This window comes from Roseivirga seohaensis subsp. aquiponti (genome assembly GCF_001267955.1).
Lineage (GTDB): Bacteria > Bacteroidota > Bacteroidia > Cytophagales > Cyclobacteriaceae > Roseivirga > Roseivirga seohaensis.
In genome coordinates this window covers 57,672-173,014 of record NZ_JSVA01000017.1, presented here as the reverse complement: position 1 = coordinate 173,014, position 115,343 = coordinate 57,672, and the positions used below count along the sequence as shown (strand labels likewise).

102 protein-coding genes (2 of these 102 cut by a window edge) are annotated in these 115,343 nt (G+C 38.5%); 50 read left to right on the top strand and 52 right to left on the bottom strand.

Features of this window, described 5'->3' with window-relative positions; genetic code table 11:
• Positions 1–78, bottom strand: the 5' end (the start) of a protein-coding gene (locus tag OB69_RS14955) for a S9 family peptidase (protein ID WP_053224553.1). The gene continues 2,238 nt to the left of window position 1, outside the view; the window shows 78 of its 2,316 coding nt (coding positions 1–78); its start codon is at positions 76–78; the stop codon falls past the left edge of the window.
• Between the two features lie 575 nt (positions 79–653).
• Between OB69_RS14955 and OB69_RS14950 the strand changes: the two genes are divergently transcribed.
• Positions 654–2,450, top strand: coding sequence for a DUF6035 family protein (locus tag OB69_RS14950; protein ID WP_185096915.1), 1,797 nt, complete (start codon positions 654–656; stop codon positions 2,448–2,450).
• Between the two features lie 199 nt (positions 2,451–2,649).
• Here the strand turns inward: OB69_RS14950 and OB69_RS14945 are convergent, their stop codons facing one another.
• From OB69_RS14945 to OB69_RS14935, 3 genes are all read right to left on the bottom strand, one after another.
• Positions 2,650–3,219: a DUF2911 domain-containing protein gene (locus tag OB69_RS14945; protein ID WP_053224551.1), complete on the bottom strand. Its 570-nt coding sequence runs from the start codon at positions 3,217–3,219 to the stop codon at positions 2,650–2,652.
• 68 nt (positions 3,220–3,287) lie between these two features.
• Positions 3,288–4,520, bottom strand: a complete 1,233-nt coding sequence (locus OB69_RS14940) for a nucleoside recognition domain-containing protein (protein ID WP_053224550.1) — start codon at positions 4,518–4,520, stop codon at positions 3,288–3,290.
• Between the two features lie 70 nt (positions 4,521–4,590).
• Positions 4,591–5,283 (bottom strand): 16S rRNA (uracil(1498)-N(3))-methyltransferase, encoded by a 693-nt coding sequence (locus OB69_RS14935; RefSeq protein WP_053224549.1) that lies wholly within the window; start codon positions 5,281–5,283, stop codon positions 4,591–4,593.
• Positions 5,284–5,343: 60 nt separating this feature from the next.
• On the opposite strand from OB69_RS14935, the gene OB69_RS14930 reads away from it, so the two are divergent.
• From OB69_RS14930 to OB69_RS14905, 6 genes are all read left to right on the top strand, one after another.
• Positions 5,344–6,822: a hypothetical protein gene (locus OB69_RS14930; RefSeq protein WP_053224548.1), complete on the top strand. Its 1,479-nt coding sequence runs from the start codon at positions 5,344–5,346 to the stop codon at positions 6,820–6,822.
• A 185-nt stretch (positions 6,823–7,007) separates the two neighbouring features.
• Positions 7,008–7,250 carry a hypothetical protein gene (locus OB69_RS14925; protein WP_053224547.1) on the top strand — a complete coding sequence of 81 codons (243 nt, stop codon included), beginning with the start codon at positions 7,008–7,010 and terminating at the stop codon, positions 7,248–7,250.
• Positions 7,251–7,564: 314 nt separating this feature from the next.
• Positions 7,565–7,786 (top strand): hypothetical protein, encoded by a 222-nt coding sequence (locus OB69_RS14920; protein WP_053224546.1) that lies wholly within the window; start codon positions 7,565–7,567, stop codon positions 7,784–7,786.
• A complete protein-coding gene (locus OB69_RS14915; RefSeq protein WP_053224545.1) occupies positions 7,783–8,085 on the top strand; it encodes a type II toxin-antitoxin system RelE/ParE family toxin in 303 nt (100 codons plus the stop codon). Before OB69_RS14920 ends, OB69_RS14915 begins: the two co-directional genes overlap by 4 nt.
• A gap of 147 nt (positions 8,086–8,232) precedes the next feature.
• Positions 8,233–9,495, top strand: a complete 1,263-nt coding sequence (locus OB69_RS14910) for a putative DNA modification/repair radical SAM protein (protein ID WP_053224544.1) — start codon at positions 8,233–8,235, stop codon at positions 9,493–9,495.
• Positions 9,482–10,285 carry a TIGR03915 family putative DNA repair protein gene (locus OB69_RS14905; protein ID WP_053224543.1) on the top strand — a complete coding sequence of 268 codons (804 nt, stop codon included), beginning with the start codon at positions 9,482–9,484 and terminating at the stop codon, positions 10,283–10,285. The genes OB69_RS14910 and OB69_RS14905 overlap by 14 nt, the downstream gene beginning before the upstream one ends.
• A 1,022-nt stretch (positions 10,286–11,307) precedes the next feature.
• Here OB69_RS14905 and OB69_RS14895 read toward each other — a convergent pair.
• Entirely contained in the window at positions 11,308–12,198 is an 891-nt protein-coding gene (locus tag OB69_RS14895; protein ID WP_053224541.1) for a 3-hydroxybutyryl-CoA dehydrogenase, read from the bottom strand.
• Between the two features lie 104 nt (positions 12,199–12,302).
• On the opposite strand from OB69_RS14895, the gene OB69_RS14890 reads away from it, so the two are divergent.
• Positions 12,303–12,983 (top strand): copper homeostasis protein CutC, encoded by a 681-nt coding sequence (locus tag OB69_RS14890; protein ID WP_053224540.1) that lies wholly within the window; start codon positions 12,303–12,305, stop codon positions 12,981–12,983.
• A gap of 478 nt (positions 12,984–13,461) precedes the next feature.
• Here the strand turns inward: OB69_RS14890 and OB69_RS14885 are convergent, their stop codons facing one another.
• Both OB69_RS14885 and OB69_RS14880 read right to left on the bottom strand, forming a co-directional pair.
• A complete protein-coding gene (locus tag OB69_RS14885) occupies positions 13,462–13,812 on the bottom strand; it encodes a hypothetical protein (protein WP_053224539.1) in 351 nt (116 codons plus the stop codon).
• On the bottom strand, positions 13,805–14,206 hold the full coding sequence (locus OB69_RS14880; RefSeq protein WP_053224538.1) for a hypothetical protein: 402 nt from the start codon (positions 14,204–14,206) through the stop codon (positions 13,805–13,807). The genes OB69_RS14885 and OB69_RS14880 overlap by 8 nt, the downstream gene beginning before the upstream one ends.
• 1,312 nt (positions 14,207–15,518) lie before the next feature.
• Here OB69_RS14880 and OB69_RS14875 point away from each other — a divergent pair.
• Both OB69_RS14875 and OB69_RS14870 read left to right on the top strand, forming a co-directional pair.
• Positions 15,519–15,848, top strand: a complete 330-nt coding sequence (locus OB69_RS14875; protein ID WP_053224537.1) for a PadR family transcriptional regulator — start codon at positions 15,519–15,521, stop codon at positions 15,846–15,848.
• Positions 15,848–18,580 carry an ABC transporter permease gene (locus tag OB69_RS14870; RefSeq protein ID WP_053224536.1) on the top strand — a complete coding sequence of 911 codons (2,733 nt, stop codon included), beginning with the start codon at positions 15,848–15,850 and terminating at the stop codon, positions 18,578–18,580. The genes OB69_RS14875 and OB69_RS14870 overlap by 1 nt, the downstream gene beginning before the upstream one ends.
• 103 nt (positions 18,581–18,683) lie before the next feature.
• Here OB69_RS14870 and OB69_RS14865 read toward each other — a convergent pair whose 3' ends face one another.
• Positions 18,684–19,175 (bottom strand): hypothetical protein, encoded by a 492-nt coding sequence (locus OB69_RS14865; RefSeq protein WP_053224535.1) that lies wholly within the window; start codon positions 19,173–19,175, stop codon positions 18,684–18,686.
• Positions 19,176–19,441: 266 nt separating this feature from the next.
• Between OB69_RS14865 and OB69_RS14860 the strand changes: the two genes are divergently transcribed.
• From OB69_RS14860 to OB69_RS14850, 3 genes are read left to right on the top strand one after another with little or no spacing between them, the layout of a single operon-like run.
• Positions 19,442–20,416, top strand: a complete 975-nt coding sequence (locus OB69_RS14860; protein WP_053224534.1) for a formylglycine-generating enzyme family protein — start codon at positions 19,442–19,444, stop codon at positions 20,414–20,416.
• A 10-nt stretch (positions 20,417–20,426) separates the two neighbouring features.
• Positions 20,427–21,764: a Gfo/Idh/MocA family protein gene (locus tag OB69_RS14855; protein ID WP_053224533.1), complete on the top strand. Its 1,338-nt coding sequence runs from the start codon at positions 20,427–20,429 to the stop codon at positions 21,762–21,764.
• Between the two features lie 9 nt (positions 21,765–21,773).
• Positions 21,774–22,688 carry a hydroxypyruvate isomerase family protein gene (locus OB69_RS14850; protein ID WP_053224532.1) on the top strand — a complete coding sequence of 305 codons (915 nt, stop codon included), beginning with the start codon at positions 21,774–21,776 and terminating at the stop codon, positions 22,686–22,688.
• A 58-nt stretch (positions 22,689–22,746) separates the two neighbouring features.
• Here OB69_RS14850 and pgl read toward each other — a convergent pair whose 3' ends face one another.
• The 3 genes from pgl to OB69_RS14835 form a co-directional block, all read right to left on the bottom strand.
• Complete coding sequence (gene pgl, locus OB69_RS14845) at positions 22,747–23,454, bottom strand: 6-phosphogluconolactonase (RefSeq protein WP_053224531.1); 708 nt, start codon at positions 23,452–23,454, stop codon at positions 22,747–22,749.
• A gap of 12 nt (positions 23,455–23,466) precedes the next feature.
• Positions 23,467–24,348, bottom strand: a complete 882-nt coding sequence (locus OB69_RS14840) for a mechanosensitive ion channel family protein (protein ID WP_053224530.1) — start codon at positions 24,346–24,348, stop codon at positions 23,467–23,469.
• Between the two features lie 61 nt (positions 24,349–24,409).
• Positions 24,410–24,895: a gluconokinase gene (locus OB69_RS14835; RefSeq protein WP_053224529.1), complete on the bottom strand. Its 486-nt coding sequence runs from the start codon at positions 24,893–24,895 to the stop codon at positions 24,410–24,412.
• Between the two features lie 103 nt (positions 24,896–24,998).
• Here OB69_RS14835 and OB69_RS14830 point away from each other — a divergent pair, with 103 nt between their 5' ends.
• Positions 24,999–25,412 (top strand): OmpA family protein, encoded by a 414-nt coding sequence (locus OB69_RS14830; protein WP_053224528.1) that lies wholly within the window; start codon positions 24,999–25,001, stop codon positions 25,410–25,412.
• Between the two features lie 8 nt (positions 25,413–25,420).
• On the opposite strand, the gene OB69_RS14825 is transcribed toward OB69_RS14830, so the two are convergent.
• Positions 25,421–26,131 (bottom strand): flavodoxin family protein, encoded by a 711-nt coding sequence (locus OB69_RS14825; protein ID WP_053224527.1) that lies wholly within the window; start codon positions 26,129–26,131, stop codon positions 25,421–25,423.
• A 225-nt stretch (positions 26,132–26,356) separates the two neighbouring features.
• On the opposite strand from OB69_RS14825, the gene OB69_RS14820 reads away from it, so the two are divergent.
• Entirely contained in the window at positions 26,357–26,590 is a 234-nt protein-coding gene (locus tag OB69_RS14820) for a Rho termination factor N-terminal domain-containing protein (RefSeq protein WP_245620832.1), read from the top strand.
• A 92-nt stretch (positions 26,591–26,682) separates the two neighbouring features.
• Here OB69_RS14820 and OB69_RS14815 read toward each other — a convergent pair whose 3' ends face one another.
• Together OB69_RS14815 and OB69_RS14810 are read right to left on the bottom strand one after the other, a co-directional pair.
• Positions 26,683–27,243, bottom strand: coding sequence for a type 1 glutamine amidotransferase domain-containing protein (locus OB69_RS14815; RefSeq protein WP_053224526.1), 561 nt, complete (start codon positions 27,241–27,243; stop codon positions 26,683–26,685).
• Positions 27,244–27,371: 128 nt separating this feature from the next.
• Positions 27,372–27,563, bottom strand: coding sequence for a CsbD family protein (locus tag OB69_RS14810; RefSeq protein WP_053224525.1), 192 nt, complete (start codon positions 27,561–27,563; stop codon positions 27,372–27,374).
• A gap of 259 nt (positions 27,564–27,822) precedes the next feature.
• Between OB69_RS14810 and OB69_RS14805 the strand changes: the two genes are divergently transcribed.
• Genes OB69_RS14805 through OB69_RS14795 form a run of 3 tightly spaced genes read left to right on the top strand, consistent with a single transcriptional unit; the run spans position 27,823 to position 32,006 of the window.
• The gene (locus tag OB69_RS14805; RefSeq protein ID WP_053224524.1) at positions 27,823–28,152 is read left to right on the top strand and encodes a PadR family transcriptional regulator; all 330 of its coding nucleotides are present in this window, start codon (positions 27,823–27,825) and stop codon (positions 28,150–28,152) included.
• Positions 28,149–30,761 carry an ABC transporter permease gene (locus OB69_RS14800; RefSeq protein ID WP_053224523.1) on the top strand — a complete coding sequence of 871 codons (2,613 nt, stop codon included), beginning with the start codon at positions 28,149–28,151 and terminating at the stop codon, positions 30,759–30,761. The genes OB69_RS14805 and OB69_RS14800 overlap by 4 nt, the downstream gene beginning before the upstream one ends.
• A gap of 30 nt (positions 30,762–30,791) precedes the next feature.
• The gene (locus OB69_RS14795) at positions 30,792–32,006 is read left to right on the top strand and encodes a BaiN/RdsA family NAD(P)/FAD-dependent oxidoreductase (protein ID WP_053224522.1); all 1,215 of its coding nucleotides are present in this window, start codon (positions 30,792–30,794) and stop codon (positions 32,004–32,006) included.
• Between the two features lie 71 nt (positions 32,007–32,077).
• Here the strand turns inward: OB69_RS14795 and OB69_RS14790 are convergent, their stop codons facing one another.
• Positions 32,078–32,452 carry a hypothetical protein gene (locus OB69_RS14790; RefSeq protein ID WP_053224521.1) on the bottom strand — a complete coding sequence of 125 codons (375 nt, stop codon included), beginning with the start codon at positions 32,450–32,452 and terminating at the stop codon, positions 32,078–32,080.
• 105 nt (positions 32,453–32,557) lie between these two features.
• Positions 32,558–33,148 (bottom strand): hypothetical protein, encoded by a 591-nt coding sequence (locus tag OB69_RS14785; protein ID WP_053224570.1) that lies wholly within the window; start codon positions 33,146–33,148, stop codon positions 32,558–32,560.
• A 212-nt stretch (positions 33,149–33,360) separates the two neighbouring features.
• On the opposite strand from OB69_RS14785, the gene OB69_RS14780 reads away from it, so the two are divergent.
• Positions 33,361–33,921, top strand: coding sequence for an acyl-CoA thioesterase (locus OB69_RS14780; protein ID WP_053224520.1), 561 nt, complete (start codon positions 33,361–33,363; stop codon positions 33,919–33,921).
• 7 nt (positions 33,922–33,928) lie between these two features.
• Here OB69_RS14780 and OB69_RS14775 read toward each other — a convergent pair whose 3' ends face one another.
• From OB69_RS14775 to moaA, 5 genes are read right to left on the bottom strand one after another with little or no spacing between them, the layout of a single operon-like run.
• Positions 33,929–34,990: a WD40/YVTN/BNR-like repeat-containing protein gene (locus OB69_RS14775; protein ID WP_053224519.1), complete on the bottom strand. Its 1,062-nt coding sequence runs from the start codon at positions 34,988–34,990 to the stop codon at positions 33,929–33,931.
• Positions 34,990–35,244 carry a ubiquitin family protein gene (locus OB69_RS14770; RefSeq protein ID WP_157608594.1) on the bottom strand — a complete coding sequence of 85 codons (255 nt, stop codon included), beginning with the start codon at positions 35,242–35,244 and terminating at the stop codon, positions 34,990–34,992. The genes OB69_RS14775 and OB69_RS14770 overlap by 1 nt, the downstream gene beginning before the upstream one ends.
• Before the next feature lie 53 nt (positions 35,245–35,297).
• A complete protein-coding gene (gene moaC, locus OB69_RS14765) occupies positions 35,298–35,774 on the bottom strand; it encodes a cyclic pyranopterin monophosphate synthase MoaC (protein ID WP_053224517.1) in 477 nt (158 codons plus the stop codon).
• Positions 35,771–36,985 (bottom strand): molybdopterin molybdotransferase MoeA, encoded by a 1,215-nt coding sequence (locus tag OB69_RS14760; protein ID WP_053224516.1) that lies wholly within the window; start codon positions 36,983–36,985, stop codon positions 35,771–35,773. Before OB69_RS14760 ends, moaC begins: the two co-directional genes overlap by 4 nt.
• 9 nt (positions 36,986–36,994) lie before the next feature.
• The gene (gene moaA / locus OB69_RS14755) at positions 36,995–37,975 is read right to left on the bottom strand and encodes a GTP 3',8-cyclase MoaA (protein ID WP_053224515.1); all 981 of its coding nucleotides are present in this window, start codon (positions 37,973–37,975) and stop codon (positions 36,995–36,997) included.
• A 36-nt stretch (positions 37,976–38,011) separates the two neighbouring features.
• Between moaA and OB69_RS14750 the strand changes: the two genes are divergently transcribed.
• Positions 38,012–39,016, top strand: a complete 1,005-nt coding sequence (locus tag OB69_RS14750; protein ID WP_053224514.1) for an XdhC family protein — start codon at positions 38,012–38,014, stop codon at positions 39,014–39,016.
• Between the two features lie 27 nt (positions 39,017–39,043).
• On the opposite strand, the gene OB69_RS14745 is transcribed toward OB69_RS14750, so the two are convergent.
• The 8 genes from OB69_RS14745 to OB69_RS14710 form a co-directional block, all read right to left on the bottom strand.
• Complete coding sequence (locus OB69_RS14745; protein WP_053224513.1) at positions 39,044–39,907, bottom strand: hypothetical protein; 864 nt, start codon at positions 39,905–39,907, stop codon at positions 39,044–39,046.
• Positions 39,908–39,961: 54 nt separating this feature from the next.
• Positions 39,962–40,579, bottom strand: coding sequence for a hypothetical protein (locus OB69_RS14740; RefSeq protein ID WP_053224512.1), 618 nt, complete (start codon positions 40,577–40,579; stop codon positions 39,962–39,964).
• Entirely contained in the window at positions 40,576–40,944 is a 369-nt protein-coding gene (locus OB69_RS14735) for a DUF1801 domain-containing protein (protein WP_053224511.1), read from the bottom strand. The genes OB69_RS14740 and OB69_RS14735 overlap by 4 nt, the downstream gene beginning before the upstream one ends.
• Entirely contained in the window at positions 40,934–41,356 is a 423-nt protein-coding gene (locus OB69_RS14730; protein ID WP_053224510.1) for a hypothetical protein, read from the bottom strand. Before OB69_RS14730 ends, OB69_RS14735 begins: the two co-directional genes overlap by 11 nt.
• Before the next feature lie 35 nt (positions 41,357–41,391).
• Complete coding sequence (locus tag OB69_RS14725) at positions 41,392–42,360, bottom strand: NAD(P)-dependent alcohol dehydrogenase (protein WP_053224509.1); 969 nt, start codon at positions 42,358–42,360, stop codon at positions 41,392–41,394.
• Between the two features lie 156 nt (positions 42,361–42,516).
• A complete protein-coding gene (locus OB69_RS14720; RefSeq protein ID WP_082338195.1) occupies positions 42,517–45,027 on the bottom strand; it encodes a YbcC family protein in 2,511 nt (836 codons plus the stop codon).
• 34 nt (positions 45,028–45,061) lie between these two features.
• A complete protein-coding gene (locus tag OB69_RS14715; protein ID WP_082338192.1) occupies positions 45,062–46,741 on the bottom strand; it encodes a proton-conducting transporter transmembrane domain-containing protein in 1,680 nt (559 codons plus the stop codon).
• Between the two features lie 26 nt (positions 46,742–46,767).
• Entirely contained in the window at positions 46,768–47,073 is a 306-nt protein-coding gene (locus OB69_RS14710) for a hypothetical protein (protein WP_245620831.1), read from the bottom strand.
• 89 nt (positions 47,074–47,162) lie between these two features.
• Here OB69_RS14710 and OB69_RS14705 point away from each other — a divergent pair, with 89 nt between their 5' ends.
• Complete coding sequence (locus OB69_RS14705) at positions 47,163–48,056, top strand: LysR substrate-binding domain-containing protein (protein WP_053224508.1); 894 nt, start codon at positions 47,163–47,165, stop codon at positions 48,054–48,056.
• Positions 48,057–48,245: 189 nt separating this feature from the next.
• On the opposite strand, the gene OB69_RS14700 is transcribed toward OB69_RS14705, so the two are convergent.
• The 3 genes from OB69_RS14700 to OB69_RS14690 all read right to left on the bottom strand — a co-directional run bounded on the left by OB69_RS14700 (position 48,246) and on the right by OB69_RS14690 (position 52,173).
• A complete protein-coding gene (locus OB69_RS14700) occupies positions 48,246–48,878 on the bottom strand; it encodes an SDR family oxidoreductase (RefSeq protein ID WP_053224507.1) in 633 nt (210 codons plus the stop codon).
• Between the two features lie 255 nt (positions 48,879–49,133).
• The gene (locus OB69_RS14695; RefSeq protein ID WP_053224567.1) at positions 49,134–51,146 is read right to left on the bottom strand and encodes a M13 family metallopeptidase; all 2,013 of its coding nucleotides are present in this window, start codon (positions 51,144–51,146) and stop codon (positions 49,134–49,136) included.
• Between the two features lie 160 nt (positions 51,147–51,306).
• On the bottom strand, positions 51,307–52,173 hold the full coding sequence (locus tag OB69_RS14690) for a hypothetical protein (RefSeq protein WP_053224506.1): 867 nt from the start codon (positions 52,171–52,173) through the stop codon (positions 51,307–51,309).
• Positions 52,174–52,479: 306 nt separating this feature from the next.
• On the opposite strand from OB69_RS14690, the gene OB69_RS14685 reads away from it, so the two are divergent.
• The 4 genes from OB69_RS14685 (at position 52,480) to OB69_RS14670 (ending at position 57,235) form a co-directional block, all read left to right on the top strand.
• Entirely contained in the window at positions 52,480–53,064 is a 585-nt protein-coding gene (locus OB69_RS14685; RefSeq protein ID WP_071387123.1) for a superoxide dismutase family protein, read from the top strand.
• Positions 53,065–53,332: 268 nt separating this feature from the next.
• On the top strand, positions 53,333–55,687 hold the full coding sequence (locus OB69_RS14680; protein WP_053224504.1) for a TonB-dependent receptor: 2,355 nt from the start codon (positions 53,333–53,335) through the stop codon (positions 55,685–55,687).
• A 15-nt stretch (positions 55,688–55,702) separates the two neighbouring features.
• Positions 55,703–56,539, top strand: coding sequence for a DUF4249 domain-containing protein (locus OB69_RS14675; protein ID WP_053224503.1), 837 nt, complete (start codon positions 55,703–55,705; stop codon positions 56,537–56,539).
• Positions 56,540–56,899: 360 nt separating this feature from the next.
• Positions 56,900–57,235, top strand: coding sequence for a hypothetical protein (locus OB69_RS14670; RefSeq protein ID WP_053224502.1), 336 nt, complete (start codon positions 56,900–56,902; stop codon positions 57,233–57,235).
• 93 nt (positions 57,236–57,328) lie between these two features.
• Here OB69_RS14670 and OB69_RS14665 read toward each other — a convergent pair whose 3' ends face one another.
• The 4 genes from OB69_RS14665 to OB69_RS14650 all read right to left on the bottom strand — a co-directional run bounded on the left by OB69_RS14665 (position 57,329) and on the right by OB69_RS14650 (position 60,106).
• Entirely contained in the window at positions 57,329–57,850 is a 522-nt protein-coding gene (locus OB69_RS14665) for a YdeI/OmpD-associated family protein (RefSeq protein WP_053224501.1), read from the bottom strand.
• An 18-nt stretch (positions 57,851–57,868) separates the two neighbouring features.
• Positions 57,869–58,663 carry a glutaminyl-peptide cyclotransferase gene (locus OB69_RS14660; protein WP_053224500.1) on the bottom strand — a complete coding sequence of 265 codons (795 nt, stop codon included), beginning with the start codon at positions 58,661–58,663 and terminating at the stop codon, positions 57,869–57,871.
• 104 nt (positions 58,664–58,767) lie between these two features.
• Positions 58,768–59,373 carry a TlpA family protein disulfide reductase gene (locus OB69_RS14655; protein WP_053224499.1) on the bottom strand — a complete coding sequence of 202 codons (606 nt, stop codon included), beginning with the start codon at positions 59,371–59,373 and terminating at the stop codon, positions 58,768–58,770.
• Between the two features lie 139 nt (positions 59,374–59,512).
• Entirely contained in the window at positions 59,513–60,106 is a 594-nt protein-coding gene (locus tag OB69_RS14650; RefSeq protein WP_053224498.1) for a TetR family transcriptional regulator, read from the bottom strand.
• Positions 60,107–60,254: 148 nt separating this feature from the next.
• Between OB69_RS14650 and OB69_RS14645 the strand changes: the two genes are divergently transcribed.
• The 5 genes from OB69_RS14645 (at position 60,255) to OB69_RS14625 (ending at position 68,022) form a co-directional block, all read left to right on the top strand.
• On the top strand, positions 60,255–63,527 hold the full coding sequence (locus OB69_RS14645) for a SusC/RagA family TonB-linked outer membrane protein (RefSeq protein WP_053224497.1): 3,273 nt from the start codon (positions 60,255–60,257) through the stop codon (positions 63,525–63,527).
• A gap of 26 nt (positions 63,528–63,553) precedes the next feature.
• Positions 63,554–65,341, top strand: a complete 1,788-nt coding sequence (locus tag OB69_RS14640; RefSeq protein WP_053224496.1) for a RagB/SusD family nutrient uptake outer membrane protein — start codon at positions 63,554–63,556, stop codon at positions 65,339–65,341.
• A 112-nt stretch (positions 65,342–65,453) separates the two neighbouring features.
• Complete coding sequence (locus OB69_RS14635) at positions 65,454–66,677, top strand: alkaline phosphatase family protein (protein ID WP_053224495.1); 1,224 nt, start codon at positions 65,454–65,456, stop codon at positions 66,675–66,677.
• A gap of 9 nt (positions 66,678–66,686) precedes the next feature.
• Positions 66,687–67,604: a metallophosphoesterase family protein gene (locus OB69_RS14630; RefSeq protein WP_053224494.1), complete on the top strand. Its 918-nt coding sequence runs from the start codon at positions 66,687–66,689 to the stop codon at positions 67,602–67,604.
• 109 nt (positions 67,605–67,713) lie between these two features.
• The gene (locus tag OB69_RS14625; protein ID WP_053224493.1) at positions 67,714–68,022 is read left to right on the top strand and encodes a CBU_0592 family membrane protein; all 309 of its coding nucleotides are present in this window, start codon (positions 67,714–67,716) and stop codon (positions 68,020–68,022) included.
• A gap of 29 nt (positions 68,023–68,051) precedes the next feature.
• Here OB69_RS14625 and OB69_RS14620 read toward each other — a convergent pair whose 3' ends face one another.
• Both OB69_RS14620 and OB69_RS14615 read right to left on the bottom strand, forming a co-directional pair.
• A complete protein-coding gene (locus OB69_RS14620) occupies positions 68,052–70,172 on the bottom strand; it encodes a xanthine dehydrogenase family protein molybdopterin-binding subunit (RefSeq protein WP_053224492.1) in 2,121 nt (706 codons plus the stop codon).
• A gap of 18 nt (positions 70,173–70,190) precedes the next feature.
• A complete protein-coding gene (locus tag OB69_RS14615) occupies positions 70,191–70,649 on the bottom strand; it encodes a (2Fe-2S)-binding protein (protein WP_053224491.1) in 459 nt (152 codons plus the stop codon).
• 269 nt (positions 70,650–70,918) lie between these two features.
• Here OB69_RS14615 and OB69_RS14610 point away from each other — a divergent pair, with 269 nt between their 5' ends.
• Positions 70,919–71,530 (top strand): hypothetical protein, encoded by a 612-nt coding sequence (locus OB69_RS14610; protein ID WP_053224490.1) that lies wholly within the window; start codon positions 70,919–70,921, stop codon positions 71,528–71,530.
• A gap of 117 nt (positions 71,531–71,647) precedes the next feature.
• Here OB69_RS14610 and OB69_RS14605 read toward each other — a convergent pair whose 3' ends face one another.
• Together OB69_RS14605 and pckA are read right to left on the bottom strand one after the other, a co-directional pair.
• Entirely contained in the window at positions 71,648–73,810 is a 2,163-nt protein-coding gene (locus OB69_RS14605; RefSeq protein WP_053224489.1) for a hypothetical protein, read from the bottom strand.
• 80 nt (positions 73,811–73,890) lie between these two features.
• Positions 73,891–75,504: a phosphoenolpyruvate carboxykinase (ATP) gene (gene pckA, locus OB69_RS14600; protein WP_053224488.1), complete on the bottom strand. Its 1,614-nt coding sequence runs from the start codon at positions 75,502–75,504 to the stop codon at positions 73,891–73,893.
• Positions 75,505–75,727: 223 nt separating this feature from the next.
• On the opposite strand from pckA, the gene OB69_RS14595 reads away from it, so the two are divergent.
• Positions 75,728–77,257 (top strand): peptide MFS transporter, encoded by a 1,530-nt coding sequence (locus tag OB69_RS14595; protein ID WP_053224487.1) that lies wholly within the window; start codon positions 75,728–75,730, stop codon positions 77,255–77,257.
• 44 nt (positions 77,258–77,301) lie between these two features.
• Here the strand turns inward: OB69_RS14595 and OB69_RS14590 are convergent, their stop codons facing one another.
• Both OB69_RS14590 and OB69_RS14585 read right to left on the bottom strand, forming a co-directional pair.
• Positions 77,302–78,246: a 3-oxoacyl-ACP synthase III family protein gene (locus tag OB69_RS14590; RefSeq protein WP_053224486.1), complete on the bottom strand. Its 945-nt coding sequence runs from the start codon at positions 78,244–78,246 to the stop codon at positions 77,302–77,304.
• Positions 78,247–78,368: 122 nt separating this feature from the next.
• Positions 78,369–78,950 (bottom strand): uracil-DNA glycosylase family protein, encoded by a 582-nt coding sequence (locus OB69_RS14585; RefSeq protein ID WP_053224485.1) that lies wholly within the window; start codon positions 78,948–78,950, stop codon positions 78,369–78,371.
• A 128-nt stretch (positions 78,951–79,078) separates the two neighbouring features.
• Between OB69_RS14585 and OB69_RS14580 the strand changes: the two genes are divergently transcribed.
• The gene (locus tag OB69_RS14580; RefSeq protein WP_053224484.1) at positions 79,079–79,690 is read left to right on the top strand and encodes a trimeric intracellular cation channel family protein; all 612 of its coding nucleotides are present in this window, start codon (positions 79,079–79,081) and stop codon (positions 79,688–79,690) included.
• A gap of 8 nt (positions 79,691–79,698) precedes the next feature.
• The gene (locus tag OB69_RS14575; RefSeq protein ID WP_053224483.1) at positions 79,699–80,076 is read left to right on the top strand and encodes a RidA family protein; all 378 of its coding nucleotides are present in this window, start codon (positions 79,699–79,701) and stop codon (positions 80,074–80,076) included.
• Between the two features lie 14 nt (positions 80,077–80,090).
• Here OB69_RS14575 and OB69_RS14570 read toward each other — a convergent pair whose 3' ends face one another.
• From OB69_RS14570 to OB69_RS14555, 4 genes are all read right to left on the bottom strand, one after another.
• On the bottom strand, positions 80,091–80,993 hold the full coding sequence (locus OB69_RS14570) for a DMT family transporter (RefSeq protein ID WP_053224482.1): 903 nt from the start codon (positions 80,991–80,993) through the stop codon (positions 80,091–80,093).
• A 93-nt stretch (positions 80,994–81,086) separates the two neighbouring features.
• Complete coding sequence (locus OB69_RS14565; protein ID WP_245620830.1) at positions 81,087–81,869, bottom strand: HAD family hydrolase; 783 nt, start codon at positions 81,867–81,869, stop codon at positions 81,087–81,089.
• A gap of 20 nt (positions 81,870–81,889) precedes the next feature.
• Entirely contained in the window at positions 81,890–83,341 is a 1,452-nt protein-coding gene (locus OB69_RS14560; protein WP_053224481.1) for a Gfo/Idh/MocA family protein, read from the bottom strand.
• Between the two features lie 175 nt (positions 83,342–83,516).
• Positions 83,517–84,074, bottom strand: coding sequence for a toxin-antitoxin system YwqK family antitoxin (locus tag OB69_RS14555; RefSeq protein WP_053224480.1), 558 nt, complete (start codon positions 84,072–84,074; stop codon positions 83,517–83,519).
• A gap of 295 nt (positions 84,075–84,369) precedes the next feature.
• On the opposite strand from OB69_RS14555, the gene OB69_RS14550 reads away from it, so the two are divergent.
• From OB69_RS14550 to OB69_RS14475, 14 genes are all read left to right on the top strand, one after another.
• On the top strand, positions 84,370–87,033 hold the full coding sequence (locus tag OB69_RS14550; protein ID WP_053224479.1) for a hypothetical protein: 2,664 nt from the start codon (positions 84,370–84,372) through the stop codon (positions 87,031–87,033).
• 11 nt (positions 87,034–87,044) lie between these two features.
• A complete protein-coding gene (locus OB69_RS14545) occupies positions 87,045–88,676 on the top strand; it encodes a mechanosensitive ion channel family protein (protein WP_071426794.1) in 1,632 nt (543 codons plus the stop codon).
• Positions 88,654–89,811, top strand: a complete 1,158-nt coding sequence (locus tag OB69_RS14540) for a trans-sulfuration enzyme family protein (protein WP_053224477.1) — start codon at positions 88,654–88,656, stop codon at positions 89,809–89,811. The genes OB69_RS14545 and OB69_RS14540 overlap by 23 nt, the downstream gene beginning before the upstream one ends.
• Before the next feature lie 273 nt (positions 89,812–90,084).
• The gene (locus OB69_RS14535; protein ID WP_141655438.1) at positions 90,085–90,462 is read left to right on the top strand and encodes a hypothetical protein; all 378 of its coding nucleotides are present in this window, start codon (positions 90,085–90,087) and stop codon (positions 90,460–90,462) included.
• A 371-nt stretch (positions 90,463–90,833) separates the two neighbouring features.
• On the top strand, positions 90,834–93,992 hold the full coding sequence (locus OB69_RS14530; protein ID WP_053224475.1) for a WD40/YVTN/BNR-like repeat-containing protein: 3,159 nt from the start codon (positions 90,834–90,836) through the stop codon (positions 93,990–93,992).
• Between the two features lie 119 nt (positions 93,993–94,111).
• Positions 94,112–94,447 carry an SPOR domain-containing protein gene (locus tag OB69_RS14525; protein WP_053224474.1) on the top strand — a complete coding sequence of 112 codons (336 nt, stop codon included), beginning with the start codon at positions 94,112–94,114 and terminating at the stop codon, positions 94,445–94,447.
• A gap of 176 nt (positions 94,448–94,623) precedes the next feature.
• The gene (locus OB69_RS14520) at positions 94,624–97,473 is read left to right on the top strand and encodes a M16 family metallopeptidase (protein ID WP_053224473.1); all 2,850 of its coding nucleotides are present in this window, start codon (positions 94,624–94,626) and stop codon (positions 97,471–97,473) included.
• 558 nt (positions 97,474–98,031) lie between these two features.
• Positions 98,032–99,153 carry a lipid-A-disaccharide synthase gene (gene lpxB, locus OB69_RS14515; RefSeq protein ID WP_053224472.1) on the top strand — a complete coding sequence of 374 codons (1,122 nt, stop codon included), beginning with the start codon at positions 98,032–98,034 and terminating at the stop codon, positions 99,151–99,153.
• A 364-nt stretch (positions 99,154–99,517) separates the two neighbouring features.
• Positions 99,518–101,137 carry a vitamin K epoxide reductase family protein gene (locus tag OB69_RS14510; protein WP_053224471.1) on the top strand — a complete coding sequence of 540 codons (1,620 nt, stop codon included), beginning with the start codon at positions 99,518–99,520 and terminating at the stop codon, positions 101,135–101,137.
• A 49-nt stretch (positions 101,138–101,186) separates the two neighbouring features.
• A complete protein-coding gene (locus tag OB69_RS14505) occupies positions 101,187–101,384 on the top strand; it encodes a hypothetical protein (protein ID WP_053224470.1) in 198 nt (65 codons plus the stop codon).
• 1,116 nt (positions 101,385–102,500) lie between these two features.
• Positions 102,501–103,676, top strand: coding sequence for a 6-bladed beta-propeller (locus OB69_RS14490; RefSeq protein WP_053224467.1), 1,176 nt, complete (start codon positions 102,501–102,503; stop codon positions 103,674–103,676).
• Between the two features lie 14 nt (positions 103,677–103,690).
• Positions 103,691–104,857: a 6-bladed beta-propeller gene (locus tag OB69_RS14485; RefSeq protein ID WP_053224466.1), complete on the top strand. Its 1,167-nt coding sequence runs from the start codon at positions 103,691–103,693 to the stop codon at positions 104,855–104,857.
• A gap of 144 nt (positions 104,858–105,001) precedes the next feature.
• Positions 105,002–107,203: a peptidase domain-containing ABC transporter gene (locus OB69_RS14480; protein ID WP_082338190.1), complete on the top strand. Its 2,202-nt coding sequence runs from the start codon at positions 105,002–105,004 to the stop codon at positions 107,201–107,203.
• A 7-nt stretch (positions 107,204–107,210) separates the two neighbouring features.
• The gene (locus OB69_RS14475) at positions 107,211–108,473 is read left to right on the top strand and encodes an HlyD family secretion protein (protein ID WP_053224464.1); all 1,263 of its coding nucleotides are present in this window, start codon (positions 107,211–107,213) and stop codon (positions 108,471–108,473) included.
• 55 nt (positions 108,474–108,528) lie between these two features.
• Here the strand turns inward: OB69_RS14475 and OB69_RS14470 are convergent, their stop codons facing one another.
• The 4 genes from OB69_RS14470 to OB69_RS14455 all read right to left on the bottom strand — a co-directional run bounded on the left by OB69_RS14470 (position 108,529) and on the right by OB69_RS14455 (position 112,181).
• Complete coding sequence (locus OB69_RS14470; protein WP_053224463.1) at positions 108,529–109,110, bottom strand: YdeI/OmpD-associated family protein; 582 nt, start codon at positions 109,108–109,110, stop codon at positions 108,529–108,531.
• Between the two features lie 48 nt (positions 109,111–109,158).
• The gene (locus tag OB69_RS14465; RefSeq protein WP_053224462.1) at positions 109,159–109,620 is read right to left on the bottom strand and encodes a GNAT family N-acetyltransferase; all 462 of its coding nucleotides are present in this window, start codon (positions 109,618–109,620) and stop codon (positions 109,159–109,161) included.
• Between the two features lie 4 nt (positions 109,621–109,624).
• Positions 109,625–110,776 carry a DUF4221 family protein gene (locus tag OB69_RS18990; RefSeq protein ID WP_394324657.1) on the bottom strand — a complete coding sequence of 384 codons (1,152 nt, stop codon included), beginning with the start codon at positions 110,774–110,776 and terminating at the stop codon, positions 109,625–109,627.
• Between the two features lie 898 nt (positions 110,777–111,674).
• Positions 111,675–112,181, bottom strand: a complete 507-nt coding sequence (locus OB69_RS14455; RefSeq protein ID WP_053224460.1) for a GNAT family N-acetyltransferase — start codon at positions 112,179–112,181, stop codon at positions 111,675–111,677.
• A gap of 82 nt (positions 112,182–112,263) precedes the next feature.
• On the opposite strand from OB69_RS14455, the gene OB69_RS14450 reads away from it, so the two are divergent.
• Positions 112,264–112,857, top strand: a complete 594-nt coding sequence (locus tag OB69_RS14450) for a DUF922 domain-containing protein (protein WP_082338189.1) — start codon at positions 112,264–112,266, stop codon at positions 112,855–112,857.
• A 27-nt stretch (positions 112,858–112,884) separates the two neighbouring features.
• On the opposite strand, the gene OB69_RS14445 is transcribed toward OB69_RS14450, so the two are convergent.
• Entirely contained in the window at positions 112,885–113,814 is a 930-nt protein-coding gene (locus tag OB69_RS14445) for a bile acid:sodium symporter family protein (RefSeq protein WP_053224458.1), read from the bottom strand.
• A 243-nt stretch (positions 113,815–114,057) separates the two neighbouring features.
• The gene (locus tag OB69_RS14440; RefSeq protein ID WP_053224457.1) at positions 114,058–115,071 is read right to left on the bottom strand and encodes a pirin family protein; all 1,014 of its coding nucleotides are present in this window, start codon (positions 115,069–115,071) and stop codon (positions 114,058–114,060) included.
• 152 nt (positions 115,072–115,223) lie between these two features.
• Here OB69_RS14440 and OB69_RS14435 point away from each other — a divergent pair, with 152 nt between their 5' ends.
• Positions 115,224–115,343 carry the beginning of a hypothetical protein gene (locus OB69_RS14435; RefSeq protein WP_053224456.1) on the top strand. 348 nt of this gene lie beyond the right edge of the window, so 120 of the gene's 468 nt are visible here — the first part of the coding sequence; the start codon lies at positions 115,224–115,226; the stop codon falls past the right edge of the window.

The following is a 115,343-nucleotide window of genomic DNA, read 5'->3' as shown; positions in this document are numbered from 1 at the left end:
TTTAAAATCAGCTTTGTGCTGCTGTGCCGAAAGCTGTATAACAGCTAGGGTGAGCAGGAGGGTTAAAATCTTTTTCATGCATGTAAGGTTGTTTGTGCCAATAATAACCCCAAAGCATCTGAAATACAACGGCTTTATTTTACACTCACTATTGAAGGGATAAGCGGAAGGGTGCTGTAAGAATTACATTGAGATGTTAAAACTGGACGAGACACAAACCTGTCACCTCACTAGCCCTCATCTGCTCCTTCGCTGAAGCTTCGGGCGCAAGAGAAGGGAGGGAATGCCTTAGTGGTTACTTAGAATTTCAGTAGCTTAATATTAGCGCGGTACTATTCCCCTCTACTAAGAGGGGTTAGGGGAGTGTTTACATTAAGCAACCTGAAAATTGTTTAACCGCAAAGGCTTCACAATAGCGCAACGTTAAATACTTCGTCATTGCGAACCTGCCAAAGTTTTTCGAAGTGAGAATATTGACGTGAAGCAATCTCACCGCTAAATTGATTGACCATTAAGATTGCTTCGTCACCTTTCTTTGCTAACGCCAGAAAGTTTTCTCGCAATGACGGTAAACGCAAACTTTGTTGGCTATCAAATACCAAATGCCCAATAGATATTACTGTTATATAAGTTATTTTCGCTAATCTTATAGCTTGTTAAAAGGTGCGTATAGCACATCGTATTTGATGGCTATCCGTCACTTTTATGCAATTATATATCGCTATACGGCATGTTTGTGGCTGATAGCTAACGTTGGCATTCATGCAGAAAAAACTTCTACCAGACAAATGAGTCGATTTGAAAGGTCCATAAAACTTGCTTTTGACAAAATTTCAGGTGAAATACTTGAAGCTGATGAAGTCTTTAGCGAGACCAAGGAGTCGTTTCAAACTAGAAAGCAATATCACGAAAACAAGCTCAATTTATCTTGTTGTGAATGCGAGCAGGAGTTAATGGTCTCAGGCAGTAAATTCGACCGTCTCCATTTTAAACACAAACCAGGACATTCTTTTTGTATTCTTTCTGACGGACAACTAACACCAAAGGAACAAGACGTATTCACCAAAATACTAAAGAATAAGGAAAGTGAACGGCACATTGAGCTAAAGACCAAGATTGGCAACATGTTAAAGGATGTTGATGGAGTAGATTTAGAAAGCATTGCCATAGACAACAAATTTATTTCACGCAATGGCGAAAAAAGACGACCAGATGTTTTTTGTAATTACAAAGGCCAAGACATAGTCTTTGAAATCCAATTATCCGAATTGTCTTTAGGTTATATCCTTAGCCGATATGAATTCTACAAAAAGAACCAAATGTTTCTCATTTGGATACTTGATGATTTTGACATTCACAACCAAGGCACTCTTGAAAGAGATATAAAATACTTAACCGAATATGAGAATTTTTTTAAGCTTGATGAATCCTCTAATACTCTCAAACTGCTATGCGAGTACAAATATCCATTCTTAACAGATGACAATCGTCTACTAACAAAATGGCTAAAAAAACCAGTTGCACTTTCACAGCTTCAATTTGACACAAATGTTTACCAAGTATTCTACTATAACTTTGGTAACAATAAAACCAAAACAGAAAAAAAGCAAAAAGTCCGAGAAGCTGAATTACTTGAACTTGAGCGTCAAAAGCAAGAAGAACTAAGACTTAATAAAGCAAGAGATAAAGCCCACAAGATAATTAATGGCATTAAGAACCTTAGAAAGGCTAAACATTTATCCTATGACGGGATAAGGATGCAAATAGATGAGCTTTGTCCTTTTGAACTTAAAATGCTGAATGAAATACTTGGACTCAAAGAACGAGAAACACCGATTATTAAATGGATAGAAAAAGCTAAAAGAGAAGATTACCAATTCATTGAGTTTTTAATTGACTGTGAAAAAATTGAAAAGGATTTAAATGAAATGTCCTCAGACGGTTTTACAGCTTTTCAAGCTATAATAGGTAACGATGAGTTTGCTTTTCATGAAAAAAAAATCCTTCTTAAAAAAATGCTTGAGTATGGCTACGAGTTAAAATTCAACGACTTAAGCAAGCTTAAACAGCTAATTGATGACTCCGAAGAAATTTTTCTTTTTGAACAAAGTAATGCACTCGCTAACAGAAGGTTGACTCCAAAGATATTTGAGCATTCAAAAATCATTTTTATTGTGGAGTCTGCAAAGAGACATGAACTAATTCATTACAAATACCCCAAGAACATTTGGATTCAATTAGCGAATACTGCTATCGAGTATTACAAAGAGTATTGGGATTATATAGAATCAGCATTTAAGCACTACCAGATTTGGGACAAGGTGGAAAAGGCAGATACAACAGGGAAATTCAGGAAGAAGGTTCAGAATTATTATATGACAATGCCCGAACAGAATTACGAGCTTGACGAATTAATCAACGAACTGTATCCTGAAATCTATAAATCATAAAATAAAAAGCACAAAATGCCAACAAAAGCTATACTTAATGAGGGTTTGAGAGCTAAATTGAAAGTAAATGAATATTAACATACATATTGGTAGGCAGACAGTGAAGTGCTTTCTATTCCCGCACTACGCATAGCCAAACCGTCAAACAAAAAAAGCACCTCTCGGTGCCTTTCAATTCTTCATCTTCATTAAGTTCGTTTCACCACTTAATTGGCATTTCTGCAATGGTGTTCTCCCAGCCTACCATCAGGTGAGTACCGCCTTCCACTTCTTTAAACACCATAGAAAGGTATTCGATTGGTTCGTCAGACTTGCTTACTGGGCCATCAACTCTCGCTACTTCTTTGCTGTCTTTCAAAGTGTAATTTCCCCAAGTGTTGAGTTTGCTGTGTAATACAAAAGTCCATTTGTCGGTATTGGGGATTGCAAATAGGGTATAGGTTCCTGCTTTTACTTTTGCAGTGCCAACTGTTACATCTTGGTAAAAAGTGATTTCATTGGCTTCGTTAGCGCCTAAACGCCACATTTGGCCAAACGGAGCCGCTTTTTCGCCTAGCATAGTTCTGCCTTTTAATTGAGGACGGCTGTAGTAAATTTTGATTTTAAGGTCTTTTACGGGTCTGCCCATTACTTCATCCAATGGTTGTTGGTCTGGGAAATAAGCAGCATCCATTGGGCTTGCATCTGGCCCTGGGAATTTCTGTGCTTGCGCATTGAAAGTGACCAACAAGGCCGCAAAGGCAAAAAGTGTAATGATTGATTTTTTCATGGTTGTGTTGTTTTGTTTGTTTAATGAATGCTTTGAACTCTAAATTAAGGCAATAGGTTTTGCCAGCCTCAATAGAAAAACAGATAAGCGATAAATATAGCGGCAATTACGCCCACAAGGTCGGCTATAAGACCAGCGGTAACGGCATACCTAGAGTTTTTAATATTCACCGAACCGAAGTACACGGCCAGTACATAAAATGTGGTTTCGGTAGAGCCTTGGAACACGCTAGATAGTCGACCAACAAAAGAATCGGCTCCGAAGGTGCGCATGGATTCCACCATCATTCCTCTGGCGCCACCGCCACTTAGCGGTTTCATTAAAGCAGTAGGGAGGGCATCCACAAAATCGGTGTTCATGCCAGTAAGGGCAAAAACTTCGCGAAGCCCATTTACAATAATATCTAAAGTGCCCGATTGACGAAACACGCCAATGGCCACCAAAATGGCTACTAAATAAGGGATGATCTTAATGGCTACATTGAAACCATCTTTCGCGCCTTCAATAAATGCCTCGTATACGTTGATTTTGTTTTTTAGTGCCAGCCCAATAAAGGAGGCGATCACTGTAAAGAGAATAAGGCTACTGGCTACCGAAGAAATCACTTGCACTTGCTCTTGCGGAATGCTTTGGAAATAGTAAATGGCAAAAACAATAAAGGCCGTGAGCGAGCCTAAATAGAGTAGTATGGTTTTATTGAGCAGGTTAATTCTTTGGTAAAGTGCAACCGTAACCAACCCCGCCAAAGTAGAAAAGAAGGTAGCCAATAAAATAGGGATGAAAATATCTGCCGGATTGGCTGCGCCTTCTGTAGCCCTGTAAGCCATAATCGAAACAGGAATAAGCGTTAAACCCGAAGTGTTCAATACCAAAAACATAATTTGGGCATTGGAGGCAGTGTCTTTGTTGGTGTTTAGTTCTTGCAAACCACTCATGGCCTTTAAGCCTAGTGGAGTTGCAGCATTATCGAGCCCTAAAAAGTTCATTGAAAAGTTCATGACCATAGGGCCAAATACGGGATGGTCTTTTGGAACATCGGGAAAAATTTTGGTGAACAGCGGACTAATAAACCGGGCAATAATGGCCACTACACCACCTTTTTCACCTACGCGCATAATGCCCATCCACAAAGTTAAAACTCCAGTTAAGGCCAACGAAAGCTCAAAACCTGTTTTCGCCATGTCGAAAGTGCTTTGGATCATGGCCGGAAAAACTTCGGTATCACCAAAGAAGATCAGTTTGATGAACGCGACCACAAAGGCGATGAGGAAAAAGGCAACCCAGATGTAATTTAAAGCCATGGGTGAATTTAGAATTAAGATTGACGATTTACAATTTTGTTGGTCGGGGTGCTATTTTGTAAAAGGTTTTTCAAACCAAATTCATCAAATGCACTGCTGCCATACCAGCCGTTTCGGTACGCAAACGATTGGCGCCTAGGCTTACTTTTACAAAACCTGCGGCCAAGGCCATTTCCACTTCGCGTTCGCTGAAATCTCCTTCTGGGCCAATCATCACTAAGTTTGAAACCGAGCTGACTAGTTTATCTTTCAACAAAGCTTCGTTTTCAAAATCCACATAAGCCATAAACTTATGGTCGGCTTGGGCTTCGTTGATAAAGTTTTTGATGGAAGTCAGTTCATCGAGTTGAGGCATAAAAGCCTGACCCGATTGCTTCATGGCACCAATGGCCTTTTTTATAATTCGATCCAGCTTCAATACTTTTCGTTCCGAATGGTCGCCCAAAAGGAATGAGATTCGGTCTACGCCCAACTCTACCGCTTTTTCCACGAACCACTCGGTGCGGTCTAGGTTTTTGGTAGGGGCAATGGCCAAATGTCTGAAAGTGGAATATGTCTTGACATCTTCTTTATTAATAATTTCGAAAGCGCACTTTTTATGATGTGCTTCGGTAATGTTAGCGGTATAAAAGCTGCCTTTGCCATCGGTAAGTTGAATGCTATTGCCTGATTTTAAGCGCATAACTTTAACGGCATGCCTCGACTCTTCGTCATCTAAATGCAAAGTGCCTGCGGGAATATCGGGTTGATAGAATAAATGCATAAACGGGTTTGGTCACTAAAATAGGAATAGATGCCTTGATTTCAATTATATTCGTTGCGAATGAAGGCAGAGAGAATTTTTTCACCCCAACAATACCGCTGGATTCAGCTGGTCATCAACCTGCTTTTTATTGCGGTTTGGTTCTTTGCCAACGAAGGCCTTTCGTTTTGGGACGATTATACTTACCTCAATTTTGCCAATGAAATCAATCAAGGCACTTTCGAAGTGACCACCAACCATTTCACAAGTAGGTTGGCCTTGATTTACCCCACCGCTTGGTTTATTGACCTCTTTGGGATTAACCAATACAGCATGGTGATTTTCCCCATGCTATGCGGTTTGGGCCTCATCAACCTCTTTTTCTTTTTGGGGAATAGGGTGAATTACTGGATCGGACTTTTGGGCGGAATGCTCATCCTTTGTGATTACCACATGATCAATTTTGCCATTCATCTTTTTCCAGAACTGCCATTAACGCTCTGCATTTTTATATTTCTGGTGGGCTATTATTTGGTGTTGAAAAATGAAGCCGATTATCGGCTGACTGGATTTATAACTGCCACTGCATTACTGGGCGCATTTCTGATTAAAACCACGGTGTTTCTATTGTTGCCGCTGCTGGCTTACCTATTTATTACCGACAGAATTAATAGAAGGAATAAAGGTTTTTGGCGCATCTTCATCAGTTTGGGGATTTTCTATTTTCTGCTCCACGGTTTTTGGTATTTAGAAATGAAAGGCAGCTTTATGTATCGGTTCGAAAATATCGCTAACAACCATGTGGCCACCGTAAAAACCTTTTTCGATAAAGAATCGCTGCTTTGGAAACGCCTGACTTATCTACCACTCATTACCTTCACCAAGGGCGGTTACTTTATTCCGCTGCTATTGGCTTTGCCTGCCATAATTGGCTTAAAACGAAAAGATTTCAACCTAAAACAAGCCGATAAATTTTGGCCGATTGCTAGCCTTATCTTAATGCTGAGCTATTGGTTCTTTTCCACCAACTGGCGGTATTATAGTCCGTTACCCCTAGAAACACGCCACATCGCTTTTTTCATTCCTGCTTTTATAATGACGGCCGTTACTTTTTGGCCTCAGCACAAATGGTTTGAATTATTGAAAAACAAAGCCGTACTGATTGCAGCAATACTTGGCTTTTTGATGATTCCGGCTTACACCATTTACAAATCCGGCAACCGAGGTTTTAAGGCAGAGCAAAGCATTGTACAGCAATATTTGGTGGAAGATAAAGCAGCCCAAACCGTGATTACCGATGGACTCAACTCTTACGGCTATCCTTATTTTTACAATTTCGACAAAGTTGAAGATAAGTATTTCTGGTTTTCAGAAATGGATTTTTCTCAAATCGAAGTTGGTGATTATGTGCTGCTGAATGAAGCCTACTTCAATGAAGAATATAACGATACCGCCAATTTTGCCGCCTTTAAAAAGGCCGTTGCTGAAAAACAATGGCGCCTCGATTTAATTGAGGAAAAGAGAAGGGTGAGGTTTTATAGAATAACGAAATCTCTTTAAGACCTGGCAGGTTTTTGAAACCTGTCAGGTTTGCTACGAAAAATTCTTGATCACCCTCTAATCCCTAGCGCTTAATTCTTTAGTTAGATTTTTGGATTGATTCAAAGCCTGAGAAATAAAGCAACAACCCTTTTCCTACTAAGTAAGGACTATACTTTTACTCAAATAATTCGTTAATTTGAATTATGGACATTCAAGCAGAGAAGCGAGATTTAATTCAATGGTTGTCAGGACTCAGTGATCTTCGAATGATCAAACTTGTCGGGACACTAAGAAAGGCATCTGAAGCAGGTTCAGGTTCAAAACTCACCAAAGCTGAAATATCCGCTATCGATCAAGGCTTGAAATCCATAAAAGAAGGAAAGGTTAAATCTCATGAGGATGTTATAAAACTCACAAAGAAAGAATTTCCTAATCTTTTCCATTAACTAACTATAAGAACATAAGAAGGGCAGTGATCAGAAAGCAAATCACACTTTTCTATAAGGTAGAAGATGAAACAATCATCTTGGTTCGCTTCTGGAATACTCACCAAAACCCAGAATCCCTTAAAATCTGACTTAAAAGATGAAAAGGGCAGGGTGAAGCTTTATAGAATCAGGCTTTGATAACAAATTCATCTCTATCACTTATTCCTCAGTTCGAATTTTGGATTGATTCAAAGCTTGGGAAATGAAGCAACAACCCTTTTCCTACTAAATAGGGGTTATACTTTTATTGCTATAATTCGTTACTTTGTACTATGGATATCAAAACAGAGAAACTTCATTTAATAGAGCGACTGATACAATTGCAGGACGCTACTATTGTTTCTCGTGTAAATGCTTTTCTGCAAAATGCACTGGAGGAGAGGGATGAATTATTGGAAAACTCTATTGATAAAGGGGTTGAACAATCCAAGTCCAACCAAGTTCATGACCACGAGAATGTAATGTCCGAAATGCGGGCTAAGTATGGCTCATGAGTTTCGTTGTTAAATGGACAACTGAGGCCAAGTTCACTTTGAACCAAAACCTTGACTATTTGAGCAAGGAATGGGATGTATTAACCATCAATAATTTCCTTGATCGAATTGATGAAGTAGTAAATTCAATTCAACAAAACCCTAAATTATATCCTGTCTATAGAAAGTCTGATCAGGTTTATAAGTGCGTTATAAATAAGCACATTACTTTGTTTTATAGAGTGTCAAAGTCAGCCAATAGAATTGATTTAATCACTTTTTGGAATACTCACCAAGACCCAGAGTCCCTTAAAATCTGATTTTTGAGGTAAAGGGCAGGATGAAGTTGTTCGTAGTTTCATCTCTTTAGATCATATTTTTAGTTTTAATTTCTAAAAATATTAGTCTGACTAATTATTTTGGTTTTTCTGTGTTAGCTTTGATTCTACTTTCACAGCAAGCTGCATATGTCATTTGATAGAATTAAGGAGAAGTTGAATATACTGGCCGATGCCGCCAAATATGATGTTTCCTGCTCGTCTAGCGGAAGCAAGCGTACCAATAAAGAGAAAGGCTTGGGGAACTCCTCGGGCATGGGAATTTGCCACAGTTATACTGAAGACGGCAGGTGTGTCTCATTACTCAAAATCTTAATGACCAATCACTGCATATTTGATTGCGCTTATTGCGTTACGCGCAGAAGCAATGACATTAAGCGAGCCGCTTTTAAAATTCAAGAGGTGGTTGACCTTACCATCAACTTCTACAGAAGAAACTATATAGAAGGCCTGTTCCTTAGTTCTGGCATTTTTAAAGATGCTGATTACACCATGGAAAGGTTGGTGGCTGTGGCTAAGAAGTTAAGGTTAGAGGAGAAGTTTAATGGTTACATTCACCTCAAATCTATTCCAGGGGCTTCAGATGAATTAATGCGCGAAGCTGGCCTTTATGCAGATAGACTGAGTGTGAATATAGAAATCCCTACCGTTTCTGGTCTCAAACTTTTAGCGCCAGAGAAAGATCACAAGGATTTTTTGAAGCCCATGGCGAAGGTCAAAAATGAAATCATTCAGTATAAATCGGAGAAGAAGATTATTAAAAGCACACCTAAGTATGCACCTGCTGGCCAAAGCACTCAAATGATTGTGGGGGCAACAGGTGAGACCGATCAGCAGATTCTTCTTACTTCAGCTTATTTCTATAAGGAATTCAATTTAAAGCGTGTGTATTACTCTGGCTACGTGCCTGTGATTGCAGATGAACGTTTGCCTAAATTGGGCACGCAAGTACCAATGCTTCGCGAAAATCGACTTTACCAAACCGATTGGCTGATGCGCTTCTACGGTTTTGACGTGCGCGAGATTGTTGATAAAAACAATCCTAATTTGGATTTAGAAGTAGACCCGAAGCTGGCTTGGGCGCTACGTAACCTGCATGAATTTCCGGTAGATATAAATAAAGCTGATAAATTTATGTTACTGCGTGTACCGGGAATTGGCGTCAAATCGGTGAGTAAGATTATTCAGGCCAGACGTTTCAGAAAACTCAATTGGCAACATTTGGCTAAACTTGGAATTGCCTCTAATAGGGCGAAATACTTCATTACCTGTGAGTCTTCTGAATTTGAAAAGAGAGACCTAACGGCCGAACAAATCAGAGGATTCATTCTTCAAAATTCATCTTCAAAATTTCGCAAACTCGTATCTCCACAATTAAATGTATTCGGATAGTCTCAATTTAAATTTAACGGATTGCATTCTTGAATACGATGGGAGTTTCGATGGCTTTTTATGTGCCGTGCATGAGTTTTACCTTTTAAAGCTTAATCAGGTTGAAATTCAAAAAGAGGGAAGTGCTCAAGGGGCTTTGTTCGCTAAAAGAATCAAGGTAATTACCCAATTACCGCTAGCCGAAAAAGTATGGAAGCGATTTAAAGTTAGGATTGGAGGTTCAGGTTGTAGTCAAATTTTTCGTGCTTTTCTGAGTGAAGAAATTGGGATTGAAAATACTTTGCTTCGTTATATTCAGCATGCTCTGAGCGCACCTCGGCCAATTCATTCAGATTTCTCTCATCCCGATGTGCTTAAGGTATCGCAAGTGGTGAAAAGTGTAGGTAGAGAAAAGCATAGAATGGAAGCCTTTGTAAGGTTTAGACGCACTAAAGATGGAATTTATTTCGCCCATATAGCCCCAGATTTCAATGTGCTTCCATTGATTTCAAAGCATTTTCAAGAGCGCTATGCAGACCAAAAATGGATGATTTATGATGAAAATCGCCACTATGCACTTTATTATGATTTAAATAAAGTGGAAGTTGTTGAGCTGCGCTTGAAAGAAAAGCTCGAGTTGCATAAAAACCCCGAGGGTGTATATGATGAACAAGAAATTGAATTTCAAGAGTTATGGAAAGACTATTTTAAAAGCACGAATATCAAATCGCGTAAAAACGATAAACTGCATACACAGTATGTACCCAAACGCTATTGGCGTTATTTAACGGAGAAACTTCCTGGTAATTAGTGTCACATTCTGAGATAAGATGACCCGTAACTGGTGCTTGCCTGCCTAGCGGTAACCAGCACTATTGAAAAAAAAGAGTGCCTTTTTAGACACTCTCAATTTCTAATGCTGGAAAGTGATTTCCTTATTTCTTAAACTGCTTTGAAACAATGAGATCTTTGGTGCCGTGGTTCTGTATGTAAGCTTCCCCAAAACTAGTACAGTTTAAAAATAGAATTTATAACTTTAATAACTGTAATATGAGAAACCCTAGTGCTCACCTGTGGTGAGTACCTATTTTGTTATGCAATTTGAGTGCATAATTTAGAACATAACAGAAAGACCAGCTTTAGAAACAAGGATGGTTTTTTAATATATTAAGCGTTGAGAAGTGGGATAAGACCAGTCTGCACTACAAGTGCTAATTAGTGAGTAATGTCAATCAAATGGAGCACTAAATATAATTTGGTATGATTTATTTAAATCGGTTTCTAAATAGCATTTACATTTCAAATGTGTTTAAAAGATTATTGGTAGCACTTGTTTTTAATTTCATAGTGATGACCTTGTTGGTTTTTCTTTTAAATGCTGGTGTTATAGTTTTTGTAGGTGCATTTCTTCTGCAGCTTTTTGCCTTTTCAATCCTTTTGGTTCTCGCCTTGATTTTCAAGCGAATAATGAAGCCTTATCATCAATATGTCTTCTTTTTTCTAGGGTATTGTGGGCTTCTATTTGCGATTTGGAGAATTAATGATTCTCCTCAGAACAACTTCTTGTTAAATTTGCATGGCTCTAAGGATTTTTGGATCATTTTGTTTCCGTTCTTAATTTCCAACCTGAGCCTGTATTTGCTAAGTTTCATTATTAAGAAATTTAACAATCCTCTTACTGAGTAATATAGCCACTGGTGCTCACTTAGCGGTAACTGGTGCTTGCCTGCCTAGCGGAAAGCGGACTTGTCGTTCATGATTTCTTTCTAAATAGAAACAAAAAAAGAGTGCCTTTTCAGACACTCTCAATTTCTAATTTGGAAAGTGATTTCCTTATTTCTTAAACTGCTTTGAAACAATCAGCTCTTTGGTACCGTGGTTCCAAGAATAGAAACCTTCGCCAGATTTTACGCCTAAATAACCAGCGGTTACCATATTCACCAATAGCGGACAAGGAGCATATTTTGGGTTACCGAAGCCTTCGTAAAGCACATTCATAATGGAAAGGCAAACGTCTAGCCCAATAAAGTCAGCCAGTTGCAAAGGCCCCATCGGATGCGCCATGCCTAGTTTCATTACCGTGTCAATTTCTTCAACACCCGCCACGCCTTCAAACAAAGAAATGATGGCCTCATTGATCATTGGCATCAAAATACGGTTGGCCACAAAGCCAGGGTAATCATTTACTTCCACAGGCACTTTGCCCAACTTCTTTGAAGTTTCCATCACCAAAGCCGTCACTTCAGCCGCAGTCGCATAGCCGTTGATCACCTCTACCAATTTCATGACCGGAACAGGATTCATAAAGTGCATTCCAATCACCTTGTCAGGTCTGTTGGTGGCCGCACCAATTTTAGTAATTGGAATAGAAGAGGTGTTGGAAGCCAAAATACATTCAGGCTTGGTGAAGGCGTCTAAATCGCGGAAGATTTTAAGCTTGATGTCTACGTTTTCGGTAGCCGCTTCAATCACCAAATCGGCATTGGCTACACCAGTTTTAAGGTCGGTGTGGGTGGTAATATTCGCTAAAGTCGAATTTTTAGTGGCTTCGTCAATTCTTTCTTTGGCCACCATTCGATCCAAATTCTTTTCAATGGTTTTTAGGGCTCTTGCCAAAGCGTCAGCAGAAATATCTACCAAATTTACAGCAAAGCCGCTTTGCGCATAAACATGAGCGATTCCGTTGCCCATTGTACCCGAACCAATTACTGATATATTTTTCATAACCTATGTTTGATTTTTCTATCCTAAGCACAAATATAAAAGGGTGTTTAAGAAAATTGTTTCATCAGCGGGTTTATTGCCAAAGCTATTTCCATATTTGCCCTATGCTACTTGAAATTTGTGCCAATTCCATAGAATCTGCCCTCAACGCCCAAAATGGGGGAGCCGATAGAATCGAACTCTGTTCTCACCTAGAAGCCGATGGACTCACGCCCAGCCACGGTTTGATTAAACTCACCAGAGAACTGCTTCAAATTCCTTTGTATGTGTTGATCCGTCCGCGAGCGGGTAATTTTGTGTATTCCAAAATGGAAATGGAACTGATGAAAGAAGACATTCGCCATTGTGCCGAAATGCGCTGCAATGGCGTGGTGATTGGTTGCCTTAATGAAGATAGAACCATTAACGAATATCAAACGGCAGAACTGCTGGAATGTGCTGGTTTTCTAGATGTTACTTTTCACAAAGCTTTCGATCAAGTGCCCAACCCTTTCGAGGCACTGGAAACATTGAAGGAAATCGGGGTTCAGCGCATACTTACTTCGGGCACCGCCCCAAATGCTTTAGAAGGTTTGGACATGATAGGCGAGTTGATTGAAGAGGCCGAAGGTGAAATGATTATTATGCCGGGCGGAGGCGTAAGGCCTAACAATTTGGAACGCTTATTTGAAACAGGCGCTACGGAATATCATAGCGCAGCCATTCCCAAAAACGAAAACACCACCAGTATAGAAATGGTGAGGGAATTGAAAGAGCTTTTAAGAAGGTCTAATAACGCGTTTTAAGTTATCATGCCCTCGAGCTTCTTAGGTTCTTTGTTAATTGTGAAATTCCAAAGCCTCTGAACCTACGGAATGATTTACAAAACATGTTATGTTTAACCGCAAAGACCATCACTTACCGTCATTCTGATGAGCCCGGAGTGTAACGAAGGGTGAAGTAAGAATCCGTCTGTGTAATACATGTCTCGTCCTGATTTAAGATGACAGTTATCAATTGTTTTTGTCAACCTATTTCAGGATGTGACCTGTTTTTTGAGGGATACTGAGACTTTCCAAACTTCATAATCAGCATAACGCCCCGATTGATCACATCCCAAGCTTTGCTTTTTCAAATTTGTATGTGTGAACGGTTTATGGTATGGTGTCGTGCGGGATTACGAAGTAATTTCCTATCAGCATACACCGACTTTTTTTACGAGCCACAAACCTTCGAAAACCTCTGAAACCCTCATGCACTATACCATGTGTTGTATGCTGGCGTTTATTCATCTATCCAGTTTACTTTTTTAATCATGCCCTTTTTGATACTATCTATCAATGAGTATGCGGTCAAACTTAGAATCGAATCAAGTTTTTCTATTTCTATCAGTTTTCTCAATGCTTTTTCTTCAAATGTGTTCGAAAATTCTACTGCTGTCCACATCCGAACTGTGATAATCTTATTTTCCAAAAGGTCAAAATATAAACCATGTAAGGATTTGTCCTTTCTTATTTTTAAAACAATATCCATCAACTTTTTATGAATCTTATTCGCTTTTTTCGAATCTCCGTCAAACAAAAGTTCTACGTGATTAGTGGCTAGTTCAATATAATCTGTAATCAGCTTATCCAATTCTATTTTTTAAATAATTCGTTAATTTATCAAGTTCTGATTGGTCATATTTTAATGGAACAATCATAAGAATAGCATATTCCTCAATCTGTTCTTGATTCCATTTCTTGACTGCTTCAATCATTTGATTATCCCAGTTGTCAATCCTGTTTTTAAACATTTGTCCAGTATAGCTGTCAAATTCGAAAAACATTTTTTCACTATCTGAATCAGACAAATAGCCCTTTTCTTTTGATAACTTAATCCATTCTTCGCTTACCATCTTATGAATATCAACAATCAATGGGCTTGTAGCGAAAAAGTCAATGTCGTCACTGTCCAGCTTGTCGCCATACCTAATCTTACCGAGTAGTTTGTGTAAGGCATTTATATGTTTGTATTCTTCAAGTTTCATATTTGCAGGGTCTTTCTTTCGCTTGCATGCAACATTATGTATCGGTCACATTTATGACCGTTATTTTTCCAATAGTTTACAAAAAGTGACCGTTAGCGACCCAATATGGTATGCTATACGCACCTTTTAACAAGCAATAAGTTTAGTGAAATTAAATATAAAACAGTAACATTCATTGGCTATTTTGTATTTAATAACCAATAAAGCTAGGATTGGCCATCTTTGCGAAACTCCGTGCCCTTTGTGGTTAAGTTAACTGTGAGATTGCTTCACGTAGTTGCTTGCACTTCGATAAGAATTGGCAGGTTCGCAACGCTTACGCCCGAAGCTTCAGCGAAGGAGCAATGACGCTGCGAATAACCCTTTGCGGTTAAATAGTCATAGAGATTGCTTCACGTAAGCTTCATCACTTCGATGTGCACTTGCAGGTTCGCAATGACGTTGAGTAGGCCTTTGTGGTATAAATGTTTGGGTTTCGCGGTGAGGCATCGGTCACGGTCATTGCGATGAATTGGCAGCCGCTAGGCAAGAATTCAGAAGCAATCTCTTTAATAAGCTATATGTACGCAGCTCAATTCGCAGTGTATACATTTTGTAATCTTTGCGAAGCTTTGTGCCCTTTGTGGTTAAGTAATCTGTGAGATTGCTTCACGCACACTCTTTCACTTCGATGTGCGTTGACAGGTTCGCAATGACGTTGAGTAGGCCTTTGTGGTATAAATGTTTGAGTTTTGCAGTAAACCATCGGTCACCGTCATTGCGATGAATTAGCAGCCGCTAGGCAAGAATTCAGAAGCAATCTCTTTAATAAGCTATATGTACGCAGCTCAATTCGCAGTGTATACATTTTGTAATCTTTGCGTAACTCCGCGTCCTTTGCGGTTAATCCATCATTGAGATTGCTTCACGTAAGCCTATTCACTCCAATAAACTGTATAAGGTTCGCAATGACGTTGAGTAGGTATTTGTTCTGTTTAGGGTTGAGTTTTGTGGTGAGCCATCGGTCAGCGTCATTGCGATGAATTAGCAGCCGCTAGGCAAGAATTCAGAAGCAATCTCTTTAATAAGCTATATGTACGTAGCTCAATTCGCAGTGTATACATTTTGTAATCTTTGCGTAACTCCGCGTCCTTTGCGGTTAATCCATCATTGAGATTGCTTCACGTGTATTTCTTCACTTCGATGTGCAGTTGCAGGTTCGCAATGACGCTGCGAATAGTCCTTTGCGGTAAAAGCAGTCATCCCATTTAATTACCTCATTTGTATTTTAATCTATTACTTATAACTTTGTATAACATACAATGTATAACTAATGAAAAACAAGGGGCTAGGTGAGTTTGAAGAGTTGGTGCTTTTGGCAGTCTGTATTTTAAAAGGGGAGGCTTACGGCATTAATGTAAAACAGGAAGTAGAAAAGCACAGCGGTCGCTCGATACTTTTGGGGGCGGTGCACATTACACTTTACCGTTTGCAAGACAAAGGTTTGCTCAAATCTGAAATGGGCGGCAATACCGAAAAACGGGGCGACAGACGCAAACGCCTTTTTGAAGTCACTCCTTCGGGCATGCGCCAATTAGAAGCCGCTCAAGATGTTCGCCAAAAAATGTGGCAGTTGATTCCGCAACTTAATGCAGGTCACTAATGCCTAAGAAGAAATTCAATACGCCTAAACTCGCCAATTGGTTGGCAGCTAAGTGCATCAATAAAATGTACTTGGAAGAGTTTTTAGGGGACTTACAAGAAATTTATGAAGACAGAATGCTGGTCAAAGGCAAGCGGTATGCGCGGTTCATGTATTGGATCGATGCGCTCCATTTGCTTATAGGATTCTCTTCTTTTTCACTTTTCAAAACTCAAAACAATAACACCATGATGGTCAAAAACATGTTTAAAATTGCCTGGCGGAATGCCATCAGGCAAAAGCAATTTACCGTGCTTAATCTGCTCGGTTTAATGATCGGAATCAGTATTTCGCTCACAATCGGTCTTTTCATTCACCATGAAACTACCTACGATACTTTTCTACTCGAGATAGATCGGGTATATCGCGTTAATCAACCCAACATATGGTCTGATTGGACCGCACAAATGTCGAATACAGGACCCAATGTGGCGCTGGCTTTGCGAGAAGAAGTGCCGGAATTCGAGGAAGTCACTCGAATCATGTCCTTGGGCTCACAAATCACGAATTATAAAGCCGAGGCTAAAAAGGACAAATCCTTTGAAGAAAGTGCCTTCTTCGCTGTGGAAAACAACTTTTTCGAAGTTTTTCCTTTTGAGTTTTCAGAAGGAAACCCAAAAACAGCCATTGAAGCACCTAATAGTATGGTGATAACTCAAAGCACTGCCGAGCGCTATTTTGGTTATGAAAGCGCCATAGGAAAAACGCTTGAAGTAAAACAATGGGATAATACCTGGCAAAGTTTTGTGGTGACGGGGGTTTTGGTGGATGTACCAAGTAAATCTCACCTACAATTTGATGTTTTGGTGTCGCTGAACAGCTACCAAGCCCAAATGGACCGTGATGGTTGGAAATGGATTTGGACGGCTTTTGGTACTTATGCAAAGGTAAATGACGGTACGAATATGGCTGCCTTGAACGATAAGATTCAGGCGATTCCCCCTAAATATGCCCCTGCAACCACGGAACGAATTTTCAACCAGAGCTTTGAAGAGTTCACGGCTGGAAATCCTTGGAAATTGACCTTACAGCCTGTGAAAGAGATTTATTTGTCAGAAGAACCTCCTTATAATGCTTTTGGCCCTGTGGGCAATCCGCAGTTCGTTAAAGTGTTTATGGCCATTGGGATTTTGGTCTTGGTGCTTTCCTGCATCAACTTTATGAACCTTTCTACAGCTCGTTCTTCCAATCGCGCCAAGGAGGTAGGTATAAGAAAAGTGCTGGGTTCCGAAAGAGGTACTTTGATCAAGCAATTCATTTTTGAGTCTACTTTGTTTGTGGCGGTAAGCACCGTGGCAGCACTCTTTATTGTTAATTCATCTTTGAGCTGGTTCAATGCTATTTCGGGGAAAGAATTACTGCTTACACCTTATTTGAGCCACCCCACTTTTATTGCGGTGTTACTGGTTTTCGTTTTACTCTTAGGTTTTATTGCAGGAAGTTATCCAGCTTTCTACCTGTCTTCTTTCAAACCCATTCAGGTATTAAAAGGTAAAATGAGCGCAGGCTTTAAGGGGAAAGGCATTCGAAATGGGTTGGTGGTTTTTCAATTCACCATTTCCATGACGCTGATTATTTGTGCTTTCTTCGTCCAGAAGCAGCTGAACTATACTTCCAATTTAGATTTGGGCTTTGCCAAAGAGAATGTTTTGCAAATCGGCAATATTGAGCAAATGGGCTTCGATACCGAACGCCTCAAAACTGAATTGGCCACTATGCCAGCCTTTACCAAAGTAGGAAAATCCTTTGGTGTACCGCCTTATGTTGACTCGGGTGATCGGTATAAATCTACGGAGCCAGAGGCACCTGTGGTAGCTTTGAGCAACTTACGTGTAGAAGCGGATTACCTGGATGTATTGGGCTTAGAGTTTTTGGCAGGTCGTAACTTTGATCAAGCACTGACTACCGATCAATACAAAGTGATTCTGAATGAAGAAGCCGTGAAGGTATTGGGCTGGGGAGGCGATGATTCGACTAGTGCTGTAGGTCAATTTGTGGCTTTGGCATCGGGCAGCGAGGATAAATTTGAGGTGATTGGCGTGGTGAAAGATTTCAATTTCAACAGTGTTCGTCAAGAAATTGCGCCTCTAATTTTCATTAATATTGACAATGATAAGGTATGGGATTATGGCGCTGGCCTTTCTTTCTATTCCATGCGTTTGAATCCCCAAGTTGTCGCCAGCCCTGAAGATTTACAGGCTGTACTCGATCGAGTCGAAGCAAGTATTAAGGCAGTGGATGCTACCATTCCTTTCGAATACAGTTTTCTGGATGAAGACTTTGAAAACACATTTCAAGAAGAAAACCGAATGAGTTTAGTACTCAATATTTTTACTGTAATGGCCTTAATCATTGCCTGCTTGGGCCTATTCGGTTTGGCTGCTTTCTCTGCCGAACAAAGGCTGAAAGAGCTAGGTATCCGCAAAGTTTTGGGAGCCAGAGTTTCGGAACTGGTGCTGCTGTTCTCTTCTGAGTTCACCAAACTATTTTTAATTGCCATGTTATTGGCATCACCTATTGCTTACTTTTTAGTCGATCAGTGGCTGAGTGATTTTGCTAATCGTACGCCTATTCATATTTGGGTGTTTGCTGCATCTACTTTAGGTACTTTGGTCATCGCCATTGCAACCATTAGTTACCAGTCGCTTAGGGCAGCCCATAAAAACCCTGTTGATACGCTGAGGAGTGAGTAGCGGATAATTGGTATCTCAGGTCTTATTTTTCTAAGATCTGAGATACAAAATCATTTTATATATGGGGATTTTTCTAGTAGAGAGAGCGGTTTGTTCAATTGCTTTATTCAAAGAGATCATCTGTTACATAAAAATAAAACTCTCGAGTACGAGCTGTTTTATCGTCATCCCAAGGTCTAAATTTATTCCAAGCTTTGTAGGCGGATAAATCGATTTTGGCTTTGAGTGTATCCCCATCTATTATCTTGTAAATCCTCAAATAGTGAATTTTCGAGTTGAGTTCATCTGGCGTCATTGCGGTTTGGCTACCAAGAGAAATATGCTCTAGAATCTTATGTTTAGACCCACCACCATACTCATTGTCATATCGCTTTCCAAGTAATACAGAGTCGGCCTTTACGGTACTTAGAATCTTTAAATCACTATTGTCTTCGTTTTCGAAAATTTGATTTTCAGTGCTATATGAGATGTGAATAGTGTTTGGACTCTCATTTTGAATATATGCGGTTTGATCGGTATAAAGTATGTCAGGGGACGTTTCTGTGCAGGCGCTAAAGAGAAACAGCGGAAGGGCAAATGAGATTATCTTTTTCATTGAGTATAGTTATATCGGTGGTAAATATAATTATTGTATTTCTATTTATGTTAGTTTGAATAGATTGGTTTTCTATTTTTTCTAAATTGGCTATACAAGTTTAAGTGTGATAAATGGGTTGAGAAATTCTTTAGGTCAGAATTATCAATATATGCGGCTGCGATTTTCTCTTTTATGGGCACTTTTATTTTCATTACAGAGGTCTTATCTTGTAAGGTGAGAGAGTTCATTTTTTGACTCATACTAGCTTTTCATAACCTTATAGAATGAGATTTTTTTTACGCCTAAGCCTAATTTTAGTTTGTTGCTTTTTTGTTCAGAGGACTGACGCTGAACAATTGGAGCAAAACCAATTTTCTAAATACAGTCAAAAAATTGCAGGCTCAGATTTAGTTATTCCAATGGTACCGATTACCGGAGGCCAATTTAAGGCTGGAAGTCCTTTGAGTGAAAAGGGAAGAAAGGAAGATGAAGGGCCTGTTCATCAAGTTTCGGTAGATGATTTTTGGATGGGAAGCTACGAGGTAACCTGGGACCTTTTCGAACTCTTTTTGTACCGCGAAACCGACCATGAACTTTCGGAAGGCGCTAGAGAAGTTGATATTCAAATTGATGGAATTTCTGGAGCAACCATGCCCTATGTAAATTTCAATAAACCGGGTTATCCATTAATAAATGTGACCCAATACGCTGCTGCCACTTTTTGCAAATGGTTAAGTGCCAAAACGGGACATTTCTATAGACTACCTACCGAAGCAGAATGGGAATATGCAGCTAGAACCAATAGTGAAAAGGCATTTCCCTTTGAAGCAGATGCCATTGATGATTACGCTTGGCACAAAGGGAATAGTAGCGAAAATCTACAAAAGGGAGGCCTGAAAACTCCAAATAAATGGGGTTTGTATGATATGTATGGGAATGCATCCGAATGGGTTTTGGATAGTTACGACCCCAACTATTATAAAGAAATTGAAGGAGTTAAAAACCCAGTTCTATTTACCGATGAATTATACCCAAGGGTAGTGAAAGGGGGCTCTTTTAAAGATGATATCGATAGACTAAGACCAGCAGCACGTGGTTTTTCTGACAAAAGCTGGAAAAAAAGAGATCCACAAATTCCTAAAAGCCTTTGGTGGTTAACTGATGCTACTCATGTTGGGTTTCGCATTGTAAGACCAAAAGTAGCCCCTCCTAAAGCTGAGTGGGAAAAATATTGGGGTAAGCCTATTAAAGAATATTAATCGAAATGTTATGAAAGACTTTACTGAAACAAACTTTACTACCAGAAGAAAATTTCTAGAAACTACCGCACGAGTGGCAGGAACGGGTGCTTTATTAAGTGCACTACCTCTTTCCATGAGTGCTTTTGTTGGTGGGGCAGGAGAAATAAAAGTAGCACTAGTGGGTTGCGGTGGAAGAGGCACAGGTGCTGCTTCCCAAGCCATTGAAGCTGATCCTGATGTGCGTTTGGTGGCCATGGCAGATGTGTTTGCCGACCGATTGGAAGAAAGCTATAAAGGGCTATCTGCAAAATATGCGGACCAAGGAAAAGTGAAAGTGACAGAGGCCTCTAAATTCACCAGTTTTGATGGTTATAAAAAAGCCATTGATATGGCAGATGTGGTCATTCTAACAACACCACCAGGCTTCCGCCCTCAACACTTTGAGTATGCCGTTCAGCAAGGCAAGCATGTATTTATGGAAAAGCCCGTTGCTACCGATGTAGTAGGAATTAAGCGAGTATTGGAAGCAGGTAAGCTAGCCCGTCAAAAGAAGCTCAATGTGGTAGTAGGACTTCAAAGGCATTATCAGAAGAACTATAGAGAAGTAGAAAAACTAATAAAAAATGGAAGTGTAGGCGATATCGTTTCGGGACAGGTGTATTGGAACAGCGCAGGTGTTTGGACAAGGCCGCGCGTAGCAGGACAAACCGAACTTGAATACCAAATGCTCAACTGGTATTACTTTACTTGGATTTGCGGAGATCATATTTTAGAACAACACATCCATAACATAGATGTGGCCAATTGGTACATCGGTGCACGTCCAATTTCAGCGCAAGGTATGGGAGGGCGAGAAACTAGAATTGGAAAAGATACTGGCCACATTTTCGATCATCATTTTGTGGAATTTGTATACCCAGAAGGTCAAGTAATCTCTAGCCAATGTAGACATCAGCGCGGATGTATGAACAGGGTAGAAGAGGTATTCCAAGGCACTAAAGCAAATATTACTGTGAACGGTGGGAATATTGGAATTGTAAAAGGAAGAAATGGTCAGTCCATTTTAAACTACAACGGACAGAACGATATCAATCCATATCAGCAAGAGCATAATGAATTATTTGCGGCCATAAAAGCAGGAGAGCATCGCCTAGATGATGTTGATTATGGAGCTGAAAGTACCATGACCGCCATCATGGGCAGAATGGCCACCTATTCTGGACAAATGATTACTTGGGATGAAGCCATGGCCAGCGATTTAAAGTTAGTTCCAGATCTCAATTCATTTAATGATGAAGCCCCAATTTTACCTGATGCCAATGGAGTTTATCCTGCCGCTGTTCCGGGCAAAACCAGATTCTTTTAATTCCAGACTATGAAACGTAGAAACTTTTTTAAGACGGGCTTACTGGGTGCATCAGCCGCTTTGGTTGCAAATCCATATAGTGCCTTTGCTAATGCAACAACCCAAAGCGGAACGTTTAAACTGAATTATGCGCCACATTTTGGAATGTTTAGAAGTTTAGCCTCTGGGGGTGTTTTGAACGAATTAGACTTTATGCATGAAGCGGGTTTTAGGTCTATGGAAGACAATGGAATGAAAGGCCGAAGCGTAGATGAACAAAAGCAAATTGCCAGTAAAATGGAAAAGCATGGAATGACCATGGGCGTTTTTGTGGCGCATACCATTTTCTGGACGGAACCAAATTTGACTTCAGGTAAACAAGACTGGAGAGATCAATTTCTGAAGGAAATCAAAGAATCCGTTGAAGTTGCCAAAAGGGTGAATGCCAAATGGATGACGGTGGTTCCCGGTCATGTAGATTTGCGTAAAGACATGGGCTATCAAACTGCCAATGTGATTGAGTCATTAAAACAAGCCGCAGCTATTTTGGAGCCGCACGGTTTAACCATGGTGCTTGAACCGCTCAATTTCAGAGATCACCCGGGGCTTTTTCTTACGAAATCTGCTCAGGCTTTTGAAATCTGTAAAGCGGTAGACAGCCCTTCATGCAAAATTCTATTCGATATTTATCATCAGCAAATTCAAGAAGGAAACCTAATTCCCAATATAGATTTGAGTTGGGACGAGATTGCTTATTTCCAAGTGGGGGATAATCCTGGCAGAAAAGAACCAACTACTGGCGAAATCAACTACAAAAATGTGTTTAAGCATATTCATTCCAAAGGATTTAAAGGAGTAGTAGGAATGGAACATGGTAACTCTATGTCTGGAAGAAAGGGCGAAGAAGCAGTAATTGAAGCCTATCGTCAGAGCGATAGCTTTTGACTTTAGAACAAGCCTACTTTGTATGTAATGGAAAGTGATAGATTGAAGTTAGGGTCTCTTACTTTCCAGAAGCTGCCTTATCTAAAAACCAAATCAGGTTACCATGGGTAGGCTTTATGTAAGTTGCTGGATAGCGCTCACAGTCGCCAGTGATACTTAGGATTTCGTTTACTTTTTCAGCTTTTGCATCACCGGTTACCAGAAAGCAAACTTCTTTGGCGTTGTTAATTACTGATCCTGTAAGTGTAATTCGTTTTTGGCCAGATATTGGGTGCTCTGCTACTTCACAAACATCCTTTGAAGTGAGCAATTCCATTTGATGAGGGAAAATTGAAGCGGTGTGGCCGTCTTCCCCCAAACCAAGTATTATTAAATCGAATTGCGGTAAACCGTTAATCGGAGGTAGGTTTTCGGATATAAGTTTTCCATAACGGACAGCCTCTTCATCTGGGTCGCATTCACCGAAAACTCGATGTATATTTTCTTCAGGAATTTCTAAATGCTGAAAGAGGTACTCGTGCGTCATTCCATAATTACTTTCTCCAGAAGTAGGTGGTACACAGCGTTCATCACCCCAGTAGAAATGGAATTTAGGCCATTCAATTTTGTCTGAGTATTTATTTACTAGAATTTCAAATAGAAGTTTGGGGGTTGAACCACCTGAAAGTGCAATATTCAGTCTATTCACTTCTTGCTGAATTTCACACAGGTAATCTGCAAAGGCTTTTGCTGTAGCCTCGGGGTTTTTAAAGGTTTTTATTTCCATTGAATTAAAATCTTAACTCTTATTCATATTGGTGACTTCTATGGCAGTTGAAGCAATTTTTAATTTGCCATTGCTTGCCTTTATGGCTTCTAAAATTTTAATGTAGAGCATATCTTTTGTAGTTCTACGCATTTTGTAATTCACAATGTAGCGAAGCGTAAAAGTCATCCAACTTTCGTCAAAAGACATACTTACCATAGGTGTGATTTGTGCATTTTCTACATACAAACTCTGGGTCATTTTATTCCATGCATCTTGAGAGTTTTTGGCAAAGTCTCCCAATGACTCGTCCATAATGTTCAGAAAAACTTCTTTGGCATATTTGTAATCCGACTCGGTTTTGAGCGGAATCTTCATTTCATCCCATAAAAAAGGAAAATCAGCTGAATAGTTGAAAACAGGCTCTTTGAATACAAAGCTGTTCGAAATTCTTACAATCCTACCGTTGTATAAATCTCCATTTACCCACTGACCAACTTCCATAAGGGTGGTGCGCAAAACGCCAATATCCATTACATCGCCTTTAATTCCGCCAAGTTGAACACGGTCGCCAGTTTTATAGAAGTTTCCAAATACAATGGCCAACCAACCCGCAACACTTGTAATTACCTCTTGCAAGGCAAAGGCAATTCCAGCCCCAGCAACGCCTAGCGCTACACCAAAACCGCCTAAACGGTCGCTGTAAACAGTCGTAACGAGAATTATGGTCAAGAAATAACCTATGAAACTAATGAGTTTTTTAGTCCTGTGCCGGTTGTCAGCTGCTTTGATTTTTCCAGTGAATCTGTTTTGGATAAATTTAATCAGTATCCAAATGACAGATAGACCAACGAAAACGATCACCAAATTGCTGATAGTAGGGTCATTCATAAGTTCTTTAATACTCTTTTCCATAAGGCAAGAACAGGTGCTTGGTGAAAATACTTAATCTAAATCAATTTTGATGAAAACACCCCTAATCCTTTTTTAGCTGCAATTCAATTCTACTTACGATGGAGGATAATTTATCTGTAGCGTTAATCTTGATAGCGTTTTTTGGTATTTCTAATGTAGCTAATTGCGATTGAACTAAACTAGCCTGTGTATAATGCTGCTTTCTATTTGCCAGCCTAGCAGTTGCTTCATGTTCAGTGATATCTAAAAATACCCATGTAATAGAAAGTCTTTGAGAAAGGTAATCTCTGTAAGATTGTTTTAAAGCTGAGCAGGCTAAAATAAATTCTGATCTGTGTGTATTTAAAATGTGTTCTACAATAGAGGCTAGCCAAGGCCATCGGTCGTCATCTGTTAATGGCGTTCCGCTGCTCATTTTCATTAAGTTAGCTTTTGAATGAAAATCGTCTGCATCTAAATATGGAAGGTGTAGAGATTTAGACAAAGCTTCAGCCACGTTACTTTTTCCCGCGCCCGAAATACCCATTATTACAATAATATTTTTCATATAACCCTTCAAATTTACCGAATATCAGAAATATAAAGGCTGTCCATTCTGTTTGGTTTCACTAAAGATGTATAAATCATTTTTATGCTATAAATTAAGGGTAATGAAGAGCCTGCTCGTAGCGATATTGATTTTTGCCTGCTTGCCTACCAATGCCCAAGGTGTTGGAGAGCCTTCTTATATTCGGAGTGTGTTTTTTAGAGGAGGAAGTTCTTATGTGAGTTCTCAGGATTCTAAACAGTTATTGGCATTCCTTGACTCCATTCCGAGTGTACATAATTTTATGATTACTGTGCATAGTCATACAGATGATGTGGGCGGAAGTGAATACAATGAAGTGCTTTCTGAAGCACGAAGTCAGTCGGTTATAAAAATACTATTAAAGAATAAAGACATAAAAAGGGAGTCTATTGAAATCAAAGATTTCGGACTTTTTAACCCCACTTACGACAATTCTACAAACTATGGTAGGCGCATGAATAGGAGGGTGGACATTATTTTTTGGCTCACGATTTAATACGTTTATTACCTGTATTCCGGATTTTCAAAGCTCCATCGGTTGCCATTATCCCAATCTTTTCTCGAGTTACCATAAGCAGAATAGCCACCAGCTTCTTTTAACATTTTGCCTAGGTGTAAAAGATTGTAGGTCATAAAAGTGGTATTACGATTAGTGAAATCATTTTGACTGGCGTTTGATTCTTTGTCTAAATAACTCGGTCCAGGCCCAATTTCGCCAAGCCATCCGCAATCTGATTGAGGTGCAATAGAATAGCCAATATGTTGCAAAGCATAAAGTATTGACATGGCATTGTGTTTTACTCCATCTTCATTACCTGTAATTACGCATCCACCTACTTTGCCATAAAAAAGGTATTGGCCTTTATCGTTTTGCATGCCACTCATGGCGTATAGGCGTTCAATGAGTTTTTGAGCCACTGACGACTTTTCACCTAGCCAAATTGGCGTTCCGATAATGAGAATATCGGCATCTAGAACTCGCTTTACCAATTCTGGCCATTCGTCTTTTTCCCATCCTTGTTCGGTCATGTCGGGGTATACACCAAAAGCCACATCATGATCTACCAATCGAATGTGATCAACGGCAACTCCTTCCTTTTCCATAATGTCCATAGAAACCCTCATAAGTCCATGAGTGTGACTTTCTTCTGGAGATTTTTTCAGCGTGCAATTGATATATAATGCTTTTAACGATGTGAAATCTATATCCTTCATAATATAGGGTTTGAGTTATTTAATAGTGTAACTGGTTTAGTCAGGGTATGTTAAAACTTATTTAGTGGTAGGTAGTTTTGTCGATAAACTTGTTTACAAGCTTCTACAGTTTTCGCAGTTTTCACCACGAGAATGTTTTACTAACTTATTGATTTATAGTTGTTAATTTTTTGGTACGGCAATGGTGTTAATGCCATTGAACTAAATTTTATAATGATGAAAAATATGCCCAGAATTAAAAACGAAAAACAATACGAAGCCTTGAGAGACCAAGGAATGAGTAAAGAAAAAGCTGCTAGAATTGCCAACACACCCGATAGTGGTGTAAAAGGAGGTAAAGCAAAACCCTATGAAGAGCGAACCAAGTCCGAACTATATGATAAAGCCAAACAAGTTGGAATTGATGGTCGATCTAAGATGAATAAGCAGCAATTAATTGACGCACTTCGCGAAGATTAAAAAGGAAAGAGGCACCCTAAAAGCAGAATATTAAACCAAAAACCTGACATCCGCTTTACAGGTAGCCCCTTAAATTTTTAATGATAAGCCGTTTAGGCAGTTTGTTCTTCGTGTTTACCTTCAGCTACTTCTTCAACTACTTTTGCATTAAAAGCATCTAGGTCTTCTGGGCTTCTTGAAGTAACGAGTCCTTCATCAACCACTACTTCTTGATCTACCCAGTGTGCTCCTGCGTTTTCTAAATCTTTTCTGATAGAGGAAAAAGATGTCATTTTACGACCTTCTACTACTTCTGCCTCAATAAGCAACTGAGGTCCATGGCAAATAGCAGCTACAGGCTTATGCGCTTTAAAAAAGCTTCTTATAAACTCAATGGCTTTGTCATTTCTTCTTAATAAGTCCGGGTTAATTACTCCCCCCGGCAATACGAGAGCGTTATAATCCGAAGCATCTACGTTATCCAAAACAGCATCTACATCTACGTCTTTGCTCCAATTGCCATTTTTCCAACCTTTAATCGTTCCGCTTTCGGGAGCAATCACATGGGTAGTTGCTCCTGCTTTTTCCAAAGCACTTTTAGGAGATGTTAATTCTGATTCTTCAAAACCATTTGTGGCTAAAATGGCTACTTTCTTTCCTTCTAAATTTTCCATTTTTTGATTTGTTTTTTGGTGTTACGCATTGTTTAGAGTTAAACAAACCGATCGTTCACCGTGGGTTAAACATTAAATATTGATTAGTTGAAAAGCCCAGCGGATTACTCTACTGGGCCTTTTTAGGTTTAAAGGGAGTCGATGAATTTTTTTACTGATTCTTTTGACTCACCGGTTTTCTCTTGAATTCTGCCAATTAATTCATCTTCTTGGCCTTCGGCATAAGTCAAATCGTCATCGGTAAGGTTACCATACTTTTGTTTCACTTTGCCTTTAAGTTGATTCCAATTTCCTTTGATTTTATCTGTTGTTGCACTCATGATTTTTATTGTTTAGTGATGCTTCCTATGTTGCAACGCCTGTTCCAATAATTAGTCGCTTTCGTAAGTGTCTGTTTGTTAGTTTTTTATCTATTGCTTGTATTGTTAATGTATGAATCGTTATGTGATAGTTTTCTACAAAGCATGGATAAGATTGCACACATCGTTAACTATATGAGCATAAAAAGCAACGCGCTTTTGTAACCTTTCTCAATGCTTTGAGTATATTGTTTACAAAAGTGATGATAATATTGATTCAATGAGAGGGACACACTTAGGAGAATTTGAGGAATTAGTGCTTTTAGCAGTTGCTGCACTCAATGATAACGCTTATGCTGTAGTGGTAAAAAGCGAAATTGAAGAGAAGGCCGATCGAAAAGTAAATATTAGCGCAATCCATACTGCGCTTTATCGGTTGGAGGAGAAGGGCTTTTTAGAATCAAGTGTAGGTGGAGCAACCAAGACTAGAGGAGGGAAGAGCAAGCGTTTTTTCAAGGTCACCGCTTACGGCTTTAAATCTTTGAGAGAAGCCCAATCACTGCGCCAGTCTTTTTGGAGTATAATTCCACAACTATCAACTCAAGAATGAAACAACAAGCACCTCCTTTACTACTAAGAAAACTACTGAAACGGATTATTGCCTATGAAATCTACGATGAGGTAGAAGGTGATTTAGCAGAACTTTTTCATGAACGATTGAATGAAATGAGTTTAGCAAAAGCCAAATGGCTTTATTTCATCGATGTGCTTTGCTCGCTTCGCAACTTCAACTTAAAACGAAAACTCTCATTTTATAACCCACTGGTCATGTACAAAAACTATTTTAAAATCACTTTTCGCAATTTGCTCAAACACAAGGGCTATTCTTTCATTAATATTTTTGGCTTGGCCTTAGGAATGGCCTCTTGTCTGCTCATTCTTCTTTTTGTAAACAACGAACTGAGTTTCGATGGATTTCATAAGAAGAAAGCTAGTATCTATCGACTAGATGAAGTGCAAAGTTTTGGTGCAGTTTCAGAACAAAAAGTAGCGCTTTCAATGTATCCAATGGGGCCGAATCTGTTGCTCGACTACCCAGAAGTGATTGATTTTACTCGGTTTTGGGGAATGAATAGAACCTTGTTGAAGCATAATAATCAATCTTTTTATGCTGAAAATCTGGCTCGTGTTGATACTTCTTTTTTGAAGATGTTTGATTTCGAGCTTGTTGAAGGAAATAAGGCTAATGTTTTTGAAGAACCCAATAATATTATCATAAGCGAATCACTTGCTAAAGTAATTTTTGGAAACGAAAACCCTATGGACCAACTGATTGATGTGGATGATGACAGAGAAAATCAGATGAAAGTGGCTGGTGTTTTTGCCGATACCCCTGATAACTCTCATTTACAATTTGATGCCTTAGTCAGTACAAAACTTTGGGACGAAGAAAATAGAGGGAACTGGGGATGGAGTTTTTTAAATACCTACATCCAATTGGCTGATAATACTGACGCTGAGAGGTTAGAAGCCAAGCTTGATGATTTCTTAGTGAAGTATTTGGGAGAGGATATTTTGAATGCATACTCGTTATTTCTACAGCCTTTAACCGATGTTCATTTAGACTCAATGGACATAACCCACGATTATTATAACCATAAGAAATTCGACCGTAGTTCAGTAAATATATTTCTGATACTTGCCTTTTTCGTTTTGCTCATTGCCAGTATCAATTTCATGAATCTTTCTACAGCCAGAGCGGCTACCCGATCTAGAGAAGTAGGGGTTCGTAAATCAATAGGAGCCTTTAAAGGACAAATTACTGGGCAGTTTATGATAGAGTCCATTATGTTATCTTTCATTGCGCTAATTATTGCTTTTTTATTGAGCTGGGCAGCAATAGCTCCACTCAACGGAATTATTGATAGAAATCTTGATCTGAGTCTCATTTTTCAGCCCATTAACCTAGTTCTTGTTTTGATTGTAACTACAACCATAGGGTTACTTTCAGGTGTTTACCCTGCTTTGGTAATGTCTAGATTCAATACAATAATGGCTCTAAAGGGAAGTGGAATGAAATCAGGAAAGTCGTTTTTTAGAAATGCACTGGTGGTTTTTCAATATGCTATTGCCATTACAATTATCATTGGTACCGTTTTGGCCACTGAACAGCTCAATTATATGCAAAATCTAGATTTGGGTTTTAAAAAGGATTTAGTCGTTGCTGTAAATATGTATAGCGATACAAATACTAAATATGATGTGTTGAAAACCGAGTTAATGAGTCAAAAAAACATTACCAATGTAACGGCTACTAAACAACGCTTGGGCAATAATCTACATCAAAACGGAATGCAGTATAGGTCAGATACGGCATTAATAACGGGAGTTACTTCTTCTGTAGTAGTAGATCATAACTTTATGGACTTTTATGAGATGGAAATTGTAGAGGGAAGGGCTTTGAGTGGAGAATACGCTAATGATAAAGCAGGTTTAAGCTTTGTAGTAAATGAATCATTAGCAAAAGAACTGGGAGCTGGCGGTAAAGAGGTATTGGGTATGGCCTTTCACTACGATGGTATGGATACTTTAGGGACGATTGTAGGAGTGGTAAAAAATTTCAATTACAATAAACTAAACCTGAAGGTTGACCCACTCTTTCTATCCTATCAAGAATGGGGTTGGAGTGAGGTTAATGTTAAACTCAAGGCTGATAATATCCAAGAAGGACTTGCTGAAATAGAGTCGGTATGGTCTACACTATTCCCTCAGCGTCCATTCGAATACCAATTTTTAGACGACCACATTGATAAAATGTATAAGTCGGAACAGCAGCTCACTAAAGTAATCAGCATTTTGTCTGTCTTGGCCATTATCATTGCTTCCCTTGGCCTTTTCGGCTTGGCTTCTTTCACGGTGAAACAGCGTTTGAAAGAAATGGGAATCAGAAAAGTATTAGGTGCTTCGGTGAGTGAAATTGTAATGATTCTTTCAAAGAAATTCACAGCCCTGGTTTTGATCGCATTTCTTATTTCTGCACCAATTACTTACTACTTAATGGAGGGGTGGCTAGCAGGTTACGCCTATAGCGTAGGTATTGGGGCTGGTATTTTCTTGATTGTTGGCGTAGGCTCTTGGCTGATTGCCTTACTTACTGTCAGTTTTCAGTCTTATCGTGTGGCCAGTTCAAACCCTGTTGAAACTTTAAGGATAGAGTAAGGCATTGAATTAGTCTTTATATCTTTGGGCATGCCCCAAAATATAGCTGTTATTGGAGGAGGGGCGGCAGGTTTTTTTGCCGCCTTTTCTTGTAAAACCCATTCGCCCAATGCTAGGGTTACCATTTTTGAGAAAACCGGAAAGTTACTTTCTAAAGTGAAAGTTTCTGGTGGTGGACGCTGTAATGTAACTCATGCTTGCTTTAATAATAATGACTTAATTAAATTCTACCCAAGGGGCGGTAAACATTTAAAAAAAGTATTCGGTCAGTTTACTACTAGCGACACAGTGGCATGGTTTCAAGAAAGAGGAGTAGAGCTGAAAGCTGAGGCTGATAACCGAATGTTTCCGATTACTGATAACTCGCAAACGATTATTGATTGCTTTTTAAAGGAAGCGACTAAGCTCGGTATTCAAGTAGTAGTTAACGCCAATGTAAATTCTATTCAACCTAAACAGCCTGGTTTTGATTTAAAAATTGGAGAGAAAACCCAGTTTTTCGATAAGGTAATAGTCGCTTCTGGTGGAAGCCCAAAAGCACAAGGTTTTGACTGGCTGAAAGCTTTAGGACACGAGATTATTCCTCCGGTTCCGTCATTGTTTACTTTCAATATGCCCAAGGAACCCATTAAGAACTTAATGGGACTGTCTGTTCCAAATGCTACAGTGCGTGTTCAGGGCACTAAATTGCAGCAATCGGGGCCATTGTTGATTACCCATTGGGGAATGAGCGGCCCAGCCATATTGAAGACTTCTGCCTGGGGAGCTCGTGTGCTTTCAGATCTTAATTATGATTTTAAAATTCAGGTAAATTGGTTGGGTCCAATGAATGAAGAAGAGTTGAGGGCTTGGTTTACCAATTCTCTTCAAACCATAGGAAAAAGGAAGATTAGGAACAAGAATCCATTTGAAATACCTAATCGACTTTGGGACTTCTTTTTAGAGAAAGTGGAAGTTGATGGAGAGGGCATTTGGGCAGAACTGAGCAAGAAAAGCCTTAATAGGTTAATTAATCTACTACTCAATGATACTTATCAGGTGAAAGGAAAAACTACTTTTAAGGAAGAATTTGTTACCTCGGGAGGAGTTGCACTTTCTGATGTAGACTTTAATTCAATGGAAAGCAGAAAATGCCCAGATTTATTCTTTGCGGGCGAAGTAATTGATGTGGACGGTGTAACCGGAGGTTTCAATTTTCAGGCTGCATGGAGTACAGGGTTTGTGGCTGGTAAAACTTCAGAATAGATTTATTAGACACAAAAAAAGAGCTCCTGATTTTTCAGAAGCTCTTTTGGGTTTGATAATTCAAACTCAGTTTAGATTTTTACAAGCTCAGCTTGAATGTTATACTTTTCTATAATGCGCTGAGTGAACTGCATGCTACCGTGTGGAACATAAATCTGAAATTCACCACTTTTCATTTTAGCCAATAGTTCAAGTACTTTCCATTTGCTGGCTAATTCACCAGGGTCAACATCTTTCTTAGAGATTTCGAAATAACCTTTACCTCCCCATTTTTCACCTGTAATGTCAGGGATTAATTCAGATTCGTGATTTTGGCCTACGATACTTGCAGGTGCTTCATAAGGTTCAATAGTGGCTTTAATGTCAGTGTAACCTCTGCGCAAAAGCTTACTAATTACTTCTTCAATTTTCTCATCGTACTTTGAACCTTTAGATTCTGCTGTCATAACTTCTTTTTTGGATTAGAAATCCGTTCAATTAAACAATATATTCAAAAAAGCAGGATTGACGTTTGTTGATCAAACCCTACCTTCTATAAATTCTAATAGATTTTAATTTCCCTCCGGTGGGGTAATCATAATATGTGCCCGGTGTGTACCAGGGAACATCAACCAAGGATGACCAGGGCCATTTGGTCGTAAGGGTAATCCTGTCGAAGCCTGAGTAGCTTTAGGTGTGTAGATTACGTATCTATAACTCGCGCCTTCAATTTCCTCTGTATCAGGATTATATTTGGCATTTTGGCCATAATAGATGTGAAGTACAGAGCCATAGTTTGGCATTTTTAAAGTGCCAGCCTCAGCTTCTTCTTCTCTTATATTAAGTATTTCTGCTCGGCCTTTCCCTTTCGATTTTAAATCGCGCCCACGAGCCATAAAAGGTTCGGCATCAACACCATAACAAACTACCTCAAATCCTTCTTGATTTGGGTCGTCTGAGCGAACAATGAAACCGTTTGTTCCTTCACGCAGGGTGATAAACTTTCCATCTTCATCAAATCCATATACATGAGCCCCATCTCTTACTTCAACAGGTGCAGCAAGCAATGCCATTTTTATTTGATCTTCCTTATTGTCTTGAGCATTGCAGCTGACGCATAAGGCTAGTGATAAACAGAATGAGATAAACTTTAGGGATTTCATTTGCGCAGATATGCCGCAATATACAAATTGTCTAGCATTTAACAGAATATAACGCTCAATAGAATTAATTAATAGTAAATAAATTGTTATGTTGGAAGGTTTTTCAAAAATAGGAAGCCCCATTTTCGCGCCTCAAACCTTATTAGCGTAGAATAGGTGTGGCCTAAATTGAAAAGTTTCCTCATCTTTAGCCCTATTGAGAATATCGTTATATGGAAAAATCAATTTACCGCACTGTTAATTATTCTAAAACCCTGATTACCGAATTAATGATTCCTTCTTACGCTAATTTTGGAGGTAAAATTCATGGGGGAACGATTCTGTCTTTAATGGACAAGGTGGCTTATGCATGTTCGGCCAAGCATGCCGGTGGTTATTGCGTTACGGCTTCAATGAATGTGGTCGATTTTTTAGCACCTGTTGAGGTAGGCGACTTGGTGCATTTGCATGCTTCTGTAAATCACGTAGGTACTTCTTCTGTAACGGTGGGAATAAGAGTAGAGGCGGAGAGTATTATTACGGGTGAAATCAGACATACAAACTCTTCATACTTCACTATGGTGCGCTTGGATGCAACCTCTAAGAAGGCAATTCCAGTTCCAGGTTTAATTTTGGAAACCAGAGAGGACATGAGGCGATTTTTAGAGGCGATGAAACGTAAGGAATTGGTGCAGGAATACAAGGCCAACTTCAAAAACACTGTGGATAGCTTAGACCTAGATCATATTGAAGAATTGCTGAAGGGCCAGAACTGCCAGATTCAAGGGGCTTGAACCAATTCTATTCAGTAATAAAAGCCACACAGCGCACCGCACTCAAGTTCTGACTTATAGTAGTCCAATGCTGGCCTTTGTCCATCGAGGCATAGAGGTTGCCATTGTTTGTACCGAAGGCCAAAGTATTACCCTTGATGTCCATTGCATCGCGCAAAACCAAATCAAATGCAGGTTTAGGTAGTCCGTTTTCGAGCGACTCCCAGTTTTGCCCAGCATCTTTTGTATAATAGACGGCTAGTTTTTGTTGATGTGGAATTCTCAAATGATCGCTCTGAGCCGGAATTACCCAAGCCTCTAAATCATTGTCTTCCGCAATGGTCATCGCAAAACCATAGACTGCTTTTCCTTTATGATCAGTAATGTCTTGCCAAGTTTTCCCTAGGTCTTCAGAGCGGTAGATTCCACAATGGTTTTGTTGCCAAAGCACATTGGAATTCAATTTTGATTGACAAATCGTATGCGGATCGTGGCCTACTACGCTTTCTGTATTGGGTAAAAAGAAGGCTTTGAGCCCCGTATTGGTCGGTTGCCAAGTAATGCCACCATCATAAGTTTGAAAAACACCTGCACAACTAATGCCCACAATTAAATGGTTTTCATTTTCTGAATTGGAAAGAACGGTATGTAAAAATGGAGAGTTGCTTCCTTTTCCACCACCCTGCCAACTTGAGCGAGAAGGATGGTTGCTAAGGCCATTCATTTCGTTCCAACTTTTGCCTAAATCATCAGAATAAAATAAGGCAGCGGGTTCAGCGCCAATATAGAGACGTTGAATACTGCCAATATTTTGAGATTCAATCGTCCAAATGGATTTGAGTGTAAAGGGGCTTTCTGTTGAAAATATGGGGCTGCTCACTTCGGTAAATGTTTCGCCCATATTTGCTGAAACATAAACCTTTGGCCCCCAGTGTTTGTGGTTGATGGCCACCCACCAATTTTGATTCTTATCGGTATGAAAAGCACCAATAGGCATTCCAATAAAGTGAATGTCGGCCAAAACCCATTCGTTATTTTTCGCTTGCTTATAGATAAGCAAGCCCTTATCTGTGCCTACTGCTAACTTCATTATCCTCCTGATATGGCTTGTATAATGTGGATTTGAGCGGATTTTGGTAATACTGAATGTGCCTTCTCGTTATAAGGTTCATCGTCAATATAGAACTTTACGTGTTCTCTGATCTGACCTTTTTCGTCAACCAAATAGCCTTGTATTCCTTGGTGTTTTTTCTCTAGTTCCGAAAGAAGTGTTTCAATGCTGTCCGCTTCAACGTATTCTTCCTTTAAGTTAGGAAAGAAGGTTTTGAGGGCAGATGTAAACATTACATGAGGCATAAACTCAAAGCTATTAAAATCTGTAAGAATTCAATTCAAGATTAAGCTTGGCCAAAATCACTTTTCCCACCTGTTTTCTTGATTAAACGGGTGTTTTCAATTTCGATATTATGAGAAAATGCTTTGCACATATCATAAACCGTTAAGGCAGCCACCGATGCGCCAGTCAAAGCTTCCATTTCAACCCCAGTTTTCCCAAAGGTTCTGGCTTCACAAGTAATTTCAACCCTAAGATTTTCTAATAATTTGATGTCAATTTCAACTTTGCTCAAAGGCAGATTATGACAAAGTGGAATCAATTCAGAAGTTCTTTTTGCACCTTGAATGCCGGCAATAATGGCGGTTTGAAAAACAGGGCCTTTTAAAGTTTTGATTTCGCCTTCAGCAATATGTTCCTTCATTTCTTCTGGCAGTTGAACAATACTTTGAGCAATGGCGGTACGTTTGGTCTCTGCTTTATCGCCAACATCTACCATGGTGGGCTTGTTCCGATCTATGTGGGTGAATTCTTTGCTCATGATTTAAACAGATTTCTAAAAGGTACAAAATCGTAGACTTCTCCTACTTTGAAATCCGATTTTTCAGCAGGAAGAATTACGAAACCATCGGCCACAGCAAGATTAGCGAAATCTCCCGATCCATGTCCAATAAATGGTGAAGCTGTTAAGGTTCCGTTTTCATCAATATCAATGGCGCATTCTAAAAAGTAGGTTAGTGGGGGTGGAAAATTGACTTCTTTGTTGAGTTTCACTTTAATGCTTTTTGATTCAACCTTCAGCGAAGCATTTACCCAAGCTTGAATATAAACTGATGCGCACATAAATGATGAAACGGGATTGCCTGGCAAGGCAAAAATGGTGCTTCCATTAGGCGCGATACCAAACCAAAAGGGCTTTCCTGGTCGCTGATTTACTTTGTGAAAATGCTTCTGAACACCCAATTCCTCTAAAATTTCAGGCAGGTAGTCAAACTTTCCTTGCGACACACCACCTGATAAAACGATGCATTGATAGGTTTTGATCAAGGCTGCTAAGTCTTCTTTCATCACAGCCTTGTTGTCGTTCATGTGATGCATGGAGGTTTCGATTCCATATTGATTGAGCAAAGCCTGCACTCCGTAATTACCAGATCTCCTAATTTGATGCGCTTCAGGCGTACTTTCAATGGGTACTAATTCATCGCCAGTGGTAATTATCACCGCTTTGGGCGGAATAAGTACCGAAAGTTCAGCTTTACCAATGGCTGCTGCAATATTCATTTCTGGAGCGCCTAATCGAATTCCTTTTTTAAGAAGGGTGTCACCTAATTGTTTATCCATTCCTTTGAAATGGACATTCTGTTGAGGTTTAATCGTTTCAATATTTATGGTAGCGGTATCATCGGTAATCGATATGTCTTCGTAGCGAATAACGGTATCTAAGCCAATGGGCATCATGGCACCCGTCATAATTTGGACACATTTAGCTGCATTCTTGACGGTGTATTGTGGTGTGCCTGCCGGAATAGTTTTTTCGATTTTAAAGCTATGTTGCCCTTTTTCGAACTCGGAAAAGGCAATGGCAATTCCATCCATTGTTACTCGATCAAAAGGAGGGAAGGGACGATCGGCTTTGAGGTCTTCGTTTAAAATTAGACCTACACAGTCCTTTAATTCCCTTTGTTCAACCAAAGGAACGAAAGGGTGACTTTTAACAATATTAAGTGCTTCTGTAAACTGAATAAATTCCATAAGGTGATTTTATCCGCCAATGGTGGCCATTGATTCAAAAGGGTTTGATGATTTTTGTTGAGCTTCGAAGCCGTCTTTCGCTCGGTTGCTAAACAGCGTTCTGAATTGATTTCTAATCTCTTCGTCCGTAGCACCAGCACGCATAAAGTCTCTAAAACTGAAGCTTCCTCCATCGTAAAGACAGGTTTTTAGTTCGCCTTTTGGTGTTAGTCTTATTCTGTCGCAGGAATGGCAAATGGTACGTGTATAGGCTGGAATAATTCCAAAGCTTCCTTTAGCATTCGGTAATTGATAATTGAGCGAAGTAGAGCTCTCTGCGTCAGTAAGTTTTTCAACATTAGGGTAATGGCCCTGAATATGGGCTAGAATTTGTCGGGCATTCCAGGTGATTGGCGTGAACTTCTTTCCGCCTCCGTTGAAAGGCATTTCTTCAATAAAACGAACGCTTACTTTATGTTGTAAAGTGAGTTCGCACATGGGGATGATGTCTTCCAAATTGTGCTCTTCCATCACTACCATATTGATTTTGGTGGTAATACCTGAGTCCATCAGCGCCTGAAACGAATCCATTACCTGATCAAATTCATCTCTTCTGGTGATTTTTAGAAACCGCTCCTTATCCAAGCAATCAAGACTAAGGTTGATGGCGTCTATACCAATGGCTTTGAGTTTGGGTAAATGCTCAATTAAGCTGGTGCCGTTAGTGGTAATGTTCACAGAATCAACACCTTCAATAGTACTGATATTTTCAATCAACTCCATTATGTTCTTACGAACGAAAGGTTCACCCCCCGTAATTCTCACCTTATTGATGCCCATTTCTGCCAGAATGCGCGTCAGCCTTTCCATTTCTTCGAAAGAAAGAATTTGGCTGCGGTGGCTGAAATTCAATCCTTCTTCTGGCATACAATAAAAGCAGCGCAGATTGCACCTTTCGGTTACACCTAATCTCAAATATCTGAGTTGTCTGCCGTGATTATCGTAAAGCAAGTGTATCTTCGTTTTTAGGGTGAATAATGGCCAGCAATGATTGATATAGTTTCAAGTATACGCAAATTAAATAGAGAAGGGCAAACTCTTGCCATAGCTTCGGTAATCAATACATGGAAAAGTTCGCCAAGACCAGTGGGCTCTGCCTTGATTATTTCCGAAAACGGAGAAATGACTGGCTCGGTGAGTGGCGGTTGCGTGGAGGGCGCTGTAGTGAAAAAGGCAGTCGAAATTATTAAAAGCCAGAAGGCTGAAGTGCTTCATTTTGGTATTTCCGATGCTGATGCTTGGGAAGTAGGTTTGAGCTGCGGTGGGGCATTGGATGTGTTTGTTCAACCTTTTTACCCTAAAGAAATTTGGAATGAAATGGATGAGCTTTTAAAGCAAGATGAAGGCTTTATGCTTTTATCTACTTTGGAAGAAAACCCTCAGTATTCCATCGTAAAGGCCAATGGAGAAAGCATTGGAGCTGCCTTTGAAAAATCCCTTTTGCCTGAATTGGAGCAAGCTTTTTATGAAGGAGACAGCAAAGTGTTAAGCTCAGGGAATCATTTCGTTCTGGTGTTTCCGAAAAGGCCTGTCATGCTACTGATCGGTTCGGCACATATTACCGTAGAGCTGACGGAGCTGGCGCATATGTTTGGTTTCGAAACATTATTGATTGACCCAAGGGCTACTTTTGCAAGCAAAACTCAGTATAAAGCAAAACCTCAAACCATCCATATACAATGGCCTCAGGAAGTGTTGCCCAACTTAAAATTGGATAAGAACACTTATGCCGTAATTCTTTCTCACGACCCGAAAATAGATGACGAGGCTTTGAAGATTTTGCTAAAATCTAAGGTGGCTTATATCGGTGCTTTAGGCAGCCGGAAAACGCACGCCAAGCGTATTGAAAGATTAAAGGAATATGGGTTTAGTTCCGAAGAAATTGACGGTATTCATGCGCCCATCGGAATAGATATTGGCTCCAAACTACCAAGAGAGATTGCTCTTAGCGTAATGGCAGAGGTAATTAAAGTGAAGAATGGTGGCAGGTAAGAATTACCCTAAAACGCATTGAAATTTCTATTTGATTAAGAATGTGTACTTAGTTGGATGATTACTGTTCCTAATCTCAATAGGTTCGAACTTGGAAATGTCAATATTGACATACTGCTCTGAGGGGTGGTTAAGGTAAATGATTGACTCAATTACTCCCTGATTGGTAGCATATATGATTATGGGTAATGGAGCTTTAATATCTATTTTTTCAGACTTCAACACTTTCTTAATCTTCTTAACGATATCAGGGTAAATCATTGAGCCGTCATCATTAACTATTTGTTTGAAATAGTACCCGTTACCAATAGTTGAATCTTTGGCAATTTCAGGATTCATGGCCTGAATTTTTGATGCAATGTATTTGAAGCCACTATTCTCTTTATCTTTTTTGACATCGGCTTGTGTCTTCTCATTTGGAAGCAGTGTTGAAATAGCTTCAACAGTTTTTATCATCTCACTATAAAGGGCTTCAGTATAATCCCAAGGTCCCAGTTCTAACTTTCTAGCAAAGGTTGCTACCGAAATAGTTTGCTCTTCTTGAAACATATAGTTGAGGATACTAGAAGAACTATTGATTTCAAGCGAAATGAGATTGTCTTGTTTTTTGACTTGAAAACTATTGGAGTTTAACTCTTCAAGAGGAATTTCATTTAACCATTGGTAGAAATGAATTTCACCCTGTTTTGACTGCCTTATGTCTTGAATAAACAAATTGTTTTTGGTAGAGTCAATTTTGAAAAAATATTTCGAAAAAGTATCGAATACTGGAGCTCTAACCTCTTTATCTGTTAAGGGAAGATTGTTAAGATTGTAGAGTGGATTTTGCCCATGGACACTATTGATTATGAATAGAGTATATGTGAATAGTATGGCTACTTTTCTTTTCATGATGAATTTGATTAACCGATTCTAAAATAGAAATATAATTCCTAATTTTTAGAGTCAATCAATCCTTTTTATAAACTCTTCCTCCAACTTGTTCAGTTTCTTTACAATCAAATCACGGTTTTTAGAGGATTTCATCCATTGTGGAAGGTTTGTAATCATGGAGTATTTATGTCTGCCATTGTCTTCTCTTAATTTTGCGCTTACATAGTCCCTTAAGTAGGTGAGCTGTTCAAGGTTATAGAGCCATAGTACGTTATCTTTTACATCAGTTTGCAGCCAAAGGTCGAAGCCAAAATAAGGGTCGGTGGGTTTATCGCCCCTGTATCGATACCATGCAAGCTCATATGCTCTCGTTTGTTGACAGGTTTCGCAAGTAACTTTTGCGTTTGGATAAGGTTTTTTGGTGGGTTCTGTAGAATGGCAAACTTTAGTTCCGCAATGGCCACAGCTTTGATTTACAAAGCCTAGTAGATAGCCATCCCATTGGTCATTTCCTGATTGATGAAAGCCGCAGTAACCACAAGTGCATTTCGATTGATGATTTAAAGGAAATGGGATGCTGTACTTCCTAGGTTGGGAATTGACCAAAGCGGGTTCAGCACATTTCGGGCATGTGATCCAAATGTTTTCACTGAAATAGACAGTAGGGTATGCAGGCTGATTAAATTTCATCTGATTTTGATTATCCCATTTCTGTATAAATCCAAGGCGTTCTTTAGAAGTGTTTCTAGGGTGGCCTTAGGTAAATCTGCATTGGGGTTTACCCTGAAAATTTTCATTCTGGCGCGTGTACCGGTTTCTAACTTTGGGTGATCTAACAATTTCCCTTCCACAAAAAGAATATAGGGTTCGTCTGTTTTTTTATCTGTCCACAAATAGCAAAACATTTTCTTCTTGAAGCAGAAGCAAGGCATTCCATACTTTTTTGTTTCAGTAACTTCATCGTCTTGATTCAGGATAAGGCTTCGTAAAGCCAATAAACAACTTTTGTTCGGCTCTTCTTTGTCTAGGTAATAACTATCAAAATCACTGATCATTTTTTCTGTTTTCAATGGCTTGGCGTAAACAAAGTATGGCGAGAATGGCGGTTACAATGGAAAATGATTTTTCGAAAGAGGTTTCGGCAAGGGCATTTCCTAAAGTGTTGAGTACAAACATTATGAATAAAACCCAGAGGCAAATACGTGCAAAATTTTTGAGCTTTGGGGCTTGTATACGGTTTGAGTGAATGAGCACTGCCATGATGGATAGAGTCGTTACGAAAAATGATATAAACTCGAAACCCAAGAGTTGGTTCTTTGTTTCCATTCTTCCACCCCATAAAAACTCAATAGGCGCGTAGTCGAAAAGAACGATACCAATGATGATAGCTAAATGGAAAAGAGCCAGCAGGCTGAATATTACCAGACTTAGTTTTGTGGCTACTTTGAAGCTAATGAGGTTCTTCATTTTTTAAATTAAAAGAGCATAAGTGGTTTGCGATTTTAGCTTAATTTATCACCGCCATCTTGCCAAATCATGACCACTTTTCCTTTGGTGCGCATGGCTTCAATATAGCCGATTGCTTCCGGGATTTTATGGTACGGGTAAGTTTTTTCTATATGTGGCCGAATACTTCCTGTTTGAATAAGAGAAGCTATTTTTTCCAAATCGAATGGGTTTGGACTAGCGGTAAATTGGCTTAGCTTGAATTTGCTAAATGCCGAACTCAACAGAAGTGAGATCATGTGATTCATATTAGTAAAGCCTACAACTACTCCTCTTTGTCCTAATCGTTTATAGTCTTTGAGTGTAAGGTTGCCATGTGTATCTACAACTAAATCGTATTTGGCTTTATACTGATGAATATCCACTTGATCATATGCTATGACTTCATTAGCACCTAATGACTTCACGAATTCGGCACTTTTACTTGAGCACACTGCGGTTACTTGAGCGCCATAGGCTTTAGCAATTTGAACTGCAAAATGGCCAACGCCACCAGAAGAACCGTTAATTAAAACCGATTCTCCTGCTTTAAGTTGACCATGCGTGATAAGGGCTTGTAAAGCTGTTAAACCAGCTATTGGCACAGCTGCCATTTTAGGGAAGTCAATTTCTTTAGGCATTTTCGCACAAACCGCATCCGATACACAGATGTATTCTGCAAATGCGCCTCCTAGTGTTTTCTCACCAAATACACGGTCACCGATTTTGAAACGACTTACATTACTGCCCACTTCTTCTACAATACCAGAAAAATCAGCGCCCAACACTCTATCTTTTGGTTTTAGCAGTCCGAATGTGAATCGTGCAAAAAAAGGTTTGCCTCTTAATATATGCCAATCGGCTGGGTTGGCAGAATTTGCCAGAACACGGACTAAGATATGACCTTCTTTTATTATTGGTTTTTCTATTTCCTCTAATTGAAGAACTTCGGGACCACCGTATTTGAGTTTTGTAAACGCTTTCATTTAAATCACTTGACCAGAGTTAAGGGTTTTCTTTACCCAATAATTTGAGAACAATCTAGCAAGATTAAGATTTGATTGAAAGTGGTCTCTAAGGATTGTTGGCCTTCTTTTCTCTAGTTTCGGAAATTATGAAAAAGTGGGCTTTAAAGAACAATCTTAAGCAGCAAGCTTTTCTAACTTTTCCCAAGTAAAATTTCCGCAATACCGGTGTGAAATATTACCTGTTTTGTCTAGGGTCATTAAAAACAACCAGCCGTTGTCGCACAAATCTCTAATAGCGCGATGTTTTTCAAGAATTGAATTGATGGCTTCGATAGGGGCTTCAATAACAACATTTAGTTTCTGTGGTTCGTGTTGAAATCGCTCTCCATCGTGCAAGGCTTGCAGGGGTAAACCAACACGCAAATCGCCAGAGTATCCTTCTAAAACTCCCAAGCCTGATGTTACGTTGTGCAAGGTTTTGTTGCCCGAACCATAATTTTTATTGTCGACCACTGAACCGTAGTATTGTAGATTTATCCAGCTGGTGACTACCATTGGAGCGGTCATTATTAACTCAAGTACCTCGAAATTTTCATCCTTTGTCCAATCATATGAATGTAAAAAGGCTTTACCTTCAAGATTTAAGTCCCTTGTTCTTTGGCGAGGTGCAACCACAAAAGCTGAACAACCGGCAAGTCCCCACTCAGGTCTTACTTGCGACCAATCAGAGCTCCGTACTAATACGGATCGGTCTGTATTATTTTTTTTGCTGTCCGAAAATCGCAATAATCGCTCTGTGCGTGTTGCTTTACCGGCCATGCTTAGCGATTCTTTTAGTAACTCTAAATCTTTTGTTTGTGATAAGGCCACGTCCTGCTCGTTGAAAATAGTCAGGTCATCGGTGGTCGTATCGTGTAAGCAGGCTAGAAAAACAGTGTCAAAAGGAATAAGAATGTTTGCTTTTTGCAAACCTGTTCGCACTTCTTTACTATTAAGTACTGCCGCCACCACACGTGCATTTGCTTCACCCGTGTGACCTCCGCATGCACCACAATCATACCCAGTAGCATGCGGGTTGTTCACCATGTTAGAACCATGCCCTACAATGAGCACAAATTTGGCAAAGTTACTGGTGAGCGACATAGCTGTAAGAGCGTTTTTCCCCATTTCAATTTGCTTTTCTAAAGAAATACCATAGGTTTCATTATTGATTGTTTGTTCATTAATGTTGATTTTCTTTTTTAGATAATTTGTTTTTGAGAAACCAATTTTATCTGGTTGAGGTACTGGCCGAGTAAGTCCGAATGAATCGGTAAAAAGTTTTGGTAGATATGAAATTCCGATGGGGCTAACAAAACTGAAACAGGATATTGCTCCTGACTTGAACGATTTCCAAACTTGCTGTAATTGTTTAGTGAGTATGCGCTTTTTTAACACTTCCGCATGTGTCTTTTCATTTTCCATTTGATCCATAATCTTTGGGCCAGGTGCCAATAATACAGGGCACTGTGCTTCGCCTTCACTATGGCCAATGGGTATATGTTTAATTGGGAAAGCAAAGAAGCCTGCAAACCCAAGGGTTTCAATAGTTTGGTCCACGCATTCTAAATTTCTGCGGTAAATCTCTGAACGTACATCTATGCAGAAAATAGCTTGAGCACTGGCCCGTTCTTTCTTGATAATCTTAGTTATTTTTTTCTTTTCAAATTTACTAATCAGCTTACGTTGAGTAGCTAAATCGAAAGCCTCTTGCAAGATTAAGTTGTGTGCAACGTCTAAATTAAGCCTCTTTTCTACTTGATTTAGGGTTAGGATTTCACGTGTTTCTTTCCATTTTCTCTTCAATTCAGGGCTACTTAAACTTTCAAATAAACAGGCTTCCCAGCACACCAGTACAGCTAAAAACTCGATGAGCTTTCCGTCTTTTCCTCCGTATAATTCACTGTCCCAGTCTTGTTTTGCGGCAAAAGCTGCCCAACCGCCCATTCTTAACAATAGCCGATGGAGATAAAGAGCAGATTCGTTTTCTACAACATTGAGTTTTTTGAACGCCCATTTAATCGCTTCTAAAGGGTTTTTAGGAATAGAACTGACTAGTTTTCTGAAATTCTTTAAGCCACTGAGCTCTGTTGTTCTATCAATTTCTGCCTCAAATTTCCATGCTGAAAATATGCCTTCATTTTTGTTAGCTGCTACCCATCTGGCTTGACCTTTGTCGAAGTAAGCAGCAGCCCAAGTGGAAATTCTTGTGGTTACAAATCGGTTCCAATCTTTTTTCGTTATATCACTGGCTACATCGATTACCGTGGCGATTGCTGTTATTTCAATGCTTTTGTGCACTTCGCTAGCTACGTTTTCTATAAACGCATCCACATTTGTGTTGTAATTCTTTTTGCGTAAAACAAGGGCGATGTCTTCCTTCAATAATTCCCCTTCTTCTAGTTTTTGTAAGTAGAATGAAGCGGGCAAAGTCATATGAATACCCCCAGCTGCAGCTAACTCTTGAGCTACTTGTTCAAATGGTTTATGGGTATGACCTAAGAAGGGATTTACCGCTACAAAATTTTCTAATGGCCATACAGGAGCAATTTTTTTGCAGACTTCTCTTAATAGTTCTAAAAACTGAGTCTGATCAGGTTTTACATTTTCCAAGAAATGAGAAACTATATGATTCGTATTTTTCATTTTGCCCTTTATAGGGTTAAGGAAACGCTTCTTATTAGTTTTTTGCTGCAATGGGTTGGTTTTCTAATTGAACAGTTCTTGTCAAGGTATTCTTCTCAAAACATTCTGAGCTATTTACAACTGCTGGTTTTTTCTCAGAACCATATGTATAAAGTGCTCGAACGGTATTGTCAAACAGGGTGTTTAAGTAAAAACCATTTCTGAAATGAATAGCCAAAGCCTTGAAAAAGAATGATGAGGTTTGCGAAGGAGCAATAATTTGTATAAATACAGTGGCGGCAAAAGCGATTAGAACAATTACCATTAGAGCTAATGTGCTAAAGTTGGGTTTACTTAATTCAGGTAATTGAGCGGAAAGTAGCTCATGAGATCCGGCTTCGAGTGTGAAGAAGGCTAAAGCGACCAAAAGCGAAAGTAAGGCTGCGTGAAATAGTAATTTAATACCGCCTGATGAATCTAAGGCACTTGTAAATAACCTTGAAAGCCCAAGCGCAATAATGCTTCCAATGCCTAAAAGCGCGGTTTCGTTTTCTGAGTTAATGCCCCATAGTAGGGCCGAACCTGCGTAAACTCCAAGCCCTAATAATATACCGAGCACAATTCGGAATGGATTTTTTGTTTGTATAGCATCAGAAACTTTGGCAGCTCTTATTATATCGATCGCACTACCTGATGACAAAAAGGAGTGTGCTTTGTAAAATGAATGTGCTACTAAGTGAAGCATTGCTGCAGAGTATACCCCCATGCCACAGGTCATCAAACTGAACCCCATATGAGCGATACTGGAGTACGCAAGGGCAGTTTTAACGGAAGTTTGTGTTAGAAAAGCAACTGAAGCAAATAGTGCTGTAAATCCGCCTATGGCAATAAGTGCCAGTGGTGCAAAAGCACTAGACTCTATTACGTATGCCATTCTGATGATAAGAAATGGCCCGGCATTCAATAAACCTGCATGGAGTAATGCTGAAACAGGAGTAGGGGTTTCCATTACCTCAATTAACCAACCATGAGTCGGGAATTGTGCAGATTTTAAGAGTGCTGCTATAACTAGCAGAATAGCCGCAACTTCTAAATTGGAACTGGTGAATCCTGATGTAGAAGTTATTTTTAATTGCTGAAAAATGACTTCTAAATTGCCCGTATCGAAATGAAGGTATAAAGCTATTAATGCACCGAGTAGTGAAACATCACCTAAGCGAGCCACCAAGAACTTTTTGCGTGCAGCAATAATAGCTCCTGGTCGCTCGTGGTAAAACACTAATAATCTATGAAGTGATATACTTGTGAAAACCCAAGCAAGTAAGAGTAATGCTAAGTTACCAGATAAAACCAAAAGTTGCACTGCCGCGATAGTTGCAGCTAAGCGGCCAATAAATGCACCTTGACGGACATCTCCATCTAAATAGTTTTTACTAAAACGTAGAATGATAAAGCTCAATAGAGCAATCATTGAAAACATTAATACACTTACTGAATCTAACCTCAGGCTAAGACCTAATTGCTTATAACCAAAGAATGTAGATTCTATCAAGGGGTGTTGTGATATAAATACACCGCTTATCGCGGCAATTAATATGCTGAAAATCGTAGCTGCTGTAGCTATACTTTTTACATGTTTTGGGCGTAGACCTGGCTGGAAATACGATAGCAGGGCTGTAGCCAAAAATGCTAAAGGAGATAGATAAACAACGTTTACGATGTATTGAACTGTCATGCTAATTAGAATTGGCTAACAAAGTTTTACAACAGCTCTATTGAAACTGAAGAGTTAACTTGTAGATTTTTTTCTTCCATCTTAGCGCAATCAATCCAAGCAATAAGCTCAGCCTTGGCTGTCTTTAATTCATTAATCCTTTTTAATGAATTCTCATCAGGCTTTCCATATCGTATTTCATGACTAAAATTCTTTAGTTTATGAAAGTTGATTTTTTTTGTGATTAAGTGGTTCAGAATATCTTGAGCATCTTCAGGAGAAAATTCTCCTCTTACTAGTTCAAATTGCTTGTTCAGTAAGCTCATAGTTTCTTTAATTTCTATTGACTGCATGTTCTTTGTGTTTTAATGTTTGGCAAAGTTTATAAATCCAATTCATAAGTTTTTATTTATATTTGTTATGTTATACATAAAATATATTTATGAATTATACCATTCATCAATTACAAATATTTCTGAAGGTGATTCAGACGCAAAGCATTACTAAAGCAGCCGAAGCCCTGTTTATGACTCAGCCTGCAGTTTCTATTCAGTTAAAAAATCTTCAAGATCAGTTTGATATTTCTCTTACAGAAGTGATTGGTAAACAGCTATATATCACCGATTTTGGTAAAGAGATTGCAATAATGGCTGAAAGAGTTATTCAAGAATTAGAGAACATTAATTATAAAACTCAGGCCTATCAAGGCATTATGACTGGCAGATTGAGTATCTCATCTGCCTCTACCGGAAAGTATGTAATTCCTTACTTTTTGTCTGGCTTTTTAGAGCAGCATTCGGGTATAGATTTGGTGCTTGACGTAACTAATAAGAGCAAAGTAATTGAAAGCCTAAAAAAGAATGAAACTGATTTTGCGCTGGTTTCTGTAGTGCCAGACAAACTGCCAATTGAAGAAGAAATACTTGTTGAAAATAAATTGTATTTGGTGGCTAACACACCTATTCGTGATGAAAGTAAACCTCATATTTACAGAGAAAGTGGCTCTGCTACCCGCTTAGCAATGGAAAATTATTTTGAAAGGCATCAGGGTAAACAGCGCAAAAGGTTAGAACTCACTTCAAACGAAGCGGTAAAACAAGCGGTGATTGCAGGCTTAGGGAATTCGATTATGCCGCTTATCGGGCTTAAAAATGAATTATTAAATAACCAAGTATATATTTTGGAATCACCGGGCTTACCGCTTAAAACGCAGTGGCGTTTAATCTGGTTAAAAGGAAAAAAATTATCCCCCATAGGTCAAGCCTTTTTGGCGTTTTTACGTGCAGAAAAACATCAAATTTTGACCAAGAATTTTGATTGGTATTTGAGGTATTGAGTTGAAGTAATTACGAAGCCTGTTAGAGCTTTTTCTATTTGTAGTAATTAAACAACTCTTTAAGCTTTTGTTGGTGACAGGAGACTGACCGAGGATGTTTTAGTCAAATTAAACATCAGAATAATATTTTGGGACAAGGTTTCCATTTTTAATTCTCGGTCATACTCACAACACCCACAAGGACTAAAATTAGCGCACTGCTGTTTCAATAGGAGTTTCACCCGCTATGATTTCGAAAGTTTGGTTTTGCTGCACACCGTCTTCCAATACTTCTACCAAGGTTTGGGCTACATCGGCCCTTGAAATACTGCCCTGCGTGTCTAGTTTTTCTCTAAGCTGAATTTTACCTGTACCTTCATTATCTGTAAGGCCACCCGGCCGTACAATGCTATACTCCAAACCGCTATTGCGTAGGTGGTTGTCGGCATTTTGTTTTGCCTTTAAGTAATCTTCGAGGTCATCGCTTACCGAAGGATTATCTGCGCCCATGGAGCTTAGCATTACATATTTGTTAACTCCTGCTTTTTTTGCAGCATCCGTCAAGCTTTTGGCTCCTTCTTGATCTACCGCGATTACTTTTTTGCCTTTAGAGCCCGCAGCAAAAATTACTTTATCAACTCCAATTACTGCATGGCTCAAATCTTTTTCCAAGTCGGCCAGTACTGTTGCCACACCCTGTTTTTCAAAAGCTTCTTTTTGGTCTTCTTTTCTAACCATGGCGATAGGTCGATAACGGTTTGAGGTTTGAAGTAATTCAACAATAATTTTACCTGTAGTGCCGTTTGCTCCGGCTATTAATATGTTTTGTTTTTCGTTTGTCATGTTTTTTAAATTTGATCAAAGTGATTATTTGTGAATCGTTTCTTACGATTACGATTATTTTTCAACCTTTCTTATGTAAAGTTTGTGAAGTTTTGTTTTAGCCTGCCGGTTGTTTTGACAACATGAAATCACTAGATATGTTCCGAGAAATTCTAATAGACTTAATTGAAAGGGGATTAGATCAAAGCTAAAAAGGGATAGAAAAGAAGGCCATGAATTATTCATCCATGGCCTTGAATTAGTTTTTAAATGCTTTTACCAAATCTTAATTCTTTCTTCTACAGGTTTGTAATTAGCATCACCTGGCTGAACATCAAATGCTTCGTAAAAAGGAGTGAAGTTCATTAATGGGCCGTTTACACGCCACATTGGTGGAGAATGGGAATTGGTTTTTACATAGTTGCGTAAATACTCGTCTCGGGTTTTTACACGCCAAATACGGGCAATGGACATAAAGAAACGTTGGTCGGGTGTATATCCGCCAATCTTTACTGTGTCTTGGCCTTGCTTGGTTAGTTTAAAGGCATCGTAAGCAATTGAAATTCCACCATTATCTGCCGTGTTTTCTCCAACGGATAATGCACCTTTTAAATGCAAACTGTCCAAAACAGTATAAGAACTGTATCGGTCGATAATCAATTGAGTTTTGGCTTGGAACTTCTCATAATCTTCGTCCGTCCACCAGTTTTTCACATTTCCATCTTTATCAAATTGAGCACCTTGATCGTCAAAAGCATGGGTCAATTCATGACCAATCACCATTCCAATTCCACCATAATTAATGGCATCATCGGCTTGTAAATCAAAGTAAGGGAATTGTAAAATGCCTGCCGGGAACACAATCTCATTGAGGGGAGGGTTGTAGTAAGCGGTTACAGTCGATGGCGTTGTGCCCCACTCATCTTTGTTAGGGGCTTTGTTCAGTTTATCTAAACCGTACTGATAGTCGTTTTGTCTCAAGGCCACTACGTTTTCAAAAAACTTGTCTTTTTCAATGTTTACATTCCCGTAGTCTCTCCAAACATCTGGATAGCCAATCTTTTTGGTAATCGTGTATAATTTCTCTTTGGCCTGAACCTTAGTGGCATCACTCATCCAATCAAGCTCGTTAATTCTATTTTCAAAGGCTTTTTGAAGGTTGTTGACCAAATCCAATACCCGGCTTTTGGCTTCTTCATTAAAATATCTTTCTACGTATAATTGGCCTAGCGCAAAACCAAGCTGTCTATCTACCTTGTTTACCATGATTTGAGCGCGTGATTGTTTCACCGCTTGCCCAGAGATGATTTTTGAATATTCGAAAGCTGCCGTTTCAAAAGGCTCGCTTAAGATATCAGCGTAATTAGTTAATACTTTTGCTTTTAAATAGGTCTTCCAATCGGCTAAGGAAACGGAAGGAAGCATGGTGTTGAGTTTCGCATAATAAGCAGGCTGAGCGATATCGACAGAATCGGCTTCTGCACCAAAATGATCTAACAATTTGGACCAACCGATATTGGGTTGATTTATATTAAGGTCTGCTACTGCGGTTTTATTGTAATTGGCTTTTACATTTCTTCGCTCGATACGCGTTTTATGCGCTTCTGCCAATTGCTTCTCTATGCCATAAGCCGTGGAGGTACTTTGTTCTGCATTTTCATTACCTATTAATTCAAACAGCTTGGTTAAATACGCTTGATAGGCCTTTTGAATTTCAAGGGTAGATTCGTCCGTTTTAAAATAATAATCACGGTCGGGTAAGCCTAAACCTGTCTGTCCAAAATGTAGCATGTTGACACTGCTATTTTCATTGTCGGGAGAGACTCCCATACTGATCAATGATCCATTGCCAGACTTGAACTCTTTGGCCACAAATTGCATCATTGCCGGAATAGAGTTGATGGCGTTGATTTGATCGAGCAAAGGTTGAATGGGTTCAAAACCACGTTCGTTGATGAGCGCGGTATTCATGCCTGAACTGTAAAAATCGCCCACCATTTGATCTGCGCTTCCTTTTTCGTGGGTTCCACTAGAAACTTCCTCTAAAATGTTTTCTAAGAGCTTTTTCTGAGGAATATTTAAAAAGCTATAAGAACCAACTCCAGCTTGGTCGTCTGCAATTACAGCGTTGTCGTACCAAGTTTTGTTTACATGGAGGAAAAAGTTATCTCCTGGTTTGATGCTTTCATCGATTCCATCGAATTCGAATTTATTGGCTTCTACCTCTTTTTTCTTGCCGCAGGAAACAAGGGTAAAAAAGGCTAGCGTGAAATAAAATAGTTTTTTCATAGATCTTTTGTGGTTTCTAATGAGGGTAAGTACGGTATAGCACTCCACCACTAAATTGATCATTCAATCTAATCGTTTTAATTGAATTGGAGTAACCTACTGTGTAATAGGGGTAGAAGGTTTTCTGAAACCAAGAAGTAATAGAGGAATTTGAATAAGTCTAATACTTATCCAATTCGCCATTGAGCCATGCCCATAATCTGCGTAGCCCTTTTTTAGGGGCTTGCTTTTTAATAGGTGTTTTGGCAATTTTTTTAGGTTGTTCTGTAGCTTGGGCAGTTGCTGTCTTTGACTTCTTTTTCTTTGGTGCTGTGGCCTTTAGTTTGGCTTGCACTTTTTCTTTGTAGTGCTTTTCTTTTAGTGCTTTAATACGCTTTTCTTCAGCCAATTTTTTACGCTTGGCTTCTTGTTCGGCCTTTCTTCTTTCTAATTCAACTGAGTTGGGTCTGCTGCGCTGATTTTGTCTTTTACGATCGTGGGTAGGAGTGTTCCTATTTTGTTTGGTGTTTCGCTGTTTTGGTTTTTCAGCAGCTTCTTTTGTTTCTTCTGGTTTGGCTTTTTCTTTAACTTTAGGTTCGGGTAAATCAATTTTACCCAAAACTTTTAAGCCCTCTAGTTTTAGCTTAGGTGCCTTTATCAATTCAGCATCTTTGTGTTTTTCTTGCGCTTCTTTTTCTAAACTATATACTTTAGGTGTTTCAGTTGGTTCTTTTTGTTCTACTGTTTTGGGCGCTTCTTTAACGGTATTTGGGGTAATAACTTCTTCAGTAGGCGTTTCTATTTCCTCAGTTACTTCCAAGGGTTCTTCAACGGCCTCAACTACCTCAATTTCTGCTTTTGGGCTTGCTACTGCGTTTGATTCTATAGAAGGTTTGGGCATTGGAACGATTGAAAGAATTAGACTTTCCTGTTCTTCGGTCAGTTTGTAATTAGGATCGTTTTCAATCTCGTGTCCATTTTTTGATAAAATGCCAATCAAATATTTGGGTTGAACTTGGAGTTTGCGGGCTAATTGTCTGAGGCGCATGGTATTAATTTAAGCTTGCAAATATAGTAAAGTGCCTTGCGGTAATGCAAAAATTATAAGTGTAGTTCTTGTAAAACCGAAAAAAGGAATGTTTTGATGTGGTTCACCTGAAAGCGAATCATAAATCATGGTAGTTGAGAAGATATCAACTCAGGTTGTTTTATTTGTTTTTTAGAAGGTAAAAGGGGGTTACCGTTCGTGTAGAAATTAACTCAAAACCTCTTTTCAACAACTTAATTCAAACACTTCTCATTGTAGTTCTGTTATATAATTTGAACCTTTGAACTTGAATTAAACGAAATGAATATGATGAAAAAACAGATCAACGGAATGCTATTAATTTGTGCTGTGGCAGCCTTGACTTTTGGATGTTCTCAGAGTAAAGAAAAATCTGAAGAAAAAGTAGATTCGGCTACAGAAACGGCTGAAGAATCGCTGGAAAGCGTGATTGTAGACTTAGAAAGTAAAAGCGATAGTCAATTAAAAGGTACGGTTATATTTAAAGAATTGGCCAACGGAAAAATCAATATTGATGTGAATTTGATGAATATTGAACCGGGCGACCATGCCGTACACATACATGCTATTGGTGATTGTTCTGCTCCTGATGGAACTTCGGCCGGAGGCCACTGGAACCCTATGGGCGTAGATCATGGAAATAGAGCCGAGGGTGGTGATTTTCACCAAGGTGATATTGGAAACCTTACTGTTGGAGAAGATGGAAATGGTTCGCTATCTATGGATGTAGAAGGTTGGACTATTGGCGGAGATGAAAATACCAATATCTTAAACCATGCGGTGATAGTACATGCAGGTCCAGATGATTTTACTTCTCAGCCTGCTGGTGCGGCTGGTCCAAGAATTGGATGCGGTGTAATCTCTCTTAAATAAAAATTAAAACCCTATATTTTGAAAGAGCTTAGTGTTTATCTAAGCTCTTTTTTTATGCCCCTAAATTGGGCTTTAAGAGTCATTTTAAGGCTTAATGCTTAATTAGTGAATACAGCTTGCAACTTTTTAATCATTATTTCGACTAAGCCTAAAGATTATTTTTTATTGTCGTCTAAGTGTATTTATCATTTCAATCGTCATTAAAGTGGTTAGTCTATTTTAGGTCTAATTTTTTAAATCAAACAACAGGTCAAACTCTAAATTAATTATGCGAAAATTTTTACTTACGACATGTGTCGTATTGTGTACTGTTCTAGCTTCTGCTCAAGAAAAGGTCACCTTGAACGGATATGTACGAGACGCTTCCAATGGAGAGGAGCTTCTCGGAGTCACGGTTTTAGTAGTTGAAATTGGGAATGGAGTAGTTTCCAATAATTACGGTTTCTATTCCATTACGCTTGCCCCAGGAAACTACACGGTTAAGTACAGTTTTATTGGCTATAAAACCATTGAAAAGAAGATTACGCTGGACAAGGACATTGAATTGAATATTGCTCTTCCAGAAGAATTAACAGAACTGGAAGAGGTAGTGGTTACAGGTGAAAGTCCAGTTGCAAACGTGTCAAGCATTCAAATGAGTAGGAATGACTTGGACATTAAGCAAGTAAAGAAGCTACCTGCACTTTTTGGTGAACCAGATATTATTAAAACTATTCAAATGCTTCCAGGTGTGATTTCTGCAGGAGAAGGTACTTCCAGTTTCTTTGTTCGTGGCGGAAGTGCAGATCAGAACTTGATTTTAATTGATGAAGCTCCTGTCTATGATCCTTCGCATTTATTCGGACTCTTTTCGGTGTTCAATGCCGATATTATCAAGGATTCAGAACTTTACAAAGGTGGAATTCCCTCTCGTTTTGGTGGAAGGCTATCTTCTATTTTAGACGTAAGAACCCGTGATGGAAACAACAAGGAATTTGAAGGCGAGGCTGGAATTGGTCTTTTGGCCAGTAGTATTTCGGTAGAAGGGCCAATTAAGAAAGACGAAAGTTCCTACATATTTTCTGCTCGTAGGTCTTATGTGGATCTGTTTTTACGAGCTGCCAACAATGATAACTTGGTCTATTTTTATGATGTCAACGCCAAGGTAAATTGGAGAGCTAATAACAAAAACCGTTTCTTCCTTTCTGTTTATTCTGGTAGAGATGATTTTTCTTTTGGTGAAGATTTTGGATTTGATTGGGGAAATAAAACAGCCACCTTTCGTTGGAACCACCTCTTTAGCGATAAACTATTTTCTAATACCTCGCTGATTGCTTCAAGCTTCGATTACGGATTGGGGATTGAAGACCCAGTACAAGGAATTCGTTGGGATTCAAACCTACAAGAATATAGCTTCAAAAACGATTTTAACTATTTCGCCAGTCCACAATTCGAATTAGATTTTGGATACCATGTAACTTATAAGCGTTTCGCCCCAGGCAAAATCACACCTTCAAGCGATGAGTCTATTTTCAAAGCAACGGAATTGCAGCATGAATACGCTCTGGATCATGCATTTTACTTGGGAGCCCAACACGAATTGTCTTCAAAACTGACGATGAATTATGGCGCTAGATTATCAGCTTTTCAGAGCATAGGCAAAGGCGATGTGTATTTATATGAAGATACGAAAGACAATATTGACCCCACACGCACCGACACGCTTTCGTTTAAAAGTTTCGAGCCTATCAAAACCTATTTCAATTTTGAACCAAGGTTTTCTATGCGCTATATGCTCAATGAATCTAGCTCTGTAAAGATGAGCTATAACCGAATGGTTCAGAATACGCACTTGATTTCAAGCGGTACTGTGCCTTTGCCTTTTAATACTTGGGCGCCAAGTAGCTATTACCTTAAACCTCAAATTGCCGATCAGGTGGCTCTGGGTTACTTCAAAAACTTAAATGATAATATGTATGAGTTCTCTGTAGAGGCCTATTACAAAACAATGGATAACGTAACCGATTTTGCGGATAACGCGCAGGTTTTCTTTAATACAGATTTAAGTACAGAGTACCGCCAAGGCGATGCAGAGGCTTATGGTTTAGAATTTTTCTTACAGAAGAAAGAAGGCGCACTTACTGGTTTTATTGCCTATACCTTGTCGAAAACAGAGCGAACAATTGAAGGTGTGAATTTAGGTGAAACCTTTTTAGCCAATTACGATAGACGCCATAGCTTAAATATGCTTGCTACATACGATTACAGTGATAAATGGTCGTTTGGTGCTGGCTTTACTTATGGAACAGGAAGGCCAACGACCATTCCTTCAGGAACTTACGAATGGGGAGACGGATATTCTGCCGATGTAATTACAGAAAGAAATGGGTATAATCTGCCTTCGTTCCATAGATTAGATTTAAGCGCTACGCTAACGCCAAAATCAAATGCTCATAAAAAATGGAAAACCTCTTGGGTATTTTCATTATACAATGCCTACAGCCGTAAAAATCCATTCTCGCTGTACACCCGAGTAAAGCAAGATAAAGATGGAAATACCATTGGCGATGGGAATGAAAAAGAAGCTAGAATGATCTATCTGTTCCCAATTCTACCTTCAGTTACTTATAATATCAAATTTTAATCGAGGCATATTAAGATGAAAAATCTATATAAATACATACTGTTTTCCTTGACTGTTTTCTTTGTTTCCTGCGAAGAAACCATCGATATCGATACCATTACCTCTGAACCTAAAGTGGTGATTGATGGGGTATTAACGAATAATTCTGAACTCAACTTTATTAAGCTTAGCTATACAAGAGGCTTTTATTCACTTGATCCAAATCCTGCCATTACAGATGCCGTAGTTACCGTTACAGATGATGCAGATAATGAAGTGGTTTATATACATAACCCAAATAATGACCCATCGAAGAAAGGTTATTATTATCCGCAAACACCTTATGCTGGCAGTATTTGGACAACATACCGCTTAAAAGTGACTGTAGATGGAGTGGATTATACTGCTTCAGAAACTATGTTACCCGTCACCAAAATTGATTCATTAGTAGTAACTATTGATGAAGAGGAAAGGGAAGATCCTGACGAAGAGGGTGAGTTTTATGAGGTATTGTTTTATGCAAAAGAACCTCAGGATAGGGTGGACCATTACCTTTTTAAATTCTATAAGAATGGATTGACCTTAAGGGATTTTGAAGGCGATATCTATTTCTCTGAAGATGAATTTCTAGGAGAAGAAATTAGCGGAATACCTACTGCCGGATATTATAAGCTTGGCCAGTATGCTAAAGTGGAAATGTATAGCATTACCCGAGAGGCATTTATTTACTATAATGATTTATCGAACTTGCTCAACAATGATGGGGGAATGTTTACGCCACCGCCAGCAAACCCAAGAACAAACTTGTCGAATGGGGCATTCGGATACTTTCAGGTCAGTGCGGTAGATATTATGGAGATTGAAATAAAATAACTCAATTAAGACATTTCACTTTTGTGAGGGATACAAAAACGGGATTGCCAAATGCGGTAATTCCGTTTTTTATTTAACATGGTCTATCGAAAAGGAAAACCTCTTTTGATGGACCTAGAGTTTATTCTTACCGATAATCAATCCTATACTAATAAGCCTCAATGTTTGAATTGAAGTGTTTTGTTATTCACCTCAAAGTGTTGGATTGTTCCACAATTTGAAGTCAATCCTATCGCCCTTTATTAAATAGCTAATAATGTAAGTAGCTGTAATTCAGTTGGTGTATTGATATTTGTGCTCTTGGCATGTCTTTTTCAATAAGAAGGGTAAAACAATTAATTCAACAAAAATTATAAAGTTATGAAAAAGGCAATTTTAAGTTTATTAGCAATAGGTACTTTAAGTTTCACATCTGTTGCATTCACTAGTGTAGGCGAAGCTGCTACAGTGCTTGTTCAGCAAGAGAAGAAAACAGAAATTCTGATGAAAAACCTTCCTGAAGAAGTGAAAAAAGGATGGGAAGAAGCAGAATACAAAGATGAAAACGTAGAGAAAATCTACAAAGTTGAAACTCCAGCTCCAGAGAGCGAAGAGTACATCGAGTTCATCGTGAAAAAAGAGACTGGTAAAGTAGCTGTTCACTTTGGAATGGACGGAACGTTACTGAGAGAGGTAGCTATTGACGGAAAACAGTAATCAGTTTTTGGTTGAGTATTCACATAAGTGACCCTTTGTGTTAGTAGAGAAGGTTATCCGGACGGGATAACCTTCTTGTTTTTGTGCCCAATTTTAACGCATTTTACCACGCTGATTGTATTCCTTGATCTTCACATTCAACGCTTTAAAATCTAATTTGCCCTGAACCTCAGTAAGGTGATCTAGAATAGCCAAACCTTTGTTCAATTGGCTGTCTATGTTTTTTACTTTCCCCACAATGTAAATGAGGCTACGTTGCTTGCCAGGAGTAAGAGAATGGAAGAATTTAGAGCCAACCTCATCTTGATCTAGCAAAACGCTAAAAGATTCAGGTATTGGTATTCCATATTCTGAATTGTCCTTTTCAAGCGTTACTTCCACCTTATCGCCTTCACTTATATTAAGCTCGGTTCTTATTTTTTGGTTAACGAGAATATAACTTCCCTCGTTAATGGGCATCAAAGCTGTATGAATAGTGATTTTGTTATTGATACAGCACTTTACTCGCCTATTATTGCCATTGGTAAACTGAGCCGTTATTTCTGGGCTTACAGGCAAATGGTAGCTCCAATGTTCATAATGGAATTGGGCTAAAGTGGTAGTAAAACTGACCAATGGTTCAAAATTGTGAGTTTAATTTTCTGGGTTGGCCGTGAGTTTCAATACATAAATCAGTGGCCAAAGTTTACCGGTTACGAGTAAAGACTTTGTTGATTCATGCCAAGCAATTCCATTTAAAACATCAGCATCTGGGTTAAGCAATCGGGTGCGGTAAGTTAGGTCGGAAAGGTCTAAAAAACCTTGTACTTCGCCTGTATTGGCATCAATCTTAGCAATTTGGTCTTTTAAGTAAATGTTTGCCCAAATATAGCCATCAACGTACTCAAGCTCGTTTAGGCTGCTTACAGCTACACCTTTATAAGTTACATTAAGCTTTTTTATCGGAGCTAAACTGGCAGTGTCCAAAAACGAAAGTGAGTTCGATCCGTCTGACATAATCAGATTTTTTCCATCGTGGGTTAATCCCCAACCTTCATTATTGTATTTGAATTCCCTTAACTGTTCAAAGGTTTCTAAATCGTAAACAAAGCCTACTTTTTGCTGCCATGTAAGTTGGTAGATTTTGTTATTCAGAATGGTAATGCCTTCTCCAAAGAATTTGTCGTCTAGTATTACCTTTTTGTCTGGTTTTCCAGTTGAAGGATCTACAATTCCGATCCACGAAGCTTCTCTACCTGTACTCTCGTAGATTTTTCCTTTATGAACCAGTAAGCCTTGCGTGTAGGCAGTAGAATCATGCGGCATGGTTTGCTCCACCTTGTAGCTGATTAATTCAGGGTTGGCCAAAGAATATTTGTCTTTTTTAGAAGGAGTACATGAAATAATGCCTAGGCTGAGTGATAGGATGGAAAGTTGTAGAAATTTCATGGAGGATCGTCAATGTTTATTTACAAAATAGAAACCAACCGATAATGGATTTGGCTTGAATTTAATAATTGCCTTATTGGCACATAAACTTAACGAACATCCCTTTATTTCTCAGCCAGCTTTAGCAAATATTTCTTGAAACGTTTGGTGTCGTAATTGGCCATTCCTGTTTTACTTACTACAATTTTACCTTCAGGAGAAACTACAAAAGTGGATGGAACTACGCCAGTTTCGAAAACATCGGGTAGAGGAGAGGCCAATTTGAATACAGGAAAATCGAACCCTTTGCGCTTTACCCAAGTGCGGGCTGTTTTCATTTCGTCATCGTGAGAAATCATCAAAAACACAATATCATCTTTGTTTTCAATTTTATTATAGAGCGAATTGATGTTAGGCATTTCGGCAACGCAAGGCGGGCACCAAGTGGCCCAAATGTTAATGAAAAGCGTTTTCCCTTTTAAATCACGAACATCTATTTTGTTGCCTTCTTCATTTACCAAACGGAAATTGTAATCGGCATCAACCACTTCATCGGCATCTAAAGCAGTGGCGTTCGCAACACCAGTTACCAATACTGCCTGCTGCACTTTTCCGAAAACTTCGGCCTGAGAACCTGTCAAATAGATGACCAGAAAAACCATTACAACAATAGATAGCTCAATGATATCTCTTTTGGTTACGCCTTTCTTTTTCTTATTTTTTTCCTCCATTGCTGAATTCTTTGGGCTTCAAGTTAACTAAACTTATAAAATAGTATGTACATGCTATTCACTCCAATGTAATGAGAATGGAATCAACACATAATTGGTTCACTAGAAAGGCAACATTGACGGCAGTATAGTTTAAAAACTAAGCCTCGAGTTTCAGAATGTCATAAGCATGCTGTTTATACTGCTCCATAATTTCGTCTTTTTTAGCAACATTCTTTTCCATACATAAATAGTAATAGGCGCCTTCTAAGATGGTGTAAATCAAATTTGCGGTTCGTTTTGGATCTTCTAGTTTCAGTGACCCCTCTTCTATACATTCCAACAAATGAGATTCTAACCAAACGCGTAAAGAGTCATGTAACTCTTTGTATTTAGAACGAATGACGTTGTTTCTAAAAATCAGACTGTAACAACTGTAATAAACATCATCGCTAATCAGAGCATTCCATTTTCTGGAGAAAAGGTTGTTGAGCACTTCCTTTAAATGGTCAATCGAAGTGCCATCTTTTTGAGTGCTATAGATTTTTTGATAACGACTTAGAATATAATCAATGAGGGCAAGCACTAGCTCATCTTTGTTCTTAAAGTTATGCAAGATTAAGCTAGGGTTAACATCCATGGCTTCTGCAATCTTAGCAATAGAGGTGTTTTGGAGCCCTTCTGCCTTGGCTGTTTTATAGAATGCTTTTACTATTTCTTGTCTTCTGAGGTCTTTAATGTTCTTTCTTCCCATTGAATTTGTGTGTGATTCTGAGGCCCAAATATGTGGAAAATAAATTGAACGACTATTCAATTAAAATTAAATCGCGGTTAATGATGGGGTAACATGCCGCGCCTACATTTGACAATCTAAAATCTGCTCTAAAACTAAAACAAAACTTATGAAAGGATTTACATCCACGATTTCAACCCAACATAGGAAGCTCCGCAGGGCTTGCCTCATGTTGATGTGTTTATGTGTGTCTGCGTTGGGCTTTGCCCAAGAATTGAATGTTAAAGGCTTGGTCTCAGATACTGAAGGACAGCCTATTTTTGGTGTTACAGTTTTTGAAAAAGGAACTACAAATGGAATGGTTACTGGTGCTGACGGAAAATACAGCATTAAAGTAAAAAGCCAAGAATCAGTAATTGTATTCTCATTCGTAGGCTTTATTTCTCAAGAAGTAACAGTGAATAATCAGTCTACAATTGATATTACGCTTCAGGAAGACATTAAAGAACTTCAGGAGTTTGTAGTAGTTGGCTATGGTGTAGAAAAGAAGGTGAATCTTTCTGGTGCTGTAGACCAAGTAGATGCACAGCAATTAGCGAAAAGGCCAATCAGTAGTGTAACTGAGGGGCTTCAAGGGGTTATTCCTAACCTAAATATCGATAGTAATTCTGGTGCTCCAGGTTCTACCCCAAATATTAACATTAGAGGCGTGACTTCAATCAATGGTGGAAATCCACTGATTTTGATTGACGGTGTTCCTTCTGATGCTGTGGAGTTAAACCGCATTGCTCCTCAAGACATTGAAAGCATTTCAGTAATCAAAGATGCTTCTTCGGCAGCCATTTATGGTGCAAGGGCAGCATTTGGTGTAGTAATCATTACTACAAAGAATGGAGCTGATAAAATGAGAATAAGCTACTCTGGTTATACGTCAATGAATGAAGCCACAGTTATACCCAACAAAATCACCGATCCTTATATCTACTCAAGGTTGTTAGAAACTTCAACCGATAATACTCCTTGGGACAATATTAACTTCAGTGATCAGTATTATGCTTGGGCCAGAGATCGCTCTAACGATCCTTCATTGCCTGGGGTAAGAAGAAATCCAACTAACGAAGCCGCTTGGGAATATATGAGTGGCCAAGATTGGTCTCGTCATTTTATGAAAGACCAAACTACTTCAAGCAACCATCAGCTTTCAATTAGTGGAGGTGACGATCGTGTTAATTATTTACTTTCAGGTTCATATAGTCATCAAGACGGGGTTTTGACCATTGCCGATGATTACTTTGATCGATACACAGTCAGAAGCAAAGTTTCATACAAAGCCAACGATTGGTTAACCATTAGCAACAACACCTATTTGACTACTACGGAAAGAAAAGAACCTTCGTATTTCGATATTACTTCAATCTATAATATAGCTCCTACATCATGGAATATTAACCCTGACGGAAGTTGGGCCAATTCTGAAGCCGGAATAATTTCTGCCCAACTAACAGATGGTGGAGAAGATATCACAGAGTTTACTAGTGTTCAGTCGCAGTTTGGCGTACAAGCAACATTGTTAAAGGATATCCTGACTTTTAACACTGACTTCACCTTTAGAAGAGGAAGGCAAGATAGGAACTGGTATCAGACAAAATATAACATTGGTTATGGCCCAAGTGACATTAGAGAACAAGGCAATAATTCAGCTTACAGATCAAGCTCAGTAGAAAATTACTATGTGTTGAATAGCTATTTAAGCTACAAACAACAATTTGGTGATCATGCATTAAGCGGAACTTTAGGTTTTAACCAAGAGCACAACCGCTGGAACTCGTTTAGCGCGCAGCGAAACAATGTTATTTCTGCTTCGCTACCTACCATAGCACTGGCAACAGGCGATCAGTTTGTAGGTGAAAGCGTATCTGAATGGGCAGTGAGAGGTGTTTTTTACAGATTGAACTACATCTATAATGACAGATATATTCTAGAATTGAATGGCCGATATGATGGCGCTTCTAAATTTCCTTCTGATAATCGTTATGGATTTTTCCCTTCGGCTTCATTGGCTTGGAGAGTAGATGAAGAAAACTTTATGGCTGGAATGAGAGACTGGGTAAGCCAGTTTAAACTCAGAGGTTCTATCGGGTCTTTGGGTAACCAAGCCATTGGCCCTTATGAATACATTTCAACCATGAGCGCATACCAAGGTAATTACCTGATTGACGGAAAGTTGCCGCTAGAAATTTCTTCACCTCAGTTGGTTTCAAATAACTTTTCTTGGGAAGAGGTAGTAACCAAAAATTTTGGTGTAGACTTAGGATTCCTCGAAAATAGAGTGTCTGCATCATTCGATATTTACAGAAGAGACACCAAAGGGATGTTGACTTTGGGAAGAGAGTTGCCAGATGTTTTGGGTGCAACGGAGCCAAAAGAAAACGCTGCTGATTTGAAAACTAACGGTTGGGAATTCTCTTTAGGTTACCAAAACGAAGTGGCCCTTGCTGGTAAGCCATTAAACTTTAAAGCGGGTTTCAACTTATCCGACAGCCGTTCTTATATCACTAAATTCGATAACCCAACAGGAAGCATAACTCAGTTTTATGAAGGAATGGAGTTAGGCCAAATTTGGGGACTTCAAAACGATGGTTTCTTCAGGTCTGCCGAAGAAATCAACGCACTAGATCAGAACGCGATTGTGCCTTGGGGTGCTATTTCAATTGTTGAAGGATGGCCAAAATACAAAGACCTAAACGGAGACAATAAGATCACTAAAGGCTATACTTTGGATGATACAAAAGATTTATCAATCATCGGAAATCAATCACCAAGGTATCGTTATGGCATAAACCTTTCTGCCGATTGGAATGGATTTGATTTAAGCGTTCTTTTCCAAGGTATTGGGAAGAGAGATTACTATCCACTGGACTACTTGTACTGGGGATTCTATCAGCAGCCATATGCAGGTGGTTATCCGCATTTGAACGATTTCTACCGAGCTGAATCAGAAACTGGTGCCGATAGAGACAGACATTCACAATCGTATTTAGATGCAGGTTTAGCAGATCAAAATTTAGATGCTAAATATCCTCACTTACAATCTTGGTTGGCCGATAGAAATTTGGGAGAAAGAATTGATCAAGCGCAAGGTTTGGCCATTCCTCAAACAGATTACTTGTTGAGCGCAGCTTATTTAAGGCTCAAAAACTTAACCATCGGATATACTTTACCAGTCGCATTAATGTCTAAAACAGGCCTTTCAAGTGTAAGGGTTTATGCCAGTGGCGAAAACCTTTTCGAGTGGTCGGCATTAAAAGATTTCTTCGATCCAGAAGCAGTAAACAATGCCATTCAATATAATCCAGCTGTAAGCGGAGGAAGAGGAGTAGGTAAAGGTTACACTTACCCTTTCCAAAGAAGGTATGTATTGGGAGTTAACATCACTTTGTAATCATCTGATTTTTAAACGAATTCAAAATGAAAAATTTTAAAATACTGATTGCACTCTTCTTAATTGGTTTGGTTACAGCCTGTAACGACAGCTTCTTAGATGTAGTGCCAGAAACTTCGATTGGCGTAGAGAATTTCTTTAACACAGAAGAAGACCTTAATATTTACGTCAATAGTCTTTATAATTTCCCGGGGTCGGGGATTTATTATGCCGATGGTGGAACAGACAATGCTGCCACTACGGGAAATACTGAAATCAAAACCATGATGGTTAGTACTGCATCTTCTTCTACCATTACATCGGGTTGGAACTGGGGTGCGCTAAGGTCAATCAATTTGTTTTTAGAAAACTTTGACAAAGCGAACATCTCTCAAGAAAAACTAAATCACTTTGAAGGTTTGGGAAGATTCTTCAGAGCCCAGTTTTACTACGATAAGGTAAAAAGGTATTCAGATGTGCCATATTACGATTTTGTGATCGAAACGGGTGATACTGAAGCCTTGAACAAGCCGCGAGATTCGCGTGAAATGGTGGTAGATAAAGTTTTTGAAGATTATCAATTTGCCATTGAGAACATTTTCGAGAATCAGCCTGATGGCGCAGTAAACAGATGGGTGGCAAAAGCCTTTATGGCAAGAAACGCGTTACACGAAGGTACTTTCAGAAAATATCACAGCGAATTAAATCTTACTGCCTCGGCTGATAAGTATTTGAAGTTAGCGAGAGATATTGCCAAAGACATCATGGATAATGGGCCTTTCAGTATTAAGAATACAGGCAATAGCGCAACTGATTACAGCAGTTTGTTTAATAGCACTGATTTAGAGTCAAATCCTGAAGTAATCTTAGGAGTTTACAGCTTAGATCAAGTGAAAAACAGTGGCTGGTCCGAAACCGTGTTTGGTAATTATGAAACCAGTCCAGCGAAAGATTTATTGCAGTCTTACCTAATGGCAGATGGTTCATATTATTCGAACCAAGCCAACTACGATGAATTTAATTTTGTTCAAGAGTTTCAAAATAGAGACCCTAGACTGTCTCAAACTTACGCTTATCCAGGCTTTGTGTTGGTAAACTCAAGAACTTACAGCCAAGGTGCGGGAATGTATGTTCAGCAATTGGCAAAGAATTTCTCGGGCTATCATCAGCTGAAAGGTTTTGTGAATGTAACAGATCAGGCCACTATTAATAACTTGGACTTTCCGGTATTGAGGTTTGCCGAAACGCTTTTGATTTATGCTGAAGCTAAGGCTGAACTAAATGAAATGAATCAAACTGTACTAAATGAGTCTATTAACCTGTTGCGCGATAGAGCAGGAATGCCAGCTTTAACCATGGGCGTTACTGTTGACCCCGTATTGCAGGCAAAGTATCCCACAGTGTCAGATCCAGTTTTACTTGAAATCAGACGAGAAAGAAGAGTTGAATTGGCCTTAGAAGGGTATAGGTTCGATGACCTGATGCGTTGGAAAGCGGGTAAATTATTGGAAGAAGAGCCAAAAGGTTTGTACTTCAGTGGTTTAGGTAAGCACGATGTTACTGGCGATGGAATTGAAGACATAATATTATTAGATGCTTCTGCTTCAATTCCTGATACCAAAGAGCGAAATGCTTTAGATGTTCCTTTTGCCTATTACAGAGTTGGAAGTTTTGGTGAAAACGTAGGGGTGTTTTTATCAGACGGTAACAGCGGACATATTTTAACGGTAATTGAAAGAGGAACATTTGACGATCCGAAGTTCTATTATCGCCCTGTACCAGCTGCTCAAGTAGCATTAAACCCAAATTTGACACAGATTTTCGGATGGAATTAGATTAGGTTGCAAATGTTGAAATACCGGATGAGGCCCTGAGCCTCTTCTGGTATTTTCTTCTTTTCCACTAACTTAAACTCAACCACTCAACTAACCCGACAAAATTAACATCATGTTGAAATCAATAAGTATACTTTTTTTAGCCATTGTAATGGCAGCATGTGGAACTGCACCTGAAAAAAAGGTGATGATCATCTTAGTGGATGGTGTTCCTACTGACTTACTTGAAAGTGTAGATACTCCAATTTTAGATCAAATTGCTGCACAAGGTGGCTATACTCATGCGTATCAAGGTGGAGGAAAGGAAGAATACACACAAACGCCAACCATTTCGGCTCCAGGTTATATGAATATGATTACTGGGGTTTGGGGGAACAAACACAATGTTTGGGGCAACAGTGTAAGAAACCCGAACTATAACTACTGGAACATCTTTCGTACCGTTAAAACGGTAAATCCAGAAATGACCACTGCCATTTTTTCTAGTTGGGAAGATAATAGAACAAAGTTAGTAGGAGAAGGAAAAGCAGAGGCTGGGAATTTCATGTTCGATTACTCTTTTGATGGTTTTGAGTTAGATACAGTGGCTTTTCCACATACAGCTGACCGTAGCTTCATGTTTAATATTGACGAAAATGTTTCGAAAGGAACAGCCGATTATGTGCTTACTGATGCACCAAATTTGTCATGGGTGTATTTAGAGTTTACCGATGATATGGGGCATATGTATGGTGATAGTCCACAAATGATTGAAGCCGTAAAAGGTATGGATAACCAAGTAGGTAGAATTTGGGCAGCTATTCAGCAACGCGAGAGAGAATTTAACGAGGAGTGGATGATTGTAATTACGACCGACCATGGAAGGACAGAATCCAATGGTAAAGGTCACGGTGGTCAATCAGAAAGAGAGCGTACTACCTGGATTGTAACCAATCAAAACAACCTTAACAAAAGGTTCGAGAATAACCCACCGGTAGTAGATGTCGCTGCTAGTGCGTTAAGGTTTTTAGGTATTGAAGCCCCTGAGCAAATCAAGGAAGAAATGGATGGAATTCCCTTCATCGGTGATATTTCAATAATGAATGCTAAAGCTAAAAAAGAAGGAAATGAGCTTATCGTTTCTTGGGAGGTAGCTGATGCATCTGGCGGTGTAGAAATCTACCAATCTTCCACAAACAACTTTGCCAAAGGAGGAAAGGATGAGTACTCACTTTTAGGCAAGGCAGACGTGAAAAATGGTCAGTTTAAAACTGATTTTGTTTTTCCTGTAGGCACTACCAAGCTCTTACTAAAGGCGCCTCATAACTGGACAAATGTTTGGGTAATCGTTGAATAAGCTGAAACAATGAACAGACGGAATATTTTAAAATCAATAGCCTTAGCTGGTACGGGAGCTTTAATTGGAGGTGATTTAACTTCTATTCAACCTAAAGCGAAAAGAGTTTTATGCCTTGCTCACCTTACTGATGTGCATTTACGTGATGCGGATAATGCGCCTGATAAATTTATCAAGTGTTTACATGTTATGCAGTCGTTGAAGGATAAACCTGATATGATTTTTAATGGGGGTGATACGATTTTCGATGCTTTAGGTACCGATAAATCAAGCGTTGAAAAGCAATGGCAACTTTGGGATAAAGTCATTAAAGCGGAAAATGATTTGCCTGTAGTTAATTGTATTGGCAACCATGACGTATGGGGGGCTGGAGAAAAATCAGATCCGCTTTATGGTAAAAAGTATGCGTTGGAGAAAATGGGTTTAGATAAACCATATCATTCTTTCGAAAAGGCTGGATGGAAGTTTATTATTCTTGATAGTACACATCCCGTAGGAGAGGGCTGGTATACAGCTAAGTTAGATGATGAGCAATTCGATTGGTTTGAAAAAGAATTAGAGGCTACACCTTCAACTACACCTGTTATGGTAATGTCTCATATTCCAATTTTAACGGCTACTGGCTTTTATGAAGGTAATGAGAAGAATGGAAACTGGACAGTGCCTGGTGGATGGATGCATATTGATTTCAATAGAATCAAAAAACTTTTTATGCAACATGCCAATGTAAAACTTTGTGTAAGTGGACATATGCATTTATTGGATAAAGTAGAATATAATGGTGTAACCTATTGCTGCAATGGTGCAGTAAGCGGAGGCTGGTGGGGTAACGAAATGTACTACGAAACCCAAGCTGGTTTTGCCACAATCGATTTATATGAAGGTGGTGAATTTGATGTGGAATACCACACTTACAGCTGGAGTTAGTGAGTATTAATCAGAAATTAAGCTTTTTGGGTGAAATCGTTAAGTACTTCCATAACCAAGCTTTTTTAGAGACTATTGCAATGCTTTAGTTTTTAACAGAACGGTTTATATGGTTTCTCAAACTCTAATAAGTTACAGTGTTCAAACTTTAGGGTGGCTTGGTACGCTACTTTTTATTGTGAGTTACATTCAGCTAAATCGTGGAGTTTGGACCCTTCAGGATACAAAATTTCATGTTTACAATATCTTAGGAAGCGTGTTTTTAGTGATTGACACCGTTTATGACTTCTCTTATGCTGCAGCTGCGGCCAATTTCTTTTGGGGAATTGTAGCCTGTTACGGCTTGATTAAATTTAGAAATCAAGAGAAAGTCAAAAGTGACGAATTTATAGAAAGTAAAAAGCCCAACCTCATCTAAAGTTGGGCTTAATTTTTTGGTCTGAATCTCTATCCAAAAACCATTTGATCCTTTACGAAAGGAATTTTATAAAGTCTGTTTCCCGTGGCTTTGGCCATGGCATTAGCCAAAGCACCACCTGCTGGCGGTAACGATGGCTCACCCAAACCAGTTGGATCGTTTAAGCTTTCTACAAAATGAACATCTACGGTAGGTGCTTCTTTAGTTCTTATCAAACGATAATTGTTGAAGTTAGAAGCTTGCGGGGTTCCATTGATGAACGAGAAATCTCCATAAAGTGCGTGTCCCATTCCGTCTACTACGCCACCTTGAATTTGATTAATGGCAGCATCAGGGTTTACTACAATTCCACAATCTACAGCAACCGTAACATTTTTCACGATCGGATTGCCATCTTTCATAATCACATCAGCCACTTCGGCCACATAGGTATTGTGTGAATAATACGCACTGAAGCCTTTGCTTACACCACTTTCGGCTTTACCCCAATTTCCTTTTTCGGCAGCCAATTTAATCACCCCAATCATTTTTTCGGGTTCGTAATCAATCTCCCCAACAGGGTTGTTTTTCGCCCGTTCAAGAATATCTAATCTTAACTGAACCGCATCTTGACCCATTTCAGCAGCTAATTCATCGAAGAAGCACTGCTCGGCTACGGCCAAAAAGTTGGTGATAGGGGCTCTCCATGCTCCTGTAGTAATATTACTATCTACATAACTCGATTCTATTAAGTAGTTTTCGATGCCGCCTGCCGGAAACCAATCTGGACGAACCCAGTTGTTACGCCCTATTCCTGCACCAGATAAATGGTAGCCCGTAAGCTTTCCATCTTTAATGGCAGCTCTAAATTTATATTTTGATGCCGGACGGTATGTGCCCGCGGTCATGTCGTCTTCCCTCGAGAAAATCACTTGAACGGCTTTGTTGGCTTTCTGAGAAATTTCGGCAGCTTCTAAGGCAAAGTCTCCATAAAGTCTTCGTCCAAAACCGCCACCCATTCGGGTCATTTCTAGTGTAATATCGTCAGGGCTTTTTCCAAGCAGTCGGGCAATTTGCCCTCGGGTACCGGCTGGTGTTTGAATTGGCCCAACTAGTTTAACTTTGTCGCCTGTAACATCGGCAAAGAAATTCATCGGCTCCATGGTGTTGTGTGGTAAAAAAGGAGCCTCGTAGGTTTTTTCAAATACTTTATCTGCCGAAGCCATTGCTTTTAATGCATCACCATCGCTACGACTTGGCCTTTCTACTCTTTTATTGAGCAGTTTGTTCATTTCACTATCGTGATAAGGCGTGTCTTCAAGCCTTCCACTCATGTCCCAATCGGCCACTAAGGCTTTTTTACCCTTCATGGCTGCCCAAGTGTTGTTACCTAAAACAGCTACTTTATCTCCAAATTGAATTACATCATTTACGCCATTTACTTTTCTGGCCTCTGTGTCGTCAAAGGATTTTAGTTTAGCGCCAAATGCAGGTGGGCGAAGCACCACGGCATATTGCATTCCTTCTTGCTTATAGTCAATTCCGAATACAGGCTTACCGGTAGTAATTTCATCTAAATCAACATTTTTCTGACTCTTACCAATAATGTTGAATTCTTTTGGGTTCTTTAAGGTAACCTCTTCTGGTATTTCTATACCTACGGCCTTTGAGGCCAACTCGCCATAACTTAATTTTTTACTGCCATTCAGCACATAACCACCCTTGGTGGTAAGCCTGTTGGCATCTACTGCCCATTCTTTAGCGGCAGTTTCTATCATCAGTCTTCTAGCAGTGGCACCCGCCATTCGCATGCTTTTCCAGCTACTTCTAATGGACTGGCTTCCGCCTGCTACCTGACGTGGGAATGCGTTATCGAGCGGTGCTTGTTTTACGATTACATCTTTCCAGTCTACATCTAGTTCTTCGGCCACAAGCATCGGCATAGATGTTTTTACATTCTGGCCAATTTCCGGGTTTGGCGACATGATGGTTATTTCACCATTGTTGGCAATGGTGAGGTAGGCATTGATATCGAACCAAGCTGAGGCTGGGTCTTTTACTTCTGCCGAAGGCGAACAAGCCCAATTGAATCCGATCATTAATCCTCCTCCAGCAAGAGCAGAAGTTTTTAGGAATGATCTCCTGTCTACTTTTGTTTTTATAACTGTCATTTTTCCTTGATTTGGAGGTTATAGATTAGATGCAGCCGAAGAAATGGCGGCTTTTATTTTATTGTATGTACCACAACGGCACAGATTTCCGTTCATAGCGGTTTCAATTTCATCCATAGAAGGGGAACTATTGCGTTGCAGTAAAGCTGCGGCATTCATAATTTGCCCTGCTTGACAATAGCCACATTGAGGAACATCATGTTCTACCCAAGCTTTTTGTAAAACGTGGTCGGCTTTTTTAGAAAGGCCTTCAATAGTGGTGATTTTAGCTTCAGAAACTGCTGAAACTGGAATCGAACAAGAACGAACTGCATTGCCGTCCATGTGAATGGTGCAAGCCCCACATTGCGCAATTCCACAGCCGAATTTTGTGCCCTTAAGGTCTAGGTAGTCGCGCAAAACCCATAGCATTGGGGTGTCTGCGTCAGCCTCAACGGTTTGTTGCTTGCCATTGATTGTAAGTTGGTAAGTTGCCATAACGGATGATTTTGAGAAATTTGAATTGATGAATATATGATTTATGAGTTCAAAATCATAGCTATAATTGATGAAGAGCCTTATCTAGATTTTATGCGATAATCTTCGTCTTATTTTTTCTGCCGTTGTGTCCGATAATTCCTTTTTCTGCAGAATAGAGGTTACTTTTGCGGCCAAATTAAATGTGATGGAATATGTGGTTCGCGAATGCGATTTTCGCAATTAAGCCGTTACGTTTTCAGAGTGTTTTACCAAATAATTATAAACGAATGAAATACAGATTTTTAACCGTATTAGTGCTGATGGTTGCACTATTGATAACAAATAGGACTCCATCTTTTGGGCAAGAAGAAGTTCAAGAAGAAGTAGTTAAAACAGATTTAATAAGCCAGTTGGAATCGCTAATAGAATCTTCAGGAACTTATGTAGATAAGAAAATTATTAGAATTACAAGTTTGAACGAATTTAGAAGTGCGCTAGGAGATAGCTTGGCTAGCTATTCAAATAGTATAGAAAGTTTGAATACCGAGAAAAATAAGATTGAACTTGAAGTTAATGCTTTAAGGTCAGAGCTGGAGTCGGTAAAAGCTGAGTTGGAAGCCAGTGAAAAACTGAATGATAATATGTCATTCTTTGGTATTCTTTTGAGCAAATCAGTTTATAATATTATTGTATGGTCTATAGTGGCGGTTTTGATTGGGGTAATATTAGTAATGTTAGCCCGTATGAAAAAGGTGGCGCAATCTGCAAAGCGAATTAAGGGCTCATTTACTCAAGTAAGTGAAGAGTTTAGAGCATATCAGTTTGAGGCAAAGGAAAATCAAATTAAGATTAAACGTGAACTTCAAACCGCATTAAATAAACTAGAATTGAATAGATAGTTCAATTCGACAGAAGAACCATCACTGTCAAATTTTACACCTCACAAAAACACTCATTTAAAATAAGAAAGGCTGCCTCATACGAAGCAGCCTTTTTTGTTTAATGTTAAGGTTGGTTTAGAGTGAATCGAAAAAGGCTTTGATTTGATTCGCTTGAGTTCTTTTTTTGTTAATAAAATCATTCACAGTCCTATCGTGCTCATCTAGAGCTCCCGAGTTATATTGATGGCTTGGAGTGAGACGATGAGATACTACTTTGTCAGTATTTTTTAATGTCCAAAGTGGTATTCTAGCTTCTTTGTAACTGGATTCAGCCCATTTCGGATCAAACATTACAAACTGACCCTTATTAAAATACTTAATTTCTAGAGTTGGTCTGTTAGGTTGAGTTGGGTTGCCATGGTTTATCGACTCCCTAATGATTACTCTACCTCTAAGAATCTTTAAATACCCTTCTAGAGTTAAATCATTTAATTCATAGCCTTCTTCTGGTAACCCTGTTTCATTATTCATTTTTACGTATATACCAAAATAGTGTGCATCGTTAGTGTAGTTGATAATAGTTGTATTAATGAAGTTTTGATTGCCCACTGTTTGATTTGGTATTTGAGATCCAACAGTATTTCGTGAGTCAGGTTTGTTTTTTACAAAGGAACAGTTTTCAAAGGTGATATGATTAGACAATAATTCTCTTTTTAATTGTATTGGAGCTTTAATTTCCGGGTATAGAGTAGTTAAATCACTCTTGTAATCTAGGAATGCAGCCCAAAACTGACGAACATCTTGAAATATACAACTAGAGAATTTCACTGGGCCTAAGTCACAATTTTCAAGGTCATCAAGGTAAACTAATGAACCCTGAGCGTTGCGCTTTAATAAACCACCTTCATCTAATAAGTTAGACTGGCTCTTTTCAGGGAGTAAAAAGTCAATCGTTAAAGGAGTACAAGAATTGTGAATGCTATTATCACATTGAATGGAATTAATTTTAAAGGGGAATTTAGTTAGTTGTGTTATGATTAATTGCTTTTCATAATTTTCGAAAAGACAGTTAGTGATGACAAGATTGTTTACGAATCTGACTTGAAGTACTGACAAACAATTCAGGTACATGAACCTGTATTTATTTCCAAAACTTTCTATATAATGATGACCAATTTTATATGGGTTGGGGTTATCATCATAATCAAGAAAGTTCTTTTTCTTACCGTCAAATACAGAATTAGAAATTGTTATATTCCCTGGTATGGAATTGGTTGTGTCTAGGTCTATATCTTGGTAGACCTCAGGGTCATGATTACCACGAGCAAAGTGGCATCTATTAATTAGTAAATTTCCTATCGAATTCCATGCAATGCCTTGCTTGGCTACATCATAAGATTTTCCAAAATAACATGATTGAATATCTGTATTAATATTTCCTAATGGGGTTGTATGGACGTTTTCACTCCCCATTATCAGTCCATCTAGGAATTGGCCACAAAAATGAAGACAGTTAAGTTCTACATCTAAAGAGATGTTTTCATTACTATTTATAAACTTGAAATAATTGAGGCCGTTCTGAACAAAACCATTTTTAATGATTATATCTCCTGTACCAGAAAATGTTGGTGCTTCACCTCCCCATATACAACCATTTGATACATAGGAATTACGCGGAATAATTGGAGGTCCAGTTTCTTTTTGCCCCTTTACAAAGTTGAACCCTGTTAATGTATTTGTATCTGTAGGAGCACTGTCAAGATAACAGAAATTGGTATTATACGTACTGTTCGTTCCAGAAAAACTGGAGCAAATATTATCGCCTATTTTAAAGAAGCTGGCGTTGTCTAACCTTAATTCTGCATTAGGTTCTTCTAGATTACACCAATTTTGGGCTTGCGCCACTTCTAAGCCGCAGTCAATCGTGCCACCACCTAAATCAAGGGTTAGTGAGCCTCCTGAAATTCTAAAACCAAAGAACTTATCACAAAATATGAGTGTATTACCTTTGAGCTCAATTCTTATATTTTTATCTCCAATATCCAGCCACCTTCTTTCATTGGTGATGTCAAGGTTTTGAGATTTTATTTCCTCACAAGTATGATGTACAGAAAGACCTCTTATTCCGTAATTTTTCGGGTTTCTTTTTTCTCTGAATTTAATGGTCTTCTTACCTGAGTTGATATAGTCCTGAAGGTTTTCTAATTTCAGTAGCCTGATATCTAACTCAACTGTATTTCCTTCTATAACTCTGGTTTCTACTACCTTTTCGTAGTCCCAAGTTCTGATTTTCGCCATCTTGGTGGGGTTAAATAAAAAAAGCCTACTCTTAATTAAGAGTAAGCTTTGAATATAACCATTATTTTTTAGAAGCTTAATTATGCATTGGCATTCACTTTAGGAGCTCCAGCAAGAATTTCCTCACTAGCATACTCTTTAAATTTCGCGAAATTCTCATTGAATTTAATCGCTAATTTATTTGCTTCTGCATCGTAAGCTGCTTTATCTGCCCAAGTATTTTTAGGGCTCAATATTTCAGTTGGAACGTTAGGACATTCATTTGGCATTGCTAAACCGAATACATTGTGAGTAGTATATTCTACGTTATCAAGCTTGCCTTCTAAAGCAGCTGTAATCATAGCTCTTGTATACTTTAGTTTCATTCGGCTACCAGTACCATAAGCACCACCAGACCAGCCAGTGTTTACCAACCAAACGTTTACACCAGCTGCTTCCATTTTTTTGCCAAGCATTTCGGCATATTTAGTTGGGTGTAAAGGCATGAATGGAGCTCCGAAACAAGCAGAGAAAGCCGAAACTGGCTCAGTAATACCTGCTTCTGTACCTGCTACCTTTGCTGTATATCCAGAAATAAAGTGGAACATGGCTTGGCCAGGTGTTAACTTAGAGATTGGAGGCAATACACCTGAAGCATCGCAAGTAAGGAAGAAAATATTCTTAGGATTAGCACCTACAGAAGATTCTTGAATGTTATTGATGTGGTAAATAGGGTAAGAAACTCTAGTGTTTTCTGTGATTTTACCACTTGTATAATCAGGCTCGTTAGTACCTTCTTTAAAAGTAACATTTTCTAATAATGCGCCTGGTTTAATTGCATTCCAAATGTCGGGTTCTTTTTCTTCAGAAAGGTCAATTACTTTAGCGTAACAACCACCTTCAAAGTTGAAAACAGTGTTTTCGCTTGTCCAACCATGCTCATCGTCTCCAATAAGTTTTCTGTTCGGGTCGGCAGAAAGAGTAGTTTTACCTGTTCCTGAAAGACCAAAGAAAATTGCAGTATCACCATCTTCACCAACGTTAGCAGAGCAGTGCATTGCTAAAGTATCTTTTTGATGAGGCAAGATGAAGTTTAAGGCAGAGAAAATACCTTTTTTCATTTCGCCAGTGTAACCGGTTCCACCAATTAAAGCTATTTTTCTTTTAAAGTTTAAGATGGCAAAGTTGTGTTGTCTTGTTCCATCTCTATCCGGAACAGCCATAAAACCCGGAGCACACATTACGGTCCACTCTGGAGTGAAGTCTTTTATTTCTTCTTCCGTAGGGCGTAAAAACATATTAAATGTAAATAAGTTAGACCAAGGAAATTCAGTCACTACTCTTACATTAGTTCTGTATTTCGGGTCTGCACAAACGTATGAGTCGCGTGCATAAATTTCTTTTCCAGAAAGGTAATCTGTTACTCTGTCATAAAGCGCATCGAATTTAGCTGGCTCAAACGGGATGTTAATATTTCCCCACCAAACCGAATCTTCGGTGATTTCATCTTTAACAATAAACCTGTCTTTTGGTGAACGACCGGTGAACTCACCAGTGTTTACATTTATGGCACCAGTACTGGTTTCTTGCGCCATTCCTTTTTCCACAGAAATTTTCGCCAGTTCTTCTGAGGATAGGTTCCAATGTACAATTGCATCTTTGATGCCCAATTCTTTCACACTCGCTTCGTTGGATTTAAGCCCGTTTTCTTGCATTTTCTTAGTTTTTAATACTCTGTTTTGCAAACGATTGCATTCTATTTAGGGGTGCAAAAATAGGGAAAAAAACTATTGATTAGAATTCCACGCAGTAATAATAAAAAGACTCTTATAAGTGGTTCAAAAACTCTGTTCGATGGTCATTAACATAATCGCATTTGTAAATACCCTTTTACCGTAGTAGTTTTATCGGTATTGAACTAAACAAAAATCAGAATCTATGTTGGATAAAGGAACTATTGAAGGTCCGCAGATGATGGGGCATCCCAAAGGTCTGTTCTATCTTTTTTTCGCTGAACTTTGGGAAAGGTTTAGCTTTTACGGAATGAGGGCATTGTTGACCCTATATATGGTCAACGAAATTTTTGAAGCTCTTACCTCTAGAGATTTGGCCGCTGCTGCGGTTTATGCTTCTTATGGCTCTTTGGTTTACGCTTCTACTGTAGTTGGCGGAAGGGTTTCTGATACGCTCTTGGGTTTCAGAAGGTCGATTATGCTGGGTGGAATTTTAATGTCGTTAGGCCATTTTGTTCTTGCAGTAGAAAACGAGTATACATTCTATCTAGCACTTGCCTTAATTGTAGTGGGGAACGGTTTCTTTAAGCCAAATATCTCAACTTTTGTAGGTTCTCTTTATAAAGATGGAGACACCAGAAAAGATTCTGGGTTTACCATTTTTTATATGGGAATTAATATTGGTGGTTTTGCTGCACCACTTTTGTGTGGTTGGTTAGGCCGTGAATATGGCTGGCATTATGGTTTTGGCCTTGCCGGTATTGGTATGCTTGCCGGACTTATTGTTTTTTGGCGTGGAATTAAAGCAGGGGTATTCCTAGATAAGGGAATGGCGCCTAGTGTTGAAAGGCTTGAATCAAGAGTTTTAGGTATCAAAAAGAAAACTTTCGTTCCAATTTTGGCTTTCTTAGCCGCGCCAGTAATTGCAATGATGTTATCTTCTTACGGAGCAATTGGTGGTGGCGATACCTTTTTAGGTGACCAGAATGTAGTGACATTAATATTTAAATTGCTCGGCTTCGCTATTCTCATCTATATGGCGGTAATCATGTATCAGGCTACCGCTTCTGAAAGGAAGAAGTTAGCGGTAGCATTAATGATTACCGTTTTCATGAGTATTTTTTGGGGTTTTCATGAATTATCGGGATCTGTAATTACGCTCTTTGCCAGCAGAAACGTAAATCTATGGTTGATTGACGCTGCTCAAACGAATGCTTTAAACTCGATGTGGATCATTATTCTATCCATTCCAATATCGTTGCTGTGGGGCTTTTTGGCCAAAAAGAAGTTAAACCCTAGAACTCCTTATAAGTTTGCTTTGGGGCTATCTTTAGCAGCAGTCAGTTTCTTTGTACTGTCTTTAAGTGGAAATGCTGCTGATTCTGAAGGAATGGTGCCTTTTTTCTATCTCATGGTAATGTACTTCTTAATTTCAGTTGGTGAGTTATTCATGTCGCCAGTTGGCCTTTCTAAAATTACAGATCTGTCACCTCAAAGAATCGTAGCATTTATGATGGGTGTTTGGTTCTTGTCTTCTGCTTATGCATTCCAAATTGTTGGTTTTATTGGTAAGCAATTGGCAGTAGAGAGTACAGATAAGGACGTGAGAGGTTTTGAATCGTTAGATACTTACATTGGTGGCTTTGAACTAATTGCTAAATATGCATTCGGTGCAGCGATTATAGTGTTTATACTAGGTCCAATAATGAAAAGATGGATGCAAAACGTTCACTAGAAAGTTGTGTATGACATTAGAAGCCGCTCATAGAGCGGCTTTTTTTATGCCCTTACTAGCATAGCACCACTGGAATAACCACCGCCAAAAACGGTTACAACAGCCAGTTCACCTTTTTGCATAGAACCGAAGACCTGAGAATAACCGATAGAAGAACTAGCCGAGCCTGTATTACCAAATTCAACCATATTGATAACCACCTTTTCAATAGGGAAATTTAGAGTTTCAGCAACTTTATTGATTATCCTCATATTGGCTTGGTGTGGAATGAGGTAGTTTAAATCCGCTAGTTTACAGCCACTTTTTTCTAGGATAATCTCCGTTTTTTCCGACATGTATTTAATGGCATTGTAAAAAACATCTCTACCATCGGGCATAGAAATGCCACCATCAAAAGGCTTTAAACATACACCGTTTGGCCCGCGCCCAATAGTGGCATGGCCTTCAGTATTTACACCAAGAACTTCGTGATCTTTATCAGTAACTCTTTGATTCGAAAGAAATACAGCAGAAGCCCCATCTCCCCAAAGGTGTGCAGAAATAGGGTCTGATTCATTTAAATAAGCCCAATTGTGTTCTGAAGTTACGATTAAAGCCTTTTCCGCTTTTCCCATGGCGAAATAACCTTCAGCAATTTCAATGGCATTGACAAACGAGCTACAGGCAGAAGAAACGGAAAACACAATGGCTCCGTTGATGCCATACTTTTGTTGAACCACATGGGCCAGTGTGCCAACAGTGTCATAGGGTGAATAAGTAGCACCTATAATCAAATCAACTTCGGTGATATCATAAGGTAGATTCTTCAATCCATTTTCAATGGCCGAAATGGCCATTGTATTTACATTTTCGTTTTCTGAAGTTCTTCTGCGGTTTTTAATTCCTGATTTACGGATAATGGTTTCATCGTCCATTCCATTTTTATCAAAGAAATAACTGTTCGGAATTATGTTAGAAGGTATATAATGTGACGCTAGATTAATGTACATGGAATCCTGTTACGGGTGGTTGTTTTAATATGTTGAGTTTTGACTTCGAAACTAGTACATATTTCGCTAATCTCTGTTAAAATCGGTGCTATTAGGTAATATTGAAGGCGTTTAGATAGTGACTAGCCTAAAATTGATTTTACACTTTGCTGTAACTTTGGAATTATTTCTTCTTCAAACCATTGATTTTTCCTCATCCAAATTCCATTCCTAGGCGAGGGGTGAACCAAGGGGAAGAATTCTGGTAAATAATGGTTGTAATTCTGAACTGTTTCTGTAAGAGTTTTCTTCTTTCGTTCTCCTAAATAATAAGCTTGGGCATACTGACCAATCAAGAGTGTTAGTTTAACTTCTTTGAGAAGGTCTAAAATTTGGTTGTGCCATAGTGGAGCGCACTCTGGTCGAGGAGGTAAATCGCCTGATTTTCCTTTTCCCGGATAGCAAAAACCCATTGGTACAATGCCAAAAAGGTTAGTATCATAAAACTGTTCATTGGTTACACCCAGCCATTTTCTAAGGTTCTTGCCAGAGGCATCGTCCCAAGGAATTCCTGATGCGTGTACTTTGGTGCCTGGCGCTTGGCCAATCACTAATATTTTTGAATGAGCACTAATAGATACTACAGGTCGAGGCCCAAGTGGTAAATGTTCGGCACAAACCGTACATGCTTTAATTTGGCTTAGTAAGTATTCAAAGTTTGACATAGCATTCCAATTTAAAACAAAAATGCTAGAGAGAAATGGACATGGATTATTGACTGTATTGGAAATGACAAAAAGATAATGAAGCTGAATTAATGGCATTAGATTATCTTCGCCCAAAGTTTAATTGAATGAGTACCCAAGAATTAGTTTATTTTATTGATTTAGGAGGAACACTCGTGTTTGCGATTAGTGGATGGTTAGCCGCTTCTAAAAAGCAAATGGATCCTTTTGGTGCTTCTGTAATTGCTTTTATTACCGCAGTTGGGGGTGGTACTTTGCGTGATTTATTAATCGGCAGTCAGCCGGTAGGATGGATGGTCGATCAGAACTACCTCCTTATGATTGCTGGCGGAATTGGGCTTGGTTTTTTGTTTAAGCGTTATTTAGAAAAACTTCGAAAAACCATGTTCCTGTTTGATTCTATCGGGATTGGTTTGTTTACCATATTGGGAATCGAAAAAACACTTTCATTTGGTTTAACCCCTGTTATTGCCGTAATGATGGGCACAGTTTCGGCTGTTTTTGGTGGGGTTTTGCGTGATACTTTGGCCAATGAAGTGCCTTTAATTTTTAGGCAGGAAATTTATGCAACGGCTTGTTTAACAGGAGGTATTCTATTTCTGGTTTTAGGTCATTTTAATGTTAATGTTGATGTGAGAATCATTCTTACAGTGGTTTATATTATAGCACTCCGAATTGTTTCTGTAAAATATAAATGGTCGTTTCCAACTATTAAATAATACTGGCAATGAAAATTATTCATTCAACCAACGCCCCAAAGGCTTTAGGGCCTTATTGCTCAGCCATTGGTACGGGTAATTTACTTTTCTGTTCAGGCCAGACGGGAATTAACCCATTGACAAATAAAATAGAATCAACAACAGTTGAAGGACAAACTAAACAGGTGTTAGCAAATTTAAAGGCTGTTTTGGCTTCTGAAGGCCTAGGAGTGAAGGATGTTGTGAAGTGTAATGTTTACCTCAGCGATATGGAGCATTTCGAAGTAATGAACTCTGTGTATGGTGAATTTTTCGAAGGCCACACACCCGCAAGAACCACTGTGGCGGTTGCAGGCCTGCCCTTAAATGCCCTTGTAGAAATTGAGTGCATCGCTGAAATTAGATAGCTATTCTTCTCTTTCTAGACCTTAGCCAATTTGGGTTGTTTTTTCTTATACAATGCAAAAACATTACCTACAATAAGCATTAGCATTCCAATAATGGTGTACTCCGTAATTATAAACCCTTCAAAAATAGTAGAAATAATAACGGCAACAACCGGAACTACAACGATGGTATAAGCTGCCTTTCCTGCTCCAATTTTGCTGATAAGTGTGAGGTACATATTAAAAGCGATGATTGAGCCAAAAATCACTAAATACAGAAGTGAAAATATGTAAGATCCAGACCAGTCGATGGTAAATGGCCTACCGAGCGCTACCGCAACAATAAGCATTGCAAGGGCTCCGTAAACCATGGCAAAGGCTGTGGATTGCATTACAGGGATTTTCAATTTTGAATTATAACCCGAAGTTACATTTCCAAGACTGGCAATCATTACTGAAGAAACGCATAGAATTAACCCCGTGAATGATCCGTCCGCGGCTGTAAATGCCATTAACTCCCTTTTAAAAATAACCATAGTGCCTAGTACACCGAACAGCGCACCAATGAATACTTTAGGTATAATGGGTTGTTTTAGGAATATGGAACCGAAAATCATATTGAAGAATATGATGAGCGAAAATCCAACAGCTACTAGTCCGCTAGTTAAGTATTGTTCAGACTGATAGACCAACCAATAATTGAACCCATGGAGAAGGATGCCTTGCAGGGCGATTCTTAAATGAACCTGCCATGTGAAGGAAAGATTTTTCGACCTGATTTTGCAATAGGCCAAAAACAGCAAACCAGCCAAAGCAAACCGATAGCTTACTGACATTATTGGATCAACACTACCCAGTTGAAAAGTGATGACATACCAAGTAGAGCCCCAGATAAGCGCTGGTATAGCAAAAAGCACAAAATTATTCGATTCCTTCATGAAATTTGAAAGCCCGAATTTAGCGAGATGGTTCAGTTTTCAGTTGCTGGATTACTAGTTTTTTTTCAAGTGGATGAGAGGAGTGGAGCTCGCTTATTTTTTGTTTAAATAAGCTTTTAAATCAGCAATACTATCGAGTTCGTAAAACGAAAAATCACCAATGGTGTGTTTGTCAATTTTTTCGTGTACCCAAGTATCGTGAAAGGGGATATGAATGGCATGCCCACCAATTTCGCAAACAGGAAGAATGTCTGATTTTAGTGAATTCCCGATCATAAGAAAATCAGACGGATTGATTTGATAACGGTCTAAAATGGTTCGGTAGGTAGATGCGTTTTTTTCGCTTACAATTTCAATATGATCAAAGTAGTCGGCTAAGCCCGATCTAGCAATTTTTGTTTCTTGATCCCATAAATCGCCCTTGGTAATCACAATAAGCTGATAATTGTCTTTGAGCCATTCGAGATTCTCTTGAATTCCAGGTAATAATTCAACAGGGTGAGTAAGCATTTCTTTACCCAAGTTGATTACATTTTGTATGTCGGCACCAGTTATTTTATGCTGTGTTAGTTCAATGGCCGATTCGATCATGGAGAGCATAAAACCTTTTATTCCATAACCGAAAAGCCTAAGGTTTTTTAATTCTACTTCGTAAAGTTGATGCTCTAAATTGTTATCAATTTCAAAGTACTTAGAAAGAATAGTTTCAAACTGAAGTCTGGTTTTAGTGAAGATCGGTTCGTTTACCCAAAGCGTGTCATCGGCATCAAAAGCGATGGTTTTAATATGCTTCATTTGATTTTTATCTGGGGCAATATACTGTTCAAAATGGAAAATGTCTCCACTGAAAAGCGATTGCCAAATCAGTGGAGACATTGAATAATCTAAGGTGTGTTTTACCAACCTGTTCTATACTCTCGTTTTACGTATTGATTGGCTTCATCAAAATTGGTAACCCTCATGTTTTTAGCATCCCAATGCAACCTCTTTCTGCCATGGTATTTTGTGCCACCCCAGAAACCTTGGTTTTTTGCATTTGGGTCAACTTCAAAATATGCTTTTAAGGCAAGGTTTCCTATAAGAATACTTTCAGTGAATGGCCCAGCATAGTCAAATGAAGAACTTGTTTCAGCGTTTCCGTATCCAGCTATACAGGCGTTTACCCACTGTAAATAGTGTCCTTCAGGAACTCTAGCAATAGTTTCTTTTACCGATACCTGCTCGTTTAATGATAGAGGGAGTAATCTCGGGTTAGCACCATAACAATCCGCTAAAAGCTTTCCTTTAGTACCTATAAAGAGTACTCCACCATCCCAATTACCAAATGCTTCATCATCACCAAGCTCTTCTGGTCTTTCGGGCATTATGCCTCCATCCATCCAAGCCACTTTTATATTTCCTTTACCATCTGTTCTTGGGTAGTTTAAATGAATTTTACTTGCCGTAGGAAAGCTTTTTGGGAAATCGAGTGTTTCAAAATTAGCTTTGAAAGCATCAACAGCGCTACATTCTACTTGGTCTGGATATAGAATTGGTAGAATTCTATACACAGGATCCATAATATGACAGGCCATATCTCCTAATGCGCCAGTTCCAAAATCTGACCAGCCTCTCCAGTTAAAAGGTAAGTAAGCATCATTGTAGTCGCGTTTTTCGGCAGTGCCCAGCCATAAATCCCAATCTAATTCTTTCGGAATATTATCTTTTCGGGTAGGCGTTGCCAGTGCCATAGGCCAAATGGCTCGGTTTGTCCAGCATTGCACGGTATGGACTTCGCCAATTAATCCGGCATCATAGTATTCTTTCATCTTCCGAACACCATCTCCCGAAGCGCCCTGATTTCCCATTTGGGTAACTACCTTGTACTTTCGAGCAGCTTCTGTCAATTGCCTAGCTTCAGCAATATCGTGGGTAAGGGGTTTTTGAACATAAACATGTTTGCCTAACTCCATAGCCGCCATGGCCTGCACCGCGTGCATATGGTCTGGAGTAGAGACGGACACAGCATCAATGCTGTTTTTGTTTTCTTCCAGCATTTTGCGGTAGTCTTTGTACATTGGCGCATCTGGGAAATTCTTTACAGACTCCTTAGTACTTCTCTCGTCTACATCACAGAGGTAAGCTATTTTTACATTTGGGCTTTTGGCAAAAGAGGCTAAATCACTTGTGCCTTTTCCTCCTGCTCCAATCCCTGCTATATATAAAGTATCGGAAGGCGCTACAAAGCCTTTGCCTAATACATGTCGTGGAACGATAGTAAATGCGGCTCCTGCAAAGCCTAATGTTTTAATAAAGTTTCTTCGGGTGGTAGAGGTTGAGGGCTCCTTTTTTTCTTCGTTAGCTGACATAATTAAGGTTTATATCTAAAAAGTATATTTTGAATCCCTTGAATTTATGAAATCGAATTGAAATTGACTAAATGATTGTACAACATTGTTTAAATAGAAAGCCGAGATTTGGGAGTTAAACAAAACAAAAAAGGCAGCTTCAATGGCTGCCTTTATACATATTTAGGGTAAAACCTTATTTTATTTCTATTAGAGTATTCTTTTTGTCTTCATCCATTATTTTATACTGGGTCTGATTCAGGATGAAAATATTCTCACTTGTTTCAAGTATTTCGTTTGAGGCACCAGTGAAATAGATAATCCCTTTGTCGAATTTTTTTGTTTTATGCTTGCCTTTTTTTAACTCACCTATGGTAATGTTTTCAACTATTTCACCTTGACCATAAGCATTAAGCTTTACATCGAATTTCGCTCTAATTTGCCCGTTTGGGAAGTACTCGGTAAAGTTGCCATATAATTTACTCATATAATAGCTGCGCTCACTTTTGACTTCGCCATCAGGGAAAAACTCTTTGGCTACACCATTTAATCGGCCATCTAGTACGGCATATCGAAATTTCAATGTTTCGTTCTCGTAGTAATCTACAATGTCGCCATTAAATATCTTGTCTTTAAAAAAGTAGACTCCATCCTTATATTCAATTTCGTTAATCCTCACAGAATCAGCTAGTTTCTCATTATTGAATGAGGTAAACGATATTAAGAAAGTTAAAACGAAGGTTGCTATTTTCATGTAGTGGTTATGTTAGTTTGCTTCAAAACAATTTCAAAGATACTTTACTATAAAAATCAAGCCAAACTTTAGCGAAAATCTTTTTGAATAATTTTGTCATTTCTTTTCACATACAGTGTTTCGAAATAATGAATGTCAATAATTGCTAGACAGTAATTAAAATGAAAGGGTTGGAATGGAGTTAAATTATTAAGGCAAAACACTATCAGTTTCTGATTCTATTTAGAGCTTACACTTGAGTGATACTAGAAATGTGTAATTTCGCCTGATTTCTGAAATTCAAATATTACTCTTCTTGAAAACGAAAACCTTACTTGTTACTTTACTCATTTTGGTTGTGTCTGGGGCAGTCGGCTACATCTATTTTTTTGAGAAGGATGGCGACACCGAAATACAAAAATTGATACCAGCCAATAGTCTCGCATTAATAACAATCGACAATGTTTCGAACGCTATCGATGAGTATTCAGATTTTCCATGGTGGGACGAAGCCAGTTCTTTGCCTTTTATCAATGCGCTCACCGAAGCCAATACTAAAATCGATTCATTGGTAAGGGCTGGAGTGTTACAGTCTAAAATCAATGAAAACCCTGTTTATGTGTCTTTTCATTTGACTTCAAATAACAGCATCGAACCGCTTTTCTTCATTGGTTCAGATGGTTTTGAATGGTTGCCTACAAATATTAAGAAACTCGCTAATCTATGGTTCAATAAGGAATTACTATTTGAAAGCCGAATATTTAACGAGAAACTCATTTATGAAGCCGAAGTACAGCAGTCTAAATGGGGTTTTATAAGCTTGGGTAATTATCTGGTGATTTCTACAAATTCAGTTTTGCTAGAAGATGTAATACGTGCTGAAGAAGATGAATCTAACCGACTGATTAAATCGGAAATGAAGGTTGATGAAAACCAAAAAGGAGTGAATTTATTACTCAATACAGACCGAATTGGAAGGCTCAAAAATGTGTTTACAAGTAATACGGAGCCTTCTCGAAATCAACTAAAAGGACTGATAAATATTACCGTTGAGCCGTCAAATGAAGGACTTACTTTTAATGGTATTAGTGTTACAGGACAAGATTTAGATCAGCGTTTGCCTTCCAATGCAATTGTTAATGTTGAAAATTTCATACCTAGTTCTGCAAGTTTTGTTCGTTGGTTTGGTGTCGAAGAAGGCCAGAATTCTTCGCTGAATGGCTTTGATATTGCTTCTTTTCAAAAGCTTCAAAATTCTGAAGTGTGCGAGGTGAATATTGTACTTGGAGCAAATACCATGTCTCAGGTGCTTTTATCTGAGGTTGCTGATGTACCAGAAATATCGAAAATGCTTGAAGATATTTCGAAAGCCAGCAGGGCAGAAGGTGACACCTTGTTTACCGAAAGTTTTATTAATAACGAGATTAGGTTTGTGAACGATGCCCAGTTTTTAGGGAAAGCCTATGGAGAGCGATATATGAAATCGGGCAAGCCATACTATGCATTTTTCAATAATGTAATGTTGATTAGCGATAATATTGATGCACTAAAAACGGTTTTAATTGATTACGATGCCGAAAACACATGGGGGCGAATTCCTGAAAAAAGAAGGTACTTAGATAACCTAGTTCAAGAAGCCAACATTACACAACTCAATAATTTTGAATACTATTTAGACCCGCTCGTTAATTCCTTTAACCCTAAATGGAAAGCCTTTTTTAAAGAGCATATTCAATTGTTTTCTTCATTCGATAATTTCAATTTTCAAATCAATGAGGCTTCTAATCGATTAATTGTGAGTGCAGAACTTACTTTTAACGAGTCGGTAAAAGGCACTGTAGCTCGAAATACCAATAGCAGTGCGGAGCCAGTCAGTCGCGAAGTTGGACTGAATTTAGTGACCAATACTTATGGAAACAGTAAGCTGATTACTAAGCCGTATATCGTTAAAAATCATGTCAATAATGAACAGGAAATCGCTTTCCAAGATGAGCTTCATCAACTCTATTTGGTAGATAGAACGGGCAATATTTTATGGAAGAAGCAACTTGAAGGAAAAATTAATGGAGCGATTGAACAAGTGGATTTCTATGCAAATCGTAAGCTTCAGTACCTGATTTTTACCGATTCCGCAGTTCATTTAATTGATAGAAATGGAGATGACGTAGAGGGTTTTCCTGTTCCATTTAATACGGAGCTTCCTGTGGTTCAATACTCAGTTGTGGATTACGATAACAGTAAAAACTATAGGTATGCTACTACCGATAGAAGAGGTAACGTTTATTTATTGAGTAAAGAAGGTGAAATGCTGGAAGGCTGGGCGCCAAAGGTGATAGGTTCTGCATTGCGTGCTGCACCAGAGCATGTTAGAATTAGGGGAAGAGACTGTTTTGTAGTTGTGGAGACTAACGGAAATGTGCATCTGTTGAATCGTAGGGGTGAAGAATACCCAGGTTTTCCTTACAATACCGACAAACGAATTTCTGGAGATTACTTTATTCAGCAAGGGCCATCGTTTAATGAGTCGTATATTAAAATTTTAAGTGAAGATGGAGAATTGCTCTCCCTTGATTTTAATGGAACTGTTAAAGGCCGAAATCAAATGGTTAAACCGTCAGTATCTAGTCGTTTTATAGCCGTAAGAGATAAGTTGAATACTGGGCTGTTAACTGTAAGAAAAGACAACAATCAGTTTACTGTGTTTGATGAAAAGGCGCAGCGCAAATTTGATCATGACTTTAAGGGCCAAGGAGATTGGGTTTTTGAATATTATAATTTCAGAAACGACAGTGAGCTATATGTTGCTCAAAATCTAGCCACTGGAGATTTGGTAATTCTAGATGATCAAGGCAAAGAGATATTTTCTAAAGAAGCTTTTTCTACAAATCCAGTGGGTATTCTCTACTATCAGAACAAAAGGGAGTATGAGCTTTTTGTTAATTTCGACAATCAAATGGCTATTTATACATTTACCAAATAGGTTAAATCACCATGAAATTAGTTTTTTCATTTCTATTACTAGTTGCAATTTCAGGAGTTTCAATTGCTCAAAACGACAGTTTGCCTGATCGTTTTAACTCTCCTTACGATGTCATTCTGAATCATCTTAAGTATTTGCAAGAGGATAATTACAATCCTGCTCAAGCCGCAAAATCTTTACGCCAAACCGATATGTCTCAAGAAGAAATTGAGAACGTGGCAGTAGAGCTAAAGCAAATATTTGATGGCTCTGGTAACTATGTTTATTTAGACGATGTTCCGAAAAATCCTGATTATTTAGACAGCGCCACCATGAAAAAGCGCTATGTGCTTTTTAGCGAGTTTCCAGATATTTATGTTCAAAAGGAAACAGAGGGTTGGTTCTATTCGGGTAAAACGGTTCAAAGTATTGACCTAATTCATAAGTCGGTTTATCCTTTTGGTACAGATCGCCTTTTGAATTTGTTGCCGAAATTAGGCTCTAAAAAGTACATTGGGCTACACATGTGGCAGTTAATCGGTGGTCTAATCATCATTACTGTTGCTTATGTATTGCATTTGCTACTCACAGTGCTATTGAGGGTTGTTATTTTCAGGCTGCTTCATAAGTACGGAAAGGTCGATTTGGCGAATAATCTCATATTGCCCGTGGCAAAACCTTTTAGTTTGGTTATTGTATTTGCTTTCGTAAGTATTCTAATTCCAACGCTACAATTACCAATCGCTATTTCTAAATACTTGATTTTAGGAGTAGGGGCATTACTTCCGCTTTTCGCTACCATGTTCTTTTATAAAATGGTGGATGTTTTGGGGGCGTACATGAAAAAAGTAGCAGAAAGAACACAAAACACCCTAGACGACCAATTGGTACCATTGGTGCGTAAGATTTTAAAAACATTTGTGATCTTGGTGGGAATCATGGCCATCCTTGATGGGCTTAAATTCGACATTTGGCCTTTAATCACAGGCTTGTCCATAGGAGGATTGGCAGTAGCCTTAGCTGCTCAAGATACCCTTAAAAACTTCTTTGGTTCTGTTATGATTTTCATTGACCGCCCATTTCAAATCGGAGATTGGATTACTTCTGATGATGTGGATGGAACAGTAGAGGAAGTAGGTTTCCGTTCTACGCGTATTAGAACTTTCAGAGATTCATTAATGTATGTGCCGAATAGTGTGATTTCTAACAGAACAGTAGATAATCATGGTAAACGTCAATACAGGAGGTACTTCACCAAGCTGGCCATTACATACGATACTCCAGCTGATTTAATCGAAGTGTTTGTGAAAGGGGTAGAGAAGATTGTTTTGAATCACTCTCATACTCGTAAAGATGCTTACAATATTTTCCTCAATGATTATGGAGCTTCTTCCTTAGATGTTATGCTTTATATTTTCTTTAAAGTGCCTACTTGGAATGAAGAATTAAGGTGCAGACAAGAGGTGATGTTAAGTGTAAATCGTTTGGCTGAAAAACTAGGGGTGAGGTTTGCCTTCCCAACACAAACACTTATGGTTGAACAATTCCCAGGAAAGCTATCTTTAACACCTAACTACAACCAGAGCAAAGAGGAAATGCACAAAGAAATGGAAGACTTCTTTGCTAAAAACGAAAACAGGGATGAAAAAGGAGATAAGCAATAAGTTTGGGACTAAGGCGGTTCATGCTGGAGTAAAACCTGACCCTGCTACAGGCGCCATCATGACACCCATTTATCAAACAACAACCTATGTTCAGCGTTCCCCAGGCGACAATTTGGGTTATGAATATTCAAGAACGCAAAACCCTACCCGATCTGCTTTACAAGAGAGTATTGCTGCGCTAGAGAATGCAAAATATGGCTTGTGCTTTGGCTCAGGAATGGCAGCAATCGATGCTGTAATCAAACTTTTAAGCCCAGGTGATGAAGTAATTGCTGGTGATGATCTTTATGGTGGAACCTATAGAATTTTCACTCAAGTATTCGCCAAGTATGGAATCAAATTTAATTTCATCTCTTTGGAAGATGTATCGAATATTGAAAAGCATATTACTCCAAATACTAAATTAATTTGGATAGAGACGCCTACAAACCCTATGATGAACATTATTGATATCAAAGGAGCTGTGGCAATTGCCAATAAATATAAGGTTATGCTAGGGGTGGATAACACCTTTGCAACCCCTTACCTTCAGAATCCATTGGATTTAGGTGTAGATATTGTAATGCATTCGGCAACTAAATACTTATCGGGTCACTCAGATGTAGTGATGGGTGCTTTGGCTACTAATAACGATCAGTTAGCTAAAGATTTGGCCTTTATTCAAAAGTCCTGTGGAGCTGTGTGTGGCCCGCAAGATTCATTTTTAGTGTTAAGGGGAATCAAAACTTTGCATTTGCGTATGCAAAGGCATTGCGAGAATGGCGAGAAGGTGGCCACGTATTTGGCTGCTCACCCGAAAATAGGCAAGGTATACTGGCCTGGTTTTGAAAGTCACCCAAACCATGAGGTTGCAAAAGAGCAAATGACAGGTTTTGGCGGTATGATTTCTTTCGTTTTTAAAGAGGATAATCAACAGCAAGCTTTTAGAGTATTAGAAAGGTTGAAATTATTTGCTTTAGCCGAATCTTTAGGCGGTGTAGAGTCGTTATCTAACCATCCAGCTACAATGACTCATGGGGCCGTTCCTAAGGAAGAAAGGATGAAAGTTGGACTGTTGGATTCATTAATTCGATTAAGTGTTGGAATTGAAGATATAGAAGATTTGATTAAAGATTTAGAGCAAGCCTTGGCTTGACCAAATATTATATCAGTGAAATGGCCTGCTTCAAGCAGGCTTTTTTGTTAGTAGTACTTGATTCGGAATATTATTCTGTTAATACTTCTTAATATGCGGGTAATAAAAATATTATACTTTTTTTCAGCCAAATCATAAACTTTTGTTGACCTTTGTCGTCATATAGAGAGTAAGAAAAAACAACAAACAAACAGATAATTCTTACGATCTGACACTTAAGTGAAAAAGAGTAGAAAAGTGAAGAAAAAAACAGAAAAACAACAAACACAGGTCATGAAACAAGCATTAAAAAAACAAAAAACGCTGTCCGCCTTTGTGGCATTTGGTTTAGCAGCAGTAATTACGCTTTTCGCAGCTTCAAATTCATTTGGAGTTCCTTCTCACGAAGACATTTCAGACATCGATGCTAGAGTTGATATGGAGCTTTTAGCAGAGGCAGTTGCTGAAATTGAAAAAGACATGTACTCATTCGATTTCGAAGTTGACGACATTAGACACATTAAGGTGTTCAACGCTGATAATAAACTTGTAGGTGAGGTGTCATTAAAAGGTAATGAAGTAATTGAGGATAAAGACTTACAGGTACTTGTAAATCGCTCAGAGTTCCTTTCGAACTACGGCACTACCGCTATTTATAGAATTTCAGAATAAAGTTAGTAGTATATTTAAACATAGTTTAAAAGCTAACCAACTGGTTAGCTTTTTTTGTTTGTAAAGCGTAGGTTTATAGATAGTTGTGTCAAGCTAAGGCTCGTTTTAAGTAAGGGGTTAGGCTTCATTTCATACTCTACACACAAGTATTTTCTTTAGATATTCAATTGCTTACTCTTTATTAATTAAGAGAGTAATACTCTTTAGATGTCCTTTCTTTGAAAGATTATATGGTTAGTCTTTTAAGTATATTCAGGTGTTTCCATTCATATAAAATGTGAATTGATATCTCAGTTTTTCATTTGTTGTTTTTATCTTTTGCTCATGAGCAAACCGTCAAAAATATATGACGGAGAACAAAAACCACAACTATGAACAGATTAAAAACTACTATCAACCATTTTGGCTTGTTGGTTCTTATCGGTTTGGTGTTTTTTGCCTTTGATACGCAAGCGCAAAGAAACCGAAAGAATTCACCGCCACCACCGCCTAAACAAGACCTTCAGGCACAAATTTACAACGATATTCAATGGCGCTCCATAGGCCCTTTTAGGGGAGGGAGAGCCTCTTCAGTTACTGGTGTTCCAGGTAAACCGAACCTCTATTATATGGGAGCCACCGGAGGAGGTGTTTGGAAAACAGAGAACGGAGGAGAAACCTGGGCGAATATTTCTGATGGTTATTTCGGTGGTTCTATTGGAGCTGTTGCGGTAAGCGAATCAGACAATAAGGTGATTTATGTAGGGCAAGGAGAGCAAACTGTTAGAGGTAATGTATCTTCTGGGTTTGAAGGCATGTGGAAGTCTACAGATGCTGGTAAAACATGGCAGAACATTGGTTTGAAAGACGGAATGCATGTGGGACGTATTAAGATTCACCCAGAAAACGCTGATATCGTTTGGGTAGCAGTTATGGGCGATTTGTTTAAATCGTCTGAAACGAGAGGTGTTTATAAAACTACCGATGGTGGTAAAAACTGGAAACGTGTATTGTTTGCAAATAACGATGCCGGAGCGGTAGATATAAGCCTTGACCCGAATAACCCTGATTTTATGATGGCCAGTACATGGAGAGTGAGAAGAACACCGTATAGCCTCACTTCAGGAGGAGAAGGTTCGGCAATCTATAAGTCAACCGATGGTGGTGAAACTTGGACGAACATCATAGAAAACCAAGGTATGCCAAAAGGTCCAATTGGAATTAGCGGTGTTGCTATTTCTCCAGTAAACCCTAGTCGTGTTTATGCAATGATTGAAGCCAATGATGGTGGAGTGTATCGTTCAGATGATGCTGGCGAAACTTGGAGAAAAGTTAACTCAGATAGAGGCTTACGCCAAAGGGCATGGTACTACACACGAATTTATGCAGATACCAAAGATGTTGACAAACTATATGTATTGAATGTAGCTTACCATACTTCAACCGATGGAGGAAGAACTTTTAGAGGTCGAAATGCACCTCATGGAGATCACCATGATTTATGGATTGCTCCTGAAGACAATCAAAGATTAGCCATAGCCGATGATGGAGGAGCGCAAGTTTCTTTCAATGGAGGAGATGCTTGGTCTACTGATAACAATCAGCCTACGGCTCAATTTTATAGAGTGACTACCGATAACCATTTTCCTTACAGAATTTATGGTGCACAGCAAGATAACTCTACAGTAAGAATTAACCACAGGTCTTTTGGTGGTGCAATTACCGACAACGATTGGGAAAGCACTGCCGGAGGTGAAAGTGCTCATTTAGCGCCAGACCCAAAGAATCCAGAGATTGTTTATGGAGGTAGTTATGGTGGGCTTTTAATTCGTCAAGATCACGCTAAAGGAATAAGCAGAAATATAAATGCTTGGCCAGATAACCCAATGGGGCATGGTGCAGAAGATTATAAGTACCGTTTCCAATGGAACTTCCCAATTGTATTCTCTCCAAATAACCCGAACAAGCTTTATACAGCTTCTAACCATTTACATGCCTCTACAAATGAAGGGCAAAGTTGGGAATTGATTAGTCCGGATTTAACAAGAGCAGAACCAGACAAGCTGGGTAAATCAGGTGGGCCGATTACTTATGACGATACATCTGTGGAGTATTACGCAACCATTTTTGCGGTTACTGAATCGCCTTACGAAAACGACTTGATTTGGACAGGTTCTGATGATGGTTTAATTCATGTAACCAGAGATGGAGGGAAAAACTGGGAAAATGTAACTTCACCAGACATGCCTAAATACTTAATGATCAATAGTATTGATGCTGATCCATTCGTGAAGGGTGGTGCTTATGTAGCTGGAACACAATACAAATTAGGGGATTACCAGCCTTATCTATATAGAACAAAAGATTACGGCAAAACATGGACGAAAATCACCACAGGTATTCCAAAAGATTACTTCACAAGGGTAGTTAGAGCCGATCCTAAGCGTGCAGGATTACTTTATGCAGGAACAGAACGCGGTATGTTCATTTCTTTTGACGATGGAAACTCTTGGAAACCTTTCCAAATGAATTTACCAATTGTGCCTATTACCGACCTCACCATTAAAGATGATAACCTAATTGCGGCTACTCAAGGTAGGGCGTTTTGGATGATCGATGATTTGACAATTATTCACCAGCTTTCAGATGAAGTAGCTTCCAAATCAGTACACATGTTCAAACCAATGGACGCTTACAGAATTGGTGGAGGTTTCCGATTTGGTAGAGGAGGCGGATCGGGCGGTGATGCCAGTCTGCTTTATGGTGAAAACAAACCAGGTGGTGCGGTAATCTATTACAACGTGAAAGAAGCATTAGCGAAAGGCACTAAAGTTTCTATGGAAATTTACCGTAATGGTGAAAAAATTGAAACCGCTACTCTTAGACCAGAAGTTGGGTTGAACTCTTACAACTGGAATATGATGTTCGAGAATGCTGAGAACTTCGAAGGCAATATCATGTGGGCTGCATCGCTTCGTGGTCCAATGGCGCCTCCAGGAGAATATACCGCAAAGTTGATTGTAGGAGATGAGGTACAAGAGCAAAAGTTTAAACTTTTGGCCGACCCTCGTTATGGCTCAACAGATGAGGAATTGGTTCGTCAGTTCGATTTCTTAATTACCGTTAGAGATAAACTGACTGAAACGCACAGAGCGATTAAAGACATAAGAGAAGCAAGGTCTCAAATGAATGACCTCATGTCTAAAATCAAAGGTGAAGATCGCTATAAAGAAGTAGTAGAGGCAGGTAAAGCCTTAATGGAGAAAATGACAAAGATTGAAGAAGCGCTTTATCAAACCAAAAATGAATCAGGTCAAGATCCTCTGAACTTCCCAATTAGGTTAAACAACAAGCTTGCTGCATTAAATGGCGTAGTCGGAAGCGGACATTACCCACCAACAGCTCAGGCGGAAGAAGTTCGTGTTGAACTTACCAAGCAAATAGATGCTGAATTGGCCAAGTTGAAAACCATCATGCAAACTGATTTACCAGCCTTTAATGATTTAGTAAAGCAGAAGTCTGTTGATGCTATTGTGATTAAAAAGAAGTAATGCAAACAAGACGTTTTTCCGTCTTCATTACCATATTTGAAAATTAAACCCGTTATTTATTGACGGGTTTTTTTATTAATTTTTGAAATAGTTATTTTTATCAACAGAAAACAACGCTTATGAAAAAGATATTAATGCTAATGCTGTGTTTTGGATTATTCGCTCCATTTGCGGTGAGTGCTACCGATGTTAAACCTGATGAAGTAAAGGTGGCCAAAAACTTTATTATTGTAGTAGGACAGTATCCAGCCAAAAGCAATGCTGACGATTTGCTTAAAAAAGTAAAACCTGACTATAAAGATGCGGGTATTTTTTACGATGATGCTGAAAAGAAATACTACGTGTATATCGAAACCTATTACTCTAAATCTGGTGCAGACTATGCCGTTTGGTGGATGAAGAAAAACCGTCCAACATTACCTAAAGTATGGGCAAAGACCATCGAAGTTGAGTAATCGTACTAATTATTAATTTCTTTTTTAAATAATCATCAGATACAAAGGTCAAGTTTACGCTTGGCCTTTTTTATTTACAAGAAAATAAATTCATCAAAAATTACCGGTCAACGCTAAACTACTTGATTTCGAGTGATTTAAATTGCTAGCTTTATTCTCTGAAATTAACTTATTCTATGAAAACATTATTGAAACATCGACTTGTAGCATTCTTGTCGCTCGTGTTTATTCTTTCCGCCTGTACTGGTGGGGTTGAAGAGCAGGAGAGTACAGAATTTAAATTGAACTATGAAAAATTCACACTAGACAATGGGCTAGAGGTGGTCGTTCATAAAGATAATTCTGACCCTAAAGTGGCAGTAGCGGTATTGTATCATGTAGGTTCTAACCGCGAAAAACCTGGAAAAACTGGCTTTGCTCACTTTTTTGAACACATGCTTTTCCAAAATTCAGAAAACGTAGGGGCAGGTAACTTTATTAAAAATGTAAACGACTTAGGAGGAACTTTCAACGGAGGAACCTGGACTGACGGAACTATCTACTATGAAACAGTGCCAAGCGATGCTTTAGAGCAAATGCTTTGGATGGAATCTGATAGAATGGGCTTTTTCATCAATACCGTTTCTGACTGGGGACTTGAAAACGAAAAGCAAGTAGTAAAGAATGAAAAAAGACAAGGGGTAGACAACAGGCCATATGGTCACAAAGAATATGTAAAACTAAAAAATCTTTACCCAGAAGGGCACCCTTATAGCTGGGATGTGATTGGAAGCTTAGAAGATTTGCAAAATGCTACCGTAGCCGATGTGAAAGAGTTTTACGACAAGTGGTATGGCCCAAACAATGCAACTTTAGTGATTGCTGGCGATGTGGATGAAGCTGAGGTTAAAACACTTGTAGAAAAATACTTTGGCGAATTTGAGCCAAGAGCTGAAGTAGAGGTAATAGAGCCGCAACCTGCTGTTCTTGACCAAACTAAATTGTTTTATCACGAAGATAAATTCGCTAATCTTCCTGATTTAGAAATGACATGGCCAACCGTAGAACAATATCACCCAGATTATTGGGCTTTAAATATGCTTGGGCAAGTATTAACTGATGGAAAAAAATCTGCTTTGTATAAGGTGGTTGTTGAAGAGAAGAAGTTGGCACCTGGCGTTTTTGCTTATAATTCCTCAGCAGAAATCGCTGGAACATTTTCGATTGGGGCTAGAGCTTTTGATGGCGTGAATTTGAATGATTTAAGAGCTGCAATTTTTGAAGGTTTAAAGAGGTTTGAATCGGAAGGTTTTTCTGACGCTGACTTAACAAGAATAAAAATTGGTCAAGAAACAGGGTTTTACAACGGAATGTCAAGTGTGTTTGGTAAGGCATCTTCTTTAGCCAATTATAATACTTTTGCTGGCGATCCCGGTTTTATTGTTGAAGACTTAAAGAAATCTCAAAGTGTAACTCGAGAGGAAATCATGAAGGTGTACAATAAGTACATTAAAGATAAAAACTACTTGGCTACCAGTTTTGTACCAGTAGGACAAAAAGAATTAGTATTGGACGGCTCAGAAAAAGCTTCAGTAGTAGAAGAGGCCATTGTTCAAGGAGCTGAAGACAATCCTTATGAGCAAGGGGTGACATTTGAGAAAACCGCCTCAAAAATTGATCGTAGTGTAGCACCTCCGTTAAAAGGAACGCTTAGTTTTGATCCTCCCAAGATTAATAATAGCAAGCGAGATAACGGAATGAAAGTATTCCATATTTATCAAGATGAGCTGCCAATGGTGCAGTTTAGCCTTAGAATTAAAGGAGGAATGTTCTTAGATGATCCAGCCAAGATTGGAACTGCCGCCTTGTTAGATAACATGCTAATGGAAGGAACTGCCAATAAAACTCCATTAGAACTTCAAGAGGCCATTGGGCAACTAGGCGCTAGAGTTAGTGTTTTTGCATCAAAAGAGTACATCACAATTAGTGGTAGTTCATTAGCTAAAAACTATGATCAAGTACTAGATTTAGTTGAGGAAGTTTTATTCGAGCCAAGATGGGATGAAGGAGAGTTTGACAGAGTGAAAAAATCCGCTTTAAACTCAATTCAGCAAAGTGCTGCAAACCCAAATGCCATTGCGTCAAATGTTTTCAATAAGGTGCTTTATGGAAAAGAGCACATCTTCGCTTATCCAACCTCGGGAACAACCGAAACGGTTAGCAATATTACCTTAGATGATTTGAAAGACTACTACAATAAGAACTTCTCACCATCATTGGCTTCGTTTCATTTTGTGGGCGCATTAGATGAGCCAACTGTTATGAATTCTTTGAAGAGATTCGATAAGTGGGAAGCAAAAGATGTAGAATTCCCTGAGTATGAAATCAAAACTGCAGACGAAGGTTCTAGAATATACTTTGTTGATTATCCAGATGCTAAACAGTCGGTGATTAATATTGGCACCATAAGCATGAATGGTGATAACGAAGATTTTGCTGCGGCTGAAGTGGCCAATTACCGTTTGGGAGATGGTTCAGGATCTATTCTTTTCAAACAACTGAGACTCGAAAAAGGATACACTTATGGTGCTTACTCTGGTTTTAGTAGAAATATGAATGGAGCACCGTTTACAGCATCTTCAAGTGTAAGAAGTAATGTAACAAGAGAGTCGGTTGATCTTTTCAAAGAAATACTTGATAACTACGGAAAGAACTTCTCACAAGAGGACATGGAAAACACCAGAACAACAATTTTGAGAAGCAACACGCAATCATATGAAACTCTTGGAAGCTTGGTAGGAATTCTTCAGAATATATCTACATACAACCTTCCAATGGACTACATTAAAAAGGATGAAGAAAGGTTAAAATCAATGACTTCTGAAGATGCTAAAGAGATCATTGGAGAATATATGAATCCAGATAAACTGATTTATGTGGTTGTGGGAGATGGTAAAACGCAATTGGACCTTTTGAAAAATACAGGTTTAGGAAAGCCAATTGTAGTCAATCCAAAAGACGAAAAGTTAGAACTTAAGAAGAAGTAAGTTTCCTCTTTAAGAACGGATACTAATACATTGAAAAGGCTTCCAGATTAATCTGGGAGCCTTTTTTTGTTAATACCGATGATCTTTGGTTCGCCCCGCTGGGGCTTGTTGTATGAAATTTGACGTTCGATTATCTACAAACGGATCACCCCGATGGGGTTTCATGATAATGTTAAATGATTTTTTGGGTTACTGATCTAATTCGCAAGATTAGGTAAAACCCGATTCGGAAATCCTTTTTTTTCTTAGCCTATGACCACTTTTTTAATGATTGTCTAATATTGAGATTGATTTCTTAAGCGATTGATTGGTTAATAGGTAAATAACTAGATGAGTAGCCTATGAATTTATTTCCTATTTAGCCCCCTCGCGGGGCAACCTATTCTTTATTTGTAACAGATGGATACCTGTAAAAAAGCCCCATCGGGGCGAACTGATTGTAGCACCAAGGCCAACCAATACCATTAAGCTCCGTAGGAGCGACCCTTCATTGATTGGTTACCTTCTCACAAATAACATTTGATAATTGCCTAAGAACATAGAACTTCGAACCGAAATATGAAATACTATATCATAGCAGGAGAGGCCTCGGGCGATATGCATGCTGCCAACTTAATGAAGCAGTTGAAAATGCGTGATTCCGATGCTTTTTTCAGGGTTTGGGGTGGCGATAAAATGCAAGCGGAAACCAATGAAATGGTGCGTCATTTTAAGGATTCCTCCTTTATGGGGATTTTCAACGTGCTTTGGAACATCAGAACCATCAAGAAAAACTTCACCCTCTGCGAAAATGATATCATGACTTTTAAACCGGATGTGTTGATTTTGATCGATAATTCGGGTTTTAATCTGCGTATTGCTAAATATGTACGGTTATCAAAACTTCCTACTAGAATTTACTATTACATTCTTCCACAAGCTTGGGCATGGAAACAAAAACGCGTACACACTATTCACCAATGGTGCCACAGGGTTTTTGCTATCCTTCCATTCGAAAAGGACTTTTATAAATCATATGGCTACGATGTAGACTATGTTGGCCACCCCATTTTAGATGCTTTAGCGCAGCGAAAACCTAGTTTGCTAGGTTCGGACGAGCTGATGAAGGAATTCAACCTTTCTGAAAAACCTATTATTGCCCTATTACCGGGCAGCAGAAAACAAGAAATAAAAACGAAGCTGCCTGCTATGCTCAAAGTGGTTGATCACTTTCCCGAGTACCAGTTTGTGATTGCGGGTTCAGAAACCATTGATTTGAGCTTTTACAAAACCTATTTGGATACCGAGGTGAAAATCATTTTCAATCGAACTTACGATATTCTGAATAATGCCACTGCCGCTTTGGTAACTTCTGGTACGGCCACTTTAGAAACAGCTTTATTTCGTGTACCACAGGTGGTGTGTTATAAGCCCGGCTATGTAACTTATCAGTTGTTATCACGAATTGTTAAAATCAAATATATCTGTATGGTCAATTTGATTTTAGACCGAATGGCCGTGCAGGAACTCATTGAAGGTGACCTTAATGAAAAACGTTTGGTCAAAGAACTGGGCCTGATTTTAGAAGGGGAGAAGCGCGCGAAAATGCTCAAAGATTATGATGAGCTAGAAGTCAAAATGGGCGGCTCAGGAGCTTCAGCCAGAACGGCTGAATTGATGTGGGAGGATGTTTGTAGATAACGAACACTCTGACTCTGGTTCAAATTAACACTATGCTCAAGCTTAAATAGCACACTTCATTTTTACGGGTATACCAAAGTGTTCTGACTCCATGACATTTGACTATGGCTGATATGATTTGCCTCATTGATTTTTGATTGAAATATCCTTATATCAAAGTTGAAAATCACATTTTTAGAAGTTATACAGCATTTATGTCTTTCTTTAGCTCTAGTAAAGAAAATTAAATCTAATTATTTGTTTAATAAGACTTCCGTCCATCACTATAAAGTGCCTTTAAAATAGCTATATCGACCGTTGGTTATTGTGTTGTTTTATGTTAATGAAAACTTAGAATAGTTTTATTAAGATCAATTATATATAAATGGAGTCTGATACTAGCAAGGTCTTAAAATGTCTATTAAAAGATAACTTTGAAAAACCTCCTTTTGAAGACTTCAAGTACGAACTTAACTCCCACCCTGATTTTCCAACTCTAAAATCTATTTCTGACACGCTTGAAAAATTTGGTGTCGAGAACGTTCCGGTGCGATTAAAGCCGAACGAATTAGAACAGTTTGACAGCCCTTTTTTGGCATATATTACATCTAAAGGCCAGAATGAACTGGCCTATGTGAAACCGTTGCAGGGTAAAAACATTCACCTTATAAGTGAAAGTTTAAAACCTAAAACTGAAAGTATCAATACCTTCTCTTCTAGCTTTACGGGAATAGCCGTTTTGCTTGATATTGAAAAGAGGACTCTTCCTCAGGCAAATTCTGCCAAATTAAAAGACAGGGTGCTTTTTAAATCAATATTAGCACTGACTTTGGTTTGTTTGTTAGGTTTCTTAGCAGTCAGTATTTATAATAATAGGGTTGAGCTGTTTTCAAGTGCTACTTCTGTAATTCTCATTATTACCAAATTTCTAGGACTTGTTCTTGCCACGGCACTAGTCATCAAAGATTTTGGTCAATCAGGCTCATTACTCGACAAGGTTTGCAAGTTGGGGAAGAAGTCAGATTGCAATACGGTATTGGAGAGCAAATATGCCACTGTTTATAGTTGGCTAAAGTGGGGCGACTTAGGGTTGATATATTTCCTTTCAAGCTTTTTATTGATGAGTATAGATAGTTTAGGAGTTGTAACAGTACTAACTTTAGTCACATTTCCGTATGTCATTATCTCGCTGTATCAGCAGGTTTTCCTGATCAAGAAGCTATGTCCTCTATGCTTGGGAGTACTCACTATTCTTACTACAGAGTTTGTTATGGGGTTAAGCTCAGCTTCCGACATATCCATCTCATTCACTCAATTTTTTGACTCTACATTCCTTATACTTATTACCGCAGTACTCTATCTAACAATCAAGTCCTTGACTCTCACCAATAGAGGCAAAAGGGCATTAGAGTACCGTTATAACCGCTTGAAAAGAATTCCTGAAGTAGTAAGCACAGTTGTGAAGAAGGAAAAAGCATTGATTCTTCCGGAAGGCATCCCAATGAATTATTTGTCATTTGGCAACCAAGATGAAAGCTCTCTCAAAGTTCAGGCTTTTCTAAGTCTGCATTGCGGCCATTGCGGAAGGCTTTTTAATGAGATTAATGAACTAATAAAGAGTGCCAAGAATCTAAATACAGAACTTTTTCTAAGTTTTGACCCAAAAGACATTGGACATTTAAAAACCATGGAAGAAATTCTTAAAGCATATAATTCTGACGAACCTGACAATGCTTGGGAAGGCATTCGGGTGTGGTATAATAAACGTGACAAAGCTAATAAAAGTTTGGACATCACTTATAAACCTTCAGAAGCATTAGAAAAACTATTCTTTACAACCCAATATCTGATGCGAGCCAACCGGATTTCTTCACTTCCTCAGCTTTATGTAGAGGGCTTTGAGAAATCACAGCATTATAAACTGAAGGAATACCTGGAGCATTCAGAAACTCTTAAAGGGTTAATCGATAAAAAAAAACAAAGCGAAATGATCATTAATACATAGGTACTAGTACACATTTTAAATTTTTGTTAAACATTAAACGTTAAGAATCATGAAAATTATTGGAGAAAAATTAACCCAACAAGAAATGTTAGGGGTTAAGGGTGGACTAATTAGCTGTTATTGTACGAATAGCCCAGGTAGTATTACCGCCTGCCAAACATTGGTGGAGTGTATGAATATAATGAGCTGGTTGTGTGATGATGGCGAGGCATGGTGTAAAGAGTGGGGACAAGAAACAGTTGAATAACTATTGCTAATCCCATTTTTAATGAGAATGGGATTACTTTTACACTTAAAAACTCTGTGTATGCATGATTTGAGAAAAAACATAATTCATATACTATTTTTTGTTTTAATCGCCTAGAGATGTTTTACAAATGAAGACTCTAAATCTGATTCAATTGAATCAACGATTTATAAAATCGACTTAAGCAAGCAAAGTGTTTCGGGCTCAGAAGCATCAAAGCTGAGCTTATTGGCAGATAAAATTGAATACATACCACTTGAAACGACTGAAGTATTAAAAAAAAATATTATTTACGACTGAATACCTAATACGGGCCAATAAGATTTCTTCACTTTCTCAGCTTTACATAGAGGGCTTTGAGAAGTCATTGTACTATCAATTAGGTGAATATATTGAATATTCAGGAAACCTAAAAAGAGTAGTTTCAGGAAATCAAAACGAAATGATCATTAATACATAGTACTAGTACACATTTTAAATTTTTATTAAATATTAAACGTTAAAAACTATGAGAATTATTGGAGAAAAATTAAGTCAAAAAGAGATGTTAGAAGTTAAAGGCGGAGCATGGTCTTGTCGCTGTCTGCACAACGAGTTTACATTTAATTGTGACACAATTGCTGATTGTCAAACTATAGTGAACTCGTCCTGTACTAATGGCGAGGGTAAAGATGCCACCTGCAGAGGAGGCGGTGAGGAAACTATTGAATAACTATTGCTAATCCCATTTTCAATGAGAATGGGATTGCTTTATTTTAATTAAAACATGGTGTATTTACTATATGAGAAAAATATATTTCAGCTACTAAATTTTTTTTTGATCACCTTGAGCCGTCTGTAAATGAGAATTACTTAAATCTTTGTTTAATTTAATTTTTAAAAATTATGATAATTATAGGGAAAAAATTGTCCAACGTTGAAATGCTAAATGTAAAAGGCGGAATTTATACCTGCACATGTATTTATGGAGATCCAAATAGCTTCACTTGCGAGAATCTTATTAGTTGTAATGCTGCAACAGCTGTGGAATGTCCTGATGGTGAGGGTACGGATTCTACGTGTACAAAAAATGAAACTGTTTAACAATACATTCAAAAGACATTGTATACTCACTATATGAGAAAGAAAATATTTCAACTGCTAACTTTTATTTTGCTCTTATGGAGCTGTTCTACAAATGAAGACTCTAAATCTGATTCAGTTGAATCAACGATCTATAAAATCGATTTAAGCAAGCAAAGTGTTTCGGGCTCAGAAGCACCAAAGCTGAGTTTATTGGCAGATAAAATTGAATACATACCACTTGAAACGACTGAAGGAAGCTATGTGAAAGGAAACCATCGAGTGTATGTATCCGCAAAATACATATACACAAAAGCCTTCAGACAAATACTACAGTTTGACAGAAGGGATGGAACTTTTATAAAAGAGCTGGGGCAGTATGGTCAAGGCCCCAATGAATATATAGCCACTCTTCCCGCTGTTCATTCTATTAATATTGACGAACTATTAGTAGAAACAGCAAAGCATATTAAAAAGATTGATGCTGAAACTAATCAGCTAGTGACTATTGCCAAAAAGATGCTTTCTTCACAAGGTTTTGCCATGCTGGACACTGGGGTTTTCGTAAGCTTCTTGCCAAATGTAGCGTGTGTGGAAAAAGACCGATTAGTAGTTTATAATCAAGAGGGGGTGGAAATAAAGCGATATCCAAACCATCTAAGATGCCAACTCAATGATAAAAGTACAATCTCTTTTGACAACTCTGAGGGTCAATTTTACTATCATAATTCTAATGTTTTTTTTAAAGAGGTGTATAACGATACTATCTTTAAAGTAGGCAAAGAACGGTTAGAAAAGTATGCTTATTTCTACCTAGGGGATGAAGGTATTCCTTATTCAGAAAAAGAAAACCTGAATGAGCGAATTAAATGGGGTAAAGTAATTGTCACAGATGCTTTTGAAAGTGAGGATTATATATTTTTTACCTATGTTTTCGAAAACGCCACTTTTAATGGAGTATTCGATAAAAACAAGCGCATTATCTTCATCCCTGAAAAGAAGACTGACCAAAATGGTATTCAAGATGATATTAATGGTTTTCTAGATTTTAAGTCTTTAACAATTGGTGAAGAAAACGAAATAGTGAGTTACTTCTATCCACAAGATATTTTAAACTGGTTTGAAGAAAGAGAAGACAACCAAAATATTCCAGAATCATTAAGAAACTTAAAAGAGCTTGAATACGATGACAACCCCGTCATAGCTATCGTTAAGTTGAAAGAGAACTGAAGCATGATAACAAAATGAAGAAACCACTTAGCCTCTTGCCAAAAGCTTTACTATTATTCATTCTTTTCAATTGTTCTGGTAAATCTGAAACAACAGAATCATCAGAGTTTATACCCTATGAAATAGATCTAAGTCCAGAGGCTTATCATCAAGCCGAACAGCCTAAGAGTAGCCTCCTTTTAGAAAAGATTGAATATGTAGCATTAGAAACTACAGAACGCTGTAGGGTTAAGGAGGACTTTAAGGTTTACGCCTCTAATGAATATATCTATACGGTTGCAAGTGGACAGATATTGCAGTTTGATAGAAAAGATGGCAAGTTCATAAAAGAGTTGGGGAAATACAGAAATGGTACTGAAGGTTACGTGTCAACGCTTCCCTATGTTCAATCACTTAATTCCAATCAAATACTGGTTACTACGAATGATCACTTATCCAAAATTAATGGAGTAACCAATGAGTTAACTAATATTAGCCCTATTTCTCGCCAATTTCAAGATGTGGCCGAGCTGAATGCAAATACACTGGTAAGTTTTATAGCAGGAGATGAAAGCAAACTAAAATCAAACTTATTGATATTCTCCAAAGATGGTACTGAACGGAATAGGCTTTACTTGAACCAGTCCGATTATGACCCAAGTAATTTCATCAAGTCCCTAGGCTTCCATGAAGGCAACTTTAACTATTACAATAATGAAGTCTTTTTTAAGCAAATCTATAATGATACAATTTATAAGGTATCTGAAGAAGGCTTAAAACCATATGTGCACTTTAATCTAGGAGAGTTTGCTATTGACTGGAATAATCAAATCATTCGGTCAGATGTCTTTAATAAAATTAGTATCATTAAGACCTTTGAATCTGAGGATTATCTTTTTTTTAATTATAGGTATAAGGCGGGAATAAAATATGGTGTGTACAGCAAAAACAGCAAGGTCAGCTACTTACCAGAAAATACTTGGACTGAAGATGGGTTTATTGATGATGTTTATGGGTTTATCGACTTTAGGCCTCAATCAATGAATGAACACAATGAAATGGTAGCTTCATTTCCACCCTTTGAAATCCTGTTTTTTATTAATAGCTATGGAAAGGAAGTGTCCCTACCAAAATCGATAGATGCGTTGAGGACAGTTAAGGAAGATGACAACCCGGTAATCGGCATAGCGACCTTAAAATAAATAGGCAAAAGATCAGGACTTGTTTTTTAGATTGCTTTTCATGCAATAAAGATTATAGATTAGTATTACTGAATTTTTGTGATTGAGTTCAATAGTGCCTTGGTACATTATTGTAGATGAATCATTTATCATAAAACTAAAAACTTGAAATTCACCCATTATCAGCAACTCGATGCCATGGACTGCGGCCCCACCTGCCTAAAAATGGTGGCTCAGCATTATGGCAAAACTTACAGTACACCTAAGCTTAGAGAGCTAAGCTACATAACTCGTGAAGGGGTGTCCATGATGGGTATTAGTTATGCAGCCGAGTCCATTGGCCTACATACCCAAGGTGTTAAAGCTACCTATGAACAACTGAGGAATGATGCTACTTTACCTGTCATTGTACACTGGGGGCAAAATCACTTTGTGGTGGTTTACAAAATTAAGAAAGGTAAAAATGGTAATGATAAAATTTATGTAGCCGACCCTGCTCATGGCTTGCTTACTTATAATAAAGACCTGTTTCTTAGTAAATGGAGAACCGACAACTCTGGTGAATTAAAACAAGGCATTAGCTTGTTAATTGAGCCAACTCCCGAATTTTACCAAGAAAATCCTCATGAGGAGAAAAAAATACAGATTAGCTATTTACTGGGTTACCTGAGGCCTTACCGAAAGTATATTTTTCAATTGATGTTGGGTTTGCTTGCAGGCAGCCTTATTAGCCTTATTTTTCCATACCTCACCCAATCCATTGTAGATGTAGGTATCAACAATAAGGACATGGGCTTTGTGGTGCTCATATTAATAGCCCAATTGATCCTTACTTTCGGTCAAACCGCCAATGGTCTAATCAGAAGTTGGATTTCGCTTCACGTTACCACGAGAGTAAGTATTTCGCTCATTGCTAACTTCTTGGCTAAACTTATGCGGCTACCAATTGCCTTTTTCGATGCCAAAATGATCGGAGATATCATGCAAAGGATAAGTGATCATAATCGGATACAGTCTTTTCTTACCAAGTCCCTAATTGACATAATTTTTGCTGTCATAACATTGGTGCTTTATAGTTTCGTAATGGCTTCTTATAGCTATAATATACTGAGCGTTTTCTACCTGGGCAGTATTCTCTATATCGGATGGATCTTGATTTTCCTCAAGAAAAGAAGAGACCTAGACTACAAAAGATTTACACAGTCATCGGCCAATCAAAACAGTATTGTACAGCTCATTACGGGCATGCAAGAGATAAAACTCAATAATGCTGAGAAAAGAAAAAGATGGGAATGGGAGCGAATACAGGCCAAGTTATTTAAAGTAAGTGTTGGAAGTTTATTGCTCAATCAAAATCAACAATTGGGTTCAACTTTTATTGACCAAACCAAGAATATTTTCATTTCGTTTCTTTCAGTGCAAGCTGTAATCAATGGAGAAATGACCCTAGGTATGATGGTCGCTATTCAATACATCATCGGTCAATTGAATGCGCCAATTCAACAGTTTATTGGTTTTACACAAGCTACACAAGATGCTAAAATTAGTTTGGAGAGGCTTAGCGAAATTCATGAAAAGTCTGATGAAGAAAAACCTGAACAAGAGCGCTTATTTGAAATCCCGAAAGATGCGTCAATCTCAATAGAAAACCTTACCTATCAATATGAAGGGCCTGCTTCAGAAAAGGTTCTAAATAATGTCAATATTGAGATTCCGGCTAATAAGATCACGGCAATCGTTGGGGCCAGTGGAAGTGGGAAAACGACCTTGATCAAACTTTTGCTTGGGTTTTATGAACCAGTATCAGGCAAAATAAATTTGGGCTTAAACCCATTAAATCGTTACAGTCCTTCTGAATGGCGCAAACAATGTGGTGTGGTAATGCAAGATGGTTTTATCTTCTCTGATAATATTATCAATAACGTGAGTATCATTGATGATATTCCAGATAAAGAAAAAGCTGATAAAGCAATTCATGCTGCAAACATTAAAGATTTTATCGATTCTCTTCCTTTGGGCTATAATACCAAAATAGGTAATGATGGTACAGGCATTAGTTCCGGGCAAAAGCAAAGATTACTCATCGCTAGAGCTATTTATAAAGACCCGGCCTATATATTTTTAGATGAGGCTACAAACGCTCTGGATGCTAAGAACGAAAAAGTGATTATGGAAAACTTGAATACGTTTTTCAAAGGACGAACAGTTGTGATTGTTGCCCATAGACTCAGCACCGTTAAAAACGCTGACCAAATTATCGTTTTAGAGAAAGGTAGGGTAATGGAGAAAGGAACTCATTCAGAATTAGTAGAAAGCAAAGGAGCCTATTTTGATCTGGTCAAAAACCAATTAGAATTAGGAAACTAACATTCGTATGCCAGAATTAAACCTAGAAGACCATAGCGAAGAGGTCCAAGAAATATTGGGAAGAATACCCAAATGGATCATCCGTTGGGGCATTACAGTATTATTTGCTTTGGTGACTATTATTTTCGTAGGCAGCTACTTTATTCCTTACCCAGAAAAAGTAGTTCTGCCAGTGACAATCACCGCGCTAAATGCTCCTGCTCCCATTGTCGCTCGGCAAGGTAACAATAGAATTGCAAAGTGGTTTGTTAATAACCAACAACTCATTAAGAAGGGCCAATTAATAGCGGTATGGGAGACGGATGATAATTACCAGCATGTCAAGGATCTGAAAGAAGCCATTGAACTAAAGTCACACGAACAGGTACTGATGACTCTAGAACCTCTTAACCTTCCTTCTTTTAATTTGGAAATTAGGGAATATCTAAAAACAGCCGAACAACTCACAAACATTCAAAAATCTACCAAGCACCTTCGAGAGATTGATCAACTGGATAAAGAGTTAACTCAAAAGACTAATTACTTGGCTCTCTTGCAAAAACAAAGACAGGTTAAAGAACGTGAGTTTGGCTTATTGGAAAAGCAGTTTCAGCAAGATTCAATTTATTATTATCATGGGAGCTATGGGATCACAAAAAGGGATTTTGAAAGTGCTTTATTATCATTCCTTCAACAAAAGTCATCCTATATTCAATATCAAGCTTCACTCATTGAATTGAATAACGCTCTCAATGATTTAAGAAATAGAATTCAAGAGATAGAGGAGAATAGGGTACTGGAAATTGTTTCTGCTAAAGCCGCTGCCGAAGAATCACTTTTTCTGCTCGAGAAAAAAATTGAAGATTGGGAGTTCCGAAACCTGTTAGTATCACCGATTAATGGGCGATTAGATAGAACTCAATTTTGGAGTGAAAATCAATTAATACCGAATGGAGAAGTAGTAGGCATGGTAGTGCCAGAGGATCCCATTGATGTTATTTGCAGGGCAGTTATTAACACACAAAGCATTGGCAAAATAAAAGAGGGGCAAAGGGCGCTAATTAAACTCGATGGATTCAACTCTCAGCAATTTGGCTCAGTTGAAGGAGTTATCAGTTCATTATCAACCACACAATATAATGAAGGATACCATGTCAGAATTACTCTACCCAACAAGTTGGTCACAATGGACAATATTGAAATACCATTAATACAAGAGCTAACTGGCACAGCAGAGGTATTGATAGATGATAGTAGATTGATCAATAAACTAATCAACTTTAAGAATTAACAGAAGCTTTTCACCATTAGGCTTTAGCTGATTTAATTCTAAATAGGGAGGGTTATCACCGATCATTCAAACCTTTGCCTTCAAATATGATTGGTGTACACTTCTCTATTCTTGACTCACGGGTTTTGGATTGTTTGGGTTGAGAAAAATGGAGTAGATATCCTCTTTGTCGTCCTGGGGTTAAAGCTTCGAATGCTGTTTTTAAATCGGGGTTTTCATCCAACGCCTTTTGAAATTCTTCAGGCATACTAAATTCGGAGGTTTCCTTTAAAGGAACTTTCAAACCAGCCTTTTCTACTTCAATGGCCTCATAGATATAGGCTTTCAAAATAGTTTCCTTTTCTGTAATCTCTTCAAGGCTTGTAAAACGAATCTGTCGTGCTGATTGAACATTTTCTGTTTGTTGAATGAGAATGTTCTCAGTGTCCTTTAGTAACACACCTTTGTGAAATAAATAGGCACAGTATTCTTTAAATCCATGAATCAAAACAACGTTGGTGCCTTTAAAGGTGTAACAAGGGCATCCCCATTTCAACTCTTCCGTCAAGCCACAATCGAGAGCAATGGATCTCAAGTGGGTATATTCAGCTTTCCATTTTGTGTCTTTTTCGAAAAACCAATCGACTTCGGGATTCATACTTTAAAAGTAGTGATTTTAAGAAATATAGTTATTTCAAATGGCCAGTTAATTATGCGATAACGTCTTTTTCATCACTGGCAAGAAGCGTCCTTTAGGCAAGCTTTCCTTTTGACCATATGTAACAAAACCTTGGCTGGCATAAAATGCTTCAGCATTTGGGTCTGCTTCTACTATGATCGGTTTGTCATTCCTTACTACTTTTTCAATGCAGAAGGAGAGGAGCTGCTTGCCAAAACCATGACCAATATGTGAAGGTGCGATCCAAAGATTTGTGACATCATAAGCTTCGTCCAATTCTTGAATAGCGCAAAAGCCAATAATCATTTTTTCCAGTACCAATTTGTAAATCTGCTGTACTTCAAAATCGTGCTCAGTGAGCAGTAAATCCTCTTTCCATAATTCCATCCATTCTTCAGGATAACCCCAATGTTGCTTGGAGGCGAAAGATATTCGATTGAGTATGTCGATTTCTTCGATTTGGGCCTTGAATACTTTAGTGGAATTCATATTACTAGTTAAGTCTTAGCATCAAGTAAACATCTTTATCTTCAAGCTCTAGGGATGAAATTTGAACTATCAAGCCATCTTTACTTGGAAATGCATACTCTATGTTGAAGGGCAATTGATAATATCGTTTGGTCAATTTGGGGCCAATCACGATTAACGTATTCTGCAACAATTTTGAGTTGTTATTTTCTAATTCATTTAATATCTCTCCATCGGAGTAATTGTCATAGTTGGGGTTTATATGTCTCGAAAATCTGTATACTGAATTACTGTATGGATCGAATAATATTTTATAGTAATTAGGGTATTTCAACTGTATAACCAGACTATTAACGCTTCTGTTATCAATGGGTTTTTTGAGCCCCTCTAAATGATTATATCCAGTCATTCCGGCACTTACTTTTTCGAATTTTCTTGAGTTAATATTGAAGAATTCAATAGAATCAGAGTGGTAGTTATTGATTAAAAGTAAGCTATCAAAAGCATTAATGATCTGACCTCCTAAAAATGATGTGGGAAGAATTCTGTTAATATGCTTTTTAGGGTAACCAGACCACACCTTAAATTCATTGTTGTTTAGGTTAAGTGTATGAGTAACATATGTATTGCTAGTGAATTGAAGGCTGTTTGGATTAGAATGAGGTATTGTATTAATGTAAAGTATAGAGTCGAGTAATACTCCCCCCTGCTGTTGCTCATTTGTATCAAAGCTCATTATTGCCTCTGAGTCAAAACTATATGTATGTGTCAACTCCGAATTGCGATTATAAAGAAAGACTTTATTCAAGGATGTTGGAAATAAAAAAATGGAATCTGAGTTATGCCAGTAGAAACTCGGTGAGTTGGTTTTAAACCCATTTGGTCCATATTGAGGAATGGTGATAACGTTTTTGTAATCAAAAGTGTAGTTGTCAATAATAAGGAGCTGTAAACCCTCTCCATTTGTTGCCGATAAAATAAAATAAGAAGTGTCTTGTAATATCCTTGTTTGCCATCTTGGCATAGGTGAGTAAGTAAAATTCTGACTCTTATCAACAAAGAGGGTATCTATGTCTGATATTTTTTGGTAATTGATATTTTCGATCTTGTTAGAGTCCTGACAACTCAAAGTTATTAGTAAAAGAAATAATATGGGTAGTTTCTGATAGTTCAACATAAGAAGGTACAATTGGGGTTTTTATTAATTGTTAGTCAGGTTGAAATCAAGGGCTTCGTTGTGCTTTTTTAACTTCTAAACAATCATAATGCATTGATTTATTGCTCTTTTAAATACTAAGTAGTGGTGTTCTCGTTACTCATAAGAAGGGCAACTGAGAAATCACCACTATTTTCCGCTTTTAGGTTAGTTCAACCTAAGGTTTTTAAATCCGTAACTAGCTGAATCTGGTTGTTATTCTCGAACAAGCATTTTTAACCAGCTAGATGGATTAGGGATATGTAACCAAGTTGCTCCATCAGCAGACGTGCAAGTATCTCCCTCGTACTTGTTACAGTAAATGTAGATGTAAAACTCCTTCCCTTCATACTTAGCTTTCATGTCACCAGCATACGCAAACCTTACTTGAGCAGTGGCGAATGGTGATATTAAGAATAAGGATGCTAATGCGATAGCTAGTTAAAAACAAGCTACTCTAATTTTTCTCTTAATGGGTTTCATAATTTTTGATTTTCATTAGACATTAAACTCAAAGTCAACTCATGACCTAGGATGTTGAGGTGCCTTCTTTGTTAAATATATGAGAATGTAATTTTAAAATTAAATATAATAGTACTAAATAATGATTAATCTATTTAAATGTGTGTTTAAAATAAATGAGAATCCTAGATTTTGATATTCACATTTATAGGAAGAGGGAGGTTCGATGAATTAAATGATTTCTTTCTATCCTAATAGAGTCCGGAATATTTTGAATTATAGTGAGGAGTCAAAGGGTTGTTACATGCTTTTGGGGAGCTAGTTGACTTTATTTTTTAAATCTGTTTATCTGCAAAAGAGATACAATTGAGTACTTCAAGATCTTCGATTTGGGCTTGAAGTATTTTATGGGAATTTATCAGTAATCAATACTAAATAAGAGTTCATTGCCTTCCTTGGTGTACTTTTCGTTGTACTTTCTGTTCAGTCCGATTTTATGTAATAGATGTTGGGAAGCAGTATTCTTTGAACTTGTAATGGCCAAAATGGTCTTAAAGCCCAGTGTACTTTTTCCATAGTCAAGCATGGCTTTAGCTGCTTCGGAAGTATAACCCTTTCCTTCATACTTGGGTAGAATAGCGTATCCAATGTCGGGATGATCTAAATAATCACGTTGCAAAAATCCACACAGACCAATAGGGGAGTTGTCTTGTTTTAAAATGACTTTGTAAAGCCCAAACCCCACCTCCTTATAGCTTTTGATTAGTGTGTTGTTAATATAGTTTTCGGCATCGGTTAGCGATTTAATCCCTCGGTCGCCAATAAATTCAATCCAGTTAGGACTGTTCAATAAATTGAAAATAAACACTTGGTCATTTAGAGAGCCTTCTTCGAGGCGTAAGCGTTCTGTTTCTAAAACAATCATGTTGGAAATAATGTCGTTTTAATTTAGTGAATAGAACTCTAATAACAGATAACAAAGTAATTTACTCTTTGTCAATTTATAAATGAATTGGAGATGTGAAATGGTTAAAGTAGTTTTCGGTATGAACGGTCGCTTGTCAAAGCTGTATTGCCTATTTGTTTTCATTGTATTTGCAATGCCAGTTTTTGGTCAAATGGAAGAGGTAATTGAGACCGAGACAATGATTGAATGGAGTGAATCGCGTCCATTAGAATGGAAAGATTACACTTACAGACGTATTCGGCTTAAAGGAAGTATGGCCTTAACAAAGGTAAAGCATTCTGTGAAGGGTTACATGAGAAATGGTTTGCCAGAGTTTGAAATTAAGGTGCTTTTTAGAAAGCCTCATTCATGGACATCGGATACTACAAATTTGGATTTGCTTAAACATGAACAGCTACATTTTGATATAGCGGAGCTTTATCGAAGAAAAATAGAGCACGAAATCATTAAGCTTCAACAGAGTCAAGAGAAAAATGCTGTTGTATACAGAGCAGAGATTAGTCGTATTTTGGCTGAGTTCAATGCTTATTCAAGACAGTATGATCGGGAAAGCAATCACGGAAAGCATAAGTTGGAACAAGCCCGTTGGAAACAAGAAGTATTAAACAGTTTGAAGGTCGTTCAAAACAAATAATTAATATATGATGTTATTTAAATATGTTTATTTAATAACTTGTTTTAATTTATTTGTTGAACGCTTTGAACGGTAGGCGAAAAGCGAGGCTATGATATAGCCAGAGAAAATATCCCAAACTCCCCACCAAGCTGCAATAAGTGCCATTGGCCCATTTCCGTCAAAGAAGTTAAAGATAAGTACAAGGGCCAACCCTCCATTTTGAACCCCAGTTTCAATAGATATAGTTCTGCAATCCTGTTCGCTGTTTTTGAAGAGTTTGCCAGTAAAATAGCCAATTCCTAGAGCCATCAGGTTGTGTAGTAACACCAGTGCAACTACATAATGAATGTAGTTTTTGAAAACATCAAGGTTATCTATGGTAGCAACCGCAATAAAAGCCATTAGGATAACAAAGGAAATTACCTTGACAGGCTTTTCTATCATGCTTGCAATTTTGGGTGTTTTGCTACTTACAAGCAGTCCAAGCAGGAGGGGGAATACTAAAATTATAGATACCGTTTTAAACATGTCTGTAAAACTCAAGCCTATGCTTTTTATGATTTCAGATGTTTCAGGAGATAAGTTACCCCAAAAACTAAAGTTAAACGGGGTAGCGAATGCAGCAACAACCGTAGCAATTGCTGTAAGGGTAACTGATAATGCGATATTCCCTTTCCCTACCATTGAATAGAAATTAGAAACATTACCACCAGGGCAGGCTGCTACCAATATCATTCCCAAGGCTAACCCAGGATGAGGCTTAATTAAAAAGATTAATAAAAAGGTAAAGGCGGGAAGCAAAAGAAACTGACTCGCCAAACCAGTGAAAACAGCCTTTTTGTTATTGATTAGGCTAATGAAGTTGTCTTTTTTAAGGTTTAGGGCAACGCCAAACATGATAAACCCTAGACAAAAATTCAGAAGGCCAACGCTGTCATTGCTAAAGTTAATTCGGACTTGTTCGAGTGTAGACATCCGCCAAAACTAAAGAAGAACACGGTGATAACAAATTTGATTACGTGAGGTGAATAAACTTAAATTCTACTTTCCTTATAAAGAAGAATTCACCAATTTCGCGTCAAATTAAAAAGCTATGTTGATTATCGGTTTTGTATTGGTGTTGTTCGTATTTGCAATCATTTCTCCAATGATCCTTCCAAACAATAAAGTTAGCAATCACAAAAAGGACTGGGAGGTTTAATTCTCTGACCACCAATTCTATTTAATTTCCTCTTTTCCATCTGCGTGTAGGGCAAAGCGTCCTTTGCTTTTGTCGTGCGTATGATCGTGTGTAGGCCATGGCCAACCCCCAAAATGTGTGTTTTGGTATTCTTGCATTGCCTGCTGAATTTCGGCATTACTATTCATTACAAACGGACCGTATTGTGCTACTGGTTCGCCTATTGGCTTTCCTTGCAACATCAAGAGTTTAGACTCTTCTTTTCCATTTAATACTGTTGTTGCTTTGGTGGCGTCTAGTTTAATCGTGTTGCCTCTTTTTACTGTGCTACCATCTATTTCCATGTCTTCACCAGCATAGAAATACAAACTTCTATTCACTCCTGCTGAAGCTGTTGGTAATTGCCATTCTGCATCTGGAGACAGCACAATTGTCCATATAGCTACTTCGTTTTCTGGATTTGCTGCCCAAGAGTCAGGGGCTGGAGAGGGAGAAACGTAATGCTCAATTTTACCATTGATAACATTCACTTTAGTCATATTTCCGTGAGCGTCTGTGTGTGTAAAAACAGGGATGTCTTCACTCCAAAGCATAGCGAAATGCGGCTCCACCAATTTATTGACTTTGGGCAGATTTAACCAAATCTGAAAAAGTACTAATGGATTTTCTTCAGTTTCATTCAGCAATGGAAACATTTCTGAATGCTGAACACCTTTGCCTGCCGTCATCCATTGCACATCGCCATTACCAAAACGGCCGGCAGCACCAAGTGAATCGGAATGATCTACTAATCCTTTTTCTGCAATCGTAACAGTTTCAAAACCTCTGTGCGGATGGGCAGGAAAACCGGGTACGCTTTGTCCGTGGTACATACTCCAGCCATCCTTTCCTGCAAAGTCCGAACCTAAATTCCGCCCCGAAAGGCTTGCGTTTGGCCCCATTTGACCATTCCCTTTTGGGTAATTGTCTTTATGAAAAGCACAGAAAAGAAAGGGATCGCTCGTTTGCCATGGGAATGTCAAAGGTTGAACGGATAGAATAGAGTTGCTCATAATTTCTTATTTAGATGTACCAACATGTAAATTACTCAGAAGGTTTCCTTTTTGTTTTCAGTAATTAAATTCTGAATGAATACAGTCAATATACGCTGATATCCATGCCTTAAATGATAACAATTGTTATCTTCGCGCCAAATTAAAATCGAATGGACAAGTTAGTTGGGTTTATAAGAACGGCAAGTTATCTCATCTTTTTGGCCGCCCTTATCTGGGCTTATGCTTCTTTAGCTGGTCAGGTCTCTTATAGATTCGATGGTGATGGGTCG

Excerpts from the sequence above, each read along its gene's own strand:
- OB69_RS14945 (WP_053224551.1), bottom strand. The coding sequence starts at position 3,219 with ATGAAAAAATCAATCATTACACTTTTTGCCTTTGCGGCCTTGTTGGTC.
- OB69_RS14940 (WP_053224550.1), bottom strand. The coding sequence starts at position 4,520 with ATGGCTTTAAATTACATCTGGGTTGCCTTTTTCCTCATCGCCTTTGTG.
- OB69_RS14935 (WP_053224549.1), bottom strand. The coding sequence starts at position 5,283 with ATGCATTTATTCTATCAACCCGATATTCCCGCAGGCACTTTGCATTTA.
- OB69_RS14930 (WP_053224548.1), top strand. The coding sequence starts at position 5,344 with ATGAAGGCAGAGAGAATTTTTTCACCCCAACAATACCGCTGGATTCAG.
- OB69_RS14925 (WP_053224547.1), top strand. The coding sequence starts at position 7,008 with ATGGACATTCAAGCAGAGAAGCGAGATTTAATTCAATGGTTGTCAGGA.
- OB69_RS14920 (WP_053224546.1), top strand. The coding sequence starts at position 7,565 with ATGGATATCAAAACAGAGAAACTTCATTTAATAGAGCGACTGATACAA.
- OB69_RS14915 (WP_053224545.1), top strand. The coding sequence starts at position 7,783 with ATGAGTTTCGTTGTTAAATGGACAACTGAGGCCAAGTTCACTTTGAAC.
- OB69_RS14910 (WP_053224544.1), top strand. The coding sequence starts at position 8,233 with ATGTCATTTGATAGAATTAAGGAGAAGTTGAATATACTGGCCGATGCC.
- OB69_RS14905 (WP_053224543.1), top strand. The coding sequence starts at position 9,482 with ATGTATTCGGATAGTCTCAATTTAAATTTAACGGATTGCATTCTTGAA.
- OB69_RS14895 (WP_053224541.1), bottom strand. The coding sequence starts at position 12,198 with ATGAAAAATATATCAGTAATTGGTTCGGGTACAATGGGCAACGGAATC.
- OB69_RS14890 (WP_053224540.1), top strand. The coding sequence starts at position 12,303 with ATGCTACTTGAAATTTGTGCCAATTCCATAGAATCTGCCCTCAACGCC.
- OB69_RS14880 (WP_053224538.1), bottom strand. The coding sequence starts at position 14,206 with ATGAAACTTGAAGAATACAAACATATAAATGCCTTACACAAACTACTC.
- OB69_RS14875 (WP_053224537.1), top strand. The coding sequence starts at position 15,519 with ATGAAAAACAAGGGGCTAGGTGAGTTTGAAGAGTTGGTGCTTTTGGCA.
- OB69_RS14870 (WP_053224536.1), top strand. The coding sequence starts at position 15,848 with ATGCCTAAGAAGAAATTCAATACGCCTAAACTCGCCAATTGGTTGGCA.
- OB69_RS14865 (WP_053224535.1), bottom strand. The coding sequence starts at position 19,175 with ATGAAAAAGATAATCTCATTTGCCCTTCCGCTGTTTCTCTTTAGCGCC.
- OB69_RS14860 (WP_053224534.1), top strand. The coding sequence starts at position 19,442 with ATGAGATTTTTTTTACGCCTAAGCCTAATTTTAGTTTGTTGCTTTTTT.
- OB69_RS14855 (WP_053224533.1), top strand. The coding sequence starts at position 20,427 with ATGAAAGACTTTACTGAAACAAACTTTACTACCAGAAGAAAATTTCTA.
- OB69_RS14850 (WP_053224532.1), top strand. The coding sequence starts at position 21,774 with ATGAAACGTAGAAACTTTTTTAAGACGGGCTTACTGGGTGCATCAGCC.
- pgl (WP_053224531.1), bottom strand. The coding sequence starts at position 23,454 with ATGGAAATAAAAACCTTTAAAAACCCCGAGGCTACAGCAAAAGCCTTT.
- OB69_RS14840 (WP_053224530.1), bottom strand. The coding sequence starts at position 24,348 with ATGGAAAAGAGTATTAAAGAACTTATGAATGACCCTACTATCAGCAAT.
- OB69_RS14835 (WP_053224529.1), bottom strand. The coding sequence starts at position 24,895 with ATGAAAAATATTATTGTAATAATGGGTATTTCGGGCGCGGGAAAAAGT.
- OB69_RS14830 (WP_053224528.1), top strand. The coding sequence starts at position 24,999 with ATGAAGAGCCTGCTCGTAGCGATATTGATTTTTGCCTGCTTGCCTACC.
- OB69_RS14825 (WP_053224527.1), bottom strand. The coding sequence starts at position 26,131 with ATGAAGGATATAGATTTCACATCGTTAAAAGCATTATATATCAATTGC.
- OB69_RS14820 (WP_245620832.1), top strand. The coding sequence starts at position 26,357 with ATGCCCAGAATTAAAAACGAAAAACAATACGAAGCCTTGAGAGACCAA.
- OB69_RS14815 (WP_053224526.1), bottom strand. The coding sequence starts at position 27,243 with ATGGAAAATTTAGAAGGAAAGAAAGTAGCCATTTTAGCCACAAATGGT.
- OB69_RS14810 (WP_053224525.1), bottom strand. The coding sequence starts at position 27,563 with ATGAGTGCAACAACAGATAAAATCAAAGGAAATTGGAATCAACTTAAA.
- OB69_RS14805 (WP_053224524.1), top strand. The coding sequence starts at position 27,823 with ATGAGAGGGACACACTTAGGAGAATTTGAGGAATTAGTGCTTTTAGCA.
- OB69_RS14800 (WP_053224523.1), top strand. The coding sequence starts at position 28,149 with ATGAAACAACAAGCACCTCCTTTACTACTAAGAAAACTACTGAAACGG.
- OB69_RS14795 (WP_053224522.1), top strand. The coding sequence starts at position 30,792 with ATGCCCCAAAATATAGCTGTTATTGGAGGAGGGGCGGCAGGTTTTTTT.
- OB69_RS14790 (WP_053224521.1), bottom strand. The coding sequence starts at position 32,452 with ATGACAGCAGAATCTAAAGGTTCAAAGTACGATGAGAAAATTGAAGAA.
- OB69_RS14785 (WP_053224570.1), bottom strand. The coding sequence starts at position 33,148 with ATGAAATCCCTAAAGTTTATCTCATTCTGTTTATCACTAGCCTTATGC.
- OB69_RS14780 (WP_053224520.1), top strand. The coding sequence starts at position 33,361 with ATGGAAAAATCAATTTACCGCACTGTTAATTATTCTAAAACCCTGATT.
- OB69_RS14775 (WP_053224519.1), bottom strand. The coding sequence starts at position 34,990 with ATGAAGTTAGCAGTAGGCACAGATAAGGGCTTGCTTATCTATAAGCAA.
- OB69_RS14770 (WP_157608594.1), bottom strand. The coding sequence starts at position 35,244 with ATGTTTACATCTGCCCTCAAAACCTTCTTTCCTAACTTAAAGGAAGAA.
- moaC (WP_053224517.1), bottom strand. The coding sequence starts at position 35,774 with ATGAGCAAAGAATTCACCCACATAGATCGGAACAAGCCCACCATGGTA.
- OB69_RS14760 (WP_053224516.1), bottom strand. The coding sequence starts at position 36,985 with ATGGAATTTATTCAGTTTACAGAAGCACTTAATATTGTTAAAAGTCAC.
- OB69_RS14750 (WP_053224514.1), top strand. The coding sequence starts at position 38,012 with ATGATTGATATAGTTTCAAGTATACGCAAATTAAATAGAGAAGGGCAA.
- OB69_RS14745 (WP_053224513.1), bottom strand. The coding sequence starts at position 39,907 with ATGAAAAGAAAAGTAGCCATACTATTCACATATACTCTATTCATAATC.
- OB69_RS14740 (WP_053224512.1), bottom strand. The coding sequence starts at position 40,579 with ATGAAATTTAATCAGCCTGCATACCCTACTGTCTATTTCAGTGAAAAC.
- OB69_RS14735 (WP_053224511.1), bottom strand. The coding sequence starts at position 40,944 with ATGATCAGTGATTTTGATAGTTATTACCTAGACAAAGAAGAGCCGAAC.
- OB69_RS14730 (WP_053224510.1), bottom strand. The coding sequence starts at position 41,356 with ATGAAGAACCTCATTAGCTTCAAAGTAGCCACAAAACTAAGTCTGGTA.
- OB69_RS14725 (WP_053224509.1), bottom strand. The coding sequence starts at position 42,360 with ATGAAAGCGTTTACAAAACTCAAATACGGTGGTCCCGAAGTTCTTCAA.
- OB69_RS14720 (WP_082338195.1), bottom strand. The coding sequence starts at position 45,027 with ATGAAAAATACGAATCATATAGTTTCTCATTTCTTGGAAAATGTAAAA.
- OB69_RS14715 (WP_082338192.1), bottom strand. The coding sequence starts at position 46,741 with ATGACAGTTCAATACATCGTAAACGTTGTTTATCTATCTCCTTTAGCA.
- OB69_RS14710 (WP_245620831.1), bottom strand. The coding sequence starts at position 47,073 with ATGCAGTCAATAGAAATTAAAGAAACTATGAGCTTACTGAACAAGCAA.
- OB69_RS14705 (WP_053224508.1), top strand. The coding sequence starts at position 47,163 with ATGAATTATACCATTCATCAATTACAAATATTTCTGAAGGTGATTCAG.
- OB69_RS14700 (WP_053224507.1), bottom strand. The coding sequence starts at position 48,878 with ATGACAAACGAAAAACAAAACATATTAATAGCCGGAGCAAACGGCACT.
- OB69_RS14695 (WP_053224567.1), bottom strand. The coding sequence starts at position 51,146 with ATGAAAAAACTATTTTATTTCACGCTAGCCTTTTTTACCCTTGTTTCC.
- OB69_RS14690 (WP_053224506.1), bottom strand. The coding sequence starts at position 52,173 with ATGCGCCTCAGACAATTAGCCCGCAAACTCCAAGTTCAACCCAAATAT.
- OB69_RS14685 (WP_071387123.1), top strand. The coding sequence starts at position 52,480 with ATGATGAAAAAACAGATCAACGGAATGCTATTAATTTGTGCTGTGGCA.
- OB69_RS14680 (WP_053224504.1), top strand. The coding sequence starts at position 53,333 with ATGCGAAAATTTTTACTTACGACATGTGTCGTATTGTGTACTGTTCTA.
- OB69_RS14675 (WP_053224503.1), top strand. The coding sequence starts at position 55,703 with ATGAAAAATCTATATAAATACATACTGTTTTCCTTGACTGTTTTCTTT.
- OB69_RS14670 (WP_053224502.1), top strand. The coding sequence starts at position 56,900 with ATGAAAAAGGCAATTTTAAGTTTATTAGCAATAGGTACTTTAAGTTTC.
- OB69_RS14660 (WP_053224500.1), bottom strand. The coding sequence starts at position 58,663 with ATGAAATTTCTACAACTTTCCATCCTATCACTCAGCCTAGGCATTATT.
- OB69_RS14655 (WP_053224499.1), bottom strand. The coding sequence starts at position 59,373 with ATGGAGGAAAAAAATAAGAAAAAGAAAGGCGTAACCAAAAGAGATATC.
- OB69_RS14650 (WP_053224498.1), bottom strand. The coding sequence starts at position 60,106 with ATGGGAAGAAAGAACATTAAAGACCTCAGAAGACAAGAAATAGTAAAA.
- OB69_RS14645 (WP_053224497.1), top strand. The coding sequence starts at position 60,255 with ATGAAAGGATTTACATCCACGATTTCAACCCAACATAGGAAGCTCCGC.
- OB69_RS14640 (WP_053224496.1), top strand. The coding sequence starts at position 63,554 with ATGAAAAATTTTAAAATACTGATTGCACTCTTCTTAATTGGTTTGGTT.
- OB69_RS14635 (WP_053224495.1), top strand. The coding sequence starts at position 65,454 with ATGTTGAAATCAATAAGTATACTTTTTTTAGCCATTGTAATGGCAGCA.
- OB69_RS14630 (WP_053224494.1), top strand. The coding sequence starts at position 66,687 with ATGAACAGACGGAATATTTTAAAATCAATAGCCTTAGCTGGTACGGGA.
- OB69_RS14625 (WP_053224493.1), top strand. The coding sequence starts at position 67,714 with ATGGTTTCTCAAACTCTAATAAGTTACAGTGTTCAAACTTTAGGGTGG.
- OB69_RS14620 (WP_053224492.1), bottom strand. The coding sequence starts at position 70,172 with ATGACAGTTATAAAAACAAAAGTAGACAGGAGATCATTCCTAAAAACT.
- OB69_RS14615 (WP_053224491.1), bottom strand. The coding sequence starts at position 70,649 with ATGGCAACTTACCAACTTACAATCAATGGCAAGCAACAAACCGTTGAG.
- OB69_RS14610 (WP_053224490.1), top strand. The coding sequence starts at position 70,919 with ATGAAATACAGATTTTTAACCGTATTAGTGCTGATGGTTGCACTATTG.
- OB69_RS14605 (WP_053224489.1), bottom strand. The coding sequence starts at position 73,810 with ATGGCGAAAATCAGAACTTGGGACTACGAAAAGGTAGTAGAAACCAGA.
- pckA (WP_053224488.1), bottom strand. The coding sequence starts at position 75,504 with ATGCAAGAAAACGGGCTTAAATCCAACGAAGCGAGTGTGAAAGAATTG.
- OB69_RS14595 (WP_053224487.1), top strand. The coding sequence starts at position 75,728 with ATGTTGGATAAAGGAACTATTGAAGGTCCGCAGATGATGGGGCATCCC.
- OB69_RS14590 (WP_053224486.1), bottom strand. The coding sequence starts at position 78,246 with ATGTACATTAATCTAGCGTCACATTATATACCTTCTAACATAATTCCG.
- OB69_RS14585 (WP_053224485.1), bottom strand. The coding sequence starts at position 78,950 with ATGTCAAACTTTGAATACTTACTAAGCCAAATTAAAGCATGTACGGTT.
- OB69_RS14580 (WP_053224484.1), top strand. The coding sequence starts at position 79,079 with ATGAGTACCCAAGAATTAGTTTATTTTATTGATTTAGGAGGAACACTC.
- OB69_RS14575 (WP_053224483.1), top strand. The coding sequence starts at position 79,699 with ATGAAAATTATTCATTCAACCAACGCCCCAAAGGCTTTAGGGCCTTAT.
- OB69_RS14570 (WP_053224482.1), bottom strand. The coding sequence starts at position 80,993 with ATGAAGGAATCGAATAATTTTGTGCTTTTTGCTATACCAGCGCTTATC.
- OB69_RS14565 (WP_245620830.1), bottom strand. The coding sequence starts at position 81,869 with ATGTCTCCACTGATTTGGCAATCGCTTTTCAGTGGAGACATTTTCCAT.
- OB69_RS14560 (WP_053224481.1), bottom strand. The coding sequence starts at position 83,341 with ATGTCAGCTAACGAAGAAAAAAAGGAGCCCTCAACCTCTACCACCCGA.
- OB69_RS14555 (WP_053224480.1), bottom strand. The coding sequence starts at position 84,074 with ATGAAAATAGCAACCTTCGTTTTAACTTTCTTAATATCGTTTACCTCA.
- OB69_RS14545 (WP_071426794.1), top strand. The coding sequence starts at position 87,045 with ATGAAATTAGTTTTTTCATTTCTATTACTAGTTGCAATTTCAGGAGTT.
- OB69_RS14540 (WP_053224477.1), top strand. The coding sequence starts at position 88,654 with ATGAAAAAGGAGATAAGCAATAAGTTTGGGACTAAGGCGGTTCATGCT.
- OB69_RS14535 (WP_141655438.1), top strand. The coding sequence starts at position 90,085 with ATGAAACAAGCATTAAAAAAACAAAAAACGCTGTCCGCCTTTGTGGCA.
- OB69_RS14530 (WP_053224475.1), top strand. The coding sequence starts at position 90,834 with ATGAACAGATTAAAAACTACTATCAACCATTTTGGCTTGTTGGTTCTT.
- OB69_RS14525 (WP_053224474.1), top strand. The coding sequence starts at position 94,112 with ATGAAAAAGATATTAATGCTAATGCTGTGTTTTGGATTATTCGCTCCA.
- OB69_RS14520 (WP_053224473.1), top strand. The coding sequence starts at position 94,624 with ATGAAAACATTATTGAAACATCGACTTGTAGCATTCTTGTCGCTCGTG.
- lpxB (WP_053224472.1), top strand. The coding sequence starts at position 98,032 with ATGAAATACTATATCATAGCAGGAGAGGCCTCGGGCGATATGCATGCT.
- OB69_RS14510 (WP_053224471.1), top strand. The coding sequence starts at position 99,518 with ATGGAGTCTGATACTAGCAAGGTCTTAAAATGTCTATTAAAAGATAAC.
- OB69_RS14505 (WP_053224470.1), top strand. The coding sequence starts at position 101,187 with ATGAAAATTATTGGAGAAAAATTAACCCAACAAGAAATGTTAGGGGTT.
- OB69_RS14490 (WP_053224467.1), top strand. The coding sequence starts at position 102,501 with ATGAGAAAGAAAATATTTCAACTGCTAACTTTTATTTTGCTCTTATGG.
- OB69_RS14485 (WP_053224466.1), top strand. The coding sequence starts at position 103,691 with ATGAAGAAACCACTTAGCCTCTTGCCAAAAGCTTTACTATTATTCATT.
- OB69_RS14475 (WP_053224464.1), top strand. The coding sequence starts at position 107,211 with ATGCCAGAATTAAACCTAGAAGACCATAGCGAAGAGGTCCAAGAAATA.
- OB69_RS14470 (WP_053224463.1), bottom strand. The coding sequence starts at position 109,110 with ATGAATCCCGAAGTCGATTGGTTTTTCGAAAAAGACACAAAATGGAAA.
- OB69_RS14465 (WP_053224462.1), bottom strand. The coding sequence starts at position 109,620 with ATGAATTCCACTAAAGTATTCAAGGCCCAAATCGAAGAAATCGACATA.
- OB69_RS18990 (WP_394324657.1), bottom strand. The coding sequence starts at position 110,776 with ATGTTGAACTATCAGAAACTACCCATATTATTTCTTTTACTAATAACT.
- OB69_RS14455 (WP_053224460.1), bottom strand. The coding sequence starts at position 112,181 with ATGATTGTTTTAGAAACAGAACGCTTACGCCTCGAAGAAGGCTCTCTA.
- OB69_RS14450 (WP_082338189.1), top strand. The coding sequence starts at position 112,264 with ATGAATTGGAGATGTGAAATGGTTAAAGTAGTTTTCGGTATGAACGGT.
- OB69_RS14445 (WP_053224458.1), bottom strand. The coding sequence starts at position 113,814 with ATGTCTACACTCGAACAAGTCCGAATTAACTTTAGCAATGACAGCGTT.
- OB69_RS14440 (WP_053224457.1), bottom strand. The coding sequence starts at position 115,071 with ATGAGCAACTCTATTCTATCCGTTCAACCTTTGACATTCCCATGGCAA.